At 72.6% G+C, this 113,946-nt stretch carries 97 protein-coding genes, 4 tRNA genes and 2 pseudogenes (2 of these 103 cut by a window edge); 55 read left to right on the top strand and 48 right to left on the bottom strand.

From position 1 onward, the window contains the following. Positions 1–1,509, top strand: partial view of an immune inhibitor A domain-containing protein gene (locus NFU81_RS12915; RefSeq protein WP_422665184.1) — the 3' portion only. It extends 909 nt beyond the left edge of the window; 1,509 of the gene's 2,418 nt are visible here — the last part of the coding sequence; its start codon lies beyond the left edge, outside the window; the stop codon is at positions 1,507–1,509. A gap of 85 nt (positions 1,510–1,594) precedes the next feature. Then, a complete protein-coding gene (locus NFU81_RS12910; RefSeq protein WP_251489005.1) occupies positions 1,595–1,897 on the top strand; it encodes a hypothetical protein in 303 nt (100 codons plus the stop codon). A gap of 106 nt (positions 1,898–2,003) precedes the next feature. On the opposite strand, the gene NFU81_RS12905 is transcribed toward NFU81_RS12910, so the two are convergent. From NFU81_RS12905 to NFU81_RS12890, 4 genes are all read right to left on the bottom strand, one after another. Then, the gene (locus NFU81_RS12905; protein ID WP_251488997.1) at positions 2,004–2,606 is read right to left on the bottom strand and encodes an SMI1/KNR4 family protein; all 603 of its coding nucleotides are present in this window, start codon (positions 2,604–2,606) and stop codon (positions 2,004–2,006) included. A gap of 32 nt (positions 2,607–2,638) precedes the next feature. Further along, a protein-coding gene (locus NFU81_RS12900) for an IS5 family transposase (RefSeq protein WP_251489089.1) occupies positions 2,639–3,519 on the bottom strand; the annotation gives its coding sequence in 2 pieces (ribosomal slippage) (positions 2,639–3,159 and positions 3,159–3,519; 882 coding nt in all). Positions 3,520–3,594: 75 nt separating this feature from the next. After that, positions 3,595–4,170, bottom strand: a complete 576-nt coding sequence (locus NFU81_RS12895) for an isochorismatase family protein (protein ID WP_251488995.1) — start codon at positions 4,168–4,170, stop codon at positions 3,595–3,597. A 112-nt stretch (positions 4,171–4,282) separates the two neighbouring features. Next, positions 4,283–5,602 carry a nicotinate phosphoribosyltransferase gene (locus NFU81_RS12890; protein WP_251488993.1) on the bottom strand — a complete coding sequence of 440 codons (1,320 nt, stop codon included), beginning with the start codon at positions 5,600–5,602 and terminating at the stop codon, positions 4,283–4,285. A 155-nt stretch (positions 5,603–5,757) separates the two neighbouring features. Here NFU81_RS12890 and clpS point away from each other — a divergent pair, with 155 nt between their 5' ends. The 8 genes from clpS (at position 5,758) to NFU81_RS12855 (ending at position 11,245) form a co-directional block, all read left to right on the top strand. Then, positions 5,758–6,078: an ATP-dependent Clp protease adapter ClpS gene (gene clpS, locus NFU81_RS12885; protein WP_251488991.1), complete on the top strand. Its 321-nt coding sequence runs from the start codon at positions 5,758–5,760 to the stop codon at positions 6,076–6,078. After that, positions 6,078–6,641: a DUF2017 domain-containing protein gene (locus tag NFU81_RS12880; protein ID WP_251488989.1), complete on the top strand. Its 564-nt coding sequence runs from the start codon at positions 6,078–6,080 to the stop codon at positions 6,639–6,641. Before clpS ends, NFU81_RS12880 begins: the two co-directional genes overlap by 1 nt. Positions 6,642–6,713: 72 nt before the next feature. Continuing rightward, positions 6,714–8,189: an amino acid permease gene (locus tag NFU81_RS12875; protein WP_251488988.1), complete on the top strand. Its 1,476-nt coding sequence runs from the start codon at positions 6,714–6,716 to the stop codon at positions 8,187–8,189. Between the two features lie 62 nt (positions 8,190–8,251). Then, on the top strand, positions 8,252–8,662 hold the full coding sequence (locus tag NFU81_RS12870) for a M67 family metallopeptidase (RefSeq protein WP_251488986.1): 411 nt from the start codon (positions 8,252–8,254) through the stop codon (positions 8,660–8,662). 59 nt (positions 8,663–8,721) lie between these two features. Continuing rightward, positions 8,722–8,826, top strand: coding sequence for a putative leader peptide (locus NFU81_RS41100; RefSeq protein ID WP_340188947.1), 105 nt, complete (start codon positions 8,722–8,724; stop codon positions 8,824–8,826). A gap of 140 nt (positions 8,827–8,966) precedes the next feature. Then, positions 8,967–9,245 carry a MoaD/ThiS family protein gene (locus NFU81_RS12865; RefSeq protein ID WP_251488985.1) on the top strand — a complete coding sequence of 93 codons (279 nt, stop codon included), beginning with the start codon at positions 8,967–8,969 and terminating at the stop codon, positions 9,243–9,245. After that, positions 9,245–10,195, top strand: a complete 951-nt coding sequence (locus NFU81_RS12860; RefSeq protein ID WP_251488983.1) for a PLP-dependent cysteine synthase family protein — start codon at positions 9,245–9,247, stop codon at positions 10,193–10,195. The genes NFU81_RS12865 and NFU81_RS12860 overlap by 1 nt, the downstream gene beginning before the upstream one ends. Before the next feature lie 297 nt (positions 10,196–10,492). Next, positions 10,493–11,245 (top strand): MBL fold metallo-hydrolase, encoded by a 753-nt coding sequence (locus NFU81_RS12855; RefSeq protein ID WP_251488981.1) that lies wholly within the window; start codon positions 10,493–10,495, stop codon positions 11,243–11,245. A gap of 57 nt (positions 11,246–11,302) precedes the next feature. Here NFU81_RS12855 and NFU81_RS12850 read toward each other — a convergent pair whose 3' ends face one another. Further along, on the bottom strand, positions 11,303–12,577 hold the full coding sequence (locus NFU81_RS12850) for a PTS transporter subunit EIIC (RefSeq protein WP_251488979.1): 1,275 nt from the start codon (positions 12,575–12,577) through the stop codon (positions 11,303–11,305). 182 nt (positions 12,578–12,759) lie between these two features. Further along, entirely contained in the window at positions 12,760–14,001 is a 1,242-nt protein-coding gene (locus NFU81_RS12845) for a PTS transporter subunit EIIC (protein ID WP_251489087.1), read from the bottom strand. A 262-nt stretch (positions 14,002–14,263) separates the two neighbouring features. Here NFU81_RS12845 and NFU81_RS12840 point away from each other — a divergent pair, with 262 nt between their 5' ends. From NFU81_RS12840 to rdgB, 4 genes are all read left to right on the top strand, one after another. Continuing rightward, complete coding sequence (locus NFU81_RS12840; protein WP_033175692.1) at positions 14,264–14,497, top strand: PTS sugar transporter subunit IIB; 234 nt, start codon at positions 14,264–14,266, stop codon at positions 14,495–14,497. A 523-nt stretch (positions 14,498–15,020) separates the two neighbouring features. Beyond that, a complete protein-coding gene (rph, locus tag NFU81_RS12835; protein WP_251488977.1) occupies positions 15,021–15,755 on the top strand; it encodes a ribonuclease PH in 735 nt (244 codons plus the stop codon). A 110-nt stretch (positions 15,756–15,865) separates the two neighbouring features. Next, entirely contained in the window at positions 15,866–16,258 is a 393-nt protein-coding gene (locus NFU81_RS12830; RefSeq protein WP_251488975.1) for a DUF4349 domain-containing protein, read from the top strand. 16 nt (positions 16,259–16,274) lie between these two features. Further along, the gene (gene rdgB, locus NFU81_RS12825) at positions 16,275–16,880 is read left to right on the top strand and encodes an RdgB/HAM1 family non-canonical purine NTP pyrophosphatase (RefSeq protein ID WP_251488973.1); all 606 of its coding nucleotides are present in this window, start codon (positions 16,275–16,277) and stop codon (positions 16,878–16,880) included. A gap of 45 nt (positions 16,881–16,925) precedes the next feature. Here the strand turns inward: rdgB and NFU81_RS12820 are convergent. The 4 genes from NFU81_RS12820 to bcp all read right to left on the bottom strand — a co-directional run bounded on the left by NFU81_RS12820 (position 16,926) and on the right by bcp (position 18,745). Further along, positions 16,926–17,012, bottom strand: a tRNA-Leu gene (locus NFU81_RS12820). Between the two features lie 47 nt (positions 17,013–17,059). Beyond that, positions 17,060–17,575: an HNH endonuclease signature motif containing protein gene (locus NFU81_RS12815; protein ID WP_251488971.1), complete on the bottom strand. Its 516-nt coding sequence runs from the start codon at positions 17,573–17,575 to the stop codon at positions 17,060–17,062. Then, on the bottom strand, positions 17,572–18,201 hold the full coding sequence (locus NFU81_RS12810) for an HNH endonuclease signature motif containing protein (protein WP_251488969.1): 630 nt from the start codon (positions 18,199–18,201) through the stop codon (positions 17,572–17,574). The genes NFU81_RS12815 and NFU81_RS12810 overlap by 4 nt, the downstream gene beginning before the upstream one ends. Before the next feature lie 76 nt (positions 18,202–18,277). Continuing rightward, the gene (gene bcp, locus NFU81_RS12805) at positions 18,278–18,745 is read right to left on the bottom strand and encodes a thioredoxin-dependent thiol peroxidase (protein ID WP_251488968.1); all 468 of its coding nucleotides are present in this window, start codon (positions 18,743–18,745) and stop codon (positions 18,278–18,280) included. Between the two features lie 101 nt (positions 18,746–18,846). Between bcp and NFU81_RS12800 the strand changes: the two genes are divergently transcribed. Next, positions 18,847–19,173 (top strand): DUF3618 domain-containing protein, encoded by a 327-nt coding sequence (locus NFU81_RS12800; protein WP_251488966.1) that lies wholly within the window; start codon positions 18,847–18,849, stop codon positions 19,171–19,173. A gap of 49 nt (positions 19,174–19,222) precedes the next feature. After that, positions 19,223–19,525 carry a GroES family chaperonin gene (locus NFU81_RS12795; protein ID WP_251489085.1) on the top strand — a complete coding sequence of 101 codons (303 nt, stop codon included), beginning with the start codon at positions 19,223–19,225 and terminating at the stop codon, positions 19,523–19,525. Positions 19,526–19,586: 61 nt separating this feature from the next. On the opposite strand, the gene NFU81_RS12790 is transcribed toward NFU81_RS12795, so the two are convergent. Further along, positions 19,587–21,833 carry a transglycosylase domain-containing protein gene (locus tag NFU81_RS12790; RefSeq protein ID WP_251488964.1) on the bottom strand — a complete coding sequence of 749 codons (2,247 nt, stop codon included), beginning with the start codon at positions 21,831–21,833 and terminating at the stop codon, positions 19,587–19,589. 326 nt (positions 21,834–22,159) lie between these two features. Here NFU81_RS12790 and NFU81_RS12785 point away from each other — a divergent pair, with 326 nt between their 5' ends. The 4 genes from NFU81_RS12785 to NFU81_RS12770 all read left to right on the top strand — a co-directional run bounded on the left by NFU81_RS12785 (position 22,160) and on the right by NFU81_RS12770 (position 25,744). Next, positions 22,160–22,963: an ABC transporter permease gene (locus NFU81_RS12785; RefSeq protein WP_251488962.1), complete on the top strand. Its 804-nt coding sequence runs from the start codon at positions 22,160–22,162 to the stop codon at positions 22,961–22,963. Then, positions 22,956–23,843: an ABC transporter permease gene (locus tag NFU81_RS12780; RefSeq protein ID WP_422665183.1), complete on the top strand. Its 888-nt coding sequence runs from the start codon at positions 22,956–22,958 to the stop codon at positions 23,841–23,843. The genes NFU81_RS12785 and NFU81_RS12780 overlap by 8 nt, the downstream gene beginning before the upstream one ends. 31 nt (positions 23,844–23,874) lie before the next feature. After that, positions 23,875–24,822 carry an ABC transporter ATP-binding protein gene (locus NFU81_RS12775; RefSeq protein ID WP_251489082.1) on the top strand — a complete coding sequence of 316 codons (948 nt, stop codon included), beginning with the start codon at positions 23,875–23,877 and terminating at the stop codon, positions 24,820–24,822. A gap of 64 nt (positions 24,823–24,886) precedes the next feature. Further along, complete coding sequence (locus tag NFU81_RS12770; RefSeq protein WP_251488960.1) at positions 24,887–25,744, top strand: GNAT family N-acetyltransferase; 858 nt, start codon at positions 24,887–24,889, stop codon at positions 25,742–25,744. 491 nt (positions 25,745–26,235) lie between these two features. Here NFU81_RS12770 and NFU81_RS12765 read toward each other — a convergent pair whose 3' ends face one another. The 3 genes from NFU81_RS12765 to NFU81_RS12755 form a co-directional block, all read right to left on the bottom strand. Continuing rightward, the gene (locus NFU81_RS12765; protein WP_251488957.1) at positions 26,236–26,580 is read right to left on the bottom strand and encodes a MerR family transcriptional regulator; all 345 of its coding nucleotides are present in this window, start codon (positions 26,578–26,580) and stop codon (positions 26,236–26,238) included. A gap of 22 nt (positions 26,581–26,602) precedes the next feature. After that, complete coding sequence (locus tag NFU81_RS12760; protein WP_251488955.1) at positions 26,603–27,628, bottom strand: MDR family NADP-dependent oxidoreductase; 1,026 nt, start codon at positions 27,626–27,628, stop codon at positions 26,603–26,605. 287 nt (positions 27,629–27,915) lie between these two features. Continuing rightward, positions 27,916–29,046, bottom strand: coding sequence for an aminotransferase class V-fold PLP-dependent enzyme (locus NFU81_RS12755; protein ID WP_251488953.1), 1,131 nt, complete (start codon positions 29,044–29,046; stop codon positions 27,916–27,918). A gap of 101 nt (positions 29,047–29,147) precedes the next feature. Between NFU81_RS12755 and NFU81_RS12750 the strand changes: the two genes are divergently transcribed. Together NFU81_RS12750 and NFU81_RS12745 are read left to right on the top strand one after the other, a co-directional pair. Continuing rightward, a complete protein-coding gene (locus tag NFU81_RS12750; protein WP_251489080.1) occupies positions 29,148–30,446 on the top strand; it encodes a DUF445 domain-containing protein in 1,299 nt (432 codons plus the stop codon). A gap of 178 nt (positions 30,447–30,624) precedes the next feature. Next, on the top strand, positions 30,625–31,479 hold the full coding sequence (locus tag NFU81_RS12745) for a fumarylacetoacetate hydrolase family protein (RefSeq protein WP_251488952.1): 855 nt from the start codon (positions 30,625–30,627) through the stop codon (positions 31,477–31,479). 219 nt (positions 31,480–31,698) lie between these two features. On the opposite strand, the gene NFU81_RS12740 is transcribed toward NFU81_RS12745, so the two are convergent. Next, positions 31,699–32,169, bottom strand: a complete 471-nt coding sequence (locus NFU81_RS12740) for a heme-degrading domain-containing protein (protein ID WP_251488950.1) — start codon at positions 32,167–32,169, stop codon at positions 31,699–31,701. Beyond that, a complete protein-coding gene (locus tag NFU81_RS12735) occupies positions 32,166–33,233 on the bottom strand; it encodes a Gfo/Idh/MocA family oxidoreductase (RefSeq protein ID WP_251488948.1) in 1,068 nt (355 codons plus the stop codon). Before NFU81_RS12735 ends, NFU81_RS12740 begins: the two co-directional genes overlap by 4 nt. A 55-nt stretch (positions 33,234–33,288) precedes the next feature. Between NFU81_RS12735 and NFU81_RS12730 the strand changes: the two genes are divergently transcribed. From NFU81_RS12730 to NFU81_RS12715, 4 genes are all read left to right on the top strand, one after another. Further along, complete coding sequence (locus tag NFU81_RS12730) at positions 33,289–34,416, top strand: ROK family transcriptional regulator (RefSeq protein ID WP_251488947.1); 1,128 nt, start codon at positions 33,289–33,291, stop codon at positions 34,414–34,416. Positions 34,417–34,617: 201 nt separating this feature from the next. Further along, a complete protein-coding gene (locus NFU81_RS12725) occupies positions 34,618–35,397 on the top strand; it encodes an HAD-IIA family hydrolase (RefSeq protein ID WP_251488945.1) in 780 nt (259 codons plus the stop codon). A gap of 120 nt (positions 35,398–35,517) precedes the next feature. Continuing rightward, positions 35,518–36,126, top strand: a complete 609-nt coding sequence (locus NFU81_RS12720) for a hypothetical protein (protein ID WP_251488944.1) — start codon at positions 35,518–35,520, stop codon at positions 36,124–36,126. A gap of 5 nt (positions 36,127–36,131) precedes the next feature. Further along, the gene (locus NFU81_RS12715; RefSeq protein ID WP_251488943.1) at positions 36,132–36,806 is read left to right on the top strand and encodes a class F sortase; all 675 of its coding nucleotides are present in this window, start codon (positions 36,132–36,134) and stop codon (positions 36,804–36,806) included. Between the two features lie 328 nt (positions 36,807–37,134). On the opposite strand, the gene NFU81_RS12710 is transcribed toward NFU81_RS12715, so the two are convergent. Next, positions 37,135–37,872 carry a GAF and ANTAR domain-containing protein gene (locus NFU81_RS12710; RefSeq protein WP_251488941.1) on the bottom strand — a complete coding sequence of 246 codons (738 nt, stop codon included), beginning with the start codon at positions 37,870–37,872 and terminating at the stop codon, positions 37,135–37,137. A 232-nt stretch (positions 37,873–38,104) separates the two neighbouring features. On the opposite strand from NFU81_RS12710, the gene NFU81_RS12705 reads away from it, so the two are divergent. Continuing rightward, positions 38,105–41,047: an FAD-binding and (Fe-S)-binding domain-containing protein gene (locus NFU81_RS12705; RefSeq protein WP_251488939.1), complete on the top strand. Its 2,943-nt coding sequence runs from the start codon at positions 38,105–38,107 to the stop codon at positions 41,045–41,047. Between the two features lie 264 nt (positions 41,048–41,311). Here NFU81_RS12705 and NFU81_RS12700 read toward each other — a convergent pair whose 3' ends face one another. Next, a complete protein-coding gene (locus NFU81_RS12700; RefSeq protein ID WP_251488936.1) occupies positions 41,312–42,469 on the bottom strand; it encodes a PP2C family protein-serine/threonine phosphatase in 1,158 nt (385 codons plus the stop codon). A 264-nt stretch (positions 42,470–42,733) separates the two neighbouring features. On the opposite strand from NFU81_RS12700, the gene NFU81_RS12695 reads away from it, so the two are divergent. Beyond that, positions 42,734–44,140 carry a M1 family metallopeptidase gene (locus NFU81_RS12695; RefSeq protein WP_251488932.1) on the top strand — a complete coding sequence of 469 codons (1,407 nt, stop codon included), beginning with the start codon at positions 42,734–42,736 and terminating at the stop codon, positions 44,138–44,140. A 54-nt stretch (positions 44,141–44,194) separates the two neighbouring features. Next, a complete protein-coding gene (locus NFU81_RS12690) occupies positions 44,195–44,995 on the top strand; it encodes a pentapeptide repeat-containing protein (RefSeq protein WP_251488930.1) in 801 nt (266 codons plus the stop codon). 45 nt (positions 44,996–45,040) lie between these two features. On the opposite strand, the gene NFU81_RS12685 is transcribed toward NFU81_RS12690, so the two are convergent. Beyond that, positions 45,041–45,114 (bottom strand) — tRNA-Lys (locus NFU81_RS12685). A 67-nt stretch (positions 45,115–45,181) separates the two neighbouring features. Then, entirely contained in the window at positions 45,182–45,937 is a 756-nt protein-coding gene (locus NFU81_RS12680; RefSeq protein WP_251488927.1) for an IclR family transcriptional regulator, read from the bottom strand. A gap of 323 nt (positions 45,938–46,260) precedes the next feature. Between NFU81_RS12680 and NFU81_RS12675 the strand changes: the two genes are divergently transcribed. Both NFU81_RS12675 and NFU81_RS12670 read left to right on the top strand, forming a co-directional pair. Then, the gene (locus NFU81_RS12675) at positions 46,261–47,409 is read left to right on the top strand and encodes an LLM class flavin-dependent oxidoreductase (RefSeq protein ID WP_251488924.1); all 1,149 of its coding nucleotides are present in this window, start codon (positions 46,261–46,263) and stop codon (positions 47,407–47,409) included. Positions 47,410–47,660: 251 nt separating this feature from the next. Next, on the top strand, positions 47,661–49,421 hold the full coding sequence (locus NFU81_RS12670) for a glycosyl hydrolase family 18 protein (protein ID WP_251488922.1): 1,761 nt from the start codon (positions 47,661–47,663) through the stop codon (positions 49,419–49,421). 81 nt (positions 49,422–49,502) lie between these two features. Here the strand turns inward: NFU81_RS12670 and NFU81_RS12665 are convergent, their stop codons facing one another. Beyond that, on the bottom strand, positions 49,503–51,281 hold the full coding sequence (locus NFU81_RS12665; protein ID WP_422665182.1) for a putative bifunctional diguanylate cyclase/phosphodiesterase: 1,779 nt from the start codon (positions 51,279–51,281) through the stop codon (positions 49,503–49,505). A gap of 436 nt (positions 51,282–51,717) precedes the next feature. Between NFU81_RS12665 and NFU81_RS12660 the strand changes: the two genes are divergently transcribed. Then, a complete protein-coding gene (locus NFU81_RS12660; protein ID WP_251488920.1) occupies positions 51,718–52,911 on the top strand; it encodes a M6 family metalloprotease domain-containing protein in 1,194 nt (397 codons plus the stop codon). Further along, positions 52,886–54,175 (top strand): M6 family metalloprotease domain-containing protein, encoded by a 1,290-nt coding sequence (locus NFU81_RS12655; protein WP_251488918.1) that lies wholly within the window; start codon positions 52,886–52,888, stop codon positions 54,173–54,175. Before NFU81_RS12660 ends, NFU81_RS12655 begins: the two co-directional genes overlap by 26 nt. A gap of 15 nt (positions 54,176–54,190) precedes the next feature. Here NFU81_RS12655 and NFU81_RS12650 read toward each other — a convergent pair whose 3' ends face one another. The 3 genes from NFU81_RS12650 to NFU81_RS12640 all read right to left on the bottom strand — a co-directional run bounded on the left by NFU81_RS12650 (position 54,191) and on the right by NFU81_RS12640 (position 56,061). Next, a complete protein-coding gene (locus NFU81_RS12650; RefSeq protein ID WP_073493708.1) occupies positions 54,191–54,619 on the bottom strand; it encodes an OsmC family peroxiredoxin in 429 nt (142 codons plus the stop codon). 117 nt (positions 54,620–54,736) lie between these two features. Next, a complete protein-coding gene (locus tag NFU81_RS12645; RefSeq protein WP_251488916.1) occupies positions 54,737–55,327 on the bottom strand; it encodes a histidine phosphatase family protein in 591 nt (196 codons plus the stop codon). 44 nt (positions 55,328–55,371) lie between these two features. Further along, positions 55,372–56,061, bottom strand: a complete 690-nt coding sequence (locus tag NFU81_RS12640; protein ID WP_251488914.1) for a TetR/AcrR family transcriptional regulator — start codon at positions 56,059–56,061, stop codon at positions 55,372–55,374. Positions 56,062–56,343: 282 nt separating this feature from the next. Here NFU81_RS12640 and NFU81_RS12635 point away from each other — a divergent pair, with 282 nt between their 5' ends. The 8 genes from NFU81_RS12635 to NFU81_RS12600 all read left to right on the top strand — a co-directional run bounded on the left by NFU81_RS12635 (position 56,344) and on the right by NFU81_RS12600 (position 65,659). Beyond that, on the top strand, positions 56,344–57,312 hold the full coding sequence (locus tag NFU81_RS12635; protein WP_251488912.1) for a phosphatase PAP2 family protein: 969 nt from the start codon (positions 56,344–56,346) through the stop codon (positions 57,310–57,312). Between the two features lie 21 nt (positions 57,313–57,333). Continuing rightward, positions 57,334–58,422: a hypothetical protein gene (locus NFU81_RS12630; protein ID WP_251488910.1), complete on the top strand. Its 1,089-nt coding sequence runs from the start codon at positions 57,334–57,336 to the stop codon at positions 58,420–58,422. A gap of 475 nt (positions 58,423–58,897) precedes the next feature. Further along, positions 58,898–60,493 carry a hypothetical protein gene (locus NFU81_RS12625; RefSeq protein WP_251488907.1) on the top strand — a complete coding sequence of 532 codons (1,596 nt, stop codon included), beginning with the start codon at positions 58,898–58,900 and terminating at the stop codon, positions 60,491–60,493. Further along, a complete protein-coding gene (locus tag NFU81_RS12620; protein WP_251488904.1) occupies positions 60,490–61,836 on the top strand; it encodes an AAA family ATPase in 1,347 nt (448 codons plus the stop codon). Before NFU81_RS12625 ends, NFU81_RS12620 begins: the two co-directional genes overlap by 4 nt. 79 nt (positions 61,837–61,915) lie before the next feature. Next, entirely contained in the window at positions 61,916–62,305 is a 390-nt protein-coding gene (locus NFU81_RS12615; RefSeq protein ID WP_251488900.1) for a hypothetical protein, read from the top strand. A 110-nt stretch (positions 62,306–62,415) separates the two neighbouring features. After that, the gene (locus NFU81_RS12610) at positions 62,416–63,018 is read left to right on the top strand and encodes a bifunctional DNA primase/polymerase (RefSeq protein ID WP_308208280.1); all 603 of its coding nucleotides are present in this window, start codon (positions 62,416–62,418) and stop codon (positions 63,016–63,018) included. A gap of 56 nt (positions 63,019–63,074) precedes the next feature. Further along, positions 63,075–63,148: transfer RNA gene (locus NFU81_RS12605), tRNA-Lys, on the top strand. Between the two features lie 111 nt (positions 63,149–63,259). Further along, positions 63,260–65,659, top strand: a complete 2,400-nt coding sequence (locus tag NFU81_RS12600; protein ID WP_251488897.1) for a phosphatidylglycerol lysyltransferase domain-containing protein — start codon at positions 63,260–63,262, stop codon at positions 65,657–65,659. Positions 65,660–65,678: 19 nt separating this feature from the next. Here the strand turns inward: NFU81_RS12600 and NFU81_RS12595 are convergent, their stop codons facing one another. Then, positions 65,679–67,151 carry an alpha/beta hydrolase gene (locus NFU81_RS12595; RefSeq protein ID WP_251488894.1) on the bottom strand — a complete coding sequence of 491 codons (1,473 nt, stop codon included), beginning with the start codon at positions 67,149–67,151 and terminating at the stop codon, positions 65,679–65,681. Positions 67,152–67,766: 615 nt separating this feature from the next. Then, positions 67,767–69,005 carry an NsdA family TPR-like regulatory protein gene (locus NFU81_RS12590; RefSeq protein WP_251488892.1) on the bottom strand — a complete coding sequence of 413 codons (1,239 nt, stop codon included), beginning with the start codon at positions 69,003–69,005 and terminating at the stop codon, positions 67,767–67,769. 227 nt (positions 69,006–69,232) lie between these two features. Between NFU81_RS12590 and NFU81_RS12585 the strand changes: the two genes are divergently transcribed. Both NFU81_RS12585 and NFU81_RS12580 read left to right on the top strand, forming a co-directional pair. After that, the gene (locus NFU81_RS12585) at positions 69,233–69,646 is read left to right on the top strand and encodes a hypothetical protein (protein WP_251488889.1); all 414 of its coding nucleotides are present in this window, start codon (positions 69,233–69,235) and stop codon (positions 69,644–69,646) included. 24 nt (positions 69,647–69,670) lie between these two features. Next, entirely contained in the window at positions 69,671–70,540 is an 870-nt protein-coding gene (locus NFU81_RS12580; protein ID WP_251488886.1) for a spermidine synthase, read from the top strand. Between the two features lie 134 nt (positions 70,541–70,674). Here the strand turns inward: NFU81_RS12580 and NFU81_RS12575 are convergent, their stop codons facing one another. Continuing rightward, a complete protein-coding gene (locus NFU81_RS12575) occupies positions 70,675–71,169 on the bottom strand; it encodes a hypothetical protein (RefSeq protein ID WP_251488883.1) in 495 nt (164 codons plus the stop codon). Between the two features lie 52 nt (positions 71,170–71,221). Here NFU81_RS12575 and NFU81_RS12570 point away from each other — a divergent pair, with 52 nt between their 5' ends. From NFU81_RS12570 to NFU81_RS12560, 3 genes are all read left to right on the top strand, one after another. After that, a complete protein-coding gene (locus tag NFU81_RS12570) occupies positions 71,222–71,911 on the top strand; it encodes a response regulator transcription factor (protein WP_251488880.1) in 690 nt (229 codons plus the stop codon). Further along, positions 71,908–73,275, top strand: coding sequence for a sensor histidine kinase (locus NFU81_RS12565; RefSeq protein ID WP_251488877.1), 1,368 nt, complete (start codon positions 71,908–71,910; stop codon positions 73,273–73,275). The genes NFU81_RS12570 and NFU81_RS12565 overlap by 4 nt, the downstream gene beginning before the upstream one ends. 129 nt (positions 73,276–73,404) lie before the next feature. Continuing rightward, a complete protein-coding gene (locus NFU81_RS12560; RefSeq protein WP_251488874.1) occupies positions 73,405–74,841 on the top strand; it encodes a glycoside hydrolase family 18 protein in 1,437 nt (478 codons plus the stop codon). Positions 74,842–74,942: 101 nt separating this feature from the next. Here NFU81_RS12560 and NFU81_RS12555 read toward each other — a convergent pair whose 3' ends face one another. The 4 genes from NFU81_RS12555 to NFU81_RS12540 all read right to left on the bottom strand — a co-directional run bounded on the left by NFU81_RS12555 (position 74,943) and on the right by NFU81_RS12540 (position 79,968). Beyond that, the gene (locus NFU81_RS12555; protein WP_251488872.1) at positions 74,943–76,424 is read right to left on the bottom strand and encodes a GH1 family beta-glucosidase; all 1,482 of its coding nucleotides are present in this window, start codon (positions 76,422–76,424) and stop codon (positions 74,943–74,945) included. Between the two features lie 97 nt (positions 76,425–76,521). After that, positions 76,522–77,439, bottom strand: a complete 918-nt coding sequence (locus NFU81_RS12550; protein WP_251488869.1) for a carbohydrate ABC transporter permease — start codon at positions 77,437–77,439, stop codon at positions 76,522–76,524. 2 nt (positions 77,440–77,441) lie between these two features. Then, complete coding sequence (locus NFU81_RS12545) at positions 77,442–78,443, bottom strand: carbohydrate ABC transporter permease (RefSeq protein ID WP_251488867.1); 1,002 nt, start codon at positions 78,441–78,443, stop codon at positions 77,442–77,444. A gap of 163 nt (positions 78,444–78,606) precedes the next feature. Then, positions 78,607–79,968 carry an ABC transporter substrate-binding protein gene (locus tag NFU81_RS12540; protein WP_251488864.1) on the bottom strand — a complete coding sequence of 454 codons (1,362 nt, stop codon included), beginning with the start codon at positions 79,966–79,968 and terminating at the stop codon, positions 78,607–78,609. A gap of 308 nt (positions 79,969–80,276) precedes the next feature. Here NFU81_RS12540 and NFU81_RS12535 point away from each other — a divergent pair, with 308 nt between their 5' ends. After that, positions 80,277–81,311 carry a LacI family DNA-binding transcriptional regulator gene (locus NFU81_RS12535; protein WP_205042777.1) on the top strand — a complete coding sequence of 345 codons (1,035 nt, stop codon included), beginning with the start codon at positions 80,277–80,279 and terminating at the stop codon, positions 81,309–81,311. Between the two features lie 151 nt (positions 81,312–81,462). Next, positions 81,463–81,723 (top strand): hypothetical protein, encoded by a 261-nt coding sequence (locus tag NFU81_RS12530; RefSeq protein WP_251488861.1) that lies wholly within the window; start codon positions 81,463–81,465, stop codon positions 81,721–81,723. A 152-nt stretch (positions 81,724–81,875) separates the two neighbouring features. Here NFU81_RS12530 and NFU81_RS41265 read toward each other — a convergent pair. The 3 genes and pseudogenes from NFU81_RS41265 to NFU81_RS12520 form a co-directional block, all read right to left on the bottom strand. Further along, positions 81,876–82,430, bottom strand: a pseudogene (locus NFU81_RS41265) (beta-1,3-glucanase family protein); the annotation flags it as partial. A 267-nt stretch (positions 82,431–82,697) separates the two neighbouring features. Beyond that, positions 82,698–83,693, bottom strand: a pseudogene (locus tag NFU81_RS41260) (discoidin domain-containing protein); the annotation flags it as partial. A gap of 314 nt (positions 83,694–84,007) precedes the next feature. After that, on the bottom strand, positions 84,008–85,549 hold the full coding sequence (locus NFU81_RS12520) for a cellulose binding domain-containing protein (protein WP_251488855.1): 1,542 nt from the start codon (positions 85,547–85,549) through the stop codon (positions 84,008–84,010). A gap of 294 nt (positions 85,550–85,843) precedes the next feature. On the opposite strand from NFU81_RS12520, the gene NFU81_RS12515 reads away from it, so the two are divergent. Continuing rightward, positions 85,844–88,774 (top strand): glycoside hydrolase family 48 protein, encoded by a 2,931-nt coding sequence (locus tag NFU81_RS12515; protein WP_251488851.1) that lies wholly within the window; start codon positions 85,844–85,846, stop codon positions 88,772–88,774. 279 nt (positions 88,775–89,053) lie between these two features. On the opposite strand, the gene NFU81_RS12510 is transcribed toward NFU81_RS12515, so the two are convergent. The 3 genes from NFU81_RS12510 to NFU81_RS12500 form a co-directional block, all read right to left on the bottom strand. Beyond that, positions 89,054–89,129 (bottom strand) — tRNA-His (locus NFU81_RS12510). An 87-nt stretch (positions 89,130–89,216) separates the two neighbouring features. After that, a complete protein-coding gene (orn, locus tag NFU81_RS12505; RefSeq protein WP_251488848.1) occupies positions 89,217–89,813 on the bottom strand; it encodes an oligoribonuclease in 597 nt (198 codons plus the stop codon). Positions 89,814–89,818: 5 nt separating this feature from the next. Further along, on the bottom strand, positions 89,819–91,141 hold the full coding sequence (locus tag NFU81_RS12500) for a helix-turn-helix domain-containing protein (protein ID WP_251488845.1): 1,323 nt from the start codon (positions 91,139–91,141) through the stop codon (positions 89,819–89,821). A 773-nt stretch (positions 91,142–91,914) separates the two neighbouring features. On the opposite strand from NFU81_RS12500, the gene NFU81_RS12495 reads away from it, so the two are divergent. Then, positions 91,915–92,436, top strand: a complete 522-nt coding sequence (locus NFU81_RS12495) for a universal stress protein (protein ID WP_251488842.1) — start codon at positions 91,915–91,917, stop codon at positions 92,434–92,436. Between the two features lie 66 nt (positions 92,437–92,502). Here the strand turns inward: NFU81_RS12495 and glmS are convergent, their stop codons facing one another. The 6 genes from glmS to NFU81_RS12465 all read right to left on the bottom strand — a co-directional run bounded on the left by glmS (position 92,503) and on the right by NFU81_RS12465 (position 100,823). Next, positions 92,503–94,317 carry a glutamine--fructose-6-phosphate transaminase (isomerizing) gene (gene glmS / locus NFU81_RS12490; RefSeq protein WP_251488839.1) on the bottom strand — a complete coding sequence of 605 codons (1,815 nt, stop codon included), beginning with the start codon at positions 94,315–94,317 and terminating at the stop codon, positions 92,503–92,505. A 50-nt stretch (positions 94,318–94,367) separates the two neighbouring features. After that, positions 94,368–94,643: a hypothetical protein gene (locus tag NFU81_RS12485; RefSeq protein ID WP_033172782.1), complete on the bottom strand. Its 276-nt coding sequence runs from the start codon at positions 94,641–94,643 to the stop codon at positions 94,368–94,370. A 165-nt stretch (positions 94,644–94,808) separates the two neighbouring features. Then, a complete protein-coding gene (locus NFU81_RS12480) occupies positions 94,809–95,969 on the bottom strand; it encodes an acyl-CoA dehydrogenase family protein (RefSeq protein ID WP_251489076.1) in 1,161 nt (386 codons plus the stop codon). Positions 95,970–95,977: 8 nt separating this feature from the next. Continuing rightward, positions 95,978–97,027, bottom strand: coding sequence for a hydroxymethylglutaryl-CoA lyase (locus NFU81_RS12475; RefSeq protein WP_251489074.1), 1,050 nt, complete (start codon positions 97,025–97,027; stop codon positions 95,978–95,980). Positions 97,028–97,110: 83 nt separating this feature from the next. Next, a complete protein-coding gene (locus tag NFU81_RS12470) occupies positions 97,111–99,186 on the bottom strand; it encodes an acetyl/propionyl/methylcrotonyl-CoA carboxylase subunit alpha (RefSeq protein ID WP_251488836.1) in 2,076 nt (691 codons plus the stop codon). Between the two features lie 8 nt (positions 99,187–99,194). After that, complete coding sequence (locus NFU81_RS12465) at positions 99,195–100,823, bottom strand: carboxyl transferase domain-containing protein (protein WP_251488832.1); 1,629 nt, start codon at positions 100,821–100,823, stop codon at positions 99,195–99,197. Between the two features lie 96 nt (positions 100,824–100,919). Between NFU81_RS12465 and NFU81_RS12460 the strand changes: the two genes are divergently transcribed. Genes NFU81_RS12460 through NFU81_RS12450 form a run of 3 tightly spaced genes read left to right on the top strand, consistent with a single transcriptional unit; the run spans position 100,920 to position 103,629 of the window. Further along, positions 100,920–101,531, top strand: coding sequence for an SACE_7040 family transcriptional regulator (locus NFU81_RS12460; protein WP_251488829.1), 612 nt, complete (start codon positions 100,920–100,922; stop codon positions 101,529–101,531). Between the two features lie 59 nt (positions 101,532–101,590). Beyond that, positions 101,591–102,748 carry an acyl-CoA dehydrogenase family protein gene (locus tag NFU81_RS12455; RefSeq protein ID WP_251488825.1) on the top strand — a complete coding sequence of 386 codons (1,158 nt, stop codon included), beginning with the start codon at positions 101,591–101,593 and terminating at the stop codon, positions 102,746–102,748. Positions 102,749–102,753: 5 nt separating this feature from the next. Then, positions 102,754–103,629 carry an acyl-CoA thioesterase gene (locus NFU81_RS12450; protein WP_251489072.1) on the top strand — a complete coding sequence of 292 codons (876 nt, stop codon included), beginning with the start codon at positions 102,754–102,756 and terminating at the stop codon, positions 103,627–103,629. 24 nt (positions 103,630–103,653) lie between these two features. Here NFU81_RS12450 and NFU81_RS12445 read toward each other — a convergent pair whose 3' ends face one another. From NFU81_RS12445 to NFU81_RS12435, 3 genes are all read right to left on the bottom strand, one after another. Further along, positions 103,654–104,844 carry a sensor histidine kinase gene (locus NFU81_RS12445; RefSeq protein WP_251488823.1) on the bottom strand — a complete coding sequence of 397 codons (1,191 nt, stop codon included), beginning with the start codon at positions 104,842–104,844 and terminating at the stop codon, positions 103,654–103,656. Next, positions 104,841–105,524: a response regulator gene (locus NFU81_RS12440; protein WP_251488821.1), complete on the bottom strand. Its 684-nt coding sequence runs from the start codon at positions 105,522–105,524 to the stop codon at positions 104,841–104,843. Before NFU81_RS12440 ends, NFU81_RS12445 begins: the two co-directional genes overlap by 4 nt. Before the next feature lie 82 nt (positions 105,525–105,606). Further along, on the bottom strand, positions 105,607–106,410 hold the full coding sequence (locus NFU81_RS12435) for a phosphatase (protein ID WP_251488819.1): 804 nt from the start codon (positions 106,408–106,410) through the stop codon (positions 105,607–105,609). Positions 106,411–106,648: 238 nt separating this feature from the next. On the opposite strand from NFU81_RS12435, the gene speB reads away from it, so the two are divergent. Continuing rightward, positions 106,649–107,608, top strand: a complete 960-nt coding sequence (gene speB, locus NFU81_RS12430) for an agmatinase (RefSeq protein ID WP_251488817.1) — start codon at positions 106,649–106,651, stop codon at positions 107,606–107,608. A gap of 175 nt (positions 107,609–107,783) precedes the next feature. Then, the gene (locus NFU81_RS12425) at positions 107,784–111,629 is read left to right on the top strand and encodes an ABC transporter ATP-binding protein (protein ID WP_422665189.1); all 3,846 of its coding nucleotides are present in this window, start codon (positions 107,784–107,786) and stop codon (positions 111,627–111,629) included. Positions 111,630–111,657: 28 nt separating this feature from the next. Here the strand turns inward: NFU81_RS12425 and NFU81_RS12420 are convergent, their stop codons facing one another. Both NFU81_RS12420 and NFU81_RS12415 read right to left on the bottom strand, forming a co-directional pair. Next, positions 111,658–113,484, bottom strand: coding sequence for a glycoside hydrolase family 3 protein (locus tag NFU81_RS12420; RefSeq protein WP_251488812.1), 1,827 nt, complete (start codon positions 113,482–113,484; stop codon positions 111,658–111,660). A 157-nt stretch (positions 113,485–113,641) separates the two neighbouring features. Further along, positions 113,642–113,946: the 3' end of a hypothetical protein gene (locus NFU81_RS12415; protein WP_251488809.1), read on the bottom strand. Its footprint extends 370 nt past the window's final position; 305 of the gene's 675 nt are visible here — the last part of the coding sequence; its start codon lies beyond the right edge, outside the window — the gene reads right to left on this strand; it ends in the stop codon at positions 113,642–113,644.

Raw genomic sequence — 113,946 nt, 5'->3', positions numbered from 1 at the left:
GACGAGTCGGCCGGCGGCGGCGTGCAGGCCACCGACGCGCTGTGGGCGCACCGCTGGTACGCCTACGGCACCGACGCGGGCCGTACCGGACCGGCCGACAACAAGGCCGGCGGCACCCAGATCGGAACCACCGGCATCTGGGTCGGCGACTACACCCTCCAGCCGGAGAACGGCGGCCTCGGCGTCTTCGCGCACGAGTACGGCCACGACCTCGGCCTGCCCGACGAGTACGACACCACGTACATCGGCGAGAACAACACCGCCTTCTGGACGCTGATGTCGTCCGGTTCGTGGATGGGCACCGGCAAGAACGCCATCGGTGACCGCCCCGACGACATGAACGCCTGGGACAAGCTGCAGCTGGGCTGGCTCAACTACGGCACGGCCAAGGCCGCGACGCGCTCCACCACCAAGCTGGGCGTGGCCGAGTACAACACCAAGGACAAGCAGGCGCTGATCGTCACGCTGCCGGACAAGTCCGTCACCACGACGATCACCGCGCCCGCCGAGGGCAGCAAGCAGTGGTGGTCGGGCAGCGGTGACAACCTGTCCAACACCCTGACGCGCTCGGTGGACCTCACGGGCAAGTCGTCGGCGTCGCTCACCCTCAAGGGGTGGTGGGACATCGAGGAGAACTACGACTACCTCTACACCGAGGTCTCCGCGGACGGCGGCGCCAGCTGGACCGCGCTGGACGGCACCGCGAACGGCAAGTCGCTGCCCAGGGACGGCGGCGACGCCCCGGCGCTGACCGGCACCAGCGGTGCGTACGAGGACCTGGCCTTCCCGCTCGACGCCTACGCGGGCAAGCAGATCCAGCTGCGCTTCCGCTACCTCACCGACGGCGGCGTGGCCCAGAAGGGCTTCACCGGCGACGCGATCACCGTGACCGCCGACGGCGCCGCAGTGGTCACCGACGGTGCGGAGACCGACGACAACGGGTGGACGGCCAAGGGCTTCACCCGGATCGGCGCGTCGTTCACCAACGACTACCCCGAGTTCTACATCGCGGAGAACCGGCAGTACGTCAGCTTCGACCAGACGCTGAAGACCGGCCCGTACAACTTCGGCTGGCTCAACAGCAAGCCCAAGCAGGTCGAGCACTTCGCCTACCAGAACGGACTGCTCGTGTGGCTCTGGGACACCTCGCAGGCCGACAACAACGTCGGTGTGCACCCGGGTGCCGGTGAGATCCTGCCGGTGGACGCCCACGCCAAGCCGGAGAAGTGGTCGAACGGCTCGGTGATGCGCAACCGCATCCAGGCCTACGACTCGACCTTCAGCTGGTACCCGACGCAGGGCTTCACCCTGCACAGCAACGGGGTCGCCGCCACGGTCGGCGCGAAGCTCGGCTCGCCGGTCTTCGACGACCACTCCGGCACCTACTGGTACGACAGCAACCCGTACGGCAGCGTGCAGGTGCCCGACACCAACACCCGGATCACCATCGTGGCGGAGCCGCTGGACGGCAGCACGATGACGGTCCAGGTCGGCCCCTCGCACCGCTGACGTAATCTGCGGTACGACCTGCGGTAATGCTGCGTTCGGCCGTCGCCTGCTGGTGGGCGGCGGCCGGACCGCGGATGATGTGACCATGGCGGTCGGAGGCTTCACCAAGCTGCCGAGCGGAACGGTCGTGGTGGCCCTCGCGCTGTCGCACCCTGCCGACCCGGCACACACGGTACGGGTCGTGGTGCACGCCCTGAACCGGCAGCGGGCGCTGACCCGGCTCAGCAACCTGGGCTTCCGCGGCACCCGCCTGACCGGCAACGCCGAGCCGCCCACCCCGGACGAGATCACCGCGGTGCTGCATCACCCGGACGGCCTCATCTGGCGCGACTACCACGCCAGGTCCTCGGACCCCTGGCACCCCATCTCGACCCTGAACCGGGTCTAGGTCCTGTCCGGCGGATCTTGTGGGTGGCGTCTGGTCGGCTCGTTGTGTCCGGTGTGGGGCGGGGTGACTGTCGAAAACCATGATCCGCCGGATCGGGGCCGTCGGGTCAGACTGGCTCCCAGCTCGATGGAATCCGGTTCTGGTCTCGAATGTCCTCCCAGGACAGCCAGCCGTTAGCGACCCCGGGCAGCCGGATGCCCCAGGCCTGCCCTCCGTGGAGCTGGTCGGCCACACTCTCGATCCACTCGGCGAACGTGTCGCCCGATTCCTCCGGCTCGGTGAACTCGCCAGCATGGACATTCCACCCCAGCTGACCGGTCGGAACATCGATGAAGTTCCACAGAGCGGGCTCATCCGTTGCCGTCGCACACGCGGGAACCCACGGACGCGGACCCATCTCCTCGACTTCGAGGATGGGCGACAGCGCGATGAAATGACACCGGACCGAATCCATCGGAGGGAACACGTCATAGCCCCTGAGGATCTCCAGGCGTTCAGGACCGCTGCCGCTGCCTCCGGCCCGGAGAGACCACAACGCCATCAACTCCTGCGGCAGTTTTCCGAGGGCGGCCTCCGCCGCCGCGATCTCGGACGGCTCGGCGGGACCGGGCAGCATCGCGTACGACCGCGGCGCACGCACCCGCAGCCACTCCTCAATGCGCATCCAGGCGGCTATTGTCCGTTCCGCACGAGACGGGTCGTCGTCCATGGCCTGATGTTACAAGGGCCTGGTCTGGCGGATCACGGTCGAAGCCATAGGCGGATCGCTGCGGTGGTGACGGTGCCGTGGAAGACATAGGCCCGTTTGTCGTAGCGGGTTGCCACGGCTCGGGAGTTCTTGAGCCGGTTGATGGTCCGCTCGACTTCGTTGCGGCGCTTGTAGACCTCCTTGTCGAAGTCAGTGGGCCGGCCGCCGTTGCTGCCGCGTCTCTTGCGGCTGGCCCGCTGGTTCTTCGGTTCAGGGATGGTGTGCTTGATGTGGCGTCTTCGCAGGTAACGGCGGTTGCGGCGTGAGCTGTATGCCTTGTCGGCGCTGACGTGATCGGGACGTTCGCGCGGTCGGCCGCCCTGCGGACGGGGAACGCGGACGCGTTCGAGGACCGCGATCATCTGTGGGGCGTCGCCCCACTCGCCAGGCGTGAGCAGGAAGGCCATGGGGTGGCATCCGCCTTCACCTGCGAGGTGGATTTTGCTGGTCAGACCGCCCCGGGACCGTCCGAGCGCCTCGTCGGGGCGGTGGTGCCGGGGCGTCGCCCTTTTTCCGGTATACGCGGCTTGCCCTTCCGGGCTCCGGCCGCGTGCTGGTGGGCACGGCAGGACGTCGAGTCGACGCTGACCATGCTCCAGTCGATCCGGCCCGCGAGGTCCGCGTCGGCCTGGACGGCACGCAGGACTCGGTCCCACGTGCCGTCCGCCGACCAACGGCGGTGCCGCTCATAGACGGTCTTCCAACTGCCGAAACGCTCGGGAAGATCCCGCCACGGTATGCCCGTGCGCACACGGAACAAGACCCCGTTGATTACCCTGCGGTGGTCGCTCCACCGGCCGCCACGCTGCCCGATCGCCGGCAAGTGCGGCTCCAGCCGACCCCACTCAGTATTCGTCAGATCACCTCGCCCCACACCGGCCACAACGAGCCGACTATCCGCAAGTCACAAGATCCGCCGGACAGGCCCTAGCGCCTGCGGCCTGCCGCCCTAGCCCTCGATGAGCTCGACGCCCGCGGCCCGCATCTCGCCGAGCGCGCGCTCGGTGGTCGGCGCGGAGACCCCCGCGGTCAGGGCGAGCAGGACGCGGGTCGTGAAGCCCTCCCTGGCCGCGTCCAGGGCCGTGGCGCGGACGCAGTGGTCGGTGGCGATGCCCACCACGTCCACCTCGGCGACGCCGCGCTGCCGCAGCCAGTCCGCGAGGCCCGAGCCGTTCTCGTCCCGGCCCTCGAAGCCGCTGTACGCCGCCGCGTAGGCGCCCTTGTCGAAGACCGCGTCCACCGCGCCTGAGGCCACCGCGGGGGCGAAGTTCGGGTGGAACCCGACGCCCTCGGTCCCCGCCACGCAGTGCACGGGCCAGGAGGTGACGAAGTCCGGGTCCGCGGAGAAGTGGTCCCCCGGGTCGATGTGGTGGTCGCGGGTGGCCACCACGTGCCGGTAGCTGCCGGCCGCCTCCCCGATCAGGTCGGTGACCGCGGCGGCCACGTCCGCCCCTCCGGCAACCGCGAGGCTGCCTCCCTCGCAGAAGTCGTTCTGCACGTCGACGACGATCAGTGCGCGGTGCATTTTGCCCTTCCAGGGGATGTTCCAGGGGATGTGCGGATACGGCCCGAGCGTAGGGATTCTCCCGCGGCCCGGGAAGCCCCGCACCTTCGCGGATGCCGGGGCGCACCCGCGGCTACAGCAGCTCCGTCGGCAGGACGGGCTCGCCGCGGGAGAGCTGGGTGGCCGACAGGGGCAGGCCGGCGAGGGCCTCGATGTGGCGCAGCCGCGCGGCCTCCAGGGGCTCGCGGCCGACGGTCTCGCCGCCGCGCACGAGCGGCACCAGGAGCTGCTGGTCGACCAGGTCGGCGGGGATCGGCCCGCTGCCGATGACCTCCGCCTCGGCGACGCCGTCCTCGTCCACCCGCCGGGCGGCCCACTTGCGGCCGCCGATGCTGGTCTTGCCGCCCACCGACTTCTTCGCCACCGGCACCAGCTCCCCGTCGTCGCCCGCGCGGGCGACCAGCTTGTAGACCATCGCGCAGGTCGGCTGCCCGCTGCCGGTGACCAGCGACGTACCGACCCCGTAGGAGTCGACCGGCGCCGCGGCAAGCGACGCGATCGCGTACTCGTCCAGGTCCGACGTCACCACGATCTTGGTCTTCTCGGCCCCCAGGTCGTCCAGCTGCTGGCGCACCCGGTGGGCGAGCAGCAGCAGGTCGCCCGAGTCGATGCGGACCGCGCCCAGCTCGGGTCCCGCGATGTCGACGGCGGCCCGCACCGCGGTCGCCACGTCATAGGTGTCGACCAGCAGGGTGGTGCCGCGGCCCAGGGACTCGACCTGGGCGGTGAAGGCGTCGCGCTCGGTGTCGTGCACCAGGGTGAAGGCGTGCGCGCTGGTGCCGACGGTGGGGATGCCGTAGCGGAAGCCGGCCGCGAGGTTGGAGGAGGTGCGGAAACCGCCGACGTACGCGGCCCTGGACGCGGCGACCGCCGCCAGTTCGTGGGTGCGCCGGGCGCCCATCTCCACCAGCGGGCGGCCGCCGGCGGCCGCCGCCATCCGGGAGGCGGCCGCCGCGATGGCCGAGTCGTGGTTGAGGATCGACAGGACCACCGTCTCCAGCACGACCGCCTCGGCGAAGGTGCCCTCGACCCGCAGGATCGGCGAGCCGGGGAAGTAGACCTCGCCCTCGGGGTAGCCCCAGATGTCGCCGCTGAAGCGGTAGCCGGCCAGCCATTCCAGGGTCGCGTCGTCGACGACGTGCTCGCGCCGCAGGAAGTCCAGGACGGGCGCGTCGAAGCGGAAGTTCTCCACAGCGTCGAGCACCCGCCCGGTGCCGGCCACGACGCCGTAGCGGCGGCCCTCGGGCAGCCGGCGGGTGAAGGCCTCGAAGACCGAGCGGCGCTGTGCCGCACCGCTGCGCAGCGCCGCCTGCAGCATGGTCAGCTCGTAGCGGTCGGTGAAAAGCGCGGTGGAGGGCACGTCCACCGGCAGTCCCAGCTCTGCTGTGCTCATGACCCGGATGCTACCCCCTATCTCGTCAGACTGACGAGATGTCGGGGGTGTGCGCGCCCTCACACCGCGCGAAGGCTTCCGGTACGCCTCTCGGCCCAACCGGCGGCACCCTTGCGAGCACGTCCATTTGTGCGAGACCCCACAAGAGCGGCAGCATGGAACCTGTGAGTGTCGCCCCTGTCGAGCCTGTCGAGACCGAACTGCCCGAGTCGAGCGGATCGCCTTCCGCGGTCCCCGAGCCGGACGTTCCGTGGGTGACGATCGTGCACAACGACCCGGTCAACCTCATGAGCTACGTGACGTACGTCTTTCAGGCGTACTTCGGCTACTCGAAGGACAAGGCCACCAAACTCATGCAGGACGTCCACCACAAGGGCAGGGCCGTGGTCTCCAGCGGCACCCGCGAAGAGATGGAGCGCGACGTGCAGGCCATGCACGGCTACGGACTGTGGGCGACCCTTTCGCAGGACCGCTGATGGCGGGCGAGCGGGGCCGGTCCGGCTCCTTCTGGGCGGTCGAGGGCGGCGGTGCGGCCATCGAGCTGGACCAGGGCGAGATCTCCATCCTGCGCTCCCTGGTCGTGCAGCTGCTCGAACTGGTCGGCCCGGGACCCGGCGCCGCCGACGCGGACGCCGACCCGCTGGCCGAGCTGTTCGCCGAGGGTCCGAGCAAGCCGCCGGACGACCCGGCGCTGGCCAGGCTGTTCCCGGACGCCTACGAGGAGAAGGCGGACGCCTCGGAGTTCCGCCGCTTCACCGAGAACGACCTGCGGGCGCGCAAGCGCGACGACGCCCTGTCCGTGGTGCGCTGCCTGGACCGCGGCGGCCCGGTGCTCGACCTGACGTCCGAGGAGTCCCGGCAGTGGCTGGGCACCTTCAACGACCTGCGGCTGACCATCGGCGCCTACCTGGACATCACCGAGGACGACGACAACGGCCTCTACCACCTGCCCGACGACGACGAGCGCAAGCCGATGGTGGTCGCCTACCTGTGGCTCGGCGCGCTCCAGGAGTCACTGGTCGAGACCCTGATGCCGTAGGGCGTCCCGCCCCGCCCCTCGGGTGGCGCAGCCGGGATTTCGGTGCCGCGCCCGCGTGGTACGAATCCGGGCATGACGGACGTGAAGGGCGCGACGCCCGAAACCGGCCCCGACGAGGACTACCAGCGCGGCCTCGGCAGCCGGCAGATCCAGATGATCGCGATCGGCGGCGCGATCGGCACCGGGCTCTTCCTCGGCGCGGGCCGCGCCATCCACCAGGCGGGGCCCAGCCTGATCCTGATGTACGCCGTCGCCGGGGTCGCGGTCTTCGCGATCATGCGGGCACTGGGCGAACTGCTCACCTACCGCCCGGTGTCGGGCTCCTTCGCCGACTACGCCCGCGAGTTCCTCGGCCCGTTCGCCGGCTACGTCACCGGCTGGACGTACTGGCTGATGTGGGTCGTCACCGGCATGGCCGAGGTGACCGCGGCCGCCACCTACCTGCAGTACTGGTGGCCGCAGGTCCCGCAGTGGACTGCGGCGGCCGGCTTCCTGCTGGTGCTCTTCGCGGCCAACCTGATCTCGGTGAAGCTCTTCGGCGAGGTCGAGTTCTGGCTGTCGATGATCAAGGTCACCGCGATCCTCGGGATGATCCTGATCGGCGTCGGGGTGCTGACGCTCGGGCTGTCCGCGGCCGGTGACACCGCGTCGGTCGGCCACCTGTGGCAGGACGGCGGCTTCTTCCCCAACGGCGTCGGCCGCTCGCTGCTGACGCTGCAGATCGTGATGTTCGCCTACGTCGCGGTCGAACTGGTCGGGGTGACCGCGGGGGAGGCGCAGAACCCGCGCGAGACCCTGCCCAAGGCCATCAACACCCTGCCGTGGCGCATCGTGCTGTTCTACGTCGGCGCGCTGACGGTGATCCTCTGCGTGGTGTCCTGGACCGAATTCCGGCCCGGCGTCAGCCCGTTCGTGGCCGCCTTCGAGAAGATCGGCATCCCCTTCGGCGCCGGCATCGTCAACTTCGTGGTCCTGTCCGCCGCCCTGTCGTCGTGCAACTCCGGGATGTACTCCACCGGCCGGATGCTGCGCGACCTCGCCGTCAACGGCCAGGGGCCGAAGGTCTTCGGCCGGCTGACCGGCCGCCGCACCCCGGCGGCCGGCATCCTCGTCTCGGTCGCCGTGATGGGCATCGGGGTGTGGCTCAACTACGTCGACCCGGCAGGCGCGTTCACCTACATCACCGCCTTCGCCACGGTCGCCGGGGTGTGGACCTGGGGCGTCATCCTCGGCTCGCACATCCGCTACCGGGCCGCGGTGCGCGCCGGACGCGCCGCCCCCGCCTGGTTCACCGCGCCCGGCGGCGCCGCGGCCAGCTGGGCGGCGCTGGGCTTCCTGGCGGCCGTCGTGGTGCTGATCGGCGCCGACGGCGAGGCCCGGATCTCGCTGTACGGCGTCCCGGTGTGGTTCGCCGTGCTCGCGGTCGGCTACCGGGTGCTCAAGCGGCGCAACCCGGCCGCCTTCGCCCGCCGCGCCCACGTGCCGCCGGAGCCGGCCGGCGCCCTCCCGGGCAGCGCGCAGACCGCGCCGGACGCCGCCGCGCTGTGAGGCGGGCGTGAGGGGTGGCGGTGCCCTGCGGCGGCCGCGGGCGCCCCTGTTACTTTTCCCGCATGCTGACCATCACCCAGGAGCTGTACGACGCGATCGTGGCCCACGCCCGCGCCGACCACCCCGACGAGGCCTGCGGCATCGTGGCGGGGCCGGAGGGCAGCGGCCGCCCCGAGCGGTTCATCCCGATGCTGAACGCGGCCCGCTCGCCGACCTTCTACGAGTTCGACTCCACCGACCTGCTCAGGCTCTACCGCGACCTGGACGACCGGGACGAGGAGCCGGTGATCGTCTACCACTCGCACACCGCGACCGAGGCGTACCCCTCGCGTACCGACATCAGCTACGCCAACGAACCCGGTGCCCACTACGTCCTGGTGTCCACCGCCGAGGACTTCCAGTTCCGCTCGTTCCGCATCGTGGACGGTGCCGTCACGGAAGAACCGGTCAAAGTAGTGGCTTCGTACGCCTGACGTCCCGGATACCGAGACGGGCGACTCGGCCCGGTTCGGGGAATCGATACGATGAGCCCATGGTTTCCTCCGACGTGAGCGACAAGGCGCCGGGCATGCTGCTCGTGGCGCGGCTGCACGTCGACCTGTGCCGCCGTACCAGCGCGGCGTGTCCGCGCGCCTGACCGCACCACGGCAGTACCGCATCCGCGGGCGGCCCCGCCCGCCACGGCCCGCACAGCACCGCAGCCCCGCCCCGCGTCACGTACGCAACCGAGTACGCGCACGCCCCGCCCCGCACCCACGCACTCACTGGAGCGCAGACATGGCCATCGAGGTCCGCATCCCGACCATCCTCCGCACCTACACCGACGGCGAGAAGTCGGTCCAAGGCGCGGGCAGCACGCTCGACGAGCTGCTCACCGACCTCGACAGCCGGCACGCGGGCCTGCGCGGGCGGGTCGTCGACGGCGGCGGCCTGCGCCGCTTCGTCAACGTCTACCTCAACGACGAGGACGTCCGCTTCCTCGACGGCATCGCCACCAAGGTCGCCGACGGCGACAGCGTGACGATCCTGCCCGCCGTCGCCGGAGGCATGGCCTGATGCGCTACGACAGCCCGCTGGCGGCGGTCGGCAACACCCCGCTGGTCCGCCTGCCGCGCCTGTCACCGTCCGACGCCGTGAGCGTCTGGGCGAAGCTGGAGGACCGCAACCCCACGGGTTCGGTCAAGGACCGCCCCGCCCTCCACATGGTCGAGCAGGCCGAGGCGGAGGGGCGGCTCACCCCCGGCTGCACCATCCTGGAGCCGACCTCGGGCAACACCGGCATCTCGCTGGCGATGGCCGCCCGGCTCAAGGGCTACCGCATCGTCTGCGTCATGCCGGAGAACACCTCCTCCGAGCGCCGCGAACTGCTCACCATGTGGGGCGCCGAGATCATCTCCTCGCCGGCGGCCGGCGGCTCCAACACCGCCGTGCGGGTCGCCAAGGAGCTGGCCGCCGAGCACCCCGACTGGGTGATGCTCTACCAGTACGGCAACCCCGCCAACGCCGGTGCGCACTACGCCACCACAGGACCGGAGATCCTGGCCGACCTGCCGACGATCACCCACTTCGTCGCGGGCCTGGGCACCACCGGCACCCTCATGGGCGTCGGCCGCTACCTGCGCGAGAAGGTCCCCGGCGTCGCCATCGTCGCCGCGGAGCCGCGCTACGACGACCTGGTCTACGGGCTGCGCAACCTCGACGAGGGCTTCGTGCCCGAGCTGTACGACGAGTCCGTGCTCACCACCCGCTACTCGGTCGGCTCGCAGGACGCGGTCCGCCGCACCCGCGAACTGCTCCAGCAGGAGGGCATCTTCGCCGGCGTCTCCACCGGCGCCGCCCTGCACGCGGCCCTGGGCGTCGCCGCCAAGGCCGACAAGGCCGGCGAGCGGGCCGACGTCGTCTTCGTCGTCGCCGACGGCGGCTGGAAGTACCTGTCGACCGGCATCTACACCGCACCGAGCACCGAGGCCGCGGTGGCCGCGCTGCACGGCCAGCTCTGGGCCTGAGCCCCGGGCCGCCCGAGCCGCGGCCCGCACCCCACGAACGCCGGACGGGCGGGTGTCCCGTCCGGCGTATCGCCGTTCTTTTACCTTCCGCAGCCGATCACAAATCGCCAAGTGCGGCCGTACGGGACGTAAAAGACCCCCCGGACTGGTGATTCCGCCCACAACGGGGCGCCGTGGAGGCCCAGCACGCCGCCTCCCGCTTTACCCTCGCAAGACACGGCGGACAGCTTTCCGCCAATCCCCCCACCCCGCGCGGAATGGGGTGAATGCGGCGTGTCCACGGAGGTGTTTCCGGAAATGAAGCTCACCGTCGTCGGCTGCTCGGGGTCGTTCCCGTCCGCGGACTCGGCTTGCTCGAGCTATCTCGTCGAGGCCGACGGCTTCCGGCTGCTGATCGACATGGGCAACGGCGCCCTGGGCGAACTGCAGCGCCACTGCGGGCTCTACGACCTGGACGCGGTCGTGCTGAGCCATCTGCACGCCGACCACTGCATCGACATGTGCGGCTACTTCGTGGCCCGCTACTACCGGCACGACGGCGGCCCGGCCGCCGCGATCCCGGTGTACGGCCCGGCCGGCACCGAACGCCGGCTGAACATCGCCTACGGGGACGTCCCCGACGAGAAGTGCATGAGCGAGGTCTTCGACTTCCGCACCCTGCGCCCGGGCACCTTCCGGCTCGGCCCCTTCGACGTCAGCACCGACCTGGTCAGCCACCCCGTCGAGGCCTACGGCTTCCGGCTCGGCTACCAGGGCCGCACCCTCACGTACTCCGGCGACACCGGCCCCTGCGACGCGCTGGACACCCTTGCCCGGGGCGCGGACCTCTTCCTGTGCGAGGCGTCCTTCACGGCCGGCAAGGAGGACATCCCCGAGTTGCACCTCAACGGCCGCGAGGCCGGCCAGATCGCCGCCCGCGCCGGCGCCTCCCGGCTCGTCCTGACCCACATCCCGCCCTGGACCAGCCCCGCGGCCAACCTCCGCGACGCCCAGGACGCCTTCGACGGCCCGGTGGAACTGGCGAAGGCGGGCGCGGTCTACGAGCTGTAGACCGGGCGCCCGCCCTCGTACGTCCTGCGTCGAGCCGACCTGCCCGACCTGCCCGACCTACTTGGTCAGGTCCTCGATCTCCTCCTCGGGCTCGCGGCCCGGGGTCTTCAGGTCGAACTTGATGATCGCGAAGCGGAAGACCACGTAGTAGACCGCCGCGAAGACCAGACCGATCGGGATGATCAGCCACGGCCTGGTGGCATGGCTCCAGTTGATCGCGTAGTCGATCAGGCCGGCCGAGAAGTTGAACCCGGCGTGCACGCCCAGGCCCCAGGTGATCGCCATCGACGCTGCCGTCAGCAGGATGTGGATCACGTACAGCACCGGCGCGATGAACATGAACGAGAACTCGATCGGCTCGGTGACACCGGTCACGAACGAGGTCAGGCCGATGGACACCATCATGCCGAGCACGGCCTTGCGGCGCTCGGGCCGCGCGGTGTGCGCCATGGCCAGCGCGGCGGCCGGCAGGCCGAACATCATGATCGGGAAGAAGCCGGACTGGAACATGCCCGCGGTGTGGTCGCCCGCCAGGAAGCGGGGGATGTCGCCGTGCACGACGGCGCCGGAGGCGTCGGTGAAGTCGCCGATCTGGAACCAGGCGACGGCGTTGACGAACTGGTGCATGCCGACCGGGATCAGCGCGCGGTTCACACCGCCGAAGAGGGCGGCGCCACCCGGGCCGAGGCCCGTCATCCAGTTGCCGAAGTGCGTGATGCCCTCGCCGATCGGCTCCCAGACCAGGCCGAAGAAGACACCGATGAGCAGGCCGACGAAGGCCATCAGGATCGGCACCAGGCGGCGGCCGTTGAAGAAGCCCAGCCAGTCGGGCAGCTTCGTGCGGTGGAAGCGCTGCCAGACGACGGCGGACAGCAGACCCATGATGATGCCGCCGAGCACGCCCGGGTCGTTGTAGACCGCTGCGACGTCGAGGCCCTTGTTGGCGGTGGTGTTGATCACCGCGTCATGCACGGGGAAGGCCTGGAGTACCTTGGTGTAGACCAGGAAGCCGACCAGGGCGGCCAGCGCGGTCGAGCCGTCGGACTTCTTCGCGAAGCCGATGGCCACGCCTATGCAGAACAGCATCGGCAGGGCGCCGGTGAGCGCGCCGCCCGCGTTGGCGAAGACGGACGCGACCTTGTCCCAGTGCAGGCCCTTCGCGCCGAAGACATCGTCCTGGCCCAGCCGGACCATGATGCCGGCGGCGGGCAGGACCGCGATCGGCAGCTGCAGGCTGCGGCCGATCTTCTGCAGGCCCTGGAAAATGCCCGATCCCCGCTTCTTCGCGGGGGGCGCCGCGGGAGCGGCGTCGGTGGCCGTGGCCGTTGTCATCGAAATCCTCCGTGGTCTATACCACTCAGTGGTGTAGACCTTTTGTAACACGTCGGATGCACGTAAAGGAATCCGCGATTCCGCGTGCTCTACGTCACATCGCTCACGCACAGCGAAGACCCCCCGGCCGGTTGACCAGGGGGTCTTACGTACGGTGCGCGCACTCGTCACGCACGGTGGCGCTACTTGATGTTGTCGTCCTCCATCTGCTCGCCCAGGTCTCCGGGTTCGCGGCCCGGGGTTTTCAGATCGAAGTGCAGGATCACCAGGCGGAAGAGGACGTAGTAGACCGCCGCGAAGCCCGCACCGACCACCAGGATCAGCCAGGGCTTGGTCGCCAGGTTCCAGTTGATGACGTAGTCGATCAGGCCCGCGGAGAAGCTGAAGCCGTCCTTGATGCCCAGTGCCCAGCACAGCGCCATCGACACGCCGGTCAGCAGCGCGTGGATCACGTACAGCACGGGGGCGATGAAGAGGAACGAGTACTCGATCGGCTCGGTGATGCCGGTCACGAACGACGTCAGCGCCACCGACAGCATCATGCCCCCGACCTCCTTGCGCCGGTCCGGCCGCGCGGTGTGCGTCATGGCCAGCGCGGCCGCGGGCAGCGCGAACATCATGATCGGGAAGAAGCCGGTCTGGAACTGCCCGGCCGTCGGGTCGCCGGCCAGGAACCGCGGGATGTCACCGTGCACGACCGTGCCGTCCGGCTTGGTGAAGTCGCCGAACTGGAACCACACGAAGGTGTTCAGGAACTGGTGCAGGCCCACGGTGAGCAGCGCGCGGTTCGCCACACCGAAGATCCCGGCGCCCCACGAGCCCAGGTCGACCAGCTTCTTGCTGAAGCTGGTCAGGCCGTCGCCGATCGGCGGCCAGATCCACAGGCAGATGACCGCGAAGACGATCGCGACCCCCGCCATGATGATCGGCACCAGGCGGCGGCCGTTGAAGAAGCCGAGCCAGTCGGCGAGCTTGGTGCGGTGGAAGCGCTGCCACATGTACGCGGTGAGCAGGCCCATCACGATGCCGCCGAAGACGCCGGGCGTCTGGAACTCCGCCAGCGTGGTCGTGCCGTCCTTGAGGGTGCAGGCGCCGGCCAGCTGGCCGAGCTGGGTGAACGTGGCGCCCTGCGGGCAGTCCTTGGGGAAGCGGGTGAGGACGCCGAAGTAGACGAGGTAGCCGGCGACCGCGGCCAGCGCCGTCGAGCCGTCGGACTTCTTCGCCATGCCGATCGCCACGCCCACGCAGAACAGCAGCGGGAGCCCGAAGTTGCCGTCGAGCAGCGCGCCGCCCGCGCCGACGAAGACCTTCGAGAGCCGATCCCAGCCGAGGCCGTCGCTGCCGAAGACGTCGGGCTGGCCGAGGCGGGTGATGATGCCGGCCGCGGGCAGGACGGCGATCGGCAGCTGGAGGCTTCGGCCCATCTTCTGCAGGCCCTGGAAGAACCTGCTGCCCCACGTGCGGCCCGGGGGTTTCGCGGTGGCGTCCGCGGCGCTCACCTGCGGCCTCCGCCGCGGGGGCGGTCGCGTACAGTGGTGTAGACCACTTGGGGGTGCGGGAGACCGGCGTCCATGATCGACATGGTGGTCCACCGGGCGGTCAACCGCCCGTGAAGTTGGGCCAACCGTGGGTTACGGTGACATATCGGACCGACCCGCGGTGGGTCAGAGACACAGGGAGACTCAGATGGCCACCAAGGCAGAGAAGATCGTCGCCGGGCTCGGCGGACTCGACAACATCGAAGAGGTCGAGGGCTGCATCACCCGGCTCCGCACCGAGGTCGTCGACCCCTCCCTCGTCGACGAGGCCGCCCTCAAGGCCGCGGGCGCCCACGGCGTCGTCAAGATGGGCACGGCGATCCAGGTCGTCATCGGCACGGACGCGGACCCGATCGCGTCGGACATCGAAGACATGATGTAGCCCCCGGGCTCCCTCCTCCCCCCGGCCGCCCCGTCCACCCCGCGCCCACCTGGGCGGGCGGCCCCCTCCCGCGGTACCCCGGGCCACCCGGGTCCCGCGCGTTCCGGCGCCCCGGATGCCCTCCGGGTGAGCCCGGCTTCCCTCTTCCCGGGGAGAGAAGACTTCCCGCGTCGGTTCCCCGGGTCTCGCGCGTTCCGGCGCCCCGGATCCCCTCCGGGTGAGCCCGGCTTCCCTCTTCCCGGGGGAGAAGACTTTCCGCGCCCCTCGGGGTGGGCACGGAGTGCGTCCCGCGCGGGAGTCACCCCGGGAAGGCCGGGGAGCGTCCGCGCGACGCGCACTCCGGCGGCGCCCGGAAGGGCGCGGAAGAACGTGCCCTGGCCGGGCAGGGGCCGGGGGTACCCGGGAGCGGACGCGATCTGCGGTGCGGGTCCGGGCGGAAGCCCGGGCGGCCCGGGTCACCCGGGAGGGGAAGGGGGAGGCGGGGGCGGAGTCGGCCCCGGGGTCACCCGGATAGGCTCGGGGGATGTCACGATTTGACGGCCGTAGGCCGGATCAGCTTCGCCCCGTCACCATCGAGCGCAGCTGGAGCAAGCACGCGGAAGGCTCCGTCCTGGTGTCGTTCGGCGACACCAAGGTGCTGTGCACCGCCAGCGCCACCCAGGGCGTCCCCCGCTGGCGCAAGGGCAGCGGCGAAGGGTGGGTCACCGCCGAGTACGCGATGCTGCCGCGCGCCACCAACACCCGCGGCGACCGCGAGTCCGTCCGCGGCAAGATCGGCGGCCGCACCCACGAGATCTCCCGCCTCATCGGCCGCTCCCTGCGCGCCGTCATCGACTACAAGGCCCTCGGCGAGAACACCGTCGTCCTGGACTGCGACGTCCTCCAGGCCGACGGCGGCACCCGCACCGCCGCGATCACCGGCGCGTACGTCGCCCTCGCCGACGCCGTCACCTGGATGCAGCACAACCACTTCATCAAGGCCAAGTCCCGCCCCCTGACCGGCACGGTCGCCGCCGTCAGCGTCGGCATCGTCGGCGGCGTACCGCTGCTCGACCTCGCCTACGAAGAAGACGTCAAGGCCGAGACCGACATGAACGTCGTCTGCACCGGCGACGGCCGCTTCGTCGAGGTCCAGGGCACCGCGGAAGGCCAGCCCTTCGACCGCGCCGAACTCGACGCCCTGCTCGCACTCGCCGTCAACGGCTGCACCGAACTCACCGCGGCCCAGCAGGCCGCCCTGGCCGCGACCGAGGCCTGACCCGCCCAGGCCCGTTCACGCCCCGCCCGGGCAACCCCGGCGGCGGCCGCCGCGTGTGTACAGATGCACGCGGCAAGCCGCCGGGTGCCCGAGCAGGGGAGGGGACCCTCATGCGCGCCCGTACCGTCGCCGCCTGCACCGCCGTCCTGGTCGCCACCACCGCCCTCACGGCCTGCGCCGGCGTCGACCGCGCCCTGGACTGCGCCAGGACCGCCACCACCGTCGCCGGCGACATCCAGGACCTGCAGAGCACCGCCACCAACATCGGCCAGGTCTCCGACCCCAGCAGGCGGCACGCCACCGTCACCGCACTGGACAAGGTGCAGGCCGACCTGAAGAAACTCGGCGACCGCACCGACGACTCCGACGTCAGCTCCGCCGTCTCCGACCTCGACACCGCCGTGCGCAACGCCCGCACCTCCGCCCAGAACGGCGACACCCCCGACCTCAAGCCCGTCAGCAAGGCCGCCGGCCACCTCACCGACGTCTGCACCCCGGGCTGACCGGGATAATTGCCCCATGACCCGCCGCCTCGTACTCGCCACCCGCAACGCCCACAAGGTCATCGAACTCAGGGCGATCCTCATCGGCACCGGACTCGACGTCGACCTCGTCGGAGCCGACGCCTACCCGGACATCCCCGACGTCAAGGAGACCGGCGTCACCTTCGCCGAGAACGCCCTGCTCAAGGCGCGCACCCTCGCCGAGGCCACCGGGCTGCCCGCCGTCGCCGACGACTCGGGCCTGTGCGTGGACGTCCTCGGCGGCGCCCCCGGCATCTTCTCCGCCCGCTGGGCCGGACGCCACGGCGACGACGCCGCCAACCTCGCCCTGCTCCTCGCCCAACTCGGCGACATCGACGCGCCCCACCGCAGCGCCCACTTCGCCTGCGCCGCCGCCCTGGCCCTCCCCGACGGCACCAGCCGCGTCGCCGAGGGCCGCCTCACCGGCACCCTGCGCCACACCCCCGCCGGCACCGGCGGCTTCGGCTACGACCCGATCCTCCAGCCCGACGGCGACACCCGCACCTGCGCCGAGCTGTCCCCGGCGGAAAAGAACGCCATCAGCCACCGCGGCAAGGCCTTCCGCGCCCTGGCCCCGAGCGTGGCCGAGCTCCTCGGCTGAGAACACCGAAGGCCCGCCGTTCCACCATGGAAACGCGGGCCTTCGTGGTGCGGCGGAAGGGATTCGAACCCTCAAGCCCGATCAAGGGCCACAGATCCTAAGTCTGCTGCGTCGCCACTGCGCCACCGCCGCTGGTCGCAAGCGCCATCGTACCGGTGCCCTCTTCATGGGCGCTCCGATTAACCTGCCGGCCGGCGTCGCGGGGCGCGGCACCAGGTGCCCGTCACAGCGTGGCAGTTGGGACACAGAAACCGGAGGTTCGACAGCCGGTCGTCATCCCGATCGCCGTTGACGTGGTCGATCTCCAGGACCATCGGCCGACCCTGCCACATCGGCCCCGTGCCGCACACGGCGCACAGCTCGGCGATGCCCATGAGGCGCATGCAGCGGCGCAGCACCGCCGTCCGCGTGCGGCCCGTCCGGTGGTGCTTCACCAGCACATCGGCAGCGGGCCGCACCGGAGCGGTCCCTGCTCTGCCGCGCTGATGACCTTGGCCGAGGAAGTGCGAGGTGTCCGCCCCTGCCCCGGCAATCCAGCCGCGCAGCTGCGCACGCAGACGGCTGTTGTCCGGTCGGCCGAGGCGGCGCAGGGTCTCGGCGATCGACACCGAAGCGGCGACGGCCTCGCGCACCTGCGCGTCGTCCGGTGGCGGACGGCGGCCCGGCGGAGGGAGGCGCGCTACGTTGCCGCTCATCGACGCCGCCCGCGGTAGGTGTCGGTCGTGGAGTGGCAGTTGGGGCAGAGCAGGCGCAGATTCTCCCGGCGGTTGTTGCGCCAGTCGCCGTCCACGTGGTCGACCTCCAGGGCAAGTGCACGCCCCTGCCAGTACGGTTCCATGCCGCACAGGGCGCACCGCTCGCGGACGCCGGCGTCCCGCAACGCCCGCTTGAGCTGCGCGCCGGGAACGCGCCTGCTCCGGTGGGGGTTCAACTCCACGAGCACTTCAGCCGCGCGCTTCCGCACGCCCCCTGGTACGCGGTGTGACGCCGTGAAGTGCGCGGTGCTGATGCCCAGCGCGCGCACCCGGCGGCTGATGTGCGTGTGCTGACCGCCCACCGCGTCGAGCCCCAGGAACCGCAGGACCCCGTACATGGACGTGGAAGCCGAGACGGCTGCCGCCAGATCGTCCCGGCTCCAGCGTGTGCCTTCCCGTTCGAGGTGCGAGGTGCCTATCTGCAGTGCTCTCAGGCGACTGCGCAGGTACTTGCGCCGCGATGCGTTCTTCGGGTCGACTCCGAGCTTGACCATGGCCTCGGACAGGGTCCGTGACGACGCGACCGCCTCTGACAGCCGTTCCTTCGTGTACGGGCTCGCCGGCATGCCGTCCTCCGCTCCTCGGGCACCTGTTCGCACCTTCGTACGGAGTAACGACGCTCGGCCGGGCCGGTTGCGGGGGTCAGACCTTCAGGTCGCGGAGGAGTTTGGCCACGTGGCCGGTGGCGCGGACGTTGTAGAAGGCGTGTTCGACGTTGCCCTGTTCGTCGACGACGATCGTGGAGCGGATCACGCCCATCATCTTCTTGCCGTAGTTCATCTTCTCGCCGAAGGCCGCGTAGGCGGTGAGGGTGGCGCGGTCGGGGTCGGACAGGAGGGTGACGCGGAGGGATTCCTTGGTGCGGAACTTGGCGAGCTTCTCCGGGAGGTCGGGGGAGATGCCCAGGACGTCGTAGCCGGCGGTGGCCAGCTGGTCGAGGTTGTCGGTGAAGTCGCAGGCCTCCTTGGTGCAGCCGGGGGTCATCGCGGCGGGGTAGAAGTAGACGATGACCTTGCGGCCGCGGCGGTCGGCGAGGGAGACCTCCTTGCCGTCGGCGTCCAGGAGGGTGAAGTCGGGGGCGGGGTCGCCGGGTGACAGGCGCTCGGCCATGGGAAAGCTCCTCAGTCAAACGGGGGTGCCGACGAGGCGCGGGCCGCGTCGTACTGACAGACTGTCCGAACGCTACCTAATCAGGCGATGGAGGAGACGCGGTGCCGGACGACGTCAGGACGCCCGCTCAGATCGAGGCGGAGATTGCCCGCAGGCGGCAGGGCCTCGCGGAGACGCTGGACGAGCTGGCGGTCCGGGTGCATCCGGCGACGATCGCGCGGGACGCGAAGGCCAAGGCCGTCTCCGCGGTGGACCGCACGGTCGGGCAGGCCTACGTCGCGGTGAACCGTGCGGTGGGCCGGGCCAGGTCGCAGTTCGTCGGCGACGACGGCTCCCCGCGACCCGAGCGCATCGTGCCGGCCGCGCTCGCCACGGTCGCGATCGTCGCAGCGGTGGCCAGTCTCTCGGTCCGGCGGCGCCGCCGGTAACGTCGTGCGCGTGAGTTCGAACAGTGAGCACGACAAGCTGCCCATCCGGATGCTGCACGACCGCGTCCTGGTGCGGCACGAGGCCGGCGAGGGCGAGCGCCGCAGCGGCGGCGGCATCCTGATCCCGGCGACCGCCGCCGTGGGGCGGCGGCTGGCGTGGGCCGAGGTCGTCGCGGTGGGGCAGAGCGTGCGGACCGTGGAGGTCGGCGACCGGGTGCTGTACGACCCGGAGGACCGCGCCGAGGTGGAGGTGCGGGGGGTGGCGTACGTGCTGATGCGGGAACGCGATCTGCACGCGGTCGCCTCCGAGCGCCTCAAGGGCTCCGACGACTCCACCGGCCTCTACCTCTGATACCTCTGACACCTCTGACACCTCTGAGCCTGCGGCCCTCCGGCAGCGGCGCCCGTCCCGGTCATCCGCCGCGGCGACTCGTGCGGCCGCCCGGGTCGCCGGTGGCGGCCCCGGTGAGGCCGCCGATCGGGTCGAGTGTCGGCGGCGGCTCGGTGGTCGGCTCGCTGGTGGTCGGTTCCGTCGTGGGCTGGGTCGGCTCCGTCGTCGGGGTGCTCGGCGGCGGGCTGGACGGCGGTTCGCTGCTCGGCGGGGGCTCGCTGGTGGGCGGCTGGGTGGTCGTCGGCTCGTCGGTGGCCGGCTCGTCGCTCTCCTCGGGCGGCGGCGGCAGGTCCTTGGTGACCTGGAGGTCGAAGTCCTCGACCGGCACCCCGCGCAGTGCGGCCGCCGTGTAGTCGGCCCAGACCTGGCCGGGCGGGCCGCCGCCGTTGATCCTGGACTGGTTCAGGGAGTGGTAGAGCTGCTCCTGCTTGCCGGTGTCCGGGTTCATGCCGAGGACGGCGACCACCGTGGCCAGCTTCGGGGTGTAGCCGGCGAACCAGGCGGCGATGTCGTTCTCCGCGGTGCCGGTCTTGGCGGCGGAGGGCCAGCCGGAGTCCCGGGCGACCTTCGCGGTGCCCTTGGGGCCTTCGACGACGCTCTGCAGCACCGAGGTGACGGTGTCGGCGGTCTCGCGCGGCACGGCCTGCTTGGGCTCCCGGTCGGGCAGGGTCAGGTCGTTGCCGTCCTTGGTGACCTTCAGCACGAGGGTGTACGGGATCTGCTTGCCGTGGTCGGCGAGCGTGGCGTAGACCTGCGCCATGTCCAGCGGGCTGGCACCGAAGGAGCCGAGGGCCATGGCGGGGGTGGTGGGGATGTCGACGTCGTCGGGGATGCCCAGTTCGCGTGCGGTGTCTATGACCTTCTTGGTGCCGACGTCCTGCGCCATCTGGGCGTAGACGGAGTTGACGGACCGGTCCATGGCCTCGGTGACGTTGATCCGGCCGTAGGTCTTGTTGTCCTCGTTCTCCGGGGCGTAGCCGACCGGGCCGTCGGGGCCGACGACGGGGCGTTTGTTCTCGCCGTCGTAGACGGTGGTCGGGGTGATGTCCTCGCCGTCCTGGGTCTGCGAGTGGTGCTGCAGGGCGGCGGTCAGGACCACCGGCTTGAAGGTCGAGCCCGGGGGGTAGGTCGCGTTGGTGGCGCTGCTGACGTACTGCTTGGTGTAGTCGATGCCGCCGTAGAGCGCGACGACGTTGCCGGTCGCGGGGTCGATGGAGACGCCGCCGGCGCGTACGTACTTGTCGGCCGGCTTGTTGCCGAGCTTGGCGTAGATGTCGTCCTGGGCGGCGTTGACCAGGGCGTCCTCTTTCGGCTTCTGGATGCTGGTGACGATGCGGTAGCCGCCGAGCCGCAGCGAGTCGGAGTCGACGATGTGGTGCTCGTCGAGGTACTGGTTGACCGCCTCGATGATGTAGCCGCGCTGGCCGGCCTTGCTGGCGATGGGCTTGGGCTTGCCGATGGCCGGGAACTGCGTGGCGTTGCGCTCGGACGCGGTGAGCCAGCCCTCCTTGACCATCCCGTCGAGCACGTAGTTCCAGCGTCCCTTGGCCGCTCGGGCGTTCTCCGGGTGGGCGGCGAGGTCGTACTCGCTGGGTGCGTTGAGCAGGGTGGCGAGATAGGCGCCCTGGGCGGTGGTCAGGTCGGCGGCGTTCTTGTCGAAATACGCCTGGGAGGCGGCCTGGATTCCGTAGGCGTTGCGCCCGAAGTAGCTGGTGTTGAGATAGCCCTCGAGGATCTGGTCCTTGGACTCGTTGCGATCGAGTTTGATCGCGATGAAGAATTCCTTGACCTTGCGTGTCGCGGTCTGGTTCTGGTTCAGGTAGTAGTTCTTCACATATTGCTGGGTAATGGTCGAACCGGACTGCTTGCCCTTGCCGGTCGAGGTGTTCCAGGCGGCGCGCAGCATCGCCTTCGGGCTGACCGCGGACTCGTGGTAGAAGTTGCGGTCCTCCGCGGAGAGCACCGCGTGCTGGGCGGTCGCGGCGACCTCGGCCAGGGACACGTTCTGCCGGTTGACGGCGCCGTCGCGGGCCAGCTCGGTCTTGCCGTCGGCGTAGTAGTAGACGTTGCTCTGCGCGACGGCCGCCGCGTTGGGGTCGGGGATGGACACCAGGGCGTACCCCAGGAAGAAGCCGCCGAGCAGCAGCACCAGCACGGCCAGCACCGTGCCGGTCACCACCCGCCAGGTCGGCAGCAGCCGCCGCCAGCCGGTCCTGCGAGGCCGGCCGCCCCCACCGCCGCCGGTCGTCCCGTACTGCATTTCACTCATGTCTGTAGGGACTCCTCATCCGCCGCCAGGGTTGGGTCCGCGGCGGAAAAAACCGGCCGATCGGCACGGACAGGCACGTAGGCGTACGTACGCCGCATGCATGGCCACCTCCCACACTCTCGCATCGAGCGCCCGACCGGATCGGACGGCACGCATCCGTTGCAGGGCTGTGACAGGCCGGACGGTCCAGCGCCGTCACCCGGAGGGTGGAAAACCGGTGGAGGCTGCGGCGTGCCGCGCACTAGGCTCGGCCGCTTGTGTGCCGGGCGGTCCGTGCGGTGTTCCGGCGGGTTTCCCCGGGGTGGGAATACGGAGAGGCGGTGGAAATGGGCGGCTTCTACGGTGCCGTCGTGGTCCGCGGATTCCGGCGCTATGCGACGTATCGCGTGGCGACAGCGGCGGGTGTGTTCACGAATACGGTATTCGGTCTGATCATTTCCTACAGCTATATCGCGCTGTGGGACCAGCGCCCGCATCTCGGCGGTTACACCGAGGCGCAGGCGCTGACGTATGTGTGGGTCGGGCAGGGGCTGCTGGCGGCGATGGCGCAGATGGGCGGCGGCTTCGAGACCGAGATGATGGGGCGGATCAACTCCGGCGCGATCGCCGTCGACCTCTACCGGCCGGCGGACCTGCAGGGCTGGTGGCTGGCCGCGGACCTGGGCCGGGCCGGCTTCCAGCTGCTGGGCCGCGGGGTGCTGCCGATCGCCTGCGGTGCGCTGGTCTTCGACCTGGCGCTGCCGGCGTCCCCGCTGACCTGGCTGCTGTTCGCACTGGCGGTCGCGCTGGGCACAGTGGTGAGCTTCGCGATCCGCTTCCTGGTGGGGCTCAGCGCGTTCTGGCTGCTGGACGGCGCCGGGGTGGTGCAGGTCTCGTGGATCGTGGGGCTGTTCTTCTCCGGGATGCTGCTGCCGCTGAACGCGTTCCCCGGTGCGCTGGGCGACGTGGCGCAGGCGCTGCCCTGGTCGGCGATGCTGCAGGTGCCGGCCGACGTGCTGCTCGGGCAGCGGCAGGGCGCCGACGCGCTGCTGGCGCTGGCCTTCGAGGCCGGCTGGGCGGTGGCGCTGCTCGGTGCGGGGCGGCTGCTGCAGGGCCTCGCGACGCGCCGGGTGGTGGTGCACGGTGGCTGAGGCGGCGGCTGAGGCTGAGGCGGCGGTGGAGGCGGAGCCGCGGGGCGGTGCGGCGGGGGAGCGCACTCCGGGCACGGTCGCGGAGTCGGTGCGGGCCTACCGGCTGGTCGTGCGGATGTGGATGCGGTCCACGATGTCCTACCGGGCGTCGTTCGTGATGACGGCGTTCGGCAACTTCGCGGCGACCGCACTGGACTTCTTGACGATCGTGCTGATGTTCTCGCACGTCGAGGCGCTGGGCGGCTTCTCCCTTCCCGAGGTGGCCTTCCTGTACGGCACCGCCAGCACCTCCTTCGGGCTCGCGGACCTGCTGATGGGCTCGATGGACCGGCTGGGCGAGCGGGTGCGCGACGGCACCTTGGACACGCTGATGCTGCGCCCGGTGCCGGTGCTGGCCCAGGTGGCGGCCGACCGGTTCGCGCTGCGCAGGCTCGGCCGGGTCGTGCAGGGCCTGCTGGTGCTGGGCTGGGCGCTGTGGCGGGTGGACGTGCACTGGACGGTGCTGAACGTGGCGCTGCTGCCGGTGACGCTGGTGGTGGGCGCGGCGATCTTCTGCGCCGTCTACGTCGCGGGCGGCGCCTTCCAGTTCTGGGCGGGGGACGCGGCGCAGGTCCAGAACTCCGTGACGTACGGCGGTGCCACGCTGCTGCAGTACCCGCCCGGGGTGTTCGCGCGCGACCTGGTGCGGGGCGTCACCTTCGTGGTCCCGCTGGCCTTCGTCAACTGGCTGCCCGCGCTGCGCATGCTGGGCCGGCCCGACCCGCTGGGCCTGCCCGGCTGGGTGGACTTCGCCGGGGCGCCGGTCGCCCTGGTGTGCTGCGCGCTGTCCGGGCTGCTCTGGCGGGCCGGTGTCCGTTCCTACCGCAGTACCGGGAGTTGAGGAAGTGACCGTGACCGACAGCGCGGAACCGATGATCGCCGTCGACGGAGTGGAGAAGGTCTTCGACGTACGCCGCAAGGTGGCCGGCACCCTGCGCAGGGAGCGCCACCAGGTCAGGGCGGTCGACGGCATCTCCTTCACGGTGCCGCGCGGCGAGATGGTCGGCTACATCGGCCCGAACGGTGCCGGGAAGTCCACCACCATCAAGATGCTCACCGGCATCCTCAGCCCCAGCGGCGGCAGGCTGCGGGTGGCCGGCATCGACCCGTCCCGCGACCGCACCCGGCTGGCCCGCAGGATCGGCGTCGTCTTCGGGCAGCGCACCACCTTGTGGTGGGACCTGCCGTTGCGCGACTCCTACGAGCTGGTCCGCAGGATGTACCGGATCGAGGACCCGCGGTACGCCCGCAACCTCGACGCGTGCGTGGAGTTGCTCGACCTCGGGCCGCTGCTGGACGTGCCGGTGCGGCAGCTCTCGCTCGGCCAGCGGATGCGCGGCGACATCGCGGCGGCGCTGCTGCACGACCCCGAGGTGCTGTACCTGGACGAGCCGACGATCGGCCTGGACGTCATCAGCAAGGCGAAGGTCCGCGACTTCCTGCGCACCGTCAACGCGGAGCGCGGCACCACGGTGCTGCTCACCACGCACGACCTCACCGACATCGAGACGCTGTGCAGCAGGGTGATGGTCATCGACCACGGCCGGCTGATGTACGACGGCGGGCTCGACGGGCTGCACGCGGTGGGGGAGTCGGAGCGCACGCTGGTCGTCGACTTCGCGCACGAGCTGCCGCCCGTCGAGGTGCCGGGCGCCCGCTGGGTGCGTAGCGAAGGCCCGCGCCAGTGGCTGGCGTTCCCCGCGGGGGACAGCGCGGCGCCGCTGGTGACGGCGCTCGCGGCACGCCACCCGCTGGTGGACCTGTCGGTCCGTGAACCCGCGATCGAAGATGTCATCGCCCGGATGTACGGGGCGGCGTAACATCCCCGGAACCGTCCGTACGGGCCGGACCGGCGCGGTCGGACCCGAGAACAAGGGAGTTCATGTGCGGGAGGACTTCACCGTCGCCGAGGCGACAGCGGCGGAGTGGGACGAGGTCGTGGCGTGGACTGCGGCGGAGGGCTGGAACCCCGGCCTCGGCGACGCGGCCTGCTTCCGCCCCACCGACCCGGCCGGCTTCCTGGCCGGCCGGCTCGGCGGCCGGCTCGTCTCGGCGTGCTCGGTCGTGGCCTACTCACCCGACTACGCCTTCCTCGGCTACTACCTGGTCCACCCCGACCACCGCGGCAACGGGCTGGGCCTGGCCACCTGGAAGGCCGCGCTGCCGCACGCGGAGGGGCGCGCCGTCGGGCTCGACGCGGTGCCCGCGCAGCGGGAGCTCTACATACGGTCGGGCTTCCTCCCGGCGTACGACAACGTCCGCTACACCGGGCGGCCGCGGTCCCTCGGCGCCGCGGACGGCGCCGGCACGGTCGGGTCGGTGACGCCGTACCACCTCGACGCGATCAGCGCGTACGACAGCGGGTGCTTCCCCGCGGAGCGGCACGCCTTCCTCAGCCGGTGGCTGACCGCGGAGCAGCACACCGCGCGGGTCCTGCTGGACGGCAACGGGCACGTCACCGGCTACGGCGTGATCCGCCCCGCCCACCGGGGCCTGCGCATCGGCCCGCTGTTCGCGGACACGCCCGAGGGTGCGGCCGCGCTCTTCGACGCGCTGACCGCCGGCCTGCCGGCGGACGCGGAGGTCTCGATCGACGTCCCCGACCACCACGAGGCGGCCACGTCCCTGGCCGTGTCCGCCGGCCTGGCCGAGTCCTCCCGCTGCACCCGCATGTACTCGGCCCCTGCCCCCTACTCCCGCGCCGACGCGGTCTACGGCACGACCACCCTCGAACTGGGCTGACCCCTCCCCGGGGAGTGCGTCCTGCGGTACGCCTCCCCCCGCACCCCGGTGGCGGGCTGAGCGCGCAGTTCCGCCCCCAGAGCTTGGGGGGACCCCCAGCGCCACTCGGGGTGGTGGCTGCCGTCTCCACACGACGGTTTCGCCGTCGCCGGCCGCCGTTCCCCGCGCCCCTTGGAAACGCTCACCCTCTGCGCAGAGGGCAACCCACCAGGGGCGCGCGGGGGTTACCCCAGGCGAAGCTCTGGGGGCGGAACCGCGCGATGGGCCACGATGGCGCGTCAGGCGACCACCCACCGCAAGGGGCAGGGGCTGAGGGGCGCGGGAACTGCGCGCGCAATCCGTCACCGGGGGTAAGGCGACTGCCCACCGTCGGGGGCAGGGGCTGAGGGGCGCGGGAACTGCGCGCGCAATCCGTCACCGGGGGTAAGGCGACCGCCCACCGTCGGGGGCAGGGGCTGAGGGGCGTGGGGACCGCGCGCAGGTGGCGGTGGTCAGGGGGAGGCCGGCCCGGCGAGGGCGTCGCGGAGGCGGGTGAGACGGGAGATCTCCGCGTCGAGGGCCGCGACGCGGCGGTCGACGATGCCGCCCGCCGCGCACGGCGGATGCGCGGCCTCCAGGAGGACGTGCAGCCGGTCGGCGCACTCGCGCAGGTCCTCCACCGTCAGGCCCTGCGCCAGCAGCCGGCGGATCAGGCGGAGCCTGGCGACGTCGCCGGGCGCGTACTCGCGCTGCCCGGCGGCCGTGCGGGCCGGCGGCGGCATCAGCCCCCGCTGCTCGTAGAAGCGCAGCGCCCGCGGCGTGGTGCCGGCCGCCGCGGCGGCATCGCCGATCCTCATCGCCCACCCCGTTCCCCGTCGCCTACGGTTCGACCACCACCGTCCCGACGTGCTTGCCCGCGATCACGTCCTGCAACGCCTGCGGCGCGTTGTCCAGGCCCGCGACCGCGGTGTGCGGGAAGCGGATCGCGCCGGAGCGCAGCCACTCGCCGAAGCGGGCGGTCCACTCCTCGGCCACGTCGGGGTGGTCGGACCCCGCGTAGCCGCGCAGCGTGATGCCCCGCAGGATGATCTGGAAGGCGTCGACCTCCACGGGCGCACCGCCGGGCCGGTCCTCGGCCAGCTGCCCCGAGAGCGTACCGATCAGCGCGAAGCGCGCGCCCTGCCGGGCCGCCCCGATCGCGGCGGCCAGCTGCTCGCCCGCGACGTTGTCGAGCAGGACGTCGATGCCGTCGGGCGCCGCCGCGGCGAGCTGCGCCGCGAGGGACCCGGCGCCGCGCAGCACGACCGCGTCGTAGCCGAGTTCCGACACCAGCAGCTGCGCCTTCGCCGGCGACCCGGTGCTGCCGATGACCCGCCCCGCGCCGAGCAGCCGCGCGATCTGCCCGGCCAGCGACCCGACCCCGCCCGCCGCCGAGGTGACGAACACGGTGTCGCCCGGGCGGACTCCGGTGAGCCGGGTCAGCGCCCCGTACGCGGCCGAGCCCTGCGCGAGGTGCGCGGCCGGGTCGGGCAGCGCGTCGCCCAGCGGGGTGCACGCGTCGGACGGTACGAGGGCGTGCTCCCGCCAGCCGTACATGTGCCGCACCAGGTCCCCCGGGCGCAGCGCGCTGCCGGCGGGCGCGGCCAGCACCTCGCCGACGGCCGGGCCGAAGAGGGCGTCACCCGGCTTCAGCGCCGGCAGCGGCATGTCGTCGCCCCCTCCGATGAGGCTGCACAGGGAGGCGAAGACCAGGAAGGCGCGGTTCCTGACCAGCACCTGGTCAGGGCCGGGCGCGGGCAGCGGCGTCTCGACCACGCCGAAGTCCTCCCGGGTGGGCAGCCCGGTGGGCAGTGCGGTGAGCAGGACCTGCCGGGTGCTGCGCGGCAGGGACGGGGCGGCGGCCATGCGGAGTCCTTCGCGGGGGTCGGGGGCCGCGGCGCTCGCCGCCGCGACGGCCCGGTGACGCTAACCCCTGACCCGCACGTCAGGGTCAACCCCGCGCATGCGCTCACCGCGGTTCAGGGGGGTGCCGCTTGCTGTGGCCGGTCGCCTGATCCGCCGTCGTGGCTGAGCGCCCCGTTCTCCCCCGGAGCTTCGCCTGGGGGCACCCCCACGCGCCCCGTTCGGCTTGCCCTCTGCGCAGAGGGTTGACGGCAGCCTCTGTCGGAGTCCTGGGGGCACTCCGCCAGGAGTCAGCGCAGGGAGCCCAGCGCGGCATGCAGGGTGGAGACGGTGGAAGGAGGAGTGGAGGCGTGCGGGGACAGGCGCAGGGAGTCGTGGCGGACCGTGGGGGTGATCGCGTGGGCGTGGAGGGCCTTGGCGACGGTGGCCGGGGCGATACCGGGCAGGCGGAAGGAGACGATGCCGGCCCGGCGGGCGGGGTCGGTCGCGGAGAGGATCTCGCCGCCGTGGTCGCGTACCGCCTCGATGAGCTGGTCGACCAGCGTGCGGACCCGCGCCTCGATCGCGGCGACGCCGACCTGCGCGACGAGTTCGAGAGCCGCGGCGAAGGCGGCCGCGGCGACCGGGCTGAGGTTGGTGATGCTCAGCCGGCCCGCGTCGGCGGCCGCGGGATGCTCGACGTCGTCGAAGAGGGCGACGTCGTCCACCCCGGTCCACCCGGTGAGCGTGGGCGCGAGGCGTTCCAGCGCCCGGTCGGAGAGCGCCGCGAAGCCGGTGGACCAGCTGGCCCGCAGCCACTTCTGACCGCCGGTCACCAGGACGTCCACGGCCTGCCAGGGCAGCTCGGCGACGCCGAAGGCCTGCATCGCGTCGACGACGAGCAGCCGGTCGGGGCCGATGACGTCCCGCAGCGCGGCCAGGTCGGCGCGGTAGCCGGTGCGGAAGTCGACCGCGCTCAGCGACAGGGCCACGACGTCGTCGGTGAGCGCGTCACGTACCGCCTCGGGCGTGGGCGGCCCCGGCAGCCAGCGCGGTACGGCCAGGCCGGCGGCGGCGGCCCTGCGCCAGGGGTAGTGGTTGGCGGGGAAGTCCGCCGCGGGCACCAGGACCGTGCCGGCCGGGATGCCGAAGGCGGCCTGGAACAGGCCGGTGGAGGCGTTGGGCAGCAGCACCGTGTGCCCGGCGTCCGTGCCGGCCAGCCCGGCCGCGGCCTGCCGGGCGCGCAGGTCGGCGCGCATCAGGTCGTTGACCGTGTCCTGGTCGGCCCGCGCCGAACGGCCCAGCGCGTCCGCGGTGGCGGCCAGCACCGCACGCGAGGGGGGGCCGTAGCGGGCGAAGTCCAGATAGCCCGCGGCCGCATCGAAATGCTCGGCGTAACCCGGCAGCCCGCCGTCGTCTCCTGTGCCCCTGGGGTGTGCCATGCCGCTCCTGCCCGCGGGACCGTGTCCGCGCCACGGGGAGGCGCCGGGAACCCGCCGTACGTTCCAAGATTGTCAGCGGCGGCAACAATACGCAGGTGGATATGCGGGTGAAGCAGGTGGAGGCAGGGCCGGCGGGAGTTCCGGGGGCGGTCGACCCGGACGCGGAGCGGCGCCGCGGGGTGCGCCGGATGAAGCTGATCGCGACCGGTTTCCTCGCCGTCGCGACGGTGGTCTACGCCCTGGCCAAGTGGGCGGACTCGCGGGACGCGGGCGCGTGGGCGGCCTATGTGGCGGCCGCGGCGGAGGCGGGCATGGTCGGTGCGATGGCGGACTGGTTCGCGGTGACCGCGCTCTTCCGCCGCCCGCTGGGCCTGCCCATCCCGCACACCGCGATCATCCCGACGAAGAAGGACGCGCTGGGCGCCAGCCTCGGCGACTTCGTCGGGGAGAACTTCCTGTCCGCCGAGGTGGTCCGCACCCGGCTGCGCGCGGTGGGCATCGGTTCCCGGCTCGGCACCTGGGTGGCCGAACCCGCCAACGCCGACCGGGTGACCGAGCAGGCCGCCGCCGCGCTGCGCGGCCTGCTGACCGTGCTGCGCGACTCCGACGTGCAGGCGGTGGTCAGCGAGGCGATCACCCGGCGGGCCGAGGCCCAGGAGGTCGCGCCCGGGCTCGGCAAGCTGCTGGAGCGGATCGTCGCGGACGGCGGGCACCGCCGGCTGGTCGACCTGGTGTGTGCGCGCGCCCACGACTGGCTGGTCGAGCACGCCGACTCGGTGATGGATGCCGTCCAGGGCGGGGCGCCGGGCTGGACCCCGCGGTTCGTGGACCGCAAGGTCGGCGAGCGGGTCTACAAGGAGCTGCTGCGCTTCGTCACCGAGATGCGCGACTCGCCCGGCCACCCGGCCCGCGGCGCCGTCGACCGCTTCCTCGGCGACTTCGCGGGCGAGCTGCAGTCCGACCCCGACACCCGGCAGCGGGTCGAGCGGCTGAAGAACGACCTGCTGGCCCGCCCCGAGGTGCAGGACCTGATCGCCTCGGTGTGGGGCTCGGTACGGGCGATGATGGTGGCCGCCGCGGAGGACGAGCGCAGCGAACTGCGGCTGCGCACCCGGGCGTCGCTGCTGAGCCTCGGCAGCCGGATGGCCACGGACCCGCGCCTGCAGGCGAAGGTCGACAGCTGGCTGGAGGACGCGGCCACGTATCTGGTCACCACCTACCGCGACCAGATCACCTCGCTGATCAGCGAGACGGTCGCCGGCTGGGACGCCGAGCAGACCTCCCGGAAGATCGAGGCGCATGTGGGCCGCGACCTGCAGTTCATCCGGATCAACGGCACGGTCGTGGGCGCGCTGGTCGGCCTGCTGATCTTCACGGTGTCGCGGATCGTGGGCGGCTGACGGCCCGCGCCGCTCCGACCTCTGGGGTCTGTGCGAGGTGGCCGCGTTCGACGGAAGTGCCGCGTCCAGGTGCTGAACAGGGCTTGCGCGGGGAGGGGTCGTGATTGGAGGATCGGACAGACATCCGATGACCTCCGCGGACCGTCCCGCCGCGGATCACTGACGTACGGAGTACACCGTGAAACTGCTGCGAGTCGGCCCCGCAGGCGCGGAGCGCCCCGCCCTGCTCGACAAGGACGGCGTCGTACGGGACCTCGGCGGGCTCGTCGCCGACATCGACGGCGCGCTGCTCGCCGACGCCGACGCCCTGGCCAGGATCGCCGCGGCCGCCGCCGACGGCTCGCTGCCCGCGGCCGAGGACGGGCTGCGCGTCGGGCCGCCGCTCACCGGCATCGGCAAGATCGTCTGCATCGGGCTCAACTACCACGACCACGCGGCCGAGACCGGGGCGGAGGCGCCCGCCGAGCCGGTCGTCTTCATGAAGGCCCCCGACACGGTGGTCGGCCCCGGCGACACGGTGCTGGTGCCGCGCGGCAGCGTCAAGACCGACTGGGAGGTCGAACTCGCCGTCGTCATCGGCCGCGAGCTGCGCTACGCGGCGGACGAGGACGAGGCGATGGCCGCCGTCGCCGGTTACGCCGTCGCGCACGACGTCTCCGAGCGCGAGTTCCAGATCGAGCGCGGCGGGCAGTGGGACAAGGGCAAGAACTGCGAGACCTTCAACCCGCTCGGGCCGTGGCTCGTCACCGCGGACGAGGTTCCCGACCCGCAGGCGCTGAGCCTGCGGCTGTGGGTGAACGGGACGCTGCGGCAGGACGGGTCCACCCGCGACCAGATCTTCCCCGTCGCCGAGGTCGTGCGCTACCTCAGCCACTTCATGACGCTCTACCCGGGTGACGTCATCAACACGGGCACCCCGGCCGGCGTGGCCCTCGGCCAGCCCGAGCCCCGCCCTTACCTTCGCCCTGGCGATGTCGTCGAGCTCACGATCGACGGCCTCGGCCGCCAGCGGCAGGTGCTCGCATCTGCGTAGTGCGGTACGGCGTTGCGGCGCCGGGCCGCGCGCTCCGGCTCGCGCCACGACGGCATCTGCCCCTTGCGGTGCGTTCGCATCGTGCGGTGCGTCGTGGCCGGTCGCGCAGTTCCGCCCCCAGGCGAAGCCCTGGGGGCGGAACTGCGCGACCAGCCCGGACGGCGGGAAAGCAGCATCGTCACGGCAAGTGGCAATCACCCAGGGGCGCAAGCCAGTCGCTTACGCCAGGAACTGGGTGAGGGCCGCCACGACCATCGCGTGGTCCTCGGTCTGGGGGAGGCCGGAGACGGCCACGACGCCGATGACGCCGGCGCCCGCCACCCGCAGGGGGAACGCCCCGCCGTGCGCGGCGTAGAGCGCGGGGTCGAGGTGGGAGGCCGCCTCGAACGTCGTGCCCTTGGCACGGAACCGCTCGCCCACGGCGAGCGACGACGTGCCGTAGCGCAGGACGACGCGGGCCTTCCGGTCGAGCCACTCGTCGTTGTCGGGCGTCGTGCCCTCCAGCGCGTAGTGGAAGAGCTGCTGCCCGCCCCGGCGGATGTCGATCGTGACGGCGGCCCCCCGCTCCCTGGCGAGGTCGACGAGCAGGCAGCCCAGCCGCCAGGCGTCGTCGTGGGTGAAGCGGGGAAGGACGAGCGTCCGCTCCTGCTCGGCGAGCAGTTCGGGATCGGCCAGCCGGTCGCTGGTCACAGGATCACCGACCGTCCGGTGCCGGCGGACTCCCTGGCCGCCTCGATGACCGCGATCGCGGCGGCCGCCTCAAGCGCGGTGACCGGCGGTGGCGTGCCCTCGCGCAGGGCGGTCTCGACGGCCGCGTAGAAGGCGGGGTAGTCGCCAGGCAGCGACGGTACGGGCCGTACGTTCTCGTCGGTGCCCGCCGTGCCCCACGCGGACTCCGGTTCCGCGCCCCACACCGCGCCCTCGCCGGGCCGCAGGCCTTCGCGGAGGGCGGCCTCCTGCGAGTCGAGGCCGTAGCTGACGTAGCCGCCGGTGCTGCCGAGCACCCGGAAGCGCGGGCCGAGCCGGGAGGCGGTGGCGCTCATCCACAGGTGCGAGCGGACGCCGTCGGCGTGGGTGATCGCGATGAAGTCGTCGTCGTCAGCGGCGGCGCCCGGGCGCCGCACGTCGGACTCGGCGTAGACCATTCGGGCCGGGCCGAAGAGGGTGAGGGCCTGGTCGACGAGGTGGCTGCCGAGGTCGTAGAGCAGGCCGCCGATCTCGGCCGGGTCGCCGGACTCGCGCCAGCCGCCCTTGGGCTGCGGGCGCCACCGTTCGAAGCGGGACTCGAAGCGGTGGACCTCACCGAGCTCGCGGCGCTCCAGCAGGGCGCGCAGCGTCAGGAAGTCGCTGTCCCAGCGGCGGTTCTGGAAGACGGTGAGCAGCAGCTCCCGCTGCTCGGCGAGCGCGGCCAGCTCGCGGGCCTCGGCGGCCGTGGCGGCCAGCGGCTTGTCGACGACGACCGGCAGCCCGGCCTGGAGTGCGGCGGTCGCGAGCGGGACGTGGGTGCGGTTGGGGGAGGCCAGGACGACCAGGTCCAGCCCGCCGGCACGCGCCCACAACTCGTCGGCGGTGGCGGCGAAGGCCACGCCGGGGTGCTCGCCGGCGGCCTGGGCGCGGCGTTCGCTGTTTCCGGTGACGATGGTGTCCAGGACCAGGCCAGGGGCCGCGGCGATCAGCGGGGCGTGGAAGAAGGAGCCGGCCGGGCCGTATCCGACCAGGGCGACGCGTAGGGGGGCGGTGCCGGGAGCGCTCATGGCCTCACTTTGGCAACACTGTTGCGAAAGTGCAAGCGCGCGAGACAATGACGGGGTGAACCCACCCCAGCCCCCGCCCCCCGACCGCCCCACCGAGGGCGCGGCCCCCGCCGGCGGAGTCAACCTGCCGGGGCTGCGCAGCCACAACGCCGCGCTCGTGCTGGGGCTGCTGCGGGAGGCCGCCACCGGGGGCGGCACCGGGGGGATCAGCCGGCTGGAGCTGGCCGCACGGACGGGGCTGACGCCGCAGGCGGTCAGCAAGATCACCGCGCGGTTGCGGGCGGACGGCCTGGTGGAGGAGGCCGGGCGGCTCGCGTCGACCGGCGGGAAGCCGCGTACCGAGCTGCGGCTGGCCGCGGGCGCGCGGTGCTCGGTCGGGGCGCACCTGGACGGCGAGACGGTCACCGCCGTCGTGGCCGACCTCGCCGGGCGCACGGTCGCCGAGCACGCCGCGCCGCTCGACCTCGCGCTGCCGGTCCTCGACGGCCTCGCCGCGATGGTGCGCGAGCTGCGTGCCGCCGTCGCCCTGGCCCCGGCCCCGGTGCTCGGCGTGGGCGTCGGGATACGCGGCCCGCTCGACCACCGCACCGGCACCCTGCACGAGGTCACCGGCTTCCCGCACTGGTCCGGCTGCCCGCTGCGTACGGAGCTGGCCCGCGGGCTCGGCCTGCCCGTCGCGGTCGACAAGAACACCAACACCGCGGCCCTGTCCGTCCTGGCGGAGCCGCGAACCGCGCCCGGCGCGGGCTCGTTCGGCTACCTGCACCTCGGTACGGGCCTGGGCGCCGCCCTCGTGCTCGGCGGCCGGCTGCACCGCGGGGGGCGGGCCGGGGCAGGGGAGTTCGGGCACCAGGTGGTGCAGCTCGACGGGCCGCCCTGCAAGTGCGGCAAGCGCGGCTGCCTCGAAGCGCTCTGCCTGGCGGCGGTCGCCCGCGGCGACACCGCGGCCGCGGCCCGCCTGCTGGGGGTGGGCGCCGCGAACCTGGTCGCGCTGCTGGACATCGACCGCGTCGTGCTCGGCGGCCGCACCGTACTGGCCGACCCCGGCGCCTTCCTGGCCGGCGTCGGCACGGCGCTCGGCCCGGTCCCGGTCGGCCTCGCGGCGGCCGGCCCGCGCGCGGTCGCCGAGGGCGCCGCCCTGCTCGCGCTGGCCCCGCTCTTCGCCCGGGCCGCCCTGGGCTGACCTCCTGCGACCAGCACGCGAGACGCCCGCAGCGGGGCACCCCGGCCCCGGTTACGCTGGGGCACCGGACGCCGCCCGGCCGGCCGCGGTGCGAACCCGTACGGAGTACGGTCCACGGCGTACGGCGACGACGTACGACGTACGACCCTTTCCCGGACTCCGTCCGGGGGACCCCCAGGCACGACGACAGGAGACCGACCGGTGTCGACCCGCAGGCCCATCGACTCGTGGCTGACCGACATGGACGGCGTGCTCATCCACGAGGGCACCCCGATCCCCGGCGCCGACGCCTTCATCAAGGGCCTCAAGGACTCGGGCAAGCCCTTCCTCGTCCTCACCAACAACTCCATCTACACCCCGCGCGACCTGCACGCGCGGCTGTCCAGGATGGGCCTCGACGTCCCGGTCGCGAACATCTGGACCTCGGCGCTGGCCACCGCGAAGTTCCTGGACGACCAGCGCCCCGGCGGCACCGCCTACGTCATCGGCGAGGCCGGCCTGACCACCGCGCTGCACGACGTCGGCTACATCCTCACCGACGTCGACCCCGACTACGTGGTGCTCGGCGAGACCCGGACGTACAGCTTCGAGGCGCTCACCAAGGCGATCCGGCTGATCCGCGGCGGCGCGCGCTTCATCGCCACCAACCCCGACGAGACCGGCCCGTCCCCCGAGGGCGTACTGCCCGCGACCGGCTCGGTCGCCGCGCTGATCACCAAGGCCACCGGGCAGGAGCCGTACTTCGTCGGCAAGCCCAACCCGCTGATGATGCGGGCCGGGCTCAACGCGATCGGCGCGCACTCCGAGACCAGCGCCATGATCGGCGACCGGATGGACACCGACGTGCTGGCCGGGCTCGAATCCGGCATGACCACCTTCCTGGTGCTCACCGGGCTCACCGCCGTGCCCGACATCGAGCGCTACCCCTTCAAGCCGTCCCGGGTCGTGGAGTCCATCGCGGACCTGGTCGCAGAAATCTGATCACACTCCGTAGTGGGCACGTCACCCTGATGGGTCACCGAGCGTGCACGCCGGGCCGGTCGCGGGGATCTTCGTAAGCACCGGGCGCGAGTCCCCGCCCCGGGCCGAGCGGAGGTCCCCATGTTTGGTCTGAAACTGCCCGTCATCGCCGCGGCCGGTGCCCTCGGCGTCCTCGCCGTCGGCGGGGTGACCGGGTTGCCGAAGCAGGCACTCGCCGACGAGGGGGGCGGCGGATCGTCCTCTTCCTCCTCGTCGTCCTCGTCGTCGTCCTCGTCCAGCTCCGGCATGGACGTCTCGCCGACCACCGTCGCCCCCGGCGGGGTGGTGAGCCTGCACCTCAAGGCCTCCTGCAAGTCCGGTGCCAGTGCCAAGGCCAGCGCCGAGGTCTTCGTCGACGCGGTCACCCTGTCGCCGTCGGGTGACGGCTCCGACGGGTGGGACGGTACGGCCTTCATCAAGTCCGACGCGGTCGACGGCTCCTACACCGTCTCCGTCGAGTGCAACGGCTCCACCAGCTCCGCCTCCGCGACCGTCACCGTGACCTCGGGCAGCACCCCGCTGGTCCCGGTCGCCCCGGTCCCGGCCGGCGGCGGCGGCACCGCGCAGCTCGCCGCGGGTCCGGCGGCCGCAGGCACCAGCACCGGGCCGCTGCTGGTCACCGGCGGTGTCGCGGCGGCCGGCCTGGCCGGCCTGGTGATCCACCGCCGCCGCGCCGCCGCCCGCGGCTGACCGGCATGGCGGTGGGGGCGGACGACTCCGGTACCGGTGGCGGTACCGACTCCGGCAGGACCTGGGCGGCCGTCGTGGTCGGCCTGGTCCTGCTGGCCGCGTGGCTGCTCGGGCACGGCGGTCCCACCGCCCCCGCGCCGCCACCCGGCGCCCGCGCCCTCTCTGCTGCGGCGGCCGCGGACCGGCCCGCGCAGGTGTACGCGCCCCACGTGCCGCTGCACGACGCCGTGCCGCTGCGGATCGACATCCCGTCGGTCGGCATCCACGCCGAGCTCGTCGGCCGCGGGCTGAAGGACGGGGCGGTGGACCCGCCCCCTTACTCCACGCCCGACGTCGCCGGCTGGTACCGCGACGGGCCTCCGCCGGGCGCGGCGGGCGCGGCGATCATCGTCGGCCACGTCGACACCGAGACGCGGGCCGCGGTCTTCTACGGCCTCAGCACGGTCCAGCGCGGGGCGCTGGTGGAAGTCGCCCGCGACGACGGGACGGTCGCGGAGTTCTCCGTCGAGGCGGTCGAGGTCATCGAGAAGGCGCACTTCGACGCGACGCGCGTCTACGGGTCGGCGGGGCGGCCCGAGCTGCGCCTCATCACCTGCGGTGGGGCTTTCGACAAGGACGCGCAGGCGTACTCGGCGAACGTGGTGGTCTTCGCCGCGCTCACGGGGTCCCACCCGAGCTGAGCCGCTGGCGCTCGGCCTTCGGGGGTGGGGTGCCCCTTGCCGGGGCGTCGCTTCCTCCCCGCCGCGGTGGCCGTTCGCGCAGTTCCTCGCGCCCCTTTGGGTGCTGCCCCGTGCGGTGGGTTGCTTGCCTGCGGCGCCGTCGTGGCTTGTCGCGCAGTTCCCCGCGCCCCTGAAAAACGGTCACCCTCTGCGCAGAGGGCAAGCCATCAGGGGCGCGGGGAACTGCGCGCTCAGCCGTGACGCACCGAAAGATGCGAGCCCACCGCAGGGGGCAGGACCTGACGGGGCGCGGGGAAGTGCGCGGAAGCGAAGTCACCGCAGGGGGCGGTCAGGTGGGAGCCCCCGGCCGGGGAAGTGTGGTCGTGCCGGCGAGGATGGCCGTGGCCAGATCCGCAACGCGGATCTGGTGGGCGCGGGCGTGCGCCCGCAGGAGGGCGAACGCGTCGTCGACGCTGACGTGCCAGCGCTCGGCGAGCACGCCCTTGACCTGCTCGACGGGAATCCGCGAGTCCAGCGCCGTCTGCAACTGCGCCGCCAGGCGCTGATGGTGGCGGCGGGTCCGCCGCTGGAGCACCCCGATGGCCGCGGCGTCCGCGAGCGAGCGGGTGACCGCCACGGAGTGGGCCGGCGGCAGGCCCGGCGTGGCGCGGTAGAGGACGAGCGCGCCCAGCACCTCCTTGCGGTGCCGCACGGGTACGGCGAAGACCGCGGCGTAGCCGCTGGCCCGCGCCCGCCGGGCGAAGTCCCGCGGCAGCGGCTCACGGGCACGCCCCAGGTCGGCCACGCCGACGTCCGTACCGCTGCGGTAGCAGTCAGGCCCCGGCCCCGCCGCGCTGAGCAGCCGCGCCGGCTCGCAGGACGCGCTGATCACCCGGATGTCGCCGCCTTCGTCGGCGAGCAGCAGCGCGGCCGCGGCGACGCCGGTGAGCCGTACCGTACGGCCGGCGAGCCGGCGCAAAGGTGCGTCGGGCTCGCTCTCATCGCCGAGGGTGTCGGCCAGCTCGACCAGGGTGTCGGCCAGCAGCCCCCCTCCCGCTGTTGACCCGTCCGGCAGATCACCGTGCACACCGTTCCCCTTCCCCCGTCGGACCGGCTCCTGCCGTGAAGTATTGCCGGTGACCGGCGGCTTTCGCGTCCGTCGCAGGTCGGAGAAGATCGCCCGGGAGCGGCGGGCGGACCTGGGCCGGGAGGCGGAGTACCGCGCACCGCCACGTACGGGGGCATAGGTTGGCGAACGGTATGTTTCTCCGCCAGGTCTGGCCCCCCGCCCCCGGGGGACCGCCGCCGAGGAGGTCCCGATGCCCGTGCGTGAACCGAAGGGCGGCGCCGCTCTGCGGCCGATACCCGCGGGGGAGGCCGCGCCGGACCGGGTGGAGGAGACCAGGGCGGGCGGTACTCCCCCCGAGCTGCGCGCGGGGCTGGTACGGGCGCTGGGCGCGGGCAAGGTGCTCGGCGACCTGACGGACCTGGTGCGCTACGCGTCGGACGCGAGCCCGTACCGCTTCGTCCCGCAGGCGGTGGTCGTACCGGAGAGCGTGCAGGACGTGGTGCGGCTGCTGGCGTACGCCAGGGCCGAGCGCCGCCACCTGGTCTTCAGGGCCGCGGGAACCAGCCTGAACGGGCAGGCGCAGGGCGAGGACATCCTGGTGGACGTACGCCGCCACTTCAGCGGCGTCGAGGTCGAGGCGGACGGCGCCAGGGCGCGCATCCTGCCCGGCACCGTGCTGGCCCGGGCGAACGCCGCACTGGCCAGGCACGGCCGGGTGCTCGGCCCCGACCCGGCGAGCGCGATCGCCGCCACCGTCGGCGGTGTGCTGGCGAACAACGCCTCCGGCATGACCGCGGGCACCACCCGGGACTCCTACCGCACCGTCGCCTCGCTCACCGTGGTGCTGCCGTCCGGCACCGTCGTGGACACCGCGGACCCGGACGCCGACGCGGGCCTCGCCGCGGCCGAGCCGGACATCTACCAGGGCCTGCTCGACCTGCGGGACGAGATCGAGGCGGACCGCGCGCTGACCGCCAGGATCCGCGCGAAGTACCGCATCAAGAACACCAACGGCTACCGCCTCGACGCCTTCCTCGACGCGGAGAGCCCCGCCCAGATCCTGCGCGGGCTGATGATCGGCTCGCAGGGCACCCTCGGCTTCGTCGCCGAGGCGGTCTACGAGACGCTGCCGATCCGCCCGGCCGCCGCCGCGGGGCTGCTGTTCTTCCCCACGCTGCCGGCCGCCGCCGCGGCCGTACCGCACTTCGCGCAGGCCGGCGCGGAGGCCGTCGAGCTGATGGACGGCAACGTGCTGCGGGCCGCGACCGCGGTGCCCGGGGTGCCGGGGGAGTGGGCCGAGCTGCCCGCGAGCTGCGCGGCGCTGCTCGTCGAGTTCAGGGCCGCGGACGTCACGCAGCTCGCCGCGTACGAGCGGGCCGCGGAGCGGGTCTGCTCCGACCTCGGCCTGATCACCCCGGCGCCGGCCGCCGAGGGCCACGGCGGCTTCACCCGCGACCGGGAGCGGATCGCCGCGCTGTGGCGGGCGCGCAGGGCCTTCGTGACCGCGGTCGGCGGCGCCCGCCCGTCCGGCACGACCCTGATCACCGAGGACTTCGCGGTGCCGCCCGACCGGCTCGCCGAGGCCTGCACGGAACTGCTCGAACTGCAGCGCAGGCACGGCTTCGAGGCGGCGGTCGCCGGCCACGCCGCCCACGGCAACCTGCACTTCCTGCTCACCTTCGACGCCGGCCGCGCCACCGACGTCGAGCGCTACGCCGCCTTCATGGCGGACTTCTGCCGTACCGTCACCGAGCGCTTCGACGGCTCGCTCAAGGCCGAGCACGGCACCGGGCGCAACATCGCGCCCTTCCTGGAGCTGGAGTGGGGGCCGGCCGCCACCGCCCTGATGTGGCGGATCAAGGCGCTGCTCGACCCGGACGGCATCCTCGCCCCGCACGTCATGCTCGACCAGGACCCGCGCGGGCACCTGCGCGGGCTGAAGACGATCCCGGTGATCGAGCCGGTCGCCGACCCCTGCATCGAGTGCGGCTTCTGCGAACCCACCTGCCCCAGCCGCGACCTGACGACCACCCCGCGGCAGCGGATCGTGCTGCGCCGCGAGATGCTGCGGCAGCCCGACGGCTCACCCGTGCAGCGCGAACTGCTCGCCGCGTACGGATACGCCGCCGTCGACACCTGCGCGGGCGACTCGACCTGCAAGCTGGCCTGCCCGGTCGGCATCGACACCGGCGCGATGATGAAGGACTTCCGGCACGCCCGGCACTCCCGCGCCGAGGAGCGGGCCGCGGGCGCCACGGCCACGCACTGGCGCGGCGCCGAGCGCGCCGCCCGCGCCGCGGTCGCCACCGCGGACGCGGTACGCCGCCGGGTCGGCGACCGGCCGCTGTCCGCGGCCACCGGGCTCGCCCGGCGGGCGGCACGGCCCGAACTCGTGCCCGGCTGGCTGCCGGAGATCCCCGGCGCGGCGCCGCCCGCCCTGCCCCGTACCGAGCGGGACGGCGCCGCCGCCGTCTACTACCCGGCCTGTGTCAACCGCATCTTCGGCCCGCCCGAGGGCCGTTACGGCTGGGTGCCGCAGTCCCTGGTCACCGTCTCGGCCCGGGCGGGCCTGCCGGTGTGGATACCGGCCGACGTCACCGGTACGTGCTGCGCCACGATCTGGCACTCCAAGGGCTACGACGCGGGCAACGCGGTGATGGCCAACCGGATCGTCGAGCACGCGTGGGGGTGGACCGGGGGAGGGCGGCTGCCGATCGTCGTCGACGCGACGTCCTGCACGCTCGGGCTCGCCCGGGAGGTCGTGCCGTACCTCACCGACGCGAACCGTGCGCTGCACGGTGAACTGACGGTGGTGGACGCGACGGTGTGGGCCGCCGACCATGTGCTGCCGCGGCTCACCGTGACCGCGCCGGTCGGCTCCGCCGTCCTGCACCCCACGTGCTCCGCACGGCATCTCGGCCGCCCGGGCGCGGCGCTCGCGGAGGTCGCCGGCGCGATCGCCCGCGAGGTCGTCGTGCCCGACGACGCGGGGTGCTGCGGCTTCGCCGGCGACCGGGGGATGCTGCACGAGGAGCTCACCGCGTCCGCGACGCGGGCGGAGGCGGAGGAGGTCGCCGCGCGGGGCTTCTCGGTGTATCTCTCGGCGAGCCGGATGTGCGAGGTGGGTATGGCTCGCGCCACCGGGGAGCCGTACGAGTCGGTCATCGTCGCACTGGAGCGCGCCACCCGCTGACGCGGTGTTCCCGGGTGCCCCCCCGGGCTGCCCCTTCCCCCGGCTCCGGGACCTTCCCCGGGCGGGGGGTTGCGCGCGCCCCGCAGCGCCCCTTTGGCCTGCGTCCTCCTGCGTACAGCGTTCGTCCCTGGCAGGGGCTTGCCCTCTGCGGAGAGGGTGACGTTCTTCAGGCGGCGCTGGGGGTACCCCCAGGCGAAGCTCTGGGGGCGGACTGCGCGACAAGCCACAGCGCACCGGGAGATGCGAGCCCACCGCAAGGGGCAATTACACGACGTGCCCCGGGAGGGGCGGCTCCTGGGGGTGGGCCGGGAGGGCGCTGGGCTGGGGGGAGAGGAGGAGGAGGACGACGTCGTCGGAGAGGGAGCCGCCGGCGTGCCGGAGGAGGTCGCCGTAGACCCGTTCGACCGCCGCGTCGAGATCGGTGCCCGCGCCGGCGATGAGCGGGCCGACCCGTTCGGTGAGCGGGTAGAACGTGCCGTCGAGCGGGCTGCGGGCCTCGATCACCCCGTCGGTGCAGAGCACCAGGACGTCCCCCGGCAGCATCGGCACGCGCCACGCCGTGGGGCCGCCGGACACGAGGTCGGCCAGGCCGAGCGGCACCCACGGCTCGGCGGGGTCGAGCGTCTGGACCGCGCCGTCCCGCGAGACCCGCAGCGGAGCGACATGGCCGTAGTGCAGCAGCTCGACGCTGCCGGGGTCGTCGAACTGCGCGAAGAGCGCGGTGATGAAGTCCCCGGTGGTGACGTGCCGCCCGACGCTGGTGTCGACGCGGCGGGCGACCGTGTCGAGCCCGCCCTCGTCGAACGCCGCCTCCCGGAACGCGCCGAGCACCACCGCAGAGGTCTGCACCGCGGCGAGCCCCTTGCCGCGGACGTCGCCGATCAGCGCCCTTACGCCGTGCGGGGTCTCGATCACCGCGTAGAGGTCGCCGCCGATCTGCGCGGCGTCGGCGGCCGAGACGTAGCGCACGGCGAGCCGTACGCCGCCGACGCGCGGGTCCGGCGGGCGCATCAGGGCGTGCTGGGCGGCCTCGGCGACCGAGGCGATCGCGGTGAAGGCCTTGGCCCCGGTCTCCCGCCGCCAGGCGATGTACACGCTGAAGAGGGTGACCAGGGCGTAGGCGAAGGCCTGCCCGAAGAAGACGTCGTGGTCGGGGATGTCGGTGATGCCGTCGTAGGGGGCCAGCGCGGCCTGCACGAAAAGCCCGAGCACCCCGATGAAGAGGGTTTTGCGCCAGGTGACGGTGATCGCGGCGAGCGGCGGCGCCACCACGATGCCGGGGGTGAGGAAGTGGTCCCGGCCCGCGATCAGGTCCGCGGCGATGACGATGCCGATGGACGCCAGCGGCAGCGACAGGCCCAAGCGCGCCAGATACTCCCCCTCCACCCGCTGGAGGGTTCTGGTCAGCCAGACAATCTTCACATGGTGAACCTATCCGCCCGCACCCGTGGCGTCAGCCGCTCGCCGGGGTGATCCACTCCGTCCGTGGGGGAACGGGCCGGCGGGCCGCGGTGTTCCCGGGACGCACCGGTGATGCCGCACCGGTGCTGCCGCGGCGGAGTGTTGCGCGGGGTGAAGTTTCTGCGACAGACGGGGGCCGCGGGGTGGCTGTGGCGGCCGGAACTTTCTAGGGTCGTCGTGTACCTGCCACCCATGGGGCGGACCGCCCCGCGCTGGAGGACCCCTGTGCGTCTCAGACTGCTCGCACCCGCTGCCGCCGCCCTCGGCTTCCTGCTGGTGATCCCGGCATCCGCCGCCGACGCGGGGCCGGGAGCACCCGGCATCGGCGACCCGTACTACCCGACGTACGGCAACGGCGGTTACGACGTCTCCCACTACGACCTCGACCTCAGCTACCAGCCCGCCACCGACACGCTCTCCGGCACCGCGACCCTGCAGGCCACCGCAACCCAGGGCCTGACCAGCTTCGACCTGGACTTCGCGCTGACGGTCAGCAAGGTGACCGTGGACGGCCGCCCGGCGGCCTTCGCCACCAGCGGCGAGCAGGAGCTGGTCGTCACCCCGGCCCGGCCGATCCCGCGCGGCCACCGGATCACCGTCGCCGTCACCTACTCGGGCGTGCCCTCCAGCGTCGAGCGCTACGGCTTCACCTCCTGGCAGCGCACACCGGACGGCGGAGTGGCCGCCAACGAGCCCGAGTCCGCCTGGTGGTGGTTCCCCAGCAACGACCACCCGCTGGACAAGGCCACCTACGACGTCGACGTGCGGGTCCCGGCCGGCGAGCAGGCGATCAGCAACGGCCTGCTGGTCTCCCAGCACACCGCGAACGGTTGGACCGGCTACCACTGGCGCCAGGACAAGCCGCAGGCCACGTATCTGGCCACGCTCGCGCTGGGCCACTTCGACATCACCCGCAGCCGCACCCGTGCCGGTGTACCCGTCATCAACGCCTACAGCTCCGGCCTGCCCGCGGCCACCGCCGCCAACGCGCGGGCCGGCGTCGAGCGCACGGCTGAGATCATCGACTTCCTCAGCGGCTGGTTCGGCCCCTACCCGTTCGACGCGGCCGGCGGCTACGTCCCCGACGTGCCCACGCACTTCTCCCTCGAAGCGCAGACCCGGGTCTTCTACAGCCCCGCGGTCTTCGCCACCACCGACGGCATCGGCACCGTCGCGCACGAGCTGTCCCACCAGTGGTGGGGCGACGACGTCTCGCTCGCCCGCTGGTCCGACATCTGGCTGAACGAGGGCTTCGCCACCTACGGCAGCTGGCTGTGGGCCGAGCACCAGGGCAAGGGGACGGTCCAGCAGATCGCCCGGCAGACCTACGACGCCTACCCCGCCGACGACCCGTTCTGGACCGTCGAGCCGGGCGACCCGGGACCGGCCAAGCAGTTCGACGACGCCGTCTACGACCGGGGCGCGGTCGCCATCCAGGCGCTCCGCACCACCATCGGCGACCACGCCTTCCGCGCCCTGCTCAAGGCCTGGCCGGCCCAGCACCGCTACGGCAACGGCACCATCGCCGAATTCCGCACGCTGGCCGAGCACCTGTCGGGCCAGGACCTGGGCGGCTTCTTCCAGACCTGGCTGTACACCCCGGCCAAGCCCGCCGTACTCCCCGGCGGGTGACCTCCGGCTGATACGGCACCATGGACCCGGGCGGAGCCGGCGAAGGGACCAGGGGTGGAGCACAGCGAACTGCGCGCGGACTGCGGCAACTGCTTCGGGCTGTGCTGCGTCGCCCTGGCCTTCACCCGGTCCGCCGACTTCGCCCGGGACAAGGCCGCGGGGGAGCCCTGCGGCCACCTCGGCGCCGACCACCGCTGCGGCATCCACGACCGGCTCCGCGACCGCGGTTACGCCGGCTGCACCGTCTACGACTGCCTCGGGGCCGGGCAGAAGGTCTCCCGGCACACCTTCGCAGGACAGGACTGGCGGGACGCCGCCGACGGCGGCCGGGCGATGTTCGCGGTGCTGCCGGTGGTGCGGCAGCTGCACGAGCTGCTCCGCCACCTCGCCGAGGTACGCACCCTGCCGGCCGCCGCCGAGCTGTACGAGGCCGCCGCGGAGGCGGCCACGCGGATCGAGGCGCTGAGCCTGGGCGGCGCGGACGAACTGCTCGCCCTGGACGTCGCGGCCGAGCGCGGCCGGGTCGGCGAGCTGCTGCGCAGCGCCTCCGCGCTGGCCCGCGCCGCCTTCCCGCGGCGCAGGAACCACCGGGGAGCCGACCTGATGGGCTCCCGCCTGCGCGGCGCGGACCTGCGGGGTGCGGATCTGCGGGGAGCGCTGGTGATCGGCGCGGACCTGCGCGGTGCGGACCTGCGGGGAGCCGACCTGCTCGGCACCGACCTGCGCGGCGCGCGGCTGGGCGGCGCGGATCTGCGCGGCACCCTCTTCCTGACCGCCCCGCAGCTCGCCGCCGCCTCCGGCGACCCGGCCACCCGGCTGCCGCAGGACCTCGCGCACCCGGCCCACTGGGCATGAAGAAGGCCCCCCACCTGCGGTGGGAGGCCTTCTTCATGTGCGAGGTGCGCCGCCAGGGACTCGAACCCCGGACCCGCTGATTAAGAGTCAGCTGCTCTAACCAACTGAGCTAGCGGCGCCTGCGAGAACAACTATACGGCCTTCCGCCGGGTGCTCCTGACCACCCCTGCCCGCGGCGGCGGCCGGTCAGATGCTCATCGACAGGAGCACGGGGGCGGCCCGCTCGTTGAGGGTGTCCACGGCCGGTTTGAGGCGGTGCGCCTGCGCCAGCGGCATGGACAGCGCCAGGCAGGCGACCGTCTTGCCGATCGTGACCGGGATCGCCGCGCACACCGTGCCGACCGCGTACTCCTGCAGGTCGAGCGTGGGGACGCTGGCCGGCTGGCGTTCGAGCTTGGTGAGCAGCGCGCGGTCGTCGATCACGGTGCGGGAGGTGAGCCGGGCCGGGCGGTGCCGGGAGAGGTGTTCCAGCCGCGAGTTGTGGTCGAGCTGGGACAGCAGGCACTTGCCCACCGCGCTCGCGTGCGCGGCCGAGCGGAAGTCGACCCACTCGTTGACCTTGGGCGCGTTCGGCCCGTCGGCGAAGTCGATGATGCGGACCTCGCCGTCGTCGTAGCGGCTGAAGTACACCGCGGCGCCGACCTCGTCGCGCAGCTCCACCAGGATCGTGCGCAGTTTTTCGGCCAGCGCGTCGTCGTGCTTGGCGGCGCCGAGCAGCACCAGGGTCTCGCCGAGCACGTAGCCGCCGCCGGGCAGGAAGCCCAGATAGCGTTCGCGTTGCAGCATGGTCAGGAGCTGGGAGAGGTACCCGACCGGCACCCCTATCTCCCGCGCGAGCTGCTCGGCGGAGACGCCGTGCCGGTGTGCGTCGACGGAATCCAGCACGCGCAGTGCGTGCTGGACCGCGTAGACCGGCGCGGTCTGACGGTGCTCTAGCGCCACGGTAGCCCCCTGCAGGTGTGACCGTTTGCGTCCCGGTTGTCGCTGCTGGTCACGATCGGGGCTCGGTGAGGTCCCGATCGGCAGCTTGACCGGATTCCACGATAACCCCAATACCGTTGCCGGTAGAGGCGGTTGACGACTTCTCCGCAGCCCCGCAGGCGTATATGCAGGAAGGGGCCACTCTGGCATATGCCAAGGTCACTGCCCGATCGGGAAAATCGCCGAATTGACCACGGGAATAACCGGACGCCCGCTCCGGTTGTGCAATTCCGGACTATTACGCGTGCCCGGCATGCGGACGGACGATCAAGGAGGCGCTAGCTGTGGGTGACGACGTGGCTCGGGGCGGCGGCAGCAGCGGCGACGGCGGGGCGGCAGGCGACGGGATCCGCGGCACCGTCCATGGCACCGCGCCCGTACCGCTGTCGGTGCTCGACCTGGCCGGCGTCGGCTCCGGCCTGACGGCCCGGGACGCGCTGCGCAACAGCGTCGAGATCGCCAGGACCGCGGAGGCCCGCGGCTACCACCGGATGTGGGTGGCCGAGCACCATTCGATGCCCGGTGTGGCCAGCTCCTCGCCCGCGGTGATCCTGGCCCACCTGGCCGCCTTCACCCGCACCCTGCGGCTCGGCTCCGGCGGGGTGATGCTGCCCAACCACGCGCCGCTGGTCATCGCCGAGCAGTTCGGCACCCTGGAGGCGCTGGCCCCCGGCCGGATCGACCTGGGCCTGGGCCGCGCGCCCGGCACGGACGGGGCGACCGCGGCGGCGCTGCGCAGGACCGAGTCCCTCCACGAGGGCGCCGACGAGTTCCCGCAGCAGCTCGCCGAGCTGGTCCGCTTCCTGGACGACGACTTCCCCGACGGCCACCGCTACGCCCGCATCCACGCCGTGCCCGGTCCCGTGCAGGGCAGTACGGCAGGCGGGGTGCAGTCCGCGGCCCGGCCCAGCATCTGGCTGCTCGGCTCGTCCGGTTTCAGCGCCCAGCTGGCCGGCGCCCTGGGGCTGCCGTTCTCCTTCGCGCACCACTTCTCCGCCGCCAACACCGTTCCCGCGCTGGCGCTCTACCGCGAGTCCTTCCGCCCGTCGGAGATCCTGGACCGCCCCTACGCCTCGATCGGGGTGGCCGCGCTGGCCGCCGAGGACCCCGAGCAGGCCCGCCGCCAGGTGCTGGCGGGGGCGCTCGGCATGCTGCGGCTGCGCACCGGGCGCCCCGGGCTCATCCCGACCCCGCAGGAGGCGGCGGCCCATCCGTTCAGCCCGGCGGAGCGGGACTTCGTGGACTCCTGGATGGGCAACATCGTCCACGGCGACCCGGAGACGGTCAGGGCGGGCCTGGACGCGCTGGTCGAGCGGACCGGCGCCGACGAGCTGGTGATCACCGCCAACGCGCACACGCCGTCCGTACGGCTGCGCTCGTACGAGCTGATCGCCGACGCGTACGGCTTCCCCAAGGACATCGCGGCCGGTTAATTACCGGTTTCGTGCCCCCCGGTGGTCCAACCTTGGACCGACCGCGGGCCATGCCTTAACCAGGGGTTAAAGCCGCTCGTCACCCGGTTGACGAGCGGCTTTGCTCACGTCGTGAACGATCGGCAGGCCGCCGGGACGCGCAAATTGGTCTAGTCCTGGCTTTGGTTCAGACCATTGACGTGCACTTGATCAGAGGGCTATCCATACCCCACAGCCCCCTGTTGTTCCTCCCTCTCCCCCCGGAGGTTCTCGTGCAGTCCAGGAAGAGAGCGCTCGTGGCCGCCGCCACCAGCGCCGCGCTCGCCATCGGCGGCCTCACCGCGCTCGTCGCGGGCGTGGGCACCGCCCAGGCGGACACCACGGCCGCCCAGCCGGCCGCCGCCGCGGCCGCCGCGAGCAGCGGCGGCGTCAAGATCGCCTACTACGACCAGTGGAGCATCTACGGCAACGCCTTCTACCCCAAGAACCTCGACACCGAGGGCATCGCGGGCAAGCTCGACATCCTCAACTACTCGTTCGAGAACATCGACCCGGTCAACCTGACCTGTTTCGAGGCGACCAAGGCGTCGGACTCCACCAACGAGTCCAACCCCAACGCCGGTGACGGGGCGGGCGACGCGTTCGCCGACTACCAGAAGTCCTTCGGCGCCGACATCAGCGTCAACGGCACCGCGGACACCTGGAACCAGCCGCTGGTCGGCAACTTCAACCAGCTCAAGCAGCTCAAGGCGAAGTACCCGAAGCTCAAGATCGTCGCCTCGATCGGCGGCTGGACGTACTCGAAGTACTTCTCGGACGCCGCCGCCACCGACGCCAGCCGCAAGAAGCTGGTCAGCTCCTGCATCGACATGTTCATCAAGGGCAACCTGCCCGTCCAGGGCGGCTTCGGCGGCACCGGCGCCGCGGCCGGCGTCTTCGACGGCTTCGACATCGACTGGGAGTACCCGGGCTCGCCCGGCGGCCACACCGGCAACCACTACAGCCCGAACGACACGGCCAACTTCACCAAGCTGGCTGCGGAGTTCCGCACCGAGCTGGACGCGTACGGCGCCGCCAACGGCGGCCGGAAGATGCTGCTCACCGCGGCCCTGCCGGCCGGCCAGGACAAGATCGCGAAGATCGAGACCGACAAGCTCGGGGCGTACCTCGACTACGCGAACATCATGACCTACGACATGCACGGGGCCTTCGAGACCAACGGACCCACCAACTTCCAGGACCCGCTGTACCAGTCGCCGAACGACCCCTCGAACCCGATCTCCCCCGGGACCGAGAAGTACAGCACCGACCACGCCATCACGGCCTGGACCACCGGTGACTCCGCCTACGGCATCCCGGGCGGCTTCCCCGCCAACAAGATCACCCTGGGCTACCCGACGTACTACCGGGGCTGGTCGGGTGTCGCCGCCGGCAGCAACCACGGGCTCTACCAGCCCGCGTCCGGCCCCGCGGCGGCCCGCGGCATCAGCCAGGTCGCGGGGACGGCGTACTACAAGGAGCTGACCGGCGTCGTCGACAACCCGGCCGACACCTTCTACGACGCGGCCTCGCAGAGCAACTGGTTCTACAACGGCAACGAGTTCTGGACCGGACTCGGCTCCCAGGCCGTCCAGGCCAGGGCCGACTACGGCCACTGCCACGGGCTGGCCGGCTCGATGATGTACTCGCTGCTCGACCTGGACCCGGCGGCCACGCTCTTCAACAAGATCGTGACGGCGACCAACGGCTCCGCCTCCGGCTGCAGCAACCCCACCACCCCGCCGACCACGCCGCCCACCACCCCGCCCACGACGCCGCCGACCACCCCGCCGACGACGCCGCCGACGACGCCGCCCACCACCCCGCCCGGCGGCACCTGCACCCTGCCGTCCTGGTCCGCCTCCGCGATCTACGTCGGCGGCAACCAGGTCTCCTGGAAGGGCCACAACTGGAACGCCAAGTGGTGGACCACCAACGAGGAGCCCGGGACGACCGGCGAGTGGGGAGTCTGGCAGGACCTCGGCGCCTGCTGACCCCCACCGGGGGCCACCCCCACTGACCCCCGCGGGACCCGCGTCCTCCCTCCCCCCGAGGACGCGGGTCCCTCCGCGTGCTCAGGCCAGCAGGCCCGAGATGACTTCCGGCCGCACCGGGCGGGAGTAGTGCCAGCCCTGGCCCGTGTCGCAGCCGATACGGCGCAGGCGCTCCGCCTGCTCGGCGTTCTCGACGCACTCGGCGGTCACCGTCAGGCCCAGGCGGTGGGCGAGGTCCACCAGGGCTTCCACGATGGTCTCGTCGGCCGGGTTGGGGTGCTCCGCCGAGCGGAAGCCCTGGACGAAGGAGCCGTCGAGCTTCAGCGCGGACACCGGCAGCCGGCTCATGTAGGCCAGGTTCGAGTAGCCGGTGCCGAAGTCGTCGATGGCGATCCGCACGCCCATCTCGTGCAGCGCGTGCAGCGCCTGCAGCGGCCGCCCGGCCGACCCCATCACCGCGGACTCGGTGAGTTCCAGCTGCAGCAGCCGCGGCGGCAGCCCGGTCTCCGCCAGGATCCCGGCGACGTCCGCGACCAGGTCGGAGTCCCACATCTGCCGCACCGCGACGTTGACGCTCACCACCAACGGCGCCGCCGGGTGGGCCAGTTGCCAGGCGCGGGCCTGCCGGCAGGACTGCCGCAGCACCCACCGGCCGAGCTGCACGATGGAGCCGTCCTCCTCGGCCAGGCCGATGAAGCGGTTGGGGGCGAGCCGCCCGAAGTGCGGGTGCTCCCAGCGGACCAGCGCCTCCACCCCGCGCAGCTCACCGGTGTCCAGGGCGACCAGCGGCTGGTAGTCCAGCACGAACTCGCCGCGCTCCACGGCCTGCCGCAGCGTGCGGGACAGCGCCTGCCGGGTCATCCGGTGCTCGTTGCGCTCGGGGTCGAACAGCGTCCAGCGGGCCTTGCCGTCGGCCTTGGCCCAGTACAGCGTGGTGTCGGCGGCCTGCATCAGGCCGGTGGCGGAGCTGCCGGGCGCCTCCCGCTCCACCACCCCGATGCTCGCCGAGACCGCCAGGCGCTGCCCGGCCACGTCGAAGGGCTGCTGCAGCGCGGTCAGCACGGACTCGGCCAGCGCGGTGGCCTGCCCGGTGCCGGTGGAGTCCCGTACCAGCAGCGCGAACTCGTCGCCGCCGAGCCGGGCGACCAGGTGCCCGCCGGGCTCCGCGCAGGCCAGCAGCCGGCGGGCGACGGCGGCGAGCAGCTCGTCGCCGACCCGGTGGCCGAGGGTGTCGTTGACGGCCTTGAAGCCGTCGAGGTCGAGGTAGCACAGCCCGATGCGCCCGGTGCCGCGGCCGGGCGCGCTGTCGCACGCGTCGGTGAGCCGCTCGAAGAACAGCGCCCTGTTGGGCAGCCTGGTCACCGGGTCGTGCATCCGCAGGTGCCGCAACTGCTCGCGCAGCGCGTCGCGTTCGCCGACGTCCTCGACGGTCAGCAGCAGCGGGCTCGCCCCGGTCCGCGACAGCGTCACCTCGGCCAGCAGGGCCGCGCCGTCCTGCCGGGTGATCCGCCGGGTGCAGCGCAGCCGGTCGCTGCGGCCGGTGAGCACGTCGTGGAAGGCGGCCCTCGCGTGCGGGTCGCCGGCCAGGCCCAGCAGCGCCCCCGCGCCGACCGCCGCGAGGCGTTCGGGGGCCGCGCCCAGCAGGGTCGCGAGCGCGGCGTTGGCGGCCAGCACGTCGCCCTCGGGCGACAGCAGCGCCATCGCCGACCTGGCCACCGCGAAGGCGGCCCGGTAGTCGCGCAGCTCGGCTTCGTCGCGTGCCCCGGTGCCGCGCGGGCGCGGGGTAGAACTGTGACTCTGTGTGATGACCTGTGCTGTGCTGTCGGGGTCGACGCCGGGGCCGCCCGCGGGTCCGCCCATGGCCTGCTCCCCGTGTCGCGCTCGTCTCGCACGCGATCATATGGGCTGGCGGAGCAGGCGATCCAGCGTCGCCGTGGTGATTCTCCGCACGCGCACCCGCCGGCCGACCGTTTCTGCGCGAATGGGCACCGGTCCTGATCGCCTCACCTGTGCTGTTACGGAACGTAAGGTCGCCGGCCGTCCAGGTGTTCGCCGTACCCGGCCGTGTGCACACCACCCGGGCGGAGTAGCCGAACCCCGCATACCACCACAATTCATAGCAAGGTGGTTGAGGTGTCCCGAACGGGCTCGCGAACCCTCCCCGGAGGTCCATGTGCGGCGGTCAGGCATCTCGGCAGGCGATACGCGGGTCGCTGGGGGCGTTCGGTACGCGCGTGGCGCCGCCGGTGCGCCGGGGCTCCCGCGCGGGGCGCGTTCCGCGGCCGCAGGCGCCTTCGTGTTCGGTGCTCTGGTGGCCTGGACGCTGGCCACCGGGCCGTCCGCGCACGCCGCCCCCGCGACCGCCGCGTGCCTGCTGCCGCGTACCCAGGTGCACCACTCCGAGGGCGTGGACACCGCCCCCGGCGGCTTCGCCGAGGCGCGGGGCGACGTGCGGGCGCTGATGGTCTTCCTGTCCTTCCCCGACGCGGCGCCCTCGCTGACCCCGCAGGAGGTGGCCGCCGACCACTACCCGGCCACCTCCGACTTCTACGACCAGGCCTCCTACGGGCAGTTCCGGCTGCACCTGCACACCGTGGACCACTGGGTGCCGATGCCGCACTCGGCGACCGCGTACGCCATCAGCCGCGACTGGCGGGCCGCGAACCGCAGCGCGTACCTGCGCGACGCCCTGACCGCGGCCGACCCGGTGGTGGACTTCGCCGGCTACGACGTGGTCTACCTCGTCGCCGACCCCGACGCGCCCGGCGTGGACTCCGACGCCACCAAGGTCGTCAACCTCGCCTCGCCCGTCACCCTCGACGGCAATCCGCTGGCCCGCCTGGTGACGGTCTTCGAACGGCACCCGCCGGACCGCAACGTGCTCGCCCACGAGACCGGACACGTCTTCGACCTGCCCGACCTCTACTACCGCCCGCCGGCCGGCAGCACCGCCGACTGGGACACCCACGTCGGCGACTGGGACCTGATGGGCAGCCAGTTCGGCCTGGCTCCCGAGCCGTTCGCCTGGCACAAGTGGAAACTCGGCTGGCTGCGGCCCGAGCAGGTCGGCTGCATCACCGGCACCGGCACGACCTACCACGACCTCAGCCCGGACGAGACCCGCGGCGGCACCAAGCTGCTGGTCGTCCGCACCGGCGCCGACACCGCGCTGGCCGTCGAGGCCCGCAGCGCCACCGGCAACGACAAGACCGCCTGCCGCGAGGGCGTCCTGCTCTACCAGGTGCGCTCCGACCGCGAGTCGGGCGACGGCCCCGTCGACGTCGTCGACGGCCACCCCGGCCACTCCGCGTGCGCCGCCACCTCGGTCTACCCGCCGCTGGCCGACGCGCCGCTGGGCGTGGGGGAGTCCTACGCGCTGCCCGACGGCACCACCCGGGTCACCGTCACCGGCCACGAACCGGACGGCGACTGGGCGGTCAAGGTCACCGAGAGCGCGCCGGGCGGTGACGGTGCGGGCCGCCCCGGGTGACGCGGCGAAAAGGCCCGGCCGCGTACGGCGGTTCGCCGCCCGCGGCGCCAGGACGGCGGCACTGGGCGCGGCCGGGCTGCTCGCGGTGGGCAGTTCGGTGTCCGCCGGGTCGGGGCCGCCCGCGATGCCCGCCAACCCGCCCGCCGCCCGGCCCTGCGCCCTGCGGGCCGTGCCCGGCGTGGCCATGTCCGAGGGCTTCTCCGACTCCACCGCCCGCGGCCCCGACGCCGAGTTCGCGCCGTCCGTCGGCACGGTGCACGCCCTGACCCTGCTGATCGACTTCCCCGACGCCCCCGCGCCCTACAGCGCCCGCGAGCGCTACGCCGAGTTCTTCCCCGCGGTCAAGCAGTGGTACACCGCCGCGTCGTACGGCAAGCTCGACTACGAGTCCACCCCGGTGCTGCGCTACATACGCATGCCGCGGCCCTTCAGCGCGTACGGCATAGGCCGCGGCTACGGCTGGGACGCGCACACCGCGATGGTGCGCGACCTGCTCAAGGTCGCCGACCGGAGCATAGACTTCCGCGGCTTCGACCTGGTCAACGTCCTGGTCACGCCGAACGCGGGGCCACCCGCGGACGAGGCGGTGCTGTCGGTCACCTGGACCGGCGCCTCGGCCGCCACCACCGACGACGGCGCCCACCTGAACAAGATCTCGCTCATCTACGGCCACGACCAGTCGGGTTCACGGGTCCTCAGCCACGAGAACGGCCACGCCTTCGGGCTGCCCGACCTCTACTCGGCCGACGACTTCCAGCGCACCGACGGCCTCGCCGGCCAGTGGGACACCATGTCGCTCGACTGGGGCCTGCAGGGCGACCTGTTCGCCTGGCACAAGTGGCGGCTCGGCTGGCTGGCCGACCGGCAGATCGCCTGCCTCACCTCGCGCGGCACGACCACCTACCACCTCAGCCCGGTCGAGATGACCGGCGGGCGCAAGGCCGTGATCATCCCCTACGGACCCACCCAGGTCTTCGTCATCGAGGCCAGGGCCGCCGTCGGCGACGACCACGACGCCTGCCGGCAGGGCGTCCTGGCCTACCGGGTGCGCACCGACATCGACTCGGGCCAGGGTCCCGTCACCGTCGTGGACGGCCACCCGGGCACCTCCGCCTGCGACTTCAGCAGCGGCGCCTTCAACTCCCTGAACGACGCGCCCTTCACCGCGGGCCAGACCTTCACCGACGACGAGGCCCGCGTGGCCTTCAGCGTGCTGGGCCGCGACGCGGCGGGTGACTGGTCGATACGCGTCACCCGCCGCTGACCCCGACAGCCGTGCTCAGCTGAGCAGTTCGGCCTCAAGGGTGATGTTCACGCCGGCGAGCGCCTTGCTGACCGGGCAGTTCGCCTTCGCGTCCTGCGCCGCCGCCTCGAACGCCTCGGCGGACAGGCCGGGGACGCGGGCCTTCACCGACAGGGTGATGCCGGTGATGCCCTCGCCCGGCTGGAAGGTGACGTTCGCGACCGTCTGCACGGTCTCCGGCGGGGTGCCCGCGCCGGCCAGGCCGTGCGACAGCGCCATCGAGTAGCAGGACGAGTGGGCCGCGGCGATCAGCTCCTCCGGGCTGGTCTTGCCGTTGGCCGCCTCGGCACGCGAGGGCCAGGAGACCTCGTAGGTGCCGACACCCGACGTGTCGAGCGAGACGGTGCCGGCGCCGCCGATCAGCGCGCCCTTCCACTGGGTGGTCGCGGTGCGGGTGGTTGCCATGGTGAAGCCTCCATCGAGTACATACCGTCGGTCCGCGGCTCCCGCCGCTCTCCGAACGCTACCCGGTCGCGTCGCCCGCGCTGCGGCACCGTCCCGCCCCGCGCACCGCCGCGGCAACTACCCCAGATGACCGGTGTCGTTCCAGCGCTCGATCGCGGGGCTTCCGTACGCCCAGCCCAGGACCGACAGCGACGCCGGGTCGAGCCGCAGGGACGCGCCGAAGGACGGCGGCAGGCCCAGCCAGCGGGCGCCGAGCGCGCGCAGGATGTGGCCGTGCGCGAAGACCAGCACGTCGCGTTGCGCCGACCGCGCCCAGGCGACCACGTCGTCGGCGCGCACCGCCACGTCGTCGGGCGACTCGCCGTTCGGCACGCCGTCCCGCCAGATGTTCCAGCCGGGGCGCAGCGCCTGCAGCTCGGCCGGGGTGTGGCCCTCGTAGTCGCCGTAGTCCCACTCCAGCAGCGCGTCCCACTCCTTGGCGTCGGGGAAGCCGGCCGCGTGGCAGGTGTCGGCGGCCCGCCGCAGCGGGCTGGTGCGCACCTCGACGTCGCGCAGGCCGTTCCAGGGCGCACTGGCCAGCCGGTCGCCGAGTACGGCGGCGGTCCTGCGGCCCTCGTCGGTCAGCGGGATGTCGGTACGGCCGGTGTGGCGGCCGGACAGGGACCATTCCGTCTGGCCGTGCCTGACCAGAAGGATGCGCGCAGCCATGCAGGGCGGCCTCTCGTGCGGGGACGGGAAACCCCCATCATCGCTCAGACCTGCGCCGTACCGCCCAGCAGCCCCCGCAGCAGCCCGTCGAGGCCGTACTCGAACTGGCCCGTGCCCTCGCTGTTGGCGCACAGCAGCTCGGGCGCCAGCGCGACCAGCGCCGGGTAGGTGTCCCGGGGCAGCGCGGCGAGCTTGGCCCGGGCGCGGTCCCTGGCGCCCTCCTGGCACAGCGCACGGGACCGCCGGGTGTTCCACAGCGCGGACCCCACCGTGTACTGCATGAGGGCGACATGCGCGTGCGCGGCGTCCGCGGGGGCGAGCCCGGCCTGCCGCAGCAGCCCCAGCATGCGGTCTATCAGCGCGATCGCGTCGTCGCCGCGCAGCGGCCGGTCGGCCAGCAGTTCGAGGGCGGAAGGATGCTCGGTGAACAGCCGGTACACCCCGACGCACACCTCGCGCAATTCGGTCTGCGGATCGGCGGAACCGCCCGCGGGAAGCTCTATCGTGTCCAGCAGCCGCTGGGCGACGGCGTCACTGATCTCGTCCTTGCCGCGGAAGTGCGAGTAGACGGCCATCGTGCCGACACCGAGCTGCTGGGCGAGGCCGCGCATGGTGAACGCCTCGGAGCCGTCGCGGTCGAGCAGCGTCAGGGCGGCATCGAGGATACGGTCGGGGTTGAGCGAATTGCGCGGGGCGCGGCGCCGTGGGGGACGGACCGGCTGGCTGACGGACATCGGCTTGTCTTGTTCTCGCCCTTCGCTGCTGTGCTGCCTGCTGTGCCTTGTGTACCTGGCTGAGGCAACCCGGAACGGTGCGCCGGGCGTCCTCCGCCTTGCATACCCCCGCCACGGGAAGGTTGAACACCGTACGAGCGTTGAACACCGGGGAAAATCGGGGTTCGCTCGCTACGGCCGGGGTGGTGTGCGTACGGTTTAGCGTACGTCGTACGGTAGAGGGTACGCGAAAAGTCCATGACCGCCTCCTGCGGCCTTCGGAGAACCTGGAGAGACGCCCGCATGACGATCACCGCCACCGCGCCGCGAGCTGCCGCCTATCGTGGCAAATTGCGCTGGTGGACCGAACTGCCGCTGATTGCCGTGGTCTATGCGCTCTATTCGGGCGCGCGGCTGCTGGTGCGCGGGGACGTGGACGACGCGGTCGGGCACGGCGCGGACATCCTGCACTTCGAGCAGCTGACCCACCTCGACCCCGAGCGCTGGTTCAACCAGCTCTTCACCGAGCACGCCTTCCTCGGCGTGCCCGCGGACTTCGCGTACGCCTCGCTGCACTACATCGTCACGCCGTCGATCCTGGTCTGGCTCTGGCTGCGCCGCCCCACCCACTACCGCACCGCCCGCACCTGGCTGCTGATCTCCACGCTGATCGGCCTGGTCGGCTTCACCCTGATGCCGACCGCCCCGCCGCGGCTGCTGCCCGGCGCGCACGGCTTCATGGACACGATGGCGCAGTACGGCTCGTACGGCTGGTGGGGCACCGACGCGAGCGCGCCGCGCGGCCTCGGGCACCTGACCAACCAGTACGCGGCCATGCCGAGCCTGCACGTCGGCTGGTCGCTGTGGTGCGGCATCATGCTCTTCCGCTACGGCCGGAACTGGTTCGTGCGCACCCTCGGGGTGCTCTACCCGCTGACCACCGCGCTGGTGGTCATGGGCACCGCCAACCACTACCTGATGGACGCCGCAGCCGGCGTCGCCACCATGGGCGTCGGCTTCCTGCTGGCCAAGCCGGCGCTGCGGACTGTCGACCGGGTCCAGGGCCGGGTCCACGGTGCGCTCGCCGCCCGGCGCGGCCAGGCAGGCGCCGAGACCGTCGTCGCCTCCAGCGTGCCCGGCGTCACCCCGGTGAAGGTGCCCTCGCCCCGGACGGTCTCGGTGCCGCCCGGTGCTCCCGGCGACGCCGACCGCGACCCGGACGCGTCCGGCGGAAGCGGGGCCGGGCGCGGCGAGCGCAGCCGGATGTCGTAGCCGGGTGCCACACTTTCGCGGGTGAGCACTACGCACGACACGCTGCGGGAGCGGCTGGCCGCCCTCCGCGGCCCGGACACCGCGCCCCGCCCGCTCGACGCGCGGGCGCTGGCTGCCCTCGCGGCCAACCCCGGCTGCCGGCGCCGCGCCCTGATGGACGCCGCCGGCGTCGACAAGGGCGCGGTCGCCGAGGCGCTGGGGGCGCCCGCCCGGTTCGGCCAGTCCCGGTTCGCCTTCTCCCGCGGCCACGCCTTCGAGGCCAGGGTCAAGGCCGACGGCTGCCGCGAACTGCTGCGGCTGCTGGGCGCCGACGGGGAGCACGCGCAGGTCCCCGACCTCGGCGCGGCAGGCCCCGAGGGGCGGGCCGCCCGCACCCGGCTCGCCCTCGCCGAGGCCAGGCCCGGGTCCTGGACCCTGCTCGACCACCCGCTGCTGGCCCTTGAGGTCGCCGGGTCCACCGTCTTCCTCGAACCCGACGCGGTCGCCGTCGCGCCCGACGGCGCCTGGACCGTCGCCGAGATCAAGTCCTTCCCGATCCTGGACGGCGGCGCCGACGCGATGAAGGTCGGGGCGGCGGCACGGCAGTCCGCGGTCTACGTCCTGGCCCTGGACGCGATCGAGCCCGGCCGCGCCCGCACCGACGTGCTGCTGGTCTGCCCGAAGGACTTCTCCAACCTGCCCACCGCCGAGTGGGTCGACGTCCGCAGGCAGCTCGCCGTCACCCGGCGCCAGCTCGCCCGGCTCACCCGGATCGACGAGATCGCCGCGGAGCTCCCCGAGGGCACCACCTTCGACCCCGCCAGGCCGCGCCCCGCCCTCACCGCCGCGGTGGAGTCCGTCCCCGCCGCCTACGCGCCCGAGTGCCTCGCCAGCTGCGAGCTGGCCTTCCACTGCCGCGACCGTGCGCGGGCCGCCGACTCCATCGACGCGCTGGGCCGCGGCCTGCGCGCCGACCTCGGCGCCCTCACCACGGTGACCGCGGTCCTGTCCGCGTCCGCGTCCCCGCCTGCGGCCTGCGCGGCCGACGCGCAGGACGACCCGGCGGTTACGGCGCTTCGCCGTGCGGCGAGCTTGCGCGAAGAGGCGCTCCGCGCCGGGGGTACCGAATGACCCGCCCGTGGGAGGACGTTCCTCCCGCCGTCGCGGCTGGTCGCGCAGTTCCCCGCGACCCTGAGGCCGTGCCCCTTGTCGTGGGTTGCTTGTCTGCGACTGCGTCGTGGCCGGTCGCGCAGTTCCGCCCCCAGCGCCCCCTGGTGGGTTGCCCTCTGCGCGGAGGGCGAGCGTTTTTCAGGCGGCGCTGGGGGTACCCCCAGGCGAAGCTCTGGGGGCGGAACTGCGCGCCCAGCCCGGGCGGCGGGAAAGCAGCGACGCCACAGCAAGGGGCAGCACCTCAGGAGGCGCTGGGGGCGGAACTGCGCGGGCAACCACGACGCACCGCAACGTGGGAGCCCACCGCAAGCGGCAGCACCCCAGGAGGCGCTGGGGGTACCCCCAGGCGAAGCTCTGGGGGCGGAACCGCGCGGCAAGCCCCCCACCGGCGGGTGGTCCGGAGCGCGCGGGACCGAGCGCGGACGGGCGGTACCCCGTGGCCCTCATGAATGTGCTGGCCCGCGCGGAAGCGGTCGCCCAGGGCCGTGCCGTGCCCGCGGCAACGGTGCGCCACCGCTGGCTGGCGCAGAGCCCACTCGTCTTCGTGCCGCTCACCACCGCGGGAGAAGCCGGCGCCCCGCTCGGCGCCATGATCGGCACCGACCGCGCCGAGCCGACGCTGCTCGTCGTCCCGCAGCCGCTCGACCGCTCCCTGCGGTTCGACTTCTTCGCCGGCCTCGCGGCCGCCGTGCTGCCGGTGGTGGACGCGTACGCCGACGACGTCGAGACCGAGCCCGCCACCCGCAACCGGGAGGAGACCGAGGTCTGCGCCGACGCCCCGCAGGTCATCGTGCCCAACGGCGCCGCGCTGGAGTACGTACGGCTGCTCGGCCGCTCCACCCGCTACCTGCGGACCGTCGAGGACCCGGACGCCCCGCACCCCGTTCCCGTGCCGGTGCCGCTGCTCGGGCGCTGGCTCACGCACTGGGCCGAGCGCGCCCGCACCCCCGGCAGCGCGCTGCTGGTCGCCATGACCGACCTGCTCACCCGGCACTGGGCCACAGGCCAGAGCGCGATGGAGGACCAGCACCTGGGCGGGCTGCTCGGCTGGATCGACCCGCCGCAGGGGATGGACGGGCCTGCCGCCGCTGCCCGCGCGCAGACCGGGCGCGACCGGGACGGGCTGCTGTTCAGCCCGCCGGCGGGTCCGGCCACCGACCCGGTGTTCGACAACCGCGTGCTGGCCCCGGCGCTGGAGCGCTACGACGCGGCCAAGGCGGCGGGCGCCACGGGCCCGCTGCGGGTCGCCGAGGCGGACGTGCGGCGGCTGGTGGCCTCCCAGTTGCGGCCCACCTGGGACGACGTGTGGCACGGCGTGGACCTGCTGCGCGCGCTCCCCGAGGGCGGGCACGTCGCCGAGCGCTGGAAGCGGGACCGCTGGTCCTTCACCGGCCACCGGGACCGGGTGCGCGCGGGCGAGCCGCCGCAGCCCAAGCGCGACGACGCGGTGACGGCGGCGCAGAAGCTCGCGGGCCGCGAGACCGCCCAGGCGAGGCTGTTCGCCCAGGAGGCGCTGGACGACCCGCTGGTGATGGCGGCCAGGCGGCTGGCGGGCGAGGCGTTCGCCGGCACGGTGCTCGCGGTCGAGATGACGTATTCGGAAGGCCGCCGCCCGATGCCCCGCCCGCTGCTGACCCTGACCACCCCCGACACCCCGCAGGCCGACCCGGGCACCAAGGCCTACCGCGCCCTGCCCGACGCCAGATCGGCCCAGACGGCCGAGGTCCTCACGTCGGTGCCCCAGGCACCCGGCACGCAAGTCCCCGCGCCGCGGGACGGGGAGGCCGCCGGACACGTGCCGAGTTGCCTCGTGACCGTCCGGCTCACCGGGGGGATGGGTACGGGCAGGGTGCCGCGGGAAGGGTCCGTTCCGGAGGTGGGGGAGCGGGTGACGTTCACGCTGTTCGCGCACGAGCCGCGCAGCGGACCCGCGCTGCCCGACCCGGAGGCGACCCCGTGGACGCACGGCGGGCCGCCGGGAACCGCCACGGCGGACGTACCGGACACCGTGACCGCGGAGGACTTTCTGTGACGCAGGACCGGTTCGACCCGGGGGCCGAGGCCTCCGCAGCGACCGCGGCGATCCTGGCCAGCACCCTGCACGGCACCGCCCGCGGGGTCGTCGTGGACTCGCCGCCCGGCGCGGGCAAGTCGACCCTCGTGGTGCGCGCGGCCCGCGAACTGGCCGCGGCGGGCGAGCAGTTGATGATCGTCGCGCAGACCAACGCCCAGGTCGACGACCTCGCCGACCGGCTCGCGACCGCCGAGCCCACCCTCCCCGTGGGCAGGCTGCACGGCGCCGACTCGCCACCCGACCCGGTGCTCGACCGGCACCCGGAAGTGGCGAAGTCCAGCTCGGTGGCCGACCTCAGGGACCGGGCCGTGGTGATCGCGACGGCCGCGAAATGGGCGTATGTCAAGGACGTCGAGCCCTGGCGGCACGCCATCGTCGACGAGGCGTACCAGATGCGATCCGACGCGCTGCTGCAGGTCGCCGGGCTCTTCGAACGCGCCCTGTTCGTCGGCGACCCGGGCCAGCTCGACCCCTTCAGCGTGGTCGGCGCCGAGCAGTGGGCGGGGCTGAGCTGGGACCCGTCGGCCAGCGCGGTGGTGACCCTGCTGGCCCACAACCCGGGCCTGCCCCAGCACCGCCTGCCGGTGTCCTGGCGGCTGCCGGCGTCGGCGGCGCCGCTGGTGTCCCGCGCGTTCTACCCGTACACCCCGTTCAGGAGCGGCACCGGCCACGGCGACCGGCGGCTGGCCTTCGGGGTGCGGGGCGACGGCGGCGGGTTCGACCGGGTGCTCGACGAGGCCGCCGCGTCCGGCTGGGGCCTGCTCGAACTGCCCGCCCGGCACACCCCGCGCACCGACCCCGAGGCGGTGCGCGCGACCGCCGCGGTCGTCCGGCGGCTGCTGGACCGCGGCGGGGCCACGTACTCCGAGCGCGACGCGCAAGCCGCGCCGCTGACCGCCGACCGGATCGCGGTCGGCACCGCCCACCGTGACCAGGCCGCCGCGGTCCGCACCGCACTGGCCGCGGCCGGCGTGCCGGCCGGTGCCGGCGGGGTCGCGGTGGACACCGCGAACCGCTTGCAGGGCCGGGAGTTCGACGTCACCGTCGTGCTGCACCCGCTGTCGGGACGCCCTGACGCCACCGCCTTCCACCTGGAGACGGGCCGGCTGTGCGTCCTGGCCTCCCGGCACCGGCACGCCTGCATCGTGGTCTGCCGGGCGGGCGTCGCCGACCTGCTCGACGAGCACCCGTCGTCCGAGCCGGTGCGGCTCGGCGTCACGGTGAAGTTCCCCGACGGCTGGGAGGCCAACCACGCGGTGCTCGCCCACCTCGCCGAGCACCGGGTGAGCTGGCGCCCCTGAGCGGCGCCCGCGCCCGCCGCAGGGGGGACTTGCGCGGGCGCGGGACAATGGAAGGCGGAACCGACCCCGGAGGTACCGCATGTCCGAGCCGCAACCGGCTCGCCCGTCCCGCGAGTCCCGTGAAACCCACGGGTCCCGTCCCGACCGGCCCAAACGCCCCGCCCCGCTGCTCTTCGAACCCGGTGTGCCGTACGACGCCGGCAGCGACCGCTTCTTCGAGCTGGAATCGATGGACGACCCGCGGCAGTTGCTGGCCAGGGCCACCGAGCTGGAGCGGGCCTTCCGCACCGCGGCCGACCGGGCGAGCGAATTCCAGGCCATCGCCGCCGCCCAGCTCACCGACCCGCGCCGCTTCGACCGGATCACCCCGGCCGACCTGGCAGAACAGGCCGGCTGGACCGAGGACTACGCGCGCAAGATGGCCGAGTGGGGCCAGGGCCTGATCGCCGGCGGCGGTGTCACCCCGTAGCGGTCCGATCGCCCTGCGGGGTCGGAAGGGTACGCCTCCTCCCCGCCCCCTGTCCCGTATTCGACGGATTTACCAGGATGCCACCGGGATGCCCGGTACCTGTAGATGCCATGGATGAATGGCAGGGGAGCACCAGCGTCGTCGGCATCGTCACCGAGGCCCAGCGGCGGCGGCACGCCGCGTTCGTCACGCCGGAAGGCGCCGCCTGGCTGGCCTCCGCGAGCGCCTTCCCGCGCAGCGTCGAGGCCCTGTGGTCGGCCCGCCCCGGCGCCCCGAGCGTCCTGCCCTGCGGCCGGGCCTTCGACGTGGTCAATCTCACCGCGCTGTTCGGCCGCCGGGTGCTGGAGCAGCTCTGGTCGTCCGGCCCCGGCAGCGGCCCGGTCGCCGTCCACCGCGGCCGGGTCCTGCTGCTGGTCGCGCCCGGCACCGCCCAGCGGCTGCCCGCCCTGCTCGGCTGGGAGGAGTGGGGCGCCGCCGTACCGCCGATGCTCTGCCACGGCGGCGGCGACGCGGTGACCGTCCCCGCGCTCCACGACGACCTGGACAGCGACCCGCCGGACGGCGCGGGCCTGTCCCGCTGGGTCGTCGCCCCCGACACCCGGCACCCCTGGCTGCCGGGCGCCGACGTCCTGCTGTGGGCGTGCCTGCGAGCAGCCAGAACCGCCCCCGCAGCGGCCCTTCCGGCCCTCGCCGGGATACCGGGACCGGCCTGAGCCTTATCGATTTTCCAGGTCGCGGGGGTGGGTGCTAATGTCTACGACGTCAGCAGGCGCCGCTAGCTCAGTTGGTTAGAGCAGCTGACTCTTAATCAGCGGGTCCGGGGTTCGAGTCCCTGGCGGCGCACCTGAAACGAAGGCCCTCCGTGTTCCACGGGGGGCCTTCGGCGTGTACCGGGACGTGGGCGCACGGCGTGCCGCGTGGCCCGGCAGCCCCGCGACCTTGCAGTCTGGTGCCATGGGGCACTGGTCGCTGACCGACGCGGTCCGGGTGGAAATCTCCGGCACCGGCGGCCGCACACCGCTGTTCCTGCTGCTCGCCGGGCTGCTCGGGTCGTTCCTCTTCATCCGGCTCAGCACCCGGATGATCCGCGCGCAGGTCTCCTGGTGGCCGGGCAACGTCCAGCCCGGCGGACTCCACATCCACCACGTCGTCTTCGGCCAGGCGATGATGCTGATCGGCGGTGTCGGCTCCTTCGCCGTCCACGGCGGCCCGCTCGCCCACGACATCCTCGCCGTCGTCTTCGGCGTCGGCTGCGGCCTGGTCCTCGACGAGTTCGCCCTCGTCCTGCACCTGGAGGACGTCTACTGGCGCGAGGAGGGCCGGCAGTCCGTCGACGCGGTGATCCTCGCCGTCTCGGTGATCGGCCTGCTGCTCATCGGCCAGGCCCCCCTCGGCGGCTACGTCGGCGGCACCTCGTGGACCACCTACGCCGTCGCCGCCGTCATCCTCGGCTTCGTGGTGCTGTGCCTGTTCAAGGGCAAGGTGTGGACCGGGCTGCTCGGGGTGATGCTGCCCTTCCTCGCCGTCGTCGGCGCCCTGCGCCTCGCCCGCCCCGCCAGCCCGTGGGCGCGCTGGCGCTACGGCAGCAGGCCGCGCCGGATGGCCCGCGCGGAACGCCGCGAGGAGCGTATCCACCGGCGGATGGTCGCCATGAAGACCCGCGCCATGGACGTGGTCGCCGGCGCCCCGAGCCCGGTGTCGCTCACCAAGCACCCGCCGGCCCGCGCCACCATCGTGGAGGTGCCGCCGTCCCGGCTCGAAACGCAGCTCGACCGGGTGCTGCGCCCGCTGCGCGACCCCGGCGCGGCCGCCGCCGTCTGGTACCTGCGGCTGGCCACCGCGGTCAACGTCGTCACCGGCCTGATCGCCCCCTTCCGCGAGCGGGTGCGGGCCGCCACCAACGGCGAGTACGTCACCGCCTTCCTGGTGAGCCCGGGCTTCACCGGCGCCGCCCTCGCCCTGGTCCTGTCCATCAGCCTGCGCCGCCGCAAACGCGCCGCCTGGATCCTCACCACCGTCCTGGCCGCCGGCTACACCGTGACGATCGCCGGCACCATCGCCGCGGTCCGCGAGTCGCGCGGCCACCCCTTCAACTGGATCTCGCTCGGCCTCACCGTGCTCTTCCTGACCGCCCTGCTGGTCTCCCGCCCGCTGTTCAACGTGCGCGGCGAACGCGGCAACGTGGCCCTGGGCCTGACCAGCCTGCTGATCGGCGCGGTCGTCGCGGTCGGCGTCGGCACCCTGCTCGTCCACGCCACCGACCAGTCACCGCCCCGGCAGTGGAGCGCGAGCCTGCGCTACGCCTCCGTACGCGTCCTGACCGTCTCCGGCCTGTTCGACCTGCCCGGCATCACCGTGCCCGGCTGGACCGACCTGGCCATCAACCTGCTCAGCGTCGCCCTGCTGCTGGTCGTCCTGCTGGCCTTCTTCCGCGCTCCCCGCGGCCGCGCCCGCCTCGTCGCCGCCGACGAGCGCCGGCTGCGCGCGCTGCTGCGCGTGTACGGCCGCCGCGACCCCTTCGGCTACGTCGCGCTGCGCCGCGACAAGTCCGTGTGGTGGACCCCGTCCCGGGACGCCGCGATCGTCTACCGCGTCGTCAACGGCGTCGCCCTCGCCTCCGGCGACCCCCTCGGCCCCCGCACCGCCTGGACCTCCGCCGTCACCGGCTGGCTCACCCACGCCCACCGCCACGCCTGGGTCCCCGCCGTCGCCAACGCGGGAGCCGCCGCCGCGGTGGCCTACGAGGCCGCCGGATTCCACGGCCTGTCCTCGGGGGACGAAGCGGTGGTCGACGCCCGCGCCTTCGCGGCCGGCGAGGGCGAGCGCGTCGCCGCCCACCGGATGGTCGCCGACGCCGGCTACACCACGGCCTTCCGGCGGCAGCGCGACCTCGACGCGGACGAGCTGGGCCGGCTCGGGCAGCTGGCCGACGCGTGGCGCCGGCACCCCGCCGCCTTCCCCGCCGGCCTCGGGCGGCTCGGCGACCCCGCCGACGGCGACTGCGTCCTCGCGGAGTGCCGCGACCCCAACGGGCGGACCTGCGCGATCCTCCTGCTCGTGCCCTGGGGCGCCGACGGGCTCACCCTCGACCTCCTGCGCCACGACCGCGACTCCGGCCGCGCGCCCGTCGACCACCTCCTCACCGACCTCCTGCTCGCCGCCGCCCACGGCAGCGACCGCGCACTGGCGGGCGTCTGCCGGCTCTCCCTCAACATCACCCCGACCCGCCCCTGGCCCTCCGCGGACCGCCACCACCTCTTCACCCCCTACGCCCCCCGCTGGAGCCCCCGCTACCTCCTCTACGAACGCCGCCTCGACCTGCCGCGCGTGGCGGTGGTGGCGCTGCGGGGGTGACCCGGCCGGCGAGCGGCCCTCAGCACACCGCGCCGCGGCCGGGCATCGTGCCGTCCAGCAGATACGCCTCGACCGTCGCGACCACGCACGGGTTGTGCGCGAAGTACGCCCCGTGGCCCTCGCCCCGGTACGTCAGGACGCGGCTGCCGTTCCCCAGCGCCGCCGCCATGTGCGCCGCCCCCGGATACGGTGTCGCCGGGTCCGCCGTCGTGCCGACCAGCAGCGCCTCCGGCGCCGTGGCGGCCGCGACGCGGCGCGACGCCGAGTCGCCCGGCGGCCACCCCGAGCACGACAGCAGCGTCGCCTCGATCGACGAGCCGAACACCGGGGACGCGGTCGTGAAGCGGCCGTCGAGCGCGTGCACGCCGGCGGCGGTGTGCCGCTCCGGCGTGTCACGGCAGTCGATCGCGAGCTTCGCCATCTCGTAGTTGTCCGGCGTCGACCACGACGGACCCCGCGCCGGCCCCGAGGCCACGCCGAGCTGGCCCGGGTAGGCCAGCTGCATCATCAGCTCGCCGTCACCGCTGTGCAGCGCGCTGAGCGCCTCCCGCAGGTAGGGCCAGTTGTCCTTGGAGTACAGCGCGTTCTGCACGCCCTGCAGATAGCCCTCCCGGTCCAGCCGGCCCGACACCGTCGCGAGCCCGTTCCCTGCCAGGCCGCGGGCCGTCGTCCCGATCCCGGCCACCACCGCGGCCGCCGTCCTGCCCGGCACCGGGCAGCCGCGGGCCACGCAGTCCGCCGCGAAGTCGTTCAGCGCGTGCTGGAAGGCTGCCGCCTGGGCCAGCGCGGTCTGCGTGTCGTCCAGCGTCGGGTCCGGCACCCCGTCCAGCACGATCCTGCCGGTGTGCTGCGGGAACTCGTGCGCGTACACCGAACCGAGCCGGCCGCCGTAGGAGAAGCCGAGGTAGGCCAGGCGGTCGTCGCCCAGGGCCGACCGCACGACGTCCAGGTCCTTTGCGGCATTCGGGGTACCCACCCAGGGCAGCAGCGCGCCGGCGTGCTCGCGGCACGCCTGCGCCACCTGGCGGGCCTGCGCCACCGGGTCCGTGGCGGTCACCCCCGCGAGGTCGCCGCAGTCCACCGGGGAGCTGCGGCCGGTGCCGCGGGGGTCGAAGCCGACCAGGTCGTAGCGGCGGTTGAGCCTTGCCAGCTCGCCGGCCTGGGTGCGTTGCGCCAGTTCGGCGATGCCGGGGATGCCGGGGCCGCCGAAGTTCACCACGAGCGAGCCGAGGCGCGGGCCTGGGCCCGTCGCCGGTATCCGGCTCACCGCGATGTCCAGGTCGCCGGATTTTCTGGGGTCGGCGTAGTCGCGGGGCACGGTGAGGGTGCCGCACTCCATGGACGAGGGGCCTTGCAGGCCCGAGCAGCCGGCCCAGTCGATCGTCTGGCCGTACGGGTCGTGGGTGGAGGACCCCGCTGCGTGCGGTGAGGCGGCGAGGGCGGTTGCGGCCAGTGCCGCCACGATGGCGGCGGCGAATCTGGTACGGGCCATGAGGTCAAGGTAGGTGTGCTTTTGCTTGCCCGCCCGCCCACCCGTGCGGGTGGGTTGTCGTGTGCGGGTGCCGCCTGTGGGTGGGTCGGTGCCGCTCCGGGGGTATCTCCTCGGCCTGCGCGCCCGAGCTCTTCCCGAACGTCCCAGCGGGAGCCGCGCGCATGCCTGCGGGGACACCCCCGAATCGTCCCCTCCCCGCCGTCGGCGGCCGTCCGTTGCGTGGTGGTGGCCGAGATGGGGGCAGTCCGGGGGCGCCGCCTCCTGCACCCGCCCCCGGGACGGCCGATGTCCCGACCCACTCCGACCCGGCACCCAGTCCCGCTCCTGTCGCCTGCTGTCTGCGGTTCACTGCCTGCTGCCTGCGGCTCGCTTTGCCGCCGCCTGCGTCTGCCGTCCGCGGTCAGCCGCTGTCGGGTGGCGTTCCACCGTTCCGTTCCGCCCGCCGCCCGCAGGGCGTCCCGCTCCTGCTCGCCTGCCGCCTGCGCTGATGCTCCTTGCACGGGCGCGCAGTCGCCGATGGTGGCGTACTCCCACGGGGAGACCCGCCGAACTACAACCTGCACGGGTGGTGCGGGTGGGAAGAGAAACCCGCGCCGGAGGCGTGGGCGGCTGGGGTCAGAGGGAGGTGAGCATCGTGTGGACGCGGGCCGAGCGGACGCTCGGGAGGAGCCGGCGGGCGGAGCCCGCCACCGTGGCCGCCTCGGCGCGGGAGCCGGCCCGGTGGAGGTTGAGGGCCAGCTCGGCCTGGTAGAGCGCGAGGTTGCGCACGAAGTGCGGGTCCTGGAGCCGCACCGCGTGCCGGGCCGCCCGGGCCGCCCGGGCCGGCCGTCCGAGCGCGGCCCAGGCCTGCGCTTCGAGCCCGGCCACCTCCGCTTCGCCGAAGAAGCTCATCCAGCAGGGATCGGCATCGTGCGGCCCGAGCTCGTAGAGGGAGTCCGCCCGGGCGAGCGCCAGCTCGCAGCGGCGCCGCTCGCCGAGCCCGGCGAGCCCGCCGGCCTCGCGGAGCGCGAGCAGCGAGAGCAGCCGTGCGGACCCGAGGTCGCGGGCCAGGAGCTGCGCGGCCTGCGCGGCGCGTACCGCCTCCCGGTGCCGCCCGGCATCCCGCGCGAGGAAGGACGTGTTGCAGAAGGCGTGCACTTCGAGCGCGGGGTCCTCGGCCATCCGGGCGGTGGCGAGCGCCTCGGCGTAGTGGGAGCGGGCCTCGGGCAGCCGCCCGGAGTCGTGGGCGAGCCATCCCACGGAGATGGCGAGCTCCCCGGCCCCGGACGCGAGCCCGGTGGCGGTCGCGGGGCTGTGGGTGGTGCTGTCGAGGAGGTGGTAGGCCCCGCGCAGGGCACTGGTGGCCTGGCAGTAGAGCCCGTCGCCGCCGTGGCGGTCGTCGTGCAGCCTGATCTGCCGTACCGCCTCGTGCACGGCGGCCACGTCGGCTGCGCCGGCCCGGGTGGGCGTGCCGGTGCGGGGCAGCGGCAGGAGTGCGGTGGCGAAGGCGGCCGGGCCGCCGGTCATGAACGCGCGACGCTGCACGTCGCTCTCCTCGTACGTCGGATCGAGCGGGGCGGCCGGCGGTGCGGCGGTGCGGCGGCCGCGTACCGCCTGCCGGGGTGCGAAGCCGAGGTCCGCGGGGGTGAGCCCGGGGAACATGTGGCGGAAGACCCGCTCGTAGGCGTAGTTAGGGCAGCGGATCTCGCCGGATTCGAGCCGTCCGATGTAGCGGGCGTCGCAGCTGACCTGCTCGCCGATCTCGCGGGCGGCCCGCCGTACGGCCGCGGCGAACTCGGCCGGCGAGAGGTCGCCGCGCAGCCGCCGGATCGCGGTGTTCGCGGGCGGGGATGTGGATGCAGGGGACGGCAGCATGGGGACTCCCACGACGGTCGGTACCGCTCGGCGGCGGGACGAACGTACCGGCCGGCCGGAAGCCCCATATGCCGAATTTGACTACAAAACGGATATCTCAGGCCCTATCCGCCATGAAACGCCACCCCTTACGGCATGAAACCCACGTAGCCGTTGACGCCGTCCCGCGTTGTACGGGTGTGGCACAAGCACAGCGTGCGCCGATCCCCTAGTGAGGAGCGTTTGCCTTGTTGGACACCAGCGGTACGCATACGTCGGGTCCGAGCGCGGAGTGCAGCCAACCGCCGCGCCCGTGCGACCTGGTGACTGTGCCGACCCGGCAGGGTCTCGAAGCGGTCGACCTGCTCCGGCACGGCAGCGGTGTCGGCCCCGTGCTGCACGACAACGCCGGCGTCAGCCTCGGTTTCCTGGTGCCGCCCGGGACCGCGGACTGCTGGGACCTGCCCGGCAGCTCCTGTACGAGCACGGACGGCCGCGGCCTGGTGCTGGACGGCGCACCGCCGGCCGCCGACACCGGGTGGCTGGTACCGCCGCACACCGACACGGAGGTCACCGACCCCGCGGTGCTGCGGGCCGCGCTCGGCGAGGCCGCCCGCACCATCGAGCTGGTCGACGGCTATCACGGCCTGCGCGCGGTCTAGCCGTCGTGCCCCGATAATCGGCGCATGGCAGGCAAGAGACAGCGCGGCGGCCGGGCGCGCACACCCGACGCGATCACCGCGCAGGTCGCCGGCGGCGCCGCGGCCCTCGTACCGGACCGGGAGCGCCCGCAGGCCTGGGCGCTGGTGGTCGAGGGCGCCCCGCAGTCCCACGTCGACCTGGCCGCACCCGACCACCTCGGCTTCTCCTACCAGCGCCGGCTGGGCCACGTCATCGACCTGGTCGCGCCGCCCGGCATGCCGCTGCGGGTCCTGCACCTCGGCGGCGGGGCGCTGACCCTGGCCCGCTACACCGCGTACACCCGGCCGCGCTCCACCCAGCAGGTCATCGAACTGGACACGGCGCTGGTCGAACTCGTCAGGACGCACCTTCCGTGGGACCGGGGCTGGCGGATCAAGGTACGCGGCGGCGACGCGCGCGCCGGGCTCGCGAAGCTGCCGGACGCTTGGGCCGACCTGGTGATCGCGGACGTCTTCGGGGGCGCCCGCACCCCTGCGCATCTGACCAGCGCGGAGTTCCTCACGGAGGTGCGCAGGGTGCTGCGGCCGGGCGGCGACTACGCCGCCAACCTCACGGACGGCGGTGCGCTCACCTTCCTGCGCGGGCAGATCGCGACGGTACGGGCCGCCTTCACGGAGGTGTGCGTCGCCGCGGATCCCGCGGTGCTGCGGGGGAGGCGGTTCGGCAACGCGGTGCTGTGGGCCGCCGACCACGACCTCCCGGTCGCCGACCTCACCCGCCGCGTCGCGACCGACCCCCACCCCGGCCGCGTCGAACACGGCACCTCCCTGACCGCCTTCACCGCCGGCGCCCCCGTCGTCACCGACGCCACCGCCACCCCTTCCCCCCCACCCCCACCCGGCGCCTTCGGCTAGCCCCCTCCCGGTGATGTGGCCGAGCTTTCTCGCCGGTGTCTCTGCGGATGTGGCCGAGTGTTCCCACCGGTGCCGTTGCGCCAGAGGGCGAGCGTTTTCCAGGGGCGCGGGGAACACCTCGAACCCCCGAGGACCTACTCCTCGTAGGCCTGCACGGACGGCGGATGCCCGTTCCACGTGCAGAAGACCGTGGACGCCGCACCGCCGGAGGCCGACGTGAAAGTGACCCGCAGCCACCCGTCCTCCGGCCAGACCTGCATCTTCCAGCCGGAGTTCGGCACCGCCGAGACGAGCGTGGCCGCCGCCGGCCCGAGGGCGAGGACGACCCGGCCGCCGCGCATGGTGTAGCCGTGCACGTCACCGCCGCCGGAGGTGGAGGGGGAGGTGGACGCAGAGGCCGGAACATGGGGCCGCGCGCTTCGCGAGGAGGTGGCGCGGGTTGTCGGGGGCGGCGCCGGAGGCGAGGGCCGGGAGGTGGGGGAGCCGACCGTCGGCGCGGTCACCGGGAGGGCGCGCGGCGGGTCGTACGCGGTGCCGCGCAGCACGCTGTGGACGCCGAACCAGGACAGCGTCGCCGCCGCCGCGGTGGTCAGCGCCCAGACGCAGGTGTGGAGCAGCCCTCGGTGCACAACGGCTATGGTGCCGCACCACGCGGCGGCGTAACACGCTAGGTTGCCGCGCATGGCAAGTGTGCTCGTGGTCGAGGACGACCAGTTCGTGCGCTCGGCCCTGATCCGGCACCTGACGGACGCGTCCCACACCGTAAGGAGCGTGGGCACCGCCCTGGAGGCGCTGCGGGAGGTCGCGCAGGTCGGGTTCGACGTGGTGATCCTGGATCTCGGGCTGCCCGACCTGGACGGGTCCGAGGCGTTGAAGATGCTGCGCGGGCTCAGCGACGTACCGGTGATCGTGGCGACCGCACGGGACGACGAGGCGGAGATCGTCCGGCTGCTCAACGCCGGCGCCGACGACTACCTGGTCAAGCCGTTCTCGGTGGAGCACCTGTCCGCCCGGCTCGCAGCCGTACTGCGGCGGTCCCGCAGCCGCTCCGCGGCCCCCGCGGCCGACGCGGTGATCATGGTCGGCGGGCTGTCCATCGACGTGCGGCGCCGGCTCGCCGTGCTGGACGGCGTCACGCTCGACCTGACCCGGCGGGAGTTCGACCTGCTGAGCTTCCTGGCCGCCAGGCCCGGCGTGGTGGTGGCCCGCCGCGAGCTGCTCGCGGAGGTGTGGCAGCAGTCGTACGGCGACGACCAGACGATCGACGTCCACCTGTCGTGGCTGCGCAGGAAGTTGGGGGAGACGGCGGCCAGGCCGCGGTATCTGTACACGCTGCGCGGGGTGGGGGTCAAGCTGGAGCCGCCGGTATGAGGTGGTCCCTGGTCCGGGTCTCGCTCGCGGTGACCGCGATGGTGGTGATCGCCTTCGCGGTGCCGCTGGGCCTGGTGGTCAGGGAGCTGGCCAGGGACCGTGCGCTGACGAACGCCGAGCGGCAGGCCGCGGCGATCGCCCCGGCGCTGGCGATCACCACCGACCGCGGGGAGTTGGAGCGGGCGGTGGCGACGACGCAGGCCGGGGCGTTGCGGCGGATCGCGCTGCGCATCCCGGCGACGCGGGACACCGCGGAGGTGCGGATCGGCCGGCCGCACGCGGGCGCGGCGGCGCTGGCCGCCGCGTCGGCCGACGGTGAGGCGGCGACCGTGCGGGTCGCGGGCGGCTACGCGCTGCTGCGGCCGACCGCGGTGGGGTCGGGGACGATCGCGGTCGTCGAGGTGTTCGTGCCGGACGGCGACGTCACCCGGGGCGTGGCCACCGCGTGGCTGGTGCTCGCCGGGGTCGGCCTCGGGCTGATCGTCGGCTCGGTGGCGGTCGCCGACCGGCTGGGCAGCCGGATGGTGCGGCCCGCGGTGCAACTGGCCGGGGCCGCGCACCGGTTGGGCGAGGGGGATCTGGCGGTGCGGGTGCCGGAGGCGGGTCCCGACGAACTGCGTTCGGCCGCGGCCGCGTTCAACGCCATGGCCGACCAGGTGGTGCAGCTGCTGGCCGCGGAGCGGGAGTTGGCCGCCGACCTGTCGCACCGGCTGCGGACCCCGCTGACCGTGCTGCGGCTGAACACCGCGTCGCTGGGCGAGGGTCCGGCCGCCGACCAGACCAGGGCGGCGGTCGCCCAGCTGGAGCGGGAGGTCGACCAGATCATCAGGGCCGCGCGGGAGCAGCGCGTACCGGCGACGGCGGCCGGGTGCGACGCGGCGGAGGTGATCAGGGAGCGGATGGCCTTCTGGTCGGCGCTGGCCGAGGACGAGGCCCGCGAGGTGCGGACCGCGGGCGCCGACCGGCCGGTGCGGGTGCCGGTCGCGCGCGGCGAACTGGCCGCCGCGCTTGACGCGATGCTCGGCAACGTCTTCCGGCACACCCCCGAGGGCACCGCGTTCGCGGTGGACGTGCACCGCGCGGACGACGCGGTCATCGTGCTGGTCTCGGACGCCGGACCCGGTGTCGCGGACCCGGCGGCAGCGGTCCGCCGCGGGCACGGCGACGGCGGGCAGGGCTCGACGGGGCTCGGCCTGGACATCGTGCGCAGGGTCGCGGAGTCCACCGGCGGCGACATGCGGGTCGGCCGCAGCGTGCTGGGCGGTGCGGAGATACGGCTGTGGCTCGCGCTGGGCGGCGCCCCCGCCCCGGTCGCGCCCGGTCACAAGCGGCGCGGCAGGCCCGTGGGGCGCGGCCACCTTTAACGGGTCCCTTGCCGTTGCTTAAGCGCGCCATAAGAAGCCGCCCCAACGCCCTGAACAGGGCTTTCGTCCGACTCTCAGCCGTTAGCGTGCAGCGCGTCACCACCTCCCCAGAACCGAGGCAGGCAGCACATGGCACGCACGCACCGTCGCCGTCCCAGCCGCAAGGTCCAGTTGACCGTCGCCGTCGCCGTCGCGGCGGCCCTCGCGGGCGGCGGTTTCGCCCTCGCGGGGTCCGCAAGCGCGGCCACGGTCGGGGCCGCGTACTCCAAGACCAGCGACTGGGGCAGCGGTTACACCGGGCAGTACGTGATCAGCAACACCACAGGCAGCGCGCTGAACGGCTGGACGCTGACCTTCCAGCTGCCCGCGGGCACCACCGTCAGCTCGCTGTGGAACGGTACCTTCACGGTGTCCGGCGGGACCGTCACGGTGAAGCCGGAGAGCTGGAACTCCTCGATAGCCGCCGGCGCGAGCGTCGAGGTCGGCTTCGTCGCGAGCGCGTCGGGTACCGCGGGCGACCCGACCGGCTGCCTGATCAACGACGCCAAGTGCTCGGTGGACAGCGGCCCGACGGCGACGCCCACGGGCCACCCGACGGCCACCTCCACCGCCACCGCGACGCCCGCCCCGACCGGGACCCCGACGACCGACCCGGGCAGCGGCACCGCCACCGGCGGCGGCTTCTCGCCCTACGTCGACACCTCGCTCTACCCGGCCTACGACCTGGTCGCCGCGTCCAAGGCAGGCGGCGTCAAGCAGTTCAACCTGGCCTTCGTCGTCTCCGGCGGCGGCTGCGTCCCCAAGTGGGGCGGCGTCACGGACCTGGGCAGCGACGCGGTCGCCGCCCAGATCGGCGCCCTGCGCGCGGCCGGCGGCGACGTCCGGGTCTCCTTCGGCGGCGCCAACGGTACGGAACTGGCCGCCGCCTGCTCGTCGGTGAGCGACCTGGCGGCCGCGTACGGCAAGGTCGTCGACCAGTACGGCCTGACCAAGGTGGACTTCGACGTCGAGGGCGGCGCGCTGCCCGACACCGCGGCCAACACCCGCCGCGCGCAGGCGATCTCCCAGCTCCAGCGCGCCCACAGCGGCCTGGAGGTCTCCTACACGCTGCCCGCGATGCCCACCGGGCTGACCCAGGACGGCATCGACCTGCTGTCGAACGCCAAGGCCAACGGCGTGGACGTGCACGCGGTCAACATCATGGCGATGGACTACGGCGCGTCCTTCAGCGGCGACATGGGCCAGTACGCCATCGACGGCGCCACCGCGACCCAGGCACAGGTCAAGAGCGTGCTCGGGCTCTCGGACGCCGCCGCCTGGCAGAAGATCGCCGTCACCCCGATGATCGGCGTCAACGACGTCAGCACCGAGGTCTTCACCGTCGCCGACGCCTCCCAGCTGGTGGCCTTCGCCAAGACCAAGGGCCTGGCCTGGCTGTCGATGTGGTCCGCGACCCGCGACAAGCAGTGCGCGGGCGGCGCCCAGAGCTGGGCCGACGCGAGCTGCAGCTCCATCACCCAGAGCGCGGGCGCCTTCTCGCAGGCCTTCGCCGACTACGGCGGCTGACCCAGCAGACCGGTCCTCTCCCACCCCCACGGGGGAGGAACGTCAAGGAGCGGTACGGCAGCACCCTCGAACTGCCGTACCGCTCCTTTTTCTCCGTCCCCTCAGGACTTCCCGTCCTCCTCCGGAAGGTCCTGAAGGACGTTTGCGCGCGCCACCGAGGCGTACCAGTGGGCGCTCTGCTTGGGGATCCTGCGCTGCGTGCCGAAGTCGACGTAGATGGCACCGAAGCGCTTGCTGTAGCCGTACGCCCACTCGAAGTTGTCCATCAGCGACCACAGGAAGTAGCCGCGGACGTCGGCGCCCGCGCTCACCGCCTGGTGCACCGCGGACAGGTGGCCGTGCAGGTACGCGATCCGCTCGGGGTCGTTGACCTGGCCCTCGGGCGAGATGTAGTCGTCGTACGCCGCGCCGTTCTCGGTGACCATCAGCGGCAGGCCCGGGTGCTCCCGGGAGATCCGCTGGATCAGGTCGCGCAGGCCGGTCGCGTCGACCGCCCAGCGCATCGCGGTGGTCTCGCCGGGCGGCAGGTGGAAGGCGACGTGCTCGGAGCCGGGCCACGGCGAGAAGTCGCTCGCCCCGTGCCCGTCGTTGCGCGGCGCCGCGGGACCCTCGGTCTGCACCCGGCCGTCGGAGACCAGCGTCGGGGTGTAGTAGTTCAGGCCCAGCAGGTCGATCGGGCGGCTGATCTCGGCGAGGTCGCCGTCCTTGACCAGCGACTCCCAGTCCACCAGGTGGGCGGTGTCGTCCAGCAGGTCGGCGGGGTAGCCGTCGCCGAGGATCGGGCCGAGGAAGACCCGGTTGCCGACCGCGTCGATCCGGCGGGCCGCGTCCAGGTCGGCGGCGGATTCGGTGAGCGGGCGGATCTGGTGCAGGTTGAGGGTGATCGAGGTCTGCGCTGTAGCGGGGAGAACGGAACGCAGAACCCCGATCGCCCGGCCATGGGCGAGGTTGAGGTGGTGCACGGCCTTCAGCGCCGACTCGGGTTCGGTGCGCCCGGGGGCGTGCACCCCCGAGCCGTAGCCGAGGTAGGCCGAGCACCACGGCTCGTTGAGCGTGGTCCAGTACGGCACCCGGTCGCCGAGCGCGCCCGCCACGATCTCGGCGTACTCGGCGAACCGCTCGGTGGTGTCGCGTACGGTCCAGCCGCCGACGTCCTCGAGGTCCTGCGGCAGGTCCCAGTGGTAGAGGGTGGCGACCGGCGTGATGCCCTTGTCGAGCAGCTCGTCGGTGAGCCGGCGGTAGAAGTCCAGGCCGCGCTGCACCGCGGGGCCGCGCCCGGTGGGCTGGACCCGGGACCAGGACACCGAGAAGCGGTACGCGCCCAGGCCCAGGTCCGCCATCAGCGCGACGTCGTCGCGGAACCGGTGGTAGTGGTCGGCGGCGATGTCGCCGGTGTCCCCGTTGCGGACTCGGCCCGGGGTGTGGCTGAAGGTGTCCCAGATCGAGGGCGTACGGCCGTCCTCGGCTGCGGCGCCCTCGATCTGATAGGCGGCGGTGGCCGCCCCCCAGACGAAGCCGGGGGGGAAGCGGAGCGAGGCCGAGCTGGCAGAAAGCTCAGTGCTCTCTGAACGGACAGCTGTCATAACGGGGGACTCCAAAGGAATCAGGGGGTAGTCGGGGGGAGAAGGGGGGCTCCCACCGGCCCGCGTGGCACAGGCGTGCGGCCCCGCGGGCGGGGAGTCAGCTCTTGACGGCACCCGCGGTGATACCGCCGACGATGTGCTTGCCGAGGAAGGCGAAGACCAGCAGCAGCGGCAGCGTCGCGACCAGCGCGGCGGTGACGACCGCGGCATGGTCGATGGTGTGGTTGCCCGACCCGACGCCCGCCAGCGCGACCTGCACCGTGGGGTTCTGCTGGTTGAGTGCGATCAGCGGCCAGAAGAAGTCGTTCCAGGCCTGCACGAACACCAGCATTCCCAGTACGGCCATCGCGGGCCGGGCGATCGGGAAGACCACGTGCCACAGGATGCGCAGGCTGTGCGCCCCGTCCACCCTGGCGGCCTCCACCAGCTCGATGGGCAGCGCCTCGGAGAGGAACTGCCGCATGAAGAACACACCGAAGGCGGCGACCAGCGACGGCAGGATGACGGACTGCAGATGGCCGACCCAGCCGACGTTGGTGACGATCTGGTAGAGCGGGATCACGCTGAGCTGCGGCGGGATCGTCATGGTGGCGACCACGATCATCAGCAGGATGTTGCGGCCGCGGAACTGCAGCTTGGCGAAGGCGAAGCCGGCCAGCGTCGCGAACAGCACCGTGCTCAGCGCGACACAGCCCGCCACGACGGTGGAGTTGATCAGGGCCGTGGTCATGTCGACCTCGTCCCACACCACCTTGATGTTCTGCACCAGGTGGCTGCCGGGCAGCAGCGGGGTCGGCGGCTGGGTGATGTCGGTGTCGGTGTGCGACGCGGCGACGACCGTCCAGTACAGCGGGAACAGCGAGATCGCCGCGGCGATGATCAGCAGGACGTACGCGATGGGTCCCGCGTGCTGCTGCTTGCCCGCCCCGCCGGCCTTGACCCGCCGGGGGCGGGCCGGCGCCGCGGAGGAGTGCCGCGGTCCCGCGGACTGCGTGGCCTGAGTGAGTTGAGCCATGGTCAGGCCCCCAGCTTCCGGCGGTTGGAGCGCACGATCAGCAGGTTGACGGCGCCGATGAGCAGCAGGATCAGCAGCATCACCCAGGCCACGGCGGAGGCCTGGCCCAGTTCGCCGGTGTTCCAGCCCTTGTCGTACATGTAGAGGCTGAGCGTCTGGTACTGGTGGTCCGTGCCACCGGTGACGCCGACGCCGCCGCCGAACATCAGCGGCTCGCCGAACAGCTGGGTCGCGCCGATCGTGGAGACGATGATGGTGAAGAGGATCGTCGGCCGGATCGAGGGGATCGTGACGCTGACGAACTGCCGCCACCGCGACGCGCCGTCCAGCGCGGCCGCCTCGTAGAGGTCGGCGGGCACGGCCTGCATCGCGGCCAGGTAGATCAGCGCGTTGTAGCCGGTCCAGCGCCAGGTCACGATGGTCGAGATGGCTATCTGGGCGGGCCACTTGGACGATTCCCAGTCGACGTGGCCGAGCCCGATGTGGCCGAACAGCTGGTTGATCATCCCGTAGTCGGGGTTGAACATCTGGATGAAGACCAGGGTGGCGGCGGCGACCGAGGTCGCGTACGGCGCCAGGACCGCGACCCGGAAGAAGCCCCGGCCGCGCAGCTTGTAGTTGAGCAGGTGCGCCAGACCGAGCGCCATCAGCAGCTGCGGCACGGTGGAGAGCACGCCGAGCGTGAAGGTGTTGCGCAGCGCCTTCCAGAAGAACTCGTTGTCCCACAGGCCGGTGTAGTTGTCGAAGCCGACCCACTTCGCGTGGGTGCCCAGCTCCACCTGGTGCAGCGAGAGCCAGCCGGTGTAGATCAGCGGGAACAGGCCGAAGGCGGCGAAGAGGATGAAGAAGGGCGCGACGTAGGCGTACGGGGACGCCTTGGTGTCGAACCGGAAGAGCTTGGTGCGCCAGCCGGGAGGGCGGCTGCCGCTCTTGTCTGACGTGCTGGGGGCGGGCCGGGACGACGGCGGGCGGCCGTCGGACGTCGCCCTGACGGAGGTGGCCACGAGTGGCGTCCTTCCCGTAGGGATGGGGGCGGTGGACCGGGAGGGGGGGAGGGTTGTTCAGAAGTTGTAGTGGCCTGGGCCGGATGCGTTCACTTGTCGCACCAGGCCCTGAAACGGACCGCCCGGCAGGTGGGAGACACTGCCGGGCGGCCCCGCCTGGGTACTACTCGACGACGGTGTCCTTGATCTGCTTCACCGCGTTCGACCACGCCTTGTCCTTGGCCGTACCGCGCTTCTCCATGTCGAGGATGCCGTTCTTGGTGATGATGTCCTTCACGTTGCCGTCCCACGGACCGATCGGGGCCGGGGTGATGTTCTTGGCGGCGGACGCGAAGATCTTGCCCATCGGGGTGCCGGGGAAGTACGGGTTGACCAGGCTCTGCACGGCCGGGTCGTCCAGGGCCTTGGTCGAGGACGGGATGTTCCCGAACTTCTGGAAGACCTTGATCTCCTGGGCCGACGAGGTCAGCCACTGCGCCAGCTCGGTGGCCTCCTTGACGTGCTTGCCGGACTTCGGCACGGCCAGGAACGAACCGCCCCAGTTGCCGACCTGCGGCGGAGCCGCGACGTCCCACTTGCCCTTGCCCGCGTCACCGGAGTTGGTCGCCACCAGGCCGACCATCCAGCTCGGGCACGTGACGGTGGCGAACTTGCCGGTCTTGAAGGCCGCCGCCCACGCGTTGGCCGGGTCCAGCTGCTGGTAGCCGGCCGTCAGGCCCTCCTGCACGGCCTCGGTGGCGATGTTCCACGCCGTCTGCACGCCCGCGCTGGTGTCGTAGATCAGCTTGCCGCTCGCGTCCGAGTACTGCGTCGCCTGGCTGGCGAGCACCGCGTTGAACAGGCCGCTGCCGGAGTCGGAGAACTTCATGCCCTTGGGCGCGGTCTTGCTGGCCGCGAACTGCTTGCCCAGGTCGATGAACTTCTGCCAGTCGCCGTTCCAGTTGGCCGCGAGGGTGTCGCGGTCGGTCGGCAGGCCGGCCTTCTGGAAGGCGTCCTTGTTGTAGCAGATCGCGGTCGGACCCGCGTCCGTGCCCACACCGATGACCTTGCCGTCGGAGGTGGTGGCCTGCTTCTCCTTGTACGGCAGCCAGTCGGCGGCGTTGAAGCCGGCGACCGTCTTGAAGTCCACGAACTTCGACGCCAGGTTCGGCTGGATGGCCAGACCGATGTAACCCACCTCGATGGCCTGGATGTCGTCCAGACCGCTGTTCTGCGTCAGGTGGAGCTTCAGCGAGTTCCAGTACTGCTGGCCGTCTGCGACGGCGTCCTCAACGATCGTGATGTTGGGGTGCAGCTTGTGGTACTCGGCGTAGAGGGCTGCGCCGGTCTTGTCGTCGTAGCCGAACGAGCCGAAGTCGCCGACGTGCAGGGTGATCTTCTCGGTGGACGAGGCGGAGCTGTTGTCGGAGCTGCCGTTGTCGTCCTTCTTGTTGTCGCTGCTGCAGCCGGTGATCAGCGTCGCGCAGGCTGCGAGACCCGCGACCGCGATGACGGCGGCCTTGCGGGTTCTGCCGGAAGTGCGCATTCCACTCTCCTTGTCAGGGTGGGTCAGCGTGCGGGTGGTGCGTGGGTCCCCGGGGGCGTACGTACGGATGGCGCTGTGGGAGCGCTCCCACGTAGGCTTTCCGGAACATTCACGCCTAGGAGGGGTCAGTGTCAAGATGTGAAGTCCATTTCGTTGCCGGAACGTGTCCGGAGCTGACTCTTGATTACTTCTTGAACGGAAGCTCCCGCCTGGGGCTTGTAGTGTGGGAGCGCTCTCAAGAACCGCTCCTGCGGGGAAGGACCGGGCGCTAAGGTGGCGCGAAATGAGTACTGGAGGCGGCAGTGGCCATGAACGGTCGGCACAGCGGACGTCCCACCCTTGAGGAGGTGGCGCTGCGCGCCGGGGTCGGGCGGGGTACGGTCTCCCGGGTGATCAACGGATCACCGCGGGTGAGCGACCGTGCGAAGGCCGCCGTCGAGGCCGCCATCGCCGAACTGGGGTACGTCCCCAACCGGGCGGCCCGGGCGCTGGCGGGCAACCGCACGGACGCCATCGCGCTGGTCATCCCGGAACCGGAGACCCGGCTGTTCGCCGAGCCGTACTTCTCCGACATCATCCGCGGCATCGGCGCCGAGCTCGCCGACACCGACATGCAGCTGCTGCTGACGCTGATCCGCACCCCCAAGGAGCGGGCGCGGTTCGCGCAGTACCTGGCCGCGCACCGGGTCGACGGGGTGCTGCTGGTGTCGGTGCACGAGGACGACCCGCTGCCGGACCTGCTGGAGCAGCTGGAGATGCCGGCGGTGCTCAACGGCCGCCGCAGCGACCTGGAGTCGGTCTCCTACGTCGACGCCGACAACGTCGGCGGGGCGCGGGCCGCGGTCGCCCACCTGATCGCCCGCGGGCGGCGGCAGGTCGCCACCATCACCGGGCCGCCGGACATGTACGTGGCGCGCAGCCGGCTCGACGGCTACCGGCAGGCCGTCGAGGCCGCTGCCGGCGGTCTGGACGCCGGCTTCGACACCGCGCTGGTGGCCCGCGGCGACTTCACCGAGGAGGGCGGCCGGCGCGCGATGCGCGAGCTGCTGGTGCGCCGTCCCGGCATCGACGCGGTCTTCGCCGCCTCCGACGTGATGGCCGCCGGCGCCAGGGCGGTGCTCCGCGAGAGCGGCCGCCGGGTGCCCGACGACGTCGCGCTGGTCGGCTTCGAGGACTCGGCCATCGCCCGCCACATGGACCCGGCCCTGACCAGCGTGCGGCAGCCCACCGAGGAGATGGGCCGCACCATGGCCCGGGTGCTCCTGGAGGAGATCGCCGAGCGCGAGTCGGTGCGGCGGCACGTGGTGCTCGCCACCGAGCTGGTGCAGCGGGACTCCGTCTAGGGCGGGCATGCCCTGACGGTGCGAGGGCCGCAGGCCCGATCGGATACGACCGCGCAGCGCACGGGTGGGAGCGCTCCCGTGCGGGGCGGGCGGAGTTTCCGAACGCCCGTACCCGGGGAACCGCGGTGCGGGCGCCGGGCGTTGGAGGGTCATGCGGATCACCAGAACGAGCCCGCTGATCTACGCGGCCGTCATCGTGGCCTCCCCGGTCCTGCTGCTGGCCGGCGACCCGCTTGCGAACGCCGCTCTGCGCCGCGAACGGGCCAAGGCGACCCCGTTGCCCGGCGGCGACTCCGTACGGCACTACAGCGGCTCCAGGGGCCTTCTGAACGCCCATACGTTCTTCTCCAACCCGCTGTCGATCGCGCTGACCGCCCCGAGCCGCTGGGTGGGCGACCGGCTGCGCCGCTGAGCGCCCCCCGGGCGGCGGGGCGAGCGCCGCGGAAAAGCACACCGCCGGGGGCGGGGGCCGGTACACGTGGGGCGTGTACCGGACCCGCCCCCGGCGGTGCTGTGGGGGGATGTGGGGGGATCCGGGGAAGCTCGGGGAGGGACCGCCGGCGGTCAGAAGCCGACGGCGACCTCCATCCACTGCGGGTTCTGCTGGGAGGCGTAGGCGGCCTGGCCGGCCACGTCGTCGTACGGGAAGCCGTAGGCGAGGTGGTTGATGCCGTGGTCGTGCCAGTACTTGGCGTACCAGTTGGCCGGGTCGCCGCCGGTGTAGAACTTGGTCGGGTCCTGCTGCTGGTCGGCCGGGAGGGTCGCGGTGTGCCGGTTGAGCGCCGCGCACTTCGCCGCGTCCGCGCCCATGGTGCCGGCGCAGCCGAAGATGTTCGAGGTGGGCTCGTTCACGCCGACCGACTGGGCGTAGGCGGTGTAGTAGTTGGCGTTGACGCCGCCGGCCCGGAAGCTCGGGTCGCTGCCCGGGGCGATGATCCGGTAGGGCGCCTGGGTCTGCGCGAGCACCTTGAACTGCTGCGGCACCGCGTTCTGGAAGGACTGGAAGACCTGGTCGCGGCTCATGGTGAACAGGTCCTGGCTGTCACCGAGCTGGATGTCCTCGCCGCTGTGCGAGTGCAGCCGGATCGCCAGCGGCAGCGCCCAGGCGTCCACCCGGGTGGTGTTGCCGTTGAAGACGGTCGCGCCGATGGTGAACTCGATGAAGTCGTTGTACTGGCTGTTCGGCGAGCCGACGTAGAAGTACATCCGGCCCGAGGAGTTCGCCGGCATGTCGAAGTACGGCTGCTCGGCGATGGAGTGCACCTGGCCGTTGAAGCTCCAGTACACCTGGCTGTCCGGGTAGGCGCCGTTGGTGCGGTTGAGGATCTTCAGTTCCATCACGTTTTGCGCGGCCGGGATGTCGTCCGTGGTGCCCCAGAACGAGTCGGGCGGGGTGGTGGTGCCCCCGGTGGTCCCGCCGTTGGTGCTGCCGCCGCCGGTGGTGTGCACCTGGAACTCCCACAGCGAGTCGCCGTAGGCGGTCGCGCGGGCGGTGGCGTAGACGCGGACGTAGCGGCCGGTGCCGTTCACGTCCAGGTTCTGGACGCCGCCGGTGCCGGTGGTGGTGGAGTAGACCGTGGTCCAGGCGCCGCTCGGGTTGTCGGTGACCTGGATCTGGTAGGCGGTCGCGTAGGCGGCCTCCCAGTTCAGGCCGACGCCGCAGACCGTCTGCGAGGAGCCGAGGTCGACCTGCAGCCACTGCGGGTCGCCGAAGGCGCTCGACCAGCGGGTGCCGGTGTTGCCGTCGACCGCCGCGGAGGCGGGGGTGCCGGCGTTCTCGGCGGACGACGCGGTGGCCGTCTTGCCCTGCGCGCTGTTCGCGGTGCCGCACGCCGAGGGGGTCGTCGAGCCGCCGGTGCCGTAGACCTGGAACTCCCACAGCGAGTAGCCCCACTGGGTGGCCCGCACGGTCCCGTTGACCCGCACGTAGCGGCCGGAACCGTTTACGGTCAGGTTCTGTACGCCGCCGGTGCCGGTGGTGGTCGAGTAGACGGTGGCCCAGGTGGTGCCGTTGTCGGACGTCTGGATGGTGAAGGCCTTGGCGTAGGCGGCCTCCCAGTTGAGCGTCACCTGGCTGATGGCCTGGCTGCTGCCGAGGTCGACCTGGAGCCACTGGGGGTCGGACGCCGCGCTGGACCAGCGGGTGCCGGTGTTGCCGTCGACCGCCGCGGAGGCGGGGGTGCCGGCGTTCTCGGTCGACGACGCGGTGGCCGGCTTGCCCTGCGAGAGCAGGGTGCCCGCCGCGCGCGCCGGGGACTGCGACGTCACCACGAGCACGAGTCCCGCGAGCAGCGCGAGCAGGGCGGTGAGGACCAGATACGGCTGGCGTCCGCGGTGGCGTCCTGGCCGTCTGCGCACCAGCGGGGAAGTGCTGCCTGACATGTGTTCTCCTCAACCGGGTGGGGGTCCGTGACGGAGGCCGCCAGAGCATGGTGAGAGCGCTCTCTTGGCGAGGTGATGTTTACAAGGCACGTACATCCGCGTCAATAAGTTGTTCAATAATGGCCAGTTGAGACTTCCGGCGACTACGAGACTCGAACGGATGCGCCCTCGCCCGCCGCCCGCTCAACCCCTGCTCAGGCGGCAGATCCGGCGCCGCGGGCCGCCCCCGGCGCGCCGCGCGCGGACATGGGGAGGGGCGGGCCCGTGCACGCCATCCATGCACGGGACCGCCCCCGTCTCGGGGTGCCGCCGGGTCAGCCCAGCGACGCCAGGTGGTTCTTCAGGCCCAGGCCGTAGTTGGTCGCGGTGCCGTCGTAGGAGGAGATCAGCGAGGGGCCGGAGGAGCAGTCCCAGGTGTTCCAGGTCCACCCCAGGTAGGACAGCTGGTGGCTGTCCAGCCAGCTCATGAAGCTGTCCGTGAAGGAGTGGGCGCAGGTGTTCTCGCCGATCTCACCGGCCACCAGCGGCACCTTCGCCGCGACCGGCGCCAGCTGCGAGTCCCAGCAGGAGCTGTTGGCACATGAGTTGAAGTTGTATACGTGAACGGCCGCCGCCAGGTTGCCCGTCGGGTCGGTCGGCTCGTGCGTCAGCCACCCGGTCAGGTCGTTGGAGTAGGCCAGGCCGCCCATCATGACGACGTTCTGCGCGCCGGTGCCGCGTACCGCGTCCAGCATGTCCTGCATGCCCGCGACCTGGTAGCCGATGCCCGGGCAGGTGCCGCCGTCCCGCCAGCAGGACCAGGCCTGGTCGGTGGTCGAGGTGGCGCGGTCGGGGTAGGGCTCGTTGAACAGGTCGAAGACGATCGAGGTGTTCGACTTGAAGGTGTTCGCCACGCTGGTCCAGAACGGGACCGCGTACTGCGCGTCCGGCATCGGCTTCTGGCAGGTCGCGTTGACGTCGCTGCAGCCCGCGGAGTTGCCGGTGTAGGTGCCGTGCGTCCAGTGCAGCTCGACGATCGGCGTGATGCCGTGCGCCACCAGGCGGTTGACCCAACCGGTGATCGCGGAGATGTAGCTGGCGCCGCCGTCGGCCGCCGGGACGTAGCTCAGGCCCTCCCAGCAGTCCTCGTTGAGCGGTACGCGGACCGCCGTGACGCCCTTCCAGCTCTTGATCGCGTTGATCGCCGTGTCGTCGACCGGCCCGTCGAAGATCCCGTTGCCCTGCGCGCAGGCGAACTCGGTGCCGGAGCGGTTCACGCCGTGCAGGACGACCTGCTTGCCGGTGGAGTCGACCAGCTTGTTTCCGGCCACGTGCAGCTTGGGCGGCGCGGCGTCACCGGTGGGCGGGGTGGTGGGCGGGGTGGTCGGCGGGACCGTCGTCGGCGTGGTGGGCGGGGTCGCCGGGGTGCTGGGCGGTGTCTCGGTCGGCTCCCCGATCTGGGTACAGGTCGCGCCGTTGAGCGTGAAGCCGATCGGCATCACGTTCTTGCCCGACCAGCTGCCGAGGAAGCCCGCGCTGACCGAACCGCCGGTGGGAATGGCCCCGTTGTACGACAGCGAGGTGGCGTGCACGGCCGTACCGGACTGGGTCCAGGTGGCGTTCCAGCCCTGGGTCACCTTCTGGCCGCCGGCGAAGTTGAAGGCCAGGTCCCAACTGGTCGTCGGCGCACCGGTGTTGGCTATGACAACGTTGCCCTGAAAGCCGGCGTCCCACTGGTTGGTGACCGTGTACGTGACCGAGCAGGTCGGCGCGGCACCGGCCGCGGCGCTGCCGAGCGTGGGGAGCAGCGCGGCGGCCGCCGCCGCCGTGGTGACGGCGGCGATGGAGAACGCCGCGGTGCGCGTGGGTCGTCGCATGTGCGACTCCTCATGATGTGGGGGGATCGAGAGAAATCGAGTGAACGAGAAGTGGACGCGCTCCCACTGGTCCGCCGCAGACCTTAGCGCCAAGTCCGGTCCGACGGTAGAGGGGATGGAGGGGCTGGCGGGAGTCCTCGTCGACTCCCGCAGACGAGGCCCCGTCAGCAGGCGGTTCTGATTCACCTCTTGACAGTTCTTCGTCAACGCCTTGATGGTGGGAGCGCTCCCACTGGTTCACAGCTGAATCGCAGAACCCATCCCCCCACAAGAACCGCGAGGAGGACCTCTCGCATGCCCAGAGGAAGACCGATCGGAACGCGGACCAGGCGTGTGCTGACGGCGCTGACCGCCGCGCTCGCCCTGCCGCTCGGCCTGACCATGGCCACCGGCGGCGGCGTCGCGCACGCGGCCGGACTGCAGTGCAGCGTCGACTACACGACCAATGACTGGGGTTCCGGTTTCACCGCGAACACCAAGATCACCAACCTCGGCACCGCCGCGATCGACGGCTGGACGCTGACGTACTCCTACGCCGGCAACCAGACGCTGCAGAGCGGCTGGAACGGCACCTGGTCGCAGTCGGGCAAGGCCGTCACTGTCAAGTCGCTGGACTGGAACAAGACAATCGCGCCCAGCGCGAACGTCACGTCGAGTGCCAACTTCAACTACAGCGGCACCAACACCGCGCCGACCAGTTTCAGCGTGAACGGCACGGTCTGCGGGGGCGCCCACCAGCCTCCGCTGCCGGTGCTCACCAGCCCGACGGCCGGTGCCACCTTCAGTGCGGGCGCCACCATCCCGCTGGCCGCGACCGCGGTCGCCGCGGACTCGGCGACCATCAGCAAGGTGGAGTTCTACAGCAGCACCACGCTGCTCGCCACCGACACCACCGCGCCGTACTCCTTCGACTGGAGCGCGGTCCCGGCGGGTGACTACTCGGTCTACGCCAAGGCGTACGACAGCCTCGGCGCGTCCGCCGAGTCCACCCCGGTGGGCGTGCACGTCGCGAGCGGCCCGGCGATCGTCGCCTCGCCGACCACCGTGTCGGTGCAGCAGGGCAAGACCGGCACCTTCGGCGTGAAGCTGTCCAGCGCCCCGACGTCCAACGTGACGGTCGCCGTGGCGCGCACCGCGGGCAACACCTCGCTGAGCGTGCAGTCGGGGGCGAGCCTGACCTTCACCCCGTCGAACTGGTCGACCGCGCAGAACGTCACGGTCGCCGCCGCCACCACCGGCACCGGCTCCGCGACGTTCTCGGCCACCGCGACCGGCTACAGCACCGCCGCTGTCACGGTGAACGAGATCAGCGCGACCGGCGGCGACTACGCGGCGCGGTTCCTGTCGCTCTACGGGAAGATCACCGACCCGGCCAGCGGCTACTTCTCGCCCGAGGGCATCCCGTACCACTCGGTCGAGACGCTGATCGTCGAGGCCCCGGACTACGGTCACGAGACCACGTCCGAGGCGTACTCGTACATGATCTGGCTGCAGGCGATGTACGGCCAGGTCAGCGGCGACTGGAGCAAGTTCAACGCGTCGTGGGCGATCATGGAGAAGTACATGATCCCCACCCACGCGGACCAGCCGACGAACAGCTTCTACAACGCCAGCTCGCCGGCCACCTACGCCCCCGAGCACCCGCTGCCGTCGGACTACCCGTCGCAGCTCGACAGCAGCGTCAAGTCCGGCGTCGACCCGATCGCGGGCGAGCTGAAGTCGGCCTACGGCACGGACGACATCTACGGCATGCACTGGCTCCAGGACGTGGACAACATCTACGGCTACGGTGACACGCCCGGTGGCGGCTGCGAGCTCGGCCCGAACGCCGACGGCCCGTCGTACATCAACACCTTCCAGCGCGGCGAGCAGGAGTCGGTGTGGGAGACCGTGCCGCAGCCGACCTGCGACGCGTTCAAGTACGGCGGCAAGAACGGCTACCTGGACCTCTTCACCGGTGACTCCGCCTACTCGCAGCAGTGGAAGTACACCGACGCACCCGACGCCGACGCGCGCGCGATCCAGGCCGCCTACTGGGCGGACACCTGGGCCAAGGCGCAGGGCAAGGGCGCGGACGTGGCGGCCACCGTCGCCAAGGCCGGCAAGATGGGCGACTACCTGCGGTACTCGTTCTTCGACAAGTACTTCAAGAAGATCGGCAACTGCACCAGCCCGACCGCGTGCCCGGCCGGCACCGGCAAGGACAGCGAGCACTACCTGCTGTCCTGGTACTACGCCTGGGGCGGCTCGTCCGGCTCCGGCGGCGGCTGGGCCTGGCGGATCGGTGACGGCGCCTCGCACTTCGGCTACCAGAACCCGCTGGCGGCCTACGCGCTGACCACCGACACGGCCATGGCGCCGAAGTCGGCCACCGGCAAGCAGGACTGGACCACCAGCCTCGGCCGGCAGCTGGAGTTCTACCAGTGGCTGCAGTCCTCCGAGGGCGCCATCGCCGGTGGTGCCACCAACAGCTGGGGCGGCTCCTACAGCCAGCCCCCGGCCGGCACGCCCACCTTCTACGGGATGGCGTACGACTGGGAGCCCGTCTACCACGACCCGCCGTCGAACCAGTGGTTCGGCATGCAGGCCTGGTCGATGGAGCGGGTCGCGGAGTACTACCAGCAGACCGGTGACACCAAGGCCAAGGCCGTCCTCGACAAGTGGGTGACCTGGGCGATCTCCCAGACCACCATCAACGCGGACGGCACCTTCAAGATCCCGTCCGACCTCCAGTGGACCGGCGCGCCGGACACCTGGAACGCGAGCAGCCCGGGCAGCAACGCCGGCCTGCACGTGACGGTCTCGGCCTACGGCAACGACCTGGGCGTCGCGGCGGCCTACGCCAAGACGCTGTCCTACTACGCCGCCAAGTCCGGCAACGCCGCGGCCAAGACCACGGCCAAGGGCCTGCTCGACAGCATGTGGGGCAAGTACCAGGACCCGCTGGGCATCGCCACCCCGGAGACCAGGACCGACTTCAACCGGTTCGACGACCCGGTGTACGTGCCGTCCAGCTTCTCCGGCACGATGCCCAACGGCGACAAGATCGACGCGAACTCCACCTTCATCGAGCTGCGGTCCTTCTACAAGAACGACCCCAACTGGTCGAAGGTGCAGGCCTACCTCAGCGGTGGGAACGCGCCGAGCTTCACCTATCACCGCTTCTGGGCGCAGGCGGACATCGCGATGGCGATGGGTGCCTACGGTCTGCTCTTCGGCGAGTGATCCGCACCTCCGGCGGGAGCCGGGGCGGGGGATGACCCGGGTTTCCTGACAGTCACCCGGCCCGTCCCAGGCCCCCGCCGGCCCCGGGCCGCGGCCCCGCCCCCTCCAGGCACTCGGAGGGGGCGGGGCCGCGGTATGTCCGCCGGCGGGCGCCGGCCTGGTTCCGCCGGCGGGCGCCCTGCCCGCGAAGGGGCTGCTCATGACGCGGCCCATGACGTGAAGCGGCTCCCGACACGAAGAGGCCCCGTCCCGGTTTCCCGGGGCGGGGCCTCTTCCTCGTGGGGTGAGTGACGGGACTCGAACCCGCGGCATCCTGGACCACAACCAGGTGCTCTACCAGCTGAGCTACACCCACCATGAGCGGCGCTTTCCCGGCTGATCTTGCTGGGGTGGCGCCGCCTCGAAAAGTGTACAGGGTGGCGAGGGGTGGTCGCGCCCTCGTTTACCGGACGACGTGGCGGGCCGCGATCGACCGCGCCGTGTCGGTGTCCGGGCCTGGCTGCGGGACGAAGACCGCCTCGCGGTAGTAGCGCAGCTCCGCGATGGACTCGCGGATGTCCGCCAGCGCCCGGTGGTTGCCGTTCTTCTCCGGGCTGTTGAAGTAGGCCCGCGGATACCAGCGGCGGGCCAGCTCCTTGACCGAGGAGACGTCCACGATGCGGTAGTGCAGGTGCTGTTCCAGGGTCGGCATGTCGCGGGCCAGGAAGCCGCGGTCGGTGGACACCGAGTTCCCGCACAGCGGCGCCTTGCGCGGCTCGGCGACCTGCCCGCGTACGTAGTCGAGCACGATCGCCTCGGCCTCGGCGAGCGACACCCCGCCGGCCAGCTCCTCCAGCAGGCCGGACGAGGTGTGCATCGTGCGGACCACGTCCGGCATGGTGTCGAGCGCCTCGGCGGGCGGGCGGATCACGATGTCCACCCCCTCGCCGAGCACGTTCAGCTCCGAGTCGGTGACCAGCGCCGCCACCTCGATCAGCGCGTCGTGCGCCAGTGACAGGCCCGTCATCTCACAGTCGATCCACACCATCCGGTCGTTCATGCGCCTCACCCTACGGGGCGATCACGTGGTCCCGGCAGTGCGGCGCCGAGACCGCGTCCCGCGCGCAGCCTGCCGCGCCCGGGAGCGTCCGCGGCGTCGCCCCTGCCGGGCTGCTCGGGGACCCGGGAGGCGAAGGTGTCGCCCTCGGGTTTGCCGGGCGCCGTCAGGATCTGCGAGACCGGCCCGTGCGCGGCCGTGACGGGCACGCTCGCGCTGCGGCGCAGCGCCGCCAGGTCCGCGGGCGCCGGCGGCCGCTCCTGGTCGTCCTGCGGCCTGCGGGCGCGGTAGGCGGCCCGGTAGGACGCGGGGGAGGAGCCGAGCTGCCGCCGGAAGTGGCCGCGCAGCGCCACCGGGGAGCGGAAGCCGCAGCGGCCCGCGACCTCGTCCACCGAGTAGTCCGACGTCTCCAGCAGCCGCTGCGCCTGCAGCACCCGCTGGGTGATCAGCCACTGCAGCGGCGCGCTGCCGGTCAGCGACCTGAAGCGGCGGTCGAAGGTGCGCCGGCTCATGTAGGCGCGGGCGGCCAGCGCCTCGACGTCGAACTGCTCGTGCAGGTGCTCCAGCGCCCAGGCGACGACCTCGGCCAGCGGGTCGGCGCCGATCTCCTCAGGTAAAGACCTGTCCAGGTGCCGCTGCCCGGTCTGCCAGTCGGCCCGCCGCGGCGGTACGACCAGCCGCCGGGCCAGCGCGGCGGCCGCCTCGCCGCCGTGGTCGGTGCGCACCACGTGCAGGCACAGGTCGATTCCGGCCGCGGTGCCGGCCGACGTCAGGACGTCGCCGTCGTCCACGAACAGCTCCCTGGGGTCCACGTGGACCGACGGGTAGCGCTTGGCGAGCGTGGGCGCGTACATCCAGTGCGTCGTGGCGGGCCTGCCGTCCAGCAGGCCGGCCGCGGCGAGCACGAAGGCGCCGGTGCACAGGCCGATGATCCTGGCACCCTCCTCGTGCGCCCTGCGGATCGCCTCCAGGGCCTCCGGCGGCGGCGCCTGGGAGATCGACCGCCACGTCGGCACCACGACCGTGCCGGCCCTGGACAGCGCCTCCAGACCGTAGGGCGCGGTCAGTTCGAGGCCGCCGGTGGTGCGCAGCGGCCCGTCCTCGCCCGCGCAGACCAGCAGCCGGTAGCGGGGCACTCCCGCGTCCTGGCGGTCTATGCCGAAGACGGACAGCGGTATGGAACTCTCGAAGATCGGGCCACCGCTGAAGAGCAGCACCGCGACCACTTCGGGCCGCCGGCGCGCGGAGAGCTTACGGATGGCGCGAGGTGATGCCGATGCTGCTTGCGACGGACTCTCCGTCGCCGTACCGGAACCGGACTCCTGGCTCATGGAGCTCAAGCCCCCCTCGAAATCGACGCGTCGTCACCTCGGTCCTGCACGTTCCCCCCGCGAGGCCACTCATGATCAAATCTACTGCGTCTGGTGGGGCGCCAGTGACACCTTTGGCACCTGACGCTAAGTCGACAAGACAACGTGGCGTAAAGCATTCGATCACGAAGCGTTTCACTCGTGGCGCCCGGAGGGAAGTACGCCTCCCGTCACTTCGGCCACGCAGAGCGTCATCCGCGACACGCCGCATCGTAGAACCGCAGGTGGCAGAGGTGTTAGCGGGCGCAATTCCGAACGGGCGCACAGGGGTGAGAAGTTGGCCGAAAAACGCCGTTCATGAGCCGGATGCGCGTAAAAGGAGCCGGGTGGTGCGCCGGGCGGTCGTGGCCAGGCCGCCACGCGGCCCGGCCGAACGGTTCATTCCGGCGGATATACGGTGGCCGGAGCGGGTAAGACCCCGGATACGGCGCGCGGCCGCCCGCGGGTGTTCCCATGCGCCCCCGGGATGCTCCGGTGCGCCGCAGCGTGCAGCCGGTTGGCGGGATGGCGTTGCGCTCTCGCCGCCGCTCCGGCATTCTCCTGGGAACTCGGGGTACGCGACCTGTGAAGCCACCGTCACGTCTGTGCAGGCTGACTTCGCGGCCGTACCCTGGAGAGAGTGGGACGGGACGTGGCGAACTGGCCCAAAACGGCCGATCCGGCGTCCCATCCCGCACGCACCGTCCTGTCCGCTGCTCGGCGCGTCAGCGCCGCCCTCGCCGAGAATCCGCATCATGGCCGGTCATGAGTTCCCCGAGCCCGCCGATCGCAGGCCGCTCGCCGAATCGGCGGCACTGCCCGAGCAGGCCCCAGCCCTGAGCCACGCCTGTGATCCCGCCTTCCGGCACGGCGTCGTGGTGGGCTTCGACGGTTCCGTTTCCAGCGAGCGCGCCCTGTCGTACGCCATCGGCATGGCCCGCAGGACGCATTCCGCGCTGATCATCGTGCACGTCGCCAACCGGCTGCCGGCCACCGTCTGGGCGGGCTGCGAACCGCCGGTCTTCGTCGACGTCCCCGACCACCGCACCGAGGTCCTGGGTCTGGAACTGGCCTGCGCCGACCACCTCGCCGAGATCTCCTGGGTGCTGGTCGAGCGCGGCGGCGACATCTGCCACGAACTGGAGGAGGTCGGCCGGGAGTACGAAGCCGACGCCATCGTGGTCGGCGGCACGCACGGGCTCGCGGGCCGGATCTTCGGCTCGGTCGCCGGGCGGCTGGCCCGGCGGGCGCAGCGGCCGGTGGTGGTGATCCCGTAACACGCGGAAACGGGTGGGGGCCGGTCGACCGACCGGCCCCCACCCGTGTGTCCGGGTCGCGTGCGGCTACTCCACCGTGACGGACTTCGCCAGGTTGCGCGGCTTGTCGATGTCCCGGCCCAGGGCCAGGGCGGTGTGGTACGCGAAGAGCTGCAGCGGGATGCCCATCAGGATCGGGTCCAGCTCGTCCTCGTTCTTCGGCACCACGATGGTGTGGTCGGCCTTCTCCTGCTCCTGGTGCGCCACCGCCAGGATGCGGCCGCTGCGGGCCTTGATCTCCTCCAAGGCGGCGCGGTTCTTCTCCAGCAGGTCGTCGTCCGGCACGATCGCCACGGTCGGCATCGACGGGTCGATCAGCGCCAGCGGGCCGTGCTTCAGCTCGGAGGCCGGGTAGGCCTCGGCGTGGATGTAGCTGACCTCCTTGAGCTTCAGCGACGCCTCGCGGGCCACCGGGTAGCCGCGGACCCGGCCGATGAAGAGCATCGAGCGGGCGTCGGCGTAGGCCTTGGCCAGCTGCTTGATCTCCGGCTCGGTCTTGAGGATCTCCTCGATCTGGGCCGGCAGCCTGCGCAGCCCCTCGATGATCCGCTTGCCGTCGGTGACCGACAGGTCACGCACCCGGCCCAGGTGCAGCGCCAGCAGCGCGAAGGCGACCACGGTGTTGGTGAAGCACTTGGTGGAGACCACGCACACCTCGGGACCCGCGTGGACGTACGTGCCGCCGTCCGCCTCGCGGGCGATGGCGGACCCCACGACGTTGACCACGCCCAGCACCCGGGCGCCCTTGCGCTTCAGCTCCTGGACGGCGGCCAGCACGTCGTAGGTCTCGCCGGACTGCGACACGGCGACGTAGAGGGTGTCGGGGTCCACCACGGGGTTGCGGTAGCGGAACTCGGAGGCGGGCTCGGCGTCCGCGGGGATGCGCGCCAGCTCCTCGATCAGCCCGGCGCCGATCTGGCCGGCGTGGTAGCTGGTGCCGCAGCCCAGGATCTTGATCCGCCGCACGCTGCGCGCCTCGCGCGCGTCCAGGTTCAGGCCGCCCAGGTGCACGGTCGCGAAGCGGTCGTCGATCCGCCCGCGCAGCACCCGGTCCACCGCCTCGGCCTGCTCGAAGATCTCCTTGTGCATGTACGTGTCGTGGCCGCCCATGTCGTACGACTCGGCCTCCCACTCCACGGTGGTCGGCGTCGCCGTGGTCTGCGAGCCCTCGGTGGTGTACGTGCGGAAGTCGTCGGCCTTCAGGGTGGCCATCTCGCCGTCGCCGAGGGTGACGACCTGCCGGGTGTGGGCGACCAGCGCGGCGACGTCGGAGGCGACGAACATCTCCTTCTCGCCGATGCCCAGCACCACCGGGGAGCCGTTGCGGGCCACCACGATCCGGCCGGGGAAGTCCTGGTGCAGCACCGCGATGCCGTAGGTGCCCTCGACCGACCGCAGCGCCTCGCTGACCTTCTTCTCCAGCGTCTCGGCGGCGGACCTGGCGATCAGGTGGACCAGCACCTCGGTGTCGGTCTCCGAGGCGAAGACGATGCCCTCGGCGGACAGCCGGGTGCGCAGCTCGGAGGCGTTGTCGATGATCCCGTTGTGGACGACGGCGACCTTCCCCTCGCCGTCCAGGTGCGGATGCGCGTTGACGTCGCTGGGCGCGCCGTGGGTGGCCCAGCGGGTGTGGGCGATGCCGGTGGTGCCGGAGAAGCGCTTCGGGATGCGCGACTCCAGCTCGCGTACCCGGCCCTTGGCCTTGACCGTGCGCAGCTCGCCGGTCTTGCCGGTGATGGCGACGCCGGCCGAGTCGTAACCGCGGTATTCGAGCCGCTGCAGCCCTTCGAGCAGCAGTGGCGCCACGTCGCGCTTACCGATGTATCCGACGATTCCGCACATGTGCCGTCCGTCCCTCTCCGTCGTCCTCGTTGCCCTGTGTGCCCTGGACCTCAGCCGTAGACGATGCGGCGCAGCTGGCGCTGGGAGAGCGCGGCGGGGGCGACCGCCCGGTGCGGCAGCTCCTCGCCGATCCGCTCGAAGATCTCCGCGTTGACCAGGCCCTTCGCCTGGAGCTCGCGGTGTCTGCGGCGGACGTACTCCTCGGTCGTCTCGTCGAAGTACGCCAGGACGTCCAGCACCACCCGGGACGCCTCGCCGCGATGCAGCGGCGTGGTGCGCACCAGGTGATCGATCAGGTCTTCGTAGGAGGTCCGGCGTTCGAGCACTCGTTGATACTGGTGTGATGATCTTCCGTTTGCAAGAATCCTGCCCGATTCCGGGCAGGAAGTCAGGTCAAGAGCGGCCAAAGGAGTGACGCACCGCCCCCTGGGGGGCGGTGCGCCATGACGGTCAGGGTGGTCCCGGGTGGTCCGGGGTAGTCCGGGGTGGTCTCAGCCCACCAGGCCCAGCTCCCGCGCGATCAGCATCCGCTGCACCTCGCTGGTGCCCTCGCCGATCTCCAGGATCTTGGCGTCGCGCCACATCCGCGCCACCGGGTACTCGTTCATGAAGCCGTAGCCCCCGTGGACCTGGGTGGCCTCGCGGGCATTGGTCACCGCGATCTCCGACGAGTACAGCTTGGCCAGCGCCGCCTCCTTCTTGAACGGCTCCCCGTGCACCAGCCGGGACGCCGCGTCCCGCCACGCCAGCCGCGAGGTGTGCGCCCGCATCTCCATGTCGGCGAGCTTGAACTGGATGGCCTGGTTGGCGCCGATCGGCCGCCCGAACGCCTCCCTGGTCCGCGCGTACTCCACCGACTCGTCCACGCAGCCCTGCGCCAGCCCGGTGGCCAGCGCCGCGATGGCGATCCGCCCCTCGTCCAGGATGCGCAGGAACTGCGCGTAGCCGCGGCCCTTCTCGCCGAGCAGGTTCGCCGCCGGCACCCGGCAGTCGGTGAAGGACAGCTCCCGGGTGTCCGAGGCGTTCCACCCGACCTTGCTGTACTTCTTCGACACCGTGAAGCCGGGGGTGCCCGACGGCACGATGATCGACGAGATCAGCGGGCGCCCCTCGTCGGTACGGCCGGTGACCGCCGTCACCGTGACCAGGCCGGTGATGTCGGTGCCCGAGTTGGTGATGAAGCTCTTGGTCCCGTTGATCACCCACTCCCCGGCCGCCTCGTCCAGCCGGGCCGTGGTGCGGGTGCCGCCCGCGTCGGAGCCACAGTCCGGCTCCGTCAGCCCGAACGCCCCCAGCATCTCGCCCGAGCACAGCCGGGGCAGCCACTCGCGCTTCTGCTCCTCGGTGCCGAACCTGAACACCGGCATCGCGCCCAGCGACACCCCCGCCTCCAGGGTGATCGCCACCGAGGAGTCCACCCGGGCCAGCTCCTCCAGGACCAGGCACAGCGCGAAGTAGTCGCCGCCCATCCCGCCGTACTCCTCGGGGAACGGCAGCCCGAACAGACCCATCCGTCCCATCTCCCGCACGATCTCGTACGGGAACTCCTCCTGCTCGTAGAACTGGCCGATCTTCGGCGCGATCACATCCCGGGCGAACTCCGCGACGGTGGCGCGCAGCTCCTCGTACTCCTCGGACAGACGGTGGTCGATCGGCATGGCTACTGCTCCCGGTGGGTGAGGGCGCGGACGGTACGGGACGGGCTGGGCCGCCCCAACTGCTCCGCCATCCAGACGCTTGTGGCGCTGAGGCGGTCGAGGTCGACCCCGGTGGCGATGCCGAGTCCGTTCAGCATCCACACGAGGTCTTCGGTCGCGAGATTCCCGGTGGCGCTCTTCGCGTACGGGCAGCCGCCGAGCCCGCCGGCGGAGGCGTCCACCACGGTGACGCCGCGCTGGAGGGCGGCCAGCGTGTTGGACAGGGCCTGCCCGTAGGTGTCGTGGAAGTGCACGGCCAGCCGCTCCACGGGGATCGTGCCGCTCGCGGCCGCCGGCCGGTCGGTGCCGGTCCTGGCGCCGGTGCCGGCCGCAGGTCCGATCCCGGCTCCGGCCCCGGCTCCGGCTCCGGCCCCGGCCCCGGTCAGCTCGTCCAGCAGCGCGGTGACCTGGCCGGGTGTCGCGACCCCGATGGTGTCGCCGAGGCTCAGCTCGGTGCAGCCCATCTCGTACAGCCGCCGGGCGACCGCCGCCACCTGCCTGATCGGCACCGGCCCCTCCCACGGGTCGCCGAAGCACATCGACAGATAGCCGCGGACCGTCGCCCCTGCTGTTCTGGCCCGCGCCACCACCGGCTCGAACATCGCCAGCGACTCGTCCACCGTCCGGTTGAGATTCGCCCGGGCGAAGGACTCGGTGGCGCTGCCGAAGACCGCGATCTCGCGTACGCCCAGCTCCAGTGCCCGGTCCAGCCCCCGCTCGTTGGGGACCAGCACGGGCAGCCGGGTGCCGTCGGTACCGGCGGCGCCTTCTGTGAGGTCGGCGAGGTCGGCGAGCAGGGGCATCAGCTCGGCGGCGTCGGCCAGTTGGGGCACCCACTTCGGGTGCACGAAGCTGGTCGCCTCGATCGTGGTCAGTCCCGCCGCGGCCAGCCGGTGGATGAACTCCGCCTTCACCGCGGTCGGCACGGTCCGCTTCTCGTTCTGCAGACCGTCCCGCGCGCCGACCTCGTGGATGCGCACCCGCTGCGGCAGCCCGTCCGCCGGGACCGCCATCGGCAGTCCCAGGCCGAGCACCTCCGGCACCTCGGGCGCGGCGCCGGTCCCGGTCCCGTTCCCGGTCCCGCCTGGCGTCCCGGTCACGGCGCCTCCCCGGGCCGGCCGTCCGCCGCGGCCTGCGCGCCGCCGGGCGGCTCCGCGGGGGTGACCACGGCCAGCACCTGGTCCATCGCCACCGTCGAACCCGCACCGACGTCGATCTCGGTCACCGTCCCGTCGTGCGGGGCGGTGATCACGTGCTCCATCTTCATCGCCTCCACCACCAGCAGGCTCTGCCCGGCCACCACGTCCTCGCCCTTGGCGACCTTCACCACGGTGACCGTGCCCGGCATCGGCGCGGTCAGGGCGCCACCGCCGGCGCCCAGCGCGGCCCCCCGCAAGGCCGCCGCCACCGGGTCGTACGGCTGCACCCACCAGCTCTCGCCTTCCCGGCCCAGCCAGTCGCCGGCGTGGACGAAGGTGTGCACCAGGCCGCCGGTGTGCAGCTGTGCCCGCGGCCCGTCGAGGCTGACCGCGGCCGCCGTCGCGGGACCGTCGCCGATCCGCACCTCGCCCTGCCTGACCCGCACCGCCACCGGCTCGTGGCCCGGCACCCTCAGGTGGTGCACGGTCCAGGCCGGCTCGCCCCCCAGCCGCCAGCCGCTGGCCGCCGAGAACGGGTCGGTCCAGCCGTCCGGTCCCGGCGCCGGGGCCAGTGCCGCCTGCCGCAGCAGCGCCGCGGCCGCGTAGACCTCGTCGGGTACGCCGCCGGGCACCAGCGCGGCGGCCTCCCGCTCGATCAGCCCGGTGTCCAACTCGCCCGCCGCCACCGCCGGGTGCTCCAGCAGCCGTCGCAGGAAGGCGGTGTTGGTGTCGAGCCCCAGCACCACCGTCTCCGCCAGCGCGGCCCGCAGTCGCCGCAGTGCCGTCGCCCGGTCCGGCCCGTGGGCGATCACCTTGGCCAGCATCGGGTCGTAGGCGGTGCCGACCTCGGTGCCCGCCAGCAGCCCCGAGTCCACCCGCACCCCGGGTCGCCCGGCCGGTTCGTGCAGCGCGAGCACCGGCCCGGCCGAGGGCAGGAAGTCGACCCTGCCGTCCGCCGCCCTTGCGGTCTCCGCGCAGATCCGCGCCTCGACCGCGTGCCCGGTGAGCGTCACGTCCTGCTGCCCGAAGTCGAGCCGCTCGCCGGCCGCCACCCGCAACTGCCAGGCCACCAGGTCGAGACCGGTCACGAACTCGGTGACCGGGTGCTCGACCTGCAGCCGGGTGTTCATCTCCATGAAGAAGTACGCCGACGGGTCGGCCCCCGGCACGATGAACTCCACCGTCCCCGCCCCGGTGTAGCCGCAGGACCTGGCCGCCTGCACGGCCGCCTCGCCCATCGCGGCCCTGGTCGCCGGGTCGAGCAGCACCGAGGGCGCCTCCTCGATCAGTTTCTGGTGCCGCCGCTGCAAGGAGCACTCCCGCTCGCCCAGGTGCACCACCTGGCCGTGGGCGTCGGCGAGCACCTGGATCTCGATGTGCCGCGGCCGGTCGATCCAGCGCTCGACCAGCAGCGTGTCGTCGCCGAACGACCCCAGGGCCTCGCGCCTCGCCGCGGCGATCTCCTCGGGCAGCGCCGCCGGGTCCCGCACCAGCCGCATGCCCTTGCCGCCGCCGCCCGCCGACGGCTTGAGCAGCACCGGCAGCCCGATCTCGCGCGCCGCCTCGGCCAGTTCGGAGTCGGACAGCCCGCTGCCGCTGCTGCCGGGCACCACAGGTACCCCGGCGGCCTCCACCGTCTCCTTGGCCCGGATCTTGTCGCCCATCAGCTCGATCGCGGCGGCCGGCGGCCCGATGAAGACCAGCCCCGCCTCGGCGCAGGCCCGGGCGAAGCCGGCGTTCTCCGCCAGGAAGCCGTAGCCGGGGTGGACGGCTCCGGCACCCACCGCTGCGGCGGCCCGCACCTGGTCGGTGGCCGACAGGTAACTCCCCACCCGCACCGCGGTGTCGGCCTCCCGTACGTGCCGGGCGCCGGCGTCCGCCTCGGTGAAGGCGGCGGCCGACCGCACGCCCAGCTCGCGCAGGGTGCGGATGATCCGGACGGCGATCTCGCCGCGGTTGGCGACCAGGACGGTGCCGAAGAGGGCGGCCCCCGCGGTGCCGGCCGGGCCTGTGGTCGAGGTACTGCTCGTCATCACGGCCCTCACATCCGGAAGACGCCGTAGCCGGGCGCGGCGGGATCGGCGGTGGGCAGCGGGGCGTTGGCGCAGGCGGTGAGCGCCAGGCCCAGCACGGTGCGGGTCTCCAGCGGGTCGATCACCCCGTCGTCCCAGAGCCTGGCGGTGGCGTAGTAGGCGTTGCCCTGTGTCTCGTACTGCTCGCGGACCGGCTGCTTGAAGGCCTCCTCGGCCTCCTCGCTCCACTTCTCGCCGGCCGCCGCGAGCTGGTCGCGCTTGACGGTGGCCAGCACCGAGGCGGCCTGCTCGCCGCCCATCACCGAGATCTTGGCGTTGGGCCACATCCACAGGAAGCGCGGGCTGTAGGCCCGGCCGCACATCGAGTAGTTGCCGGCTCCGTAGGACCCGCCGATCACCACGGTGAGCTTGGGCACCCGGGCGCACGCCACCGCGGTGACCATCTTGGCGCCGTGCTTGGCGATGCCGCCCGCCTCGTACTGCCGGCCGACCATGAACCCCGAGATGTTCTGCAGGAACAGCAGCGGGATGCCGCGCTGGTCGCACAGCTCGATGAAGTGCGCGCCCTTGAGGGCCGATTCGGCGAAGAGGATGCCGTTGTTCGCCACGATCCCCACCGGGTGGCCGTGGAGGTGGGCGAACCCGGTGACCAGCGTCGTGCCGTACTCCGCCTTGAACTCCGCGAACCGGCTGCCGTCGACCAGCCGGGCGATCACCTCGCGCACGTCGTAGGGGGTGCGGGAGTCGACCGGCACCGCGCCGTACAGCCCCGCGGGGTCGACCGCCGGCTCCTCGGCCGGCCGCAGCGTCCACGGCGGGGCGCCGCGGGCGGGGAGGGTCGCGACGATGTCCCGGACGATGCTCAGCGCGTGCGCGTCGTCCTCGGCGAGATGGTCGGTGACCCCGGAGACCCTGGAGTGCACCTCGCCCCCGCCCAGCTCCTCCGCGGTGACCACCTCGCCGGTGGCGGCCTTCACCAGCGGCGGGCCTCCCAGGAAGATCGTGCCCTGGTTGCGCACGATGACGGCCTCGTCGCTCATCGCCGGGACGTAGGCGCCGCCCGCGGTGCAGGAGCCGAGCACGGCGGCGATCTGCGGGATGCCGCGGGCCGACATCGTGGCCTGGTTGTAGAAGATCCGCCCGAAGTGGTCGCGGTCGGGGAAGACCTCGTCCTGCCGGGGGAGGAAGGCGCCGCCCGAGTCCACCAGGTAGACGCAGGGCAGCCGGTTGTCGAGGGCCACCTCCTGCGCGCGCAGGTGCTTCTTGACCGTCATGGGGTAGTAGGTGCCGCCCTTGACGGTGGCGTCGTTGGCGACCACGACGACCTCCCGCCCGGCGACCCGGCCGATCCCGGCGATCACCCCCGCGGCCGGCGCCTGCCCCTCGTACATCCCGTCCGCGGCCAGCGGCGCCAGTTCGAGGAAGGGCGAGCCGGGGTCGAGCAGTCCGTCCACCCGGTCTCTGGGCAGCAGCTTCCCGCGCGCGGTGTGGCGGACTCTGGCCTTCTCACCGCCGCCGAGGCGCGCGGCGGCCAGCTTGTCGCGCAGGGCGGCGCTGAGCGCGGTGTGTGCCTGCGTGTTGACGCGGAACGCCTCCGACGCCGGATCTGCGGCGCTGGACAGGGCGGGTGCTGCCATGGTTCGGCCCCCGGTGGTGCGGCTGAGGATGTTAGCGAGCGTTAACTGATGACTCCACGTTAACGCTCGCTAACAGGATTGTCTAGACTTGATCTCATGAACGCGACGAACACGTCGGTGAGCCGGCGCGACCAGATCCTCAGGGAGGCCGCACGGCTGTTCGCCGAGCGCGGTTTCCACGGCGTGGGAGTGGACGAGATAGGCGCCGCGGTCGGCATCAGCGGCCCGGGGCTCTACCGGCACTTCGCGGGTAAGGACGCCATGCTCGCCGAGCTGCTGGTGGGTATCAGCGGCCGGCTGCTGACCGCGGGCAAGCGGCGGGTGGTGGAGGCGGCGGGTCCCGAGGCCGCGCTGGACGCGCTGATCCGCGGCCACATCGACTTCGCGATCGACGACCGCCCCCTGATCACCCTGCACGACCGCGAGCTGGACCGGCTGCGCGAGTCCGACCGCAAGCTGGTCCGCCAGCTGCAGCGGCAGTACGTGGAGGAGTGGGTGGCCGTGGTCGGCCGGGTCCACCCCGGCGCCACCGAGCGCGAGGTGCGGGCCGCCGTCCATGCGGTGTTCGGCCTGCTCAACTCGACCCCGCACCTCGGCGCCCAGTCCAGCCTGCCGGGCCGCCGGGAGATGTCGGAACTGCTGCGCAGGCTGGCCCTCGGCGCTCTGGGCGCTCTGGACAGCACCGCGGACTGGCGGGTAACTTACTGAGCGCTTGCTTATCGCCTGAGGGCAGCGTCCAGTCACCACTCGCCGACGGGAGGCGCGCTGTGCGCCGTACGGTGTTCAACGAGGACCACGAAGCATTCCGCGAGACGATACGTGCCTTCATCGAGGCCGAGGTGGTCCCCGTCTACGACGAGTGGCTGGCCGCGGGCCAGGCCCCGCGTGACTTCTACTACAAGCTCGGTGAGCTGGGCGTCTTCGGTATCGAGGTGCCCGAGGAGTACGGCGGCGCCGGCGAGGAGAGCTTCAAGTTCCAGGCCGTCCTCAGCGAGGAGTGCGCCCGCGCCGGTGTCAGCTTCGGCGGCAGCAGCGTGCACACCGGCCTGTGCCTGCCGTACGTGATGGCCTACGGCACCGACGAGCAGAAGAAGCGCTGGCTGCACGGCTTCGCAAGCGGCGAGACGATGTTCGCCATCGCCATGACGGAACCGGGCACAGGCTCCGACCTGGCCGGCATGAAGACCACCGCCAAGCTCTCCGCCGACGGCACCCACTACGTCCTCAACGGCGCCAAGACCTTCATCACCGGCGGCGTCCACGCCGACCGCGTCATCGTCTGCGCCCGCACCGCACCGGCCACCGCGGAGGACCGCAGGGCGGGCATCTCGCTCTTCGTGGTCGACACGAAGTCCGACGGCTACGCGATCGGCCGCAAGCTGGACAAGCTCGGCCTGAAGACCTCCGACACCGCGGAGCTGTCCTTCTCCGACGTGAAGGTGCCGCTGGAGGACCTGCTCGGCGAGGAGGGCAAGGGCTTCTCCTACCTCGGCCAGAACCTCCCGCAGGAGCGGCTGGCCATCGCCGTGGGCGCCTACGCGCAGGCCGCGGCCGCGATCCGCTTCGCCCAGAACTACGTCCAGGAGCGCACGGTCTTCGGCCAGACCGTCGCGTCCTTCCAGAACACCAAGTTCGAGCTGGCCGCCTGCAAGGCCGAGGTGGACGCGGCCCAGGCCGTCGTCGACCGCGCCCTCGAAGCCCACGACCTGCGCGAGCTGACGGCCGCGGACGCCGCGTCCGCGAAGCTGTTCTGCACCGAGGTCGCCGCCCGGGTGATCGACCGCTGCCTGCAGCTGCACGGCGGATACGGTTACATGAACGAGTACCCGATCGCGCGCCTGTACGCCGACAACCGCGTCAACCGCATCTACGGCGGCACCAGCGAGGTCATGAAGTCGATCATCGCCAAGTCGATGGGCCTGTGAGCGAACTGAACGAGCCCCTTGAAGCCCTGCTCGACCTGCTCGACCTGGAGCGGATCGAGCAGGACATCTTCCGCGGGATCAGCCGCACGGCGGTCGTCCCGCGGGTCTTCGGCGGCCAGGTGGCAGCGCAGGCCCTGGTCGCGGCCGGCCGTACCGTCCCCGAGGACCGCGGCGCGCACTCGCTGCACGCGTACTTCCTGCGCCCGGGCGACCCGGGGGCGCCGATCGTCTACCAGGTCGACCGGATCCGCGACGGCGGCTCCTTCACCACCCGGCGGGTGGTGGCGATCCAGCACGGCCAGCCGATCTTCCACCTCTCGGCCTCCTTCCAGACCGCGGAGGAGGGCCTGGAGCACCAGGAGCCGATGCCGCAGGCGCCCGACCCGGAGACCCTGCCGGAGGCCGCGGAGCTGCTGCCCGCCCACGCCGACAAGTTCCCCGACCCCCGCGTGATCGACCGGCTGCTCGAAGCCCGCGCGGCCGTCGACCTGCGCTACGTCGAGGACCCGCCGTTCCTGACCGCGGGCACCGCGCGCGAGCCCCGCTCGCAGGTCTGGTTCCGCACCCGCGGCAAGCTCGCCGACGACCCGCTGCTGCACGTCTGCCTGGCCACGTACGTGTCGGACATGACACTGCTCGACTCGGTGCTGCTGGCCCACGGCCGCGGCGGCTGGGCGGTCGGCGACGTGGTCGGCGCCAGCCTGGACCACGCTATGTGGTTCCACCGGCCCTTCCGCGCCGACGAGTGGCTCCTGTACGACCAGCAGAGCCCGTCCGCCTCCGGAGGCCGCGGCCTGGGCACGGCCCGCATCTACACCCAGGACGGCCGGCTGGCCGTCTCGGTGATCCAGGAGGGCCTGGTCCGCATCCCGCGCACCTGACGGGCCGAGCCGCCCGCAAGGCGTTCAGGCGGCCTCGGGGGCCGGGCCGACCGGCAGTCTCGCGCGGACCAGGAAGCCGCCGGAGGCGGCAGGCAGCGCGTCGAAGTCGCCCCCGAGCTGCGCCGCCCGCTCGCGCAGGCCCGCCAGGCCGTGGCCGCCGGACGGCAGCGCACTCGCGGCAGCCTGCGGGCCGGGGCCGTTGTGCACCTCGACCAGCAGGACCGCGCCGGCCCGCCGCACCAGTACCCGGGTCCGCGCACCGGGCGCGTGCTTGCGCACATTGGTGAGCGCTTCCTGCACGATGCGATAGGCCGCGTGCTGCACCTCCGCGGGCGGCGCGTCGTCGTCCGGGCCGTCCGCCACCCCGCCCAGTTCGCCGTGCGTCCGCGGCCCCGCGGCGGCGACCAGCGCCGGAATGCCGGCGAGCCCGGGACCCGCGGCCAACTCCTGCCCCGACGTCGCCGACAGCCGCAGCAGGCCGACCATCCGCCGCAGCTCGTCCAGCGCGTCCCGGCTCAGCTCGCGTACGGCGCCAGCAGCGGCGCGCGCCTGCGGACCCTCGGCTGTGACCTCCAGCGCGCCGGACTGAACGGCGATCAGGCTGAGGTGGTGGGCTACCGTGTCGTGCATCTCGCGGGCCAGCCTGGTCCGCTCCCGTACGACCGCCTGCTCCGCCGCCAGCGCGTGCTCCCGTTCCCTGCTGGCCGCCAGTTCGTCGAGCCGGCCGCCCAGCTCGCGCCGGGAGGCGGCCAGCAGGCCGAGCGCGGTGGGGGCGACGGCCAGCAGCGCGGAGAGCATCACCGCGAGGATGGTGTCGGACAGTGCCCAGCCGACCGGGTCGCGGAAGGGCCAGGGGACGAAGTTCACCACCGTGGCGAGCAGCGCGCAGCCGCCGATCAGCGCCGCCCGCGGGGGTACCCGCAAGGAGGCCGGCCATCGCCACGGCAGCGCCCGCCGCCCGTACGCACGCCGGGGACGGCCCGCGGCGATCTCGTAGAGAGCGCCCATCGGCGCGAACCAGATGTAGCCGAGCGCCAGGGCCGGCAGCGTCGCGGCGAAGGCCGCGAGCGGGAAGCGGTGCCGCGCCGGCAGCGCCGCCGTGCCCAGGCAGGCGAAGCCCAGCGCCACCGGGCCGCCGAAGGAGCGGGTGGCCCATACCTCGGTCGCGGACAGGGCGAGCAGCGCGAGGTCGGGGGCCGCGGCGCGGAGGTTCACGGGCGCTCCGGCAGCCGGGCGAGCCCTGTCTGGTGGGCGATGACGGCGGCGGCCACCCGGTTGGGGGCGCTGAGCTTGCGCAGCACCGCCCGGACGTGGTCCTTGACCGTGCTGACCGAAATCCGCAGCTCGTCCGCGATGGCCGCGTTCGGCTCGCCGGCCGCGAGCAGCCGCAGCACCGCGCGCTCGCGGTCGGTGAGGGTGGCGACGGCCGCGTCCCGGGCGCTGTGCCCGGGGTCCTGCGCCGCAATGTGCGGCGGCTCGCCGAGGTAGCCGTCCACCACCGTCCGGGCGACGGTCGGGGTGAAGACGGTGCCGCCGGCGGCGAGGATGCGCACGGCGTCGATCAGCGTCCCGACCGCGGTGTCCTTGAGCAGGAATCCGCTGGCCCCTGCCGCCATCGCGGCCCGCAGGTGCGCGCTGGTGTCGAAGGCGGTGAGCATGGCCACGGCCGGCGGGTCCTGGAGCGCGCGCAGTGCCCGCAGCACGCTCAGGCCGTCGTCGGGTTCCGGCATCACCGCGTCGAGCAGCACCAGGTCGGGCCGGGCCGCCGTGACCGCTGCCAGTGCCTGATGGCCGTCACAGTCCGCGACCACCCGGATGTCGCCCGAGGACTCCAGGATGCTCCGCAGGGCTGCCCTGACCAGCGCTTCGTCATCGACGATCGCTACCTGCACCACAGCGCCCCTGCCTTCCTCGACCTCCTTCACTGATCGTAACCAGGGATCGGGGACACGTCAGGTCCGCCCGGACCCGGTGGCGTCAGGCGGGCTGCGGAAGGCCCGCCGCGGCCAGCAGGTAGGCGGTCATCGGCGCGTAGTGGTGCGGCGGCACATTGTCGTCGAGCGGCACCGTCACCAGCAGGCTGCCCTCGGCCTCGCCGACGAAGAGCGCCGGGTCGTTGCAGTCGGCGAAGCCGACCGTGTCGATGCCGCGCCCTCCGGCGTAGCCGGCCCAGCCGTGGTCGGCGACCACCAGGTCCGGCGGCGCCTGCCCGTCCCGTTCGAGCGCCGCAAGGATCTCCCGCATCGGGTCGGGCGAGTGGGTGTGCACCAGGCCGCCGGCCCGGTGCAGCATGGAAACCGCGGCAAGGTGCCGGATTTCGCCGCCGTCCCCGTAGAGGTGGTCGGCCGGGGTGACCAGCGTGCAGCCCGCCGCCCGCAGCGCGGCGGCCAGCGCGTGGTGCACGGCGTACAGGCCCGCGGGGTGCCCGGTGGCCAGCAGCACCCGGGAGCGGTTGTCCACCGCCTTGCGCAGCACCACGGCCATCCGGTCCAGCGCGTCGACCGTCAGCTCGGGGTCTATCGTGTCCTGCCCGATGCGGTGCCCCGCGTCGGGCACCACGCCGCAGCGCTCCGCCATCAGGTCCAGGACGTCCGCCCGGTCCGTCCAGCGGTTGCCGAGTTCGAGCCCGAACCAGTAGTAGCGGTTGCCCTCCGCCAGCTCGCGGTAGTGGTCGAGGTTGTTCTCCCGGCTGGTGGCGACGTCCCCGGCGATCCGGGTGCGTATCAGGTGGGAGACGAGGGCGCGGCGAGTGGGCGCGGAAGTGGCGGAATCCTTGGGCATGGGGACATTGTCCCGCCCCGACGCGCTCACAGGCGACGTCCCGCGGATCGACGCCGAGGCGTAATAGACAGCGCGGATGCGCGGAAACGTACATTTCGGGGACTTCCGGCGGCGGCGTACGGTCGGCCGGAGCCGCACCGCACGCGGCGGGCGCGTCCAGCGCACGCGGCAAGCCCGCGGAAACCGTCGCGGACAACCGCGGCAGCCCACCCAGAAGCCAGGCAGAAAGGCAGCCACAATGAGCAGCGCAGAGCCGCGCGGCCCCGTCGACTCCTCGCGCATCCCGCGCTACGCAGGCCCGGCGACCTTCGCCCGCCTGCCGCGCCTGGACGAGGTCGGCGCCGCCGACGTCGCGGTGGTGGGCGTCCCCTTCGACAGCGGGGTGTCCTACCGCCCCGGCGCCCGTTTCGGCGGCAACGCGATCCGCGAGGCCTCCCGGCTGCTGCGGCCGTACAACCCGGCGCAGGACGCGTCGCCCTTCGCGCTGGCCCAGGTCGCCGACGCCGGCGACATCGCCGTCAACCCGTTCGACATCGGGGAGGCGGTGGAGACCGTGCAGGCCGCGGCCGACGACCTGCTCGGCACCGGCGCCCGCCTGATGACGCTCGGCGGCGACCACACCATCGCGCTGCCGCTGCTGCGGGCCGTGGCCCGCAGGCACGGCCCGGTGGCGCTGCTGCACTTCGACGCGCACCTGGACACCTGGGACACCTACTTCGGCGCCGCCTACACCCACGGGACGCCCTTCCGGCGGGCCGTCGAGGAGGGCATCCTCGACACCTCCGCGCTGTCCCATGTCGGCACCCGCGGGCCCCTGTACGGACGCCAGGACCTCGACGACGACGAGCGGATGGGCTTCGGCATCGTGACCTCGGCCGACGTCATGCGCCGCGGGGTCGACGAGGTCGTCCAGCAGCTCAGCGAGCGGATCGGCGACCGGCCGCTGTACATCTCGGTCGACATCGACGTCCTCGACCCGGCCCACGCGCCGGGCACCGGCACCCCGGAGGCGGGCGGCCTCACCTCGCGCGAGCTGCTGGAGATCCTGCGCGGCCTGGCCGGATGCCGGCTGGTCTCCGCCGACGTGGTCGAGGTCGCGCCGGCCTACGACCACGCCGAGATCACCTCGGTCGCGGCCTCCCACACCGCCTACGAGCTGACCACGATCATGGCCCGGCAGATCGCCGCCGCCCGCTGACCCGGCCGCCCCCGGCTCCCGGCCGGCCCGGCTCCACCGAATCACCCGAAGGGATTACGACCAATGTCGCACTCGTGTGCGACCTTGGTCGTTGGTTTGTTGCAGGAGGATGAAACGTGCAGTCCGGCGCGTTGCAGCGTCCGAGCGACAGATGAGCAGTGACGGGCGACAGACGATGGGGTGGGAGGACCGCGTGACGACGGCGAAGCCGGTGACGGCGGCGAGGGACGGCGGCCAGGAGCAGGGGTGGCTCCGACGGCTGACGGCGTACTGCTGGCGGTACAGAAGCGCGGTCCTGCTCTCGCTCGGCGCCTCGCTGGCCGGTATGGCGGTCACCGCGCTGGTCCCGCTGGTCCCCAAGCTGATCATCGACGACGTGATCGTCAAGCACGACAAGCCGCTCGCGCCCTGGGCGGTCGCCCTGATCATCGCCGCGGTGGTGGTCTACGCGCTGACGTACCTGCGCCGCTACTACGGCGGCCGGCTCGCCCTGGACGTGCAGCACGACCTGCGCAACGAGATGTTCCGCACGATCATGCGGCTCGACGGCCGCAGGCAGGACGAGCTGAGCACCGGCCAGGTCGTCGGCCGCGCCACCAGCGACCTGCAGCTGATCCAGGGCCTGCTGTTCATGCTGCCCATGGTCATCGGCAACCTGCTGCTGTTCGTGCTCTCGCTCGTCGTCATGCTGGTGCTCTCGCCGCTGCTCACCCTGGTCGCGCTGGCCGTCGCGCCCGCGCTGTGGTTCATCGCCAACCGATCCCGCCGGCGGCTCTTCCCCGCCACCTGGTACGCCCAGGGGCAGGCGGCCGCCGTCGCCGGGATCGTCGACGGCTCGGTCACCGGCGTGCGCGTGGTCAAGGGCTTCGGCCAGGAGCAGCAGGAGATGGGCAAGCTGGCCGCGGTCAGCCGCCGGCTGTTCGCCGGGCGGCTGCGCACGGTCCGGCTCAACGCCCGATACACCCCGGCGCTCCAGGCGGTGCCCTCGCTCGGCCAGATCGGCATGCTGGCGCTCGGCGGCTGGATGGCCACCCGCGGGCAGATCAGCCTGGGCACCTTCGTCGCCTTCTCCACGTACCTGGCCCAGCTCACCGGCCCGGTGCGGATGCTCACGGTCGTGCTGACCGTCGGCCAGCAGGCCAGGGCCGGCGTGGAGCGGGTCTTCGAGCTGATCGACACCGAGCCGACGCTGGAGGAGGGCAGCAAGGCGCTGCCCGAGGACGCCCCGGCCACCGTCGAGTTCGACCACGTCACCTTCGGCTACAGCCAGGACCGCCCGGTCCTGGACGGCTTCGACCTGACCATCGCCCCCGGCGAGACGGTCGCGGTCGTCGGCTCCTCGGGCTCCGGCAAGTCGACCGTCTCGCTGCTGCTGCCGCGGCTGTACGACGTCACCGGCGGCGCCGTCCTGGTCGGCGGCACCGATGTGCGGGAGCTGACCTTCGAGTCCCTGCGGTCGGTCATCGGCATGGTCCCCGAGGACAGCTTCCTGTTCTCCGACACGGTCCGCGCCAACATCGCCTACGGGCACCCGGAGGCGACCGAGGAACAGATCCTCGCCGCCACCCGCGCCGCCCAGGCGCACGACTTCATCACCGAACTGCCGGACGGCTACGACACCGTCGTCGGCGAGCAGGGCCTGACCCTGTCCGGCGGCCAGCGGCAGCGCGTCGCCCTGGCCCGGGCCATACTCACCGACCCCCGGCTGCTGCTGCTCGACGACGCGACCTCGGCGATCGACGCCCGGGTCGAGGCCGAGATCTTCGACGCGCTGCGCGAGGTCATGCGCGGCCGTACGACGCTGCTCATCGCCCACCGCCGCTCCACCCTCGCTCTCGCCGACCGGATCGCGGTCCTCGACGCCGGACGGCTGTCCGACATCGGCACGCACGACGAGCTGCAGGAGCGCAGCGCCCTCTACCGCGCCCTGCTCACCGACCCCGACGCGCTCGGCGCCGACGTGGTGGCGATCGACCCTGCCGGCGCCCGCGCCGAGGCCGGCGGGCCGTCCGCGGAGACGGAAGAGGAGCGGGCAGCGGAGGGCGCCATCACCCCCGAGCTGTGGCCGGCCGACCGCCGCCCCGCCGACGAGGACGGCGCCGACGGCGCCCCGCCGGCCGGAGCGGCGGCACAGCCCCGGCCCGCCGCCGGTCCCGGCGCGATGGCCGGCGCTCTGGCGGGCATGCCCGCCACCCCGGATCTGCTCGCCAAGGTGGCCGCGCTCCCGCCGGCCCTGGACACCCCGCAGATCGACGAGGAGCAGGCGCAGCAGGCCGAGCACACCTTCGGCCTGCGCAGCCTGCTGCGCGGCTTCCGCACCCCGCTGCTGCTGAGCCTGCTGCTGGTCGCGGTCGACGCGCTCGCCGGGCTGCTGCTGCCGGTGCTCATCCGGCACGGCATCGACGCCGGTGTCCGGCGCCAGGCGCTCGGCGCGGTCTGGGTGGCGTCGCTGCTGGGCCTCGGCCTGGTGCTGGCGCAGTGGGCGGCGGAATGGGGCTCCACGCTGATCACCGGGCGCACCGGCGAACGGGTGCTGTACTCGCTGCGGGTCAAGATATTCGCGCATCTGCACCGGCTCGGCCTCGACTACTACGAGCGCGAGCTGACCGGCCGCATCATGACGCGGATGACCACCGACGTGGACGCGCTGTCCACGTTCCTGCAGACCGGCCTGGTCACCGCGCTGGTCAGCGTGCTCACCTTCGGCGGCATCCTGGTGGCGCTGCTGGCCATCGATGTCGAGCTGGCCCTGCTGGTCTTCGCCACGCTGCCGATCCTGGTGGTGGGCACCTGGGTCTTCCGCCGCAAGTCGGTGCGGGCCTACGAGCTGGCCAGGGAGAAGGTCGCGGTCGTCAACGCCGACCTCCAGGAGCATGTCGCCGGGCTGCGCGTCGTGCAGGCCTTCCGCGGCCAGCGGCGCGGCGCCGACCGCTTCGCCCAGCGCAGCGACGACTACCGCAGCGCGCGGGTGCGCGGGCAGTTCCTGATCTCGGTGTACTTCCCGTTCGTGCAGCTGCTGTCCAGCGTGGCGGCCGCGCTGGTGCTCATCGTCGGGGCGCACCGGGTGAGCGCGGGGACGCTGACGGTCGGCGCGCTGGTGGCGTACCTGCTCTACATCGACCTGTTCTTCTCGCCCGTGCAGCAGCTCTCGCAGGTCTTCGACGGCTACCAGCAGGCGTCGGTCTCGCTCGGCCGCATCCGGGAACTGCTGCGCGAGCCCACCACGACCCCGGCCGCCGACAAGGCCCGGCCGGTCGGCCCGCTGCGCGGCGAGATCACCTTCCGCGACCTGCACTTCCGCTACGGCGGCCCGCAGGCCGACGGCACCGAGGCGCTGGGCGGCATCTCGCTGCAGATCCCCGCGGGCCAGACGGTCGCCTTCGTCGGCGAGACGGGTGCGGGCAAGTCCACCCTGGTGAAGATGGTCGCGCGGTTCTACGACCCGACCGACGGCGCGGTGCTGGTCGACGGCGACGACATCCGCGAACTCGACCTGACCGCCTACCGGCAGCGGCTCGGCGTCGTCCCCCAGGAGCCCTATCTGTTCGCCGGCACCGTGCGCGACGCCATCGCCTACGGCCGGTCCGACGCGACCGACGCCGAAGTGGAGGCCGCGGCCCGGGCGGTGGGCGCGCACGCGATGATCGCCACCCTGGACGGCGGCTATCTGCACCAGGTCGCCGAACGCGGCCGCAACCTGTCCGCCGGCCAGCGGCAGCTGATCGCGCTGGCCCGCGCCGAACTGGTGGACCCCGCGATCCTGCTGCTCGACGAGGCGACCGCGGCGCTGGACCTGGCGACCGAGGCACTGGTCAACCAGGCCGCCGACCGGCTGGCCATCCGCCGTACGACGCTGGTGGTCGCGCACCGGCTGAGCACCGCGGCCCGCGCCGACCGGGTCGTGGTCCTCGACCACGGGAAGGTGGTCGAGGACGGCACGCACGAGGCGCTGCTGGCCCGTGGCGGCCGGTATGCCGAGCTGTGGCGCACCTTCACCGGCGAGGTGCGGGCGGCCGCCTGACGCGCCGTCCGCCCGCACCCCGGCCCCGCTAGTAGTCCAGGCCGTAACCGATCGGGTAGAGCGCCGTCGCCGGGTCGTCGGCGCGCGGCACCGCGACCGGCAGCCGCCCGGCCGGTGCCGCCTTGCCGGCGATCACCCGGGCCACGGCGCGCATCGAGACGTCGGTCCAGCCGTAGGTGGCCAGCGACGCTGCCACCGGCGGCAGGCAGGCGATGTCGTAGGGGTTGCGGACAGCGACGGTGACGACCGGGACCGCCGCCGCGGCCAGCGCGGTGACCAGGGCGATCTGCCCGGTCGACGCGGACGTCACGTTGTAGGTGCAGACGATCACCGCGTCCTTGCCCGCGGCCGCCGCCACCGCCATGTCGATCACCGCCTGCGTCGGCGCGGTCCCGGTGGACAGCGCCTGCGCGGTGTGGCCGAGGTCGGTGAGCGCCTTGGCCAGCACACCGGTCGGCGGACCGCCGGTCCCGGACGGCGCCGCGGGATCGGCGCCGACCACCAGCAGGTCGCGGTGCGAGCGGCGGGGCAGCGGCAGCGCGTCCTGGTCGTTGGCGAGCAGGGTGATACCGCGTTCGGTGATCCGGTCGGCGGCCGCCAGATGCGCGCGCGTACCGACCACCCGGTCGACCCCGGCATGGGTGACGAAGGGGTTGCGGAAGAGGCCCTTGCGGAGTTTGAGGGCGAGGATGCGCTCCAGCGACACCTCGATGCGTTCCTCGGTCAGCTCGCCGGAGGCCACGGCGTCCATGACGCCCTGGTAGGCGACCGGCAGCAGCGGCGGGTTGAGCAGCTGGTCGGCGCCCGCCTTGAGGGCGAGCACCGGCACCCGGGCGTCGCCGTACTTCTCCCGCACCCCTGCCATGTCGAGCGCGTCGGTGACCACGACACCGTCGTAGCCGAGCTGTTCGCGCAGCACCCCGGTGAGGATGGGGTACGACAGCGTCGCCGGGTCGCCCGAGTCGTCCAGGGCCGGCACCAGGATGTGCGCCGTCATGATCGAGTCGATGCCGGCCGCGATCGCCGCGCGGAAGGGCGGGGCGTCGATGGTCTGCCACTGCTCCAGCGTGTGCGTGATGATCGGCAGTGAGAAGTGGCTGTCGGTGCCGGTGTCGCCGTGCCCGGGGAAGTGCTTGGCGGTGGAGGCGATCCCGGCGCCCTGATACCCCTTGACCTGCGCCGCGGCCAGTGCGGCGACCGCGGTGGGGTCGGCGCCGAAGGAGCGCACCCCGATCACCGGGTTGGCCGGGTTGATGTTGACGTCGGAGACGGGGGAGTAGTTCTGGTTGACGCCCATGGCGGCCAGTTCGGTGCCGATCACCCGGGCGGCGGTCCGCGCGTCCGCCGGGCTGCCGTCGGCGCCGAGCGCCATGCCGCCGCCGAAGAGGGTGGCGGGTGCGCCGATCCTGGCGACCGCGCCCTGCTCCTGGTCGGTGGAGATCAGCAGCGGTACGGGGGTGCCGTGCGAGAGCGCGGCGCGCTGGATGCCGTTGGAGAGGTCGACGATCTGGTGCGGGTTCTGCGTGTTGTGCGCCCACGCGAAGTAGATGATGCCGCCGACGTGGTAGGTGGCGAGCAGCTCCGCGGCGTTCGAGACGCCGATCTGGGCCTGGTTGGCGGCCACGTCCGCGGGGTCGGGGTCGGTCGCCGACGCCCCGTAGACCCGCATGACGAACAGCTGGCCGACCTTCTCCTCAAGGCTCATCCGCTGGATGATCGCGCGGATCGTGCGGCGGTCCGCGCTGCTCAGGGCGGAACCGGCGGCGGCCGCGGCGGAGGGGGCCGCGCCGGCCAGGACGACGGAGCCGGCGGCGGCTGCGGTGAGGACACTGCGGCGGGATGGGTGGTGGTGCAAGACGGACTCCTTCTGGGCGGAGGAGAGTGCACGCGGTGAAAGTAATTTCCAGCTGTACACGGATAGCGTGGAAGTTTTCGCCAGTCAATGGCCTGGTCGAACCTTCGCGCGAGCCGTGTTGCGGTGCCGGCGGTTCCGCTCGGCAGCCGACGGGCCGTCAGCCGAAGACGGGCTGCGCCGGTATGCGCTCCCGCGCCACCTGGAAGACCACCGAGACGCGGAAGGCCGCCACGCACTCCGGGGGCGGTTTCGGCTGGCTGACCTGCAGTCCGAGCCGATCGCCCGACACGGTGAGCGCCGCCGAGGTGGCCGCGCTGCACCCGGTCGTCGCCGTCCAGCCGACCAGCACCTCACTGGTGAAGTCGGTGGTACGCCCGGCGTCCTCGATCCGCGTACGCGCCTGCGGGTCCCGCTCCGCGAACTGCGCTGCGTACCGGTCGACTTCGGCCTGGTCGTGCAGCA

It is taken from the genome of Actinacidiphila cocklensis (assembly GCF_907177275.1).
Classification (GTDB): domain Bacteria; phylum Actinomycetota; class Actinomycetes; order Streptomycetales; family Streptomycetaceae; genus Actinacidiphila; species Actinacidiphila cocklensis.
The sequence above is the reverse complement of the archived record's forward strand: the minus strand, read 5'-3'. Positions and strand labels throughout refer to the sequence as shown.

What these genes read in the sequence shown, in the direction of transcription:
- NFU81_RS12910 (WP_251489005.1), top strand. Translation starts at nt 1,595, where the DNA reads ATGGCGGTCGGAGGCTTCACCAAGCTGCCGAGCGGAACGGTCGTGGTG.
- NFU81_RS12905 (WP_251488997.1), bottom strand. Translation starts at nt 2,606, where the DNA reads ATGGACGACGACCCGTCTCGTGCGGAACGGACAATAGCCGCCTGGATG.
- NFU81_RS12895 (WP_251488995.1), bottom strand. Translation starts at nt 4,170, where the DNA reads ATGCACCGCGCACTGATCGTCGTCGACGTGCAGAACGACTTCTGCGAG.
- NFU81_RS12890 (WP_251488993.1), bottom strand. Translation starts at nt 5,602, where the DNA reads ATGAGCACAGCAGAGCTGGGACTGCCGGTGGACGTGCCCTCCACCGCG.
- clpS (WP_251488991.1), top strand. Translation starts at nt 5,758, where the DNA reads ATGGAACCTGTGAGTGTCGCCCCTGTCGAGCCTGTCGAGACCGAACTG.
- NFU81_RS12880 (WP_251488989.1), top strand. Translation starts at nt 6,078, where the DNA reads ATGGCGGGCGAGCGGGGCCGGTCCGGCTCCTTCTGGGCGGTCGAGGGC.
- NFU81_RS12875 (WP_251488988.1), top strand. Translation starts at nt 6,714, where the DNA reads ATGACGGACGTGAAGGGCGCGACGCCCGAAACCGGCCCCGACGAGGAC.
- NFU81_RS12870 (WP_251488986.1), top strand. Translation starts at nt 8,252, where the DNA reads ATGCTGACCATCACCCAGGAGCTGTACGACGCGATCGTGGCCCACGCC.
- NFU81_RS41100 (WP_340188947.1), top strand. Translation starts at nt 8,722, where the DNA reads ATGGTTTCCTCCGACGTGAGCGACAAGGCGCCGGGCATGCTGCTCGTG.
- NFU81_RS12865 (WP_251488985.1), top strand. Translation starts at nt 8,967, where the DNA reads ATGGCCATCGAGGTCCGCATCCCGACCATCCTCCGCACCTACACCGAC.
- NFU81_RS12860 (WP_251488983.1), top strand. Translation starts at nt 9,245, where the DNA reads ATGCGCTACGACAGCCCGCTGGCGGCGGTCGGCAACACCCCGCTGGTC.
- NFU81_RS12855 (WP_251488981.1), top strand. Translation starts at nt 10,493, where the DNA reads ATGAAGCTCACCGTCGTCGGCTGCTCGGGGTCGTTCCCGTCCGCGGAC.
- NFU81_RS12850 (WP_251488979.1), bottom strand. Translation starts at nt 12,577, where the DNA reads ATGACAACGGCCACGGCCACCGACGCCGCTCCCGCGGCGCCCCCCGCG.
- NFU81_RS12845 (WP_251489087.1), bottom strand. Translation starts at nt 14,001, where the DNA reads ATGGGCCGAAGCCTCCAGCTGCCGATCGCCGTCCTGCCCGCGGCCGGC.
- NFU81_RS12840 (WP_033175692.1), top strand. Translation starts at nt 14,264, where the DNA reads ATGGCCACCAAGGCAGAGAAGATCGTCGCCGGGCTCGGCGGACTCGAC.
- rph (WP_251488977.1), top strand. Translation starts at nt 15,021, where the DNA reads ATGTCACGATTTGACGGCCGTAGGCCGGATCAGCTTCGCCCCGTCACC.
- NFU81_RS12830 (WP_251488975.1), top strand. Translation starts at nt 15,866, where the DNA reads ATGCGCGCCCGTACCGTCGCCGCCTGCACCGCCGTCCTGGTCGCCACC.
- rdgB (WP_251488973.1), top strand. Translation starts at nt 16,275, where the DNA reads ATGACCCGCCGCCTCGTACTCGCCACCCGCAACGCCCACAAGGTCATC.
- NFU81_RS12815 (WP_251488971.1), bottom strand. Translation starts at nt 17,575, where the DNA reads ATGAGCGGCAACGTAGCGCGCCTCCCTCCGCCGGGCCGCCGTCCGCCA.
- NFU81_RS12810 (WP_251488969.1), bottom strand. Translation starts at nt 18,201, where the DNA reads ATGCCGGCGAGCCCGTACACGAAGGAACGGCTGTCAGAGGCGGTCGCG.
- bcp (WP_251488968.1), bottom strand. Translation starts at nt 18,745, where the DNA reads ATGGCCGAGCGCCTGTCACCCGGCGACCCCGCCCCCGACTTCACCCTC.
- NFU81_RS12795 (WP_251489085.1), top strand. Translation starts at nt 19,223, where the DNA reads ATGCTGCACGACCGCGTCCTGGTGCGGCACGAGGCCGGCGAGGGCGAG.
- NFU81_RS12790 (WP_251488964.1), bottom strand. Translation starts at nt 21,833, where the DNA reads ATGAGTGAAATGCAGTACGGGACGACCGGCGGCGGTGGGGGCGGCCGG.
- NFU81_RS12785 (WP_251488962.1), top strand. Translation starts at nt 22,160, where the DNA reads ATGGGCGGCTTCTACGGTGCCGTCGTGGTCCGCGGATTCCGGCGCTAT.
- NFU81_RS12775 (WP_251489082.1), top strand. Translation starts at nt 23,875, where the DNA reads ATGATCGCCGTCGACGGAGTGGAGAAGGTCTTCGACGTACGCCGCAAG.
- NFU81_RS12765 (WP_251488957.1), bottom strand. Translation starts at nt 26,580, where the DNA reads ATGAGGATCGGCGATGCCGCCGCGGCGGCCGGCACCACGCCGCGGGCG.
- NFU81_RS12760 (WP_251488955.1), bottom strand. Translation starts at nt 27,628, where the DNA reads ATGGCCGCCGCCCCGTCCCTGCCGCGCAGCACCCGGCAGGTCCTGCTC.
- NFU81_RS12755 (WP_251488953.1), bottom strand. Translation starts at nt 29,046, where the DNA reads ATGGCACACCCCAGGGGCACAGGAGACGACGGCGGGCTGCCGGGTTAC.
- NFU81_RS12750 (WP_251489080.1), top strand. Translation starts at nt 29,148, where the DNA reads ATGCGGGTGAAGCAGGTGGAGGCAGGGCCGGCGGGAGTTCCGGGGGCG.
- NFU81_RS12735 (WP_251488948.1), bottom strand. Translation starts at nt 33,233, where the DNA reads ATGAGCGCTCCCGGCACCGCCCCCCTACGCGTCGCCCTGGTCGGATAC.
- NFU81_RS12720 (WP_251488944.1), top strand. Translation starts at nt 35,518, where the DNA reads ATGTTTGGTCTGAAACTGCCCGTCATCGCCGCGGCCGGTGCCCTCGGC.
- NFU81_RS12715 (WP_251488943.1), top strand. Translation starts at nt 36,132, where the DNA reads ATGGCGGTGGGGGCGGACGACTCCGGTACCGGTGGCGGTACCGACTCC.
- NFU81_RS12705 (WP_251488939.1), top strand. Translation starts at nt 38,105, where the DNA reads ATGCCCGTGCGTGAACCGAAGGGCGGCGCCGCTCTGCGGCCGATACCC.
- NFU81_RS12665 (WP_422665182.1), bottom strand. Translation starts at nt 51,281, where the DNA reads ATGGGCGGACCCGCGGGCGGCCCCGGCGTCGACCCCGACAGCACAGCA.
- NFU81_RS12650 (WP_073493708.1), bottom strand. Translation starts at nt 54,619, where the DNA reads ATGGCAACCACCCGCACCGCGACCACCCAGTGGAAGGGCGCGCTGATC.
- NFU81_RS12645 (WP_251488916.1), bottom strand. Translation starts at nt 55,327, where the DNA reads ATGGCTGCGCGCATCCTTCTGGTCAGGCACGGCCAGACGGAATGGTCC.
- NFU81_RS12640 (WP_251488914.1), bottom strand. Translation starts at nt 56,061, where the DNA reads ATGTCCGTCAGCCAGCCGGTCCGTCCCCCACGGCGCCGCGCCCCGCGC.
- NFU81_RS12635 (WP_251488912.1), top strand. Translation starts at nt 56,344, where the DNA reads ATGACGATCACCGCCACCGCGCCGCGAGCTGCCGCCTATCGTGGCAAA.
- NFU81_RS12615 (WP_251488900.1), top strand. Translation starts at nt 61,916, where the DNA reads ATGTCCGAGCCGCAACCGGCTCGCCCGTCCCGCGAGTCCCGTGAAACC.
- NFU81_RS12610 (WP_308208280.1), top strand. Translation starts at nt 62,416, where the DNA reads ATGGATGAATGGCAGGGGAGCACCAGCGTCGTCGGCATCGTCACCGAG.
- NFU81_RS12600 (WP_251488897.1), top strand. Translation starts at nt 63,260, where the DNA reads ATGGGGCACTGGTCGCTGACCGACGCGGTCCGGGTGGAAATCTCCGGC.
- NFU81_RS12595 (WP_251488894.1), bottom strand. Translation starts at nt 67,151, where the DNA reads ATGGCCCGTACCAGATTCGCCGCCGCCATCGTGGCGGCACTGGCCGCA.
- NFU81_RS12590 (WP_251488892.1), bottom strand. Translation starts at nt 69,005, where the DNA reads ATGCTGCCGTCCCCTGCATCCACATCCCCGCCCGCGAACACCGCGATC.
- NFU81_RS12580 (WP_251488886.1), top strand. Translation starts at nt 69,671, where the DNA reads ATGGCAGGCAAGAGACAGCGCGGCGGCCGGGCGCGCACACCCGACGCG.
- NFU81_RS12570 (WP_251488880.1), top strand. Translation starts at nt 71,222, where the DNA reads ATGGCAAGTGTGCTCGTGGTCGAGGACGACCAGTTCGTGCGCTCGGCC.
- NFU81_RS12565 (WP_251488877.1), top strand. Translation starts at nt 71,908, where the DNA reads ATGAGGTGGTCCCTGGTCCGGGTCTCGCTCGCGGTGACCGCGATGGTG.
- NFU81_RS12560 (WP_251488874.1), top strand. Translation starts at nt 73,405, where the DNA reads ATGGCACGCACGCACCGTCGCCGTCCCAGCCGCAAGGTCCAGTTGACC.
- NFU81_RS12555 (WP_251488872.1), bottom strand. Translation starts at nt 76,424, where the DNA reads ATGACAGCTGTCCGTTCAGAGAGCACTGAGCTTTCTGCCAGCTCGGCC.
- NFU81_RS12550 (WP_251488869.1), bottom strand. Translation starts at nt 77,439, where the DNA reads ATGGCTCAACTCACTCAGGCCACGCAGTCCGCGGGACCGCGGCACTCC.
- NFU81_RS12540 (WP_251488864.1), bottom strand. Translation starts at nt 79,968, where the DNA reads ATGCGCACTTCCGGCAGAACCCGCAAGGCCGCCGTCATCGCGGTCGCG.
- NFU81_RS12535 (WP_205042777.1), top strand. Translation starts at nt 80,277, where the DNA reads ATGAACGGTCGGCACAGCGGACGTCCCACCCTTGAGGAGGTGGCGCTG.
- NFU81_RS12530 (WP_251488861.1), top strand. Translation starts at nt 81,463, where the DNA reads ATGCGGATCACCAGAACGAGCCCGCTGATCTACGCGGCCGTCATCGTG.
- NFU81_RS12520 (WP_251488855.1), bottom strand. Translation starts at nt 85,549, where the DNA reads ATGCGACGACCCACGCGCACCGCGGCGTTCTCCATCGCCGCCGTCACC.
- NFU81_RS12515 (WP_251488851.1), top strand. Translation starts at nt 85,844, where the DNA reads ATGCCCAGAGGAAGACCGATCGGAACGCGGACCAGGCGTGTGCTGACG.
- orn (WP_251488848.1), bottom strand. Translation starts at nt 89,813, where the DNA reads ATGAACGACCGGATGGTGTGGATCGACTGTGAGATGACGGGCCTGTCA.
- NFU81_RS12500 (WP_251488845.1), bottom strand. Translation starts at nt 91,141, where the DNA reads ATGAGCCAGGAGTCCGGTTCCGGTACGGCGACGGAGAGTCCGTCGCAA.
- NFU81_RS12495 (WP_251488842.1), top strand. Translation starts at nt 91,915, where the DNA reads ATGGCCGGTCATGAGTTCCCCGAGCCCGCCGATCGCAGGCCGCTCGCC.
- glmS (WP_251488839.1), bottom strand. Translation starts at nt 94,317, where the DNA reads ATGTGCGGAATCGTCGGATACATCGGTAAGCGCGACGTGGCGCCACTG.
- NFU81_RS12475 (WP_251489074.1), bottom strand. Translation starts at nt 97,027, where the DNA reads ATGGCGGTCCCGGCGGACGGGCTGCCGCAGCGGGTGCGCATCCACGAG.
- NFU81_RS12470 (WP_251488836.1), bottom strand. Translation starts at nt 99,186, where the DNA reads ATGACGAGCAGTACCTCGACCACAGGCCCGGCCGGCACCGCGGGGGCC.
- NFU81_RS12465 (WP_251488832.1), bottom strand. Translation starts at nt 100,823, where the DNA reads ATGGCAGCACCCGCCCTGTCCAGCGCCGCAGATCCGGCGTCGGAGGCG.
- NFU81_RS12460 (WP_251488829.1), top strand. Translation starts at nt 100,920, where the DNA reads ATGAACGCGACGAACACGTCGGTGAGCCGGCGCGACCAGATCCTCAGG.
- NFU81_RS12435 (WP_251488819.1), bottom strand. Translation starts at nt 106,410, where the DNA reads ATGCCCAAGGATTCCGCCACTTCCGCGCCCACTCGCCGCGCCCTCGTC.
- speB (WP_251488817.1), top strand. Translation starts at nt 106,649, where the DNA reads ATGAGCAGCGCAGAGCCGCGCGGCCCCGTCGACTCCTCGCGCATCCCG.
- NFU81_RS12425 (WP_422665189.1), top strand. Translation starts at nt 107,784, where the DNA reads ATGGGGTGGGAGGACCGCGTGACGACGGCGAAGCCGGTGACGGCGGCG.